The sequence below is a fragment of the Kitasatospora sp. NPDC054768 genome (genome assembly GCF_053612025.1).
Map to the genome: position 1 here is coordinate 1 of NZ_JBSHBN010000004.1, position 115,343 is coordinate 115,343.

Annotated in this window: 97 protein-coding genes, 2 tRNA genes and 3 pseudogenes (1 of these 102 running past the window's edge); 49 read left to right on the forward strand and 53 right to left on the reverse strand. The window is 73.3% G+C overall.

Features of this window, described 5'->3' with window-relative positions; genetic code table 11:
• Positions 1–32: 32 nt before the first annotated feature.
• Positions 33–1,133, reverse strand: coding sequence for a hypothetical protein (locus ACWGKU_RS01815; protein WP_452180589.1), 1,101 nt, complete (start codon positions 1,131–1,133; stop codon positions 33–35).
• Positions 1,130–2,005: an RNA polymerase sigma factor gene (locus ACWGKU_RS01820; protein ID WP_401053832.1), complete on the reverse strand. Its 876-nt coding sequence runs from the start codon at positions 2,003–2,005 to the stop codon at positions 1,130–1,132. Before ACWGKU_RS01820 ends, ACWGKU_RS01815 begins: the two co-directional genes overlap by 4 nt.
• 372 nt (positions 2,006–2,377) lie before the next feature.
• On the opposite strand from ACWGKU_RS01820, the gene ACWGKU_RS01825 reads away from it, so the two are divergent.
• From ACWGKU_RS01825 to ACWGKU_RS01840, 4 genes are all read left to right on the forward strand, one after another.
• Positions 2,378–3,088 carry a hypothetical protein gene (locus ACWGKU_RS01825; protein ID WP_452180590.1) on the forward strand — a complete coding sequence of 237 codons (711 nt, stop codon included), beginning with the start codon at positions 2,378–2,380 and terminating at the stop codon, positions 3,086–3,088.
• Positions 3,089–3,246: 158 nt separating this feature from the next.
• Complete coding sequence (locus ACWGKU_RS01830; RefSeq protein ID WP_452180591.1) at positions 3,247–4,008, forward strand: VC0807 family protein; 762 nt, start codon at positions 3,247–3,249, stop codon at positions 4,006–4,008.
• A 184-nt stretch (positions 4,009–4,192) separates the two neighbouring features.
• Positions 4,193–4,936, forward strand: coding sequence for a tyrosine-protein phosphatase (locus tag ACWGKU_RS01835; RefSeq protein WP_359902117.1), 744 nt, complete (start codon positions 4,193–4,195; stop codon positions 4,934–4,936).
• Positions 4,937–5,056: 120 nt separating this feature from the next.
• Positions 5,057–5,818 carry a Clp protease N-terminal domain-containing protein gene (locus ACWGKU_RS01840; protein ID WP_401051523.1) on the forward strand — a complete coding sequence of 254 codons (762 nt, stop codon included), beginning with the start codon at positions 5,057–5,059 and terminating at the stop codon, positions 5,816–5,818.
• Between the two features lie 53 nt (positions 5,819–5,871).
• Here ACWGKU_RS01840 and ACWGKU_RS01845 read toward each other — a convergent pair whose 3' ends face one another.
• Complete coding sequence (locus ACWGKU_RS01845; RefSeq protein WP_452180592.1) at positions 5,872–6,363, reverse strand: NUDIX domain-containing protein; 492 nt, start codon at positions 6,361–6,363, stop codon at positions 5,872–5,874.
• Between the two features lie 92 nt (positions 6,364–6,455).
• Between ACWGKU_RS01845 and ACWGKU_RS01850 the strand changes: the two are divergent.
• Positions 6,456–6,647 (forward strand): annotated as a pseudogene (locus ACWGKU_RS01850) (STAS domain-containing protein); the annotation flags it as partial.
• A gap of 45 nt (positions 6,648–6,692) precedes the next feature.
• Here ACWGKU_RS01850 and ACWGKU_RS01855 read toward each other — a convergent pair.
• The 3 genes from ACWGKU_RS01855 to ACWGKU_RS01865 form a co-directional block, all read right to left on the reverse strand.
• A complete protein-coding gene (locus tag ACWGKU_RS01855; RefSeq protein ID WP_401051529.1) occupies positions 6,693–7,745 on the reverse strand; it encodes a sigma-70 family RNA polymerase sigma factor in 1,053 nt (350 codons plus the stop codon).
• Between the two features lie 253 nt (positions 7,746–7,998).
• Positions 7,999–8,271: a hypothetical protein gene (locus ACWGKU_RS01860; RefSeq protein WP_380352428.1), complete on the reverse strand. Its 273-nt coding sequence runs from the start codon at positions 8,269–8,271 to the stop codon at positions 7,999–8,001.
• 193 nt (positions 8,272–8,464) lie between these two features.
• Entirely contained in the window at positions 8,465–8,731 is a 267-nt protein-coding gene (locus ACWGKU_RS01865) for a UBP-type zinc finger domain-containing protein (protein WP_359902101.1), read from the reverse strand.
• Between the two features lie 212 nt (positions 8,732–8,943).
• Between ACWGKU_RS01865 and ACWGKU_RS01870 the strand changes: the two genes are divergently transcribed.
• Positions 8,944–9,717 carry an SDR family oxidoreductase gene (locus ACWGKU_RS01870; protein WP_401051533.1) on the forward strand — a complete coding sequence of 258 codons (774 nt, stop codon included), beginning with the start codon at positions 8,944–8,946 and terminating at the stop codon, positions 9,715–9,717.
• Between the two features lie 68 nt (positions 9,718–9,785).
• The gene (locus tag ACWGKU_RS01875; RefSeq protein ID WP_452180593.1) at positions 9,786–12,560 is read left to right on the forward strand and encodes a lysylphosphatidylglycerol synthase domain-containing protein; all 2,775 of its coding nucleotides are present in this window, start codon (positions 9,786–9,788) and stop codon (positions 12,558–12,560) included.
• Between the two features lie 98 nt (positions 12,561–12,658).
• Here the strand turns inward: ACWGKU_RS01875 and ACWGKU_RS01880 are convergent, their stop codons facing one another.
• On the reverse strand, positions 12,659–12,859 hold the full coding sequence (locus ACWGKU_RS01880) for a hypothetical protein (RefSeq protein ID WP_380541579.1): 201 nt from the start codon (positions 12,857–12,859) through the stop codon (positions 12,659–12,661).
• Positions 12,860–13,070: 211 nt separating this feature from the next.
• Between ACWGKU_RS01880 and ACWGKU_RS01885 the strand changes: the two genes are divergently transcribed.
• The 3 genes from ACWGKU_RS01885 to ACWGKU_RS01895 all read left to right on the forward strand — a co-directional run bounded on the left by ACWGKU_RS01885 (position 13,071) and on the right by ACWGKU_RS01895 (position 14,942).
• Positions 13,071–13,565 carry a carboxymuconolactone decarboxylase family protein gene (locus ACWGKU_RS01885; RefSeq protein WP_452180594.1) on the forward strand — a complete coding sequence of 165 codons (495 nt, stop codon included), beginning with the start codon at positions 13,071–13,073 and terminating at the stop codon, positions 13,563–13,565.
• A 151-nt stretch (positions 13,566–13,716) separates the two neighbouring features.
• Positions 13,717–14,361 carry a class I SAM-dependent methyltransferase gene (locus tag ACWGKU_RS01890; RefSeq protein ID WP_401049786.1) on the forward strand — a complete coding sequence of 215 codons (645 nt, stop codon included), beginning with the start codon at positions 13,717–13,719 and terminating at the stop codon, positions 14,359–14,361.
• Complete coding sequence (locus tag ACWGKU_RS01895; RefSeq protein ID WP_380352434.1) at positions 14,358–14,942, forward strand: TrmH family RNA methyltransferase; 585 nt, start codon at positions 14,358–14,360, stop codon at positions 14,940–14,942. Before ACWGKU_RS01890 ends, ACWGKU_RS01895 begins: the two co-directional genes overlap by 4 nt.
• 130 nt (positions 14,943–15,072) lie before the next feature.
• Here the strand turns inward: ACWGKU_RS01895 and ACWGKU_RS01900 are convergent, their stop codons facing one another.
• Genes ACWGKU_RS01900 through ACWGKU_RS01910 form a run of 3 tightly spaced genes read right to left on the reverse strand, consistent with a single transcriptional unit; the run spans position 15,073 to position 17,989 of the window.
• Positions 15,073–16,695, reverse strand: coding sequence for a hypothetical protein (locus tag ACWGKU_RS01900; protein WP_401049784.1), 1,623 nt, complete (start codon positions 16,693–16,695; stop codon positions 15,073–15,075).
• Positions 16,692–17,594, reverse strand: coding sequence for an ABC transporter ATP-binding protein (locus ACWGKU_RS01905; protein ID WP_401049789.1), 903 nt, complete (start codon positions 17,592–17,594; stop codon positions 16,692–16,694). Before ACWGKU_RS01905 ends, ACWGKU_RS01900 begins: the two co-directional genes overlap by 4 nt.
• Before the next feature lie 11 nt (positions 17,595–17,605).
• Entirely contained in the window at positions 17,606–17,989 is a 384-nt protein-coding gene (locus ACWGKU_RS01910) for a hypothetical protein (protein WP_401049781.1), read from the reverse strand.
• Positions 17,990–18,227: 238 nt separating this feature from the next.
• On the opposite strand from ACWGKU_RS01910, the gene ACWGKU_RS01915 reads away from it, so the two are divergent.
• Both ACWGKU_RS01915 and ACWGKU_RS01920 read left to right on the forward strand, forming a co-directional pair.
• On the forward strand, positions 18,228–19,637 hold the full coding sequence (locus ACWGKU_RS01915) for a histidine kinase (protein ID WP_452178800.1): 1,410 nt from the start codon (positions 18,228–18,230) through the stop codon (positions 19,635–19,637).
• Positions 19,601–20,245 (forward strand): LuxR C-terminal-related transcriptional regulator, encoded by a 645-nt coding sequence (locus ACWGKU_RS01920; RefSeq protein WP_452178799.1) that lies wholly within the window; start codon positions 19,601–19,603, stop codon positions 20,243–20,245. The genes ACWGKU_RS01915 and ACWGKU_RS01920 overlap by 37 nt, the downstream gene beginning before the upstream one ends.
• A 132-nt stretch (positions 20,246–20,377) precedes the next feature.
• Here the strand turns inward: ACWGKU_RS01920 and ACWGKU_RS01925 are convergent, their stop codons facing one another.
• The 14 genes from ACWGKU_RS01925 to bldG form a co-directional block, all read right to left on the reverse strand.
• The gene (locus tag ACWGKU_RS01925) at positions 20,378–25,120 is read right to left on the reverse strand and encodes a caspase, EACC1-associated type (protein WP_452178798.1); all 4,743 of its coding nucleotides are present in this window, start codon (positions 25,118–25,120) and stop codon (positions 20,378–20,380) included.
• Complete coding sequence (locus tag ACWGKU_RS01930) at positions 25,117–25,473, reverse strand: effector-associated constant component EACC1 (protein WP_380352443.1); 357 nt, start codon at positions 25,471–25,473, stop codon at positions 25,117–25,119. The genes ACWGKU_RS01925 and ACWGKU_RS01930 overlap by 4 nt, the downstream gene beginning before the upstream one ends.
• A gap of 236 nt (positions 25,474–25,709) precedes the next feature.
• A tRNA-Thr gene (locus ACWGKU_RS01935) sits at positions 25,710–25,783 on the reverse strand.
• Positions 25,784–25,866: 83 nt separating this feature from the next.
• A complete protein-coding gene (gene leuE, locus ACWGKU_RS01940) occupies positions 25,867–26,517 on the reverse strand; it encodes a leucine efflux protein LeuE (RefSeq protein WP_401044910.1) in 651 nt (216 codons plus the stop codon).
• Positions 26,518–26,625: 108 nt separating this feature from the next.
• Positions 26,626–28,365, reverse strand: coding sequence for an alpha/beta hydrolase (locus tag ACWGKU_RS01945; protein ID WP_452178797.1), 1,740 nt, complete (start codon positions 28,363–28,365; stop codon positions 26,626–26,628).
• A 176-nt stretch (positions 28,366–28,541) separates the two neighbouring features.
• Complete coding sequence (locus ACWGKU_RS01950) at positions 28,542–29,711, reverse strand: hypothetical protein (protein WP_452178796.1); 1,170 nt, start codon at positions 29,709–29,711, stop codon at positions 28,542–28,544.
• Between the two features lie 320 nt (positions 29,712–30,031).
• Positions 30,032–31,243, reverse strand: coding sequence for a DNA polymerase III subunit delta' (locus ACWGKU_RS01955; protein ID WP_452178802.1), 1,212 nt, complete (start codon positions 31,241–31,243; stop codon positions 30,032–30,034).
• 179 nt (positions 31,244–31,422) lie between these two features.
• The gene (tmk, locus tag ACWGKU_RS01960; protein WP_452178795.1) at positions 31,423–34,953 is read right to left on the reverse strand and encodes a dTMP kinase; all 3,531 of its coding nucleotides are present in this window, start codon (positions 34,951–34,953) and stop codon (positions 31,423–31,425) included.
• Positions 34,954–35,109: 156 nt separating this feature from the next.
• On the reverse strand, positions 35,110–37,995 hold the full coding sequence (gene topA, locus ACWGKU_RS01965; protein ID WP_401054865.1) for a type I DNA topoisomerase: 2,886 nt from the start codon (positions 37,993–37,995) through the stop codon (positions 35,110–35,112).
• Between the two features lie 362 nt (positions 37,996–38,357).
• Complete coding sequence (locus ACWGKU_RS01970; RefSeq protein ID WP_401054912.1) at positions 38,358–38,816, reverse strand: DUF3592 domain-containing protein; 459 nt, start codon at positions 38,814–38,816, stop codon at positions 38,358–38,360.
• Between the two features lie 252 nt (positions 38,817–39,068).
• Positions 39,069–40,601, reverse strand: coding sequence for a DUF7059 domain-containing protein (locus ACWGKU_RS01975; protein WP_401054913.1), 1,533 nt, complete (start codon positions 40,599–40,601; stop codon positions 39,069–39,071).
• A gap of 344 nt (positions 40,602–40,945) precedes the next feature.
• On the reverse strand, positions 40,946–41,758 hold the full coding sequence (locus ACWGKU_RS01980; protein WP_452191311.1) for a hypothetical protein: 813 nt from the start codon (positions 41,756–41,758) through the stop codon (positions 40,946–40,948).
• A gap of 519 nt (positions 41,759–42,277) precedes the next feature.
• Positions 42,278–42,697: an ATP-binding protein gene (locus tag ACWGKU_RS01985; RefSeq protein ID WP_401056055.1), complete on the reverse strand. Its 420-nt coding sequence runs from the start codon at positions 42,695–42,697 to the stop codon at positions 42,278–42,280.
• A 159-nt stretch (positions 42,698–42,856) separates the two neighbouring features.
• Positions 42,857–43,198, reverse strand: coding sequence for an anti-sigma factor antagonist BldG (gene bldG, locus ACWGKU_RS01990; protein ID WP_049659132.1), 342 nt, complete (start codon positions 43,196–43,198; stop codon positions 42,857–42,859).
• 222 nt (positions 43,199–43,420) lie between these two features.
• Between bldG and ACWGKU_RS01995 the strand changes: the two genes are divergently transcribed.
• Positions 43,421–45,886, forward strand: coding sequence for a DEAD/DEAH box helicase (locus tag ACWGKU_RS01995; protein ID WP_452178793.1), 2,466 nt, complete (start codon positions 43,421–43,423; stop codon positions 45,884–45,886).
• Here ACWGKU_RS01995 and ACWGKU_RS02000 read toward each other — a convergent pair.
• The 7 genes and pseudogenes from ACWGKU_RS02000 to ACWGKU_RS02030 all read right to left on the reverse strand — a co-directional run.
• Positions 45,881–46,414, reverse strand: coding sequence for an Rv3654c family TadE-like protein (locus tag ACWGKU_RS02000; protein WP_452178792.1), 534 nt, complete (start codon positions 46,412–46,414; stop codon positions 45,881–45,883). The two genes, ACWGKU_RS01995 and ACWGKU_RS02000, sit on opposite strands and share 6 nt — an antisense overlap.
• On the reverse strand, positions 46,402–46,962 hold the full coding sequence (locus tag ACWGKU_RS02005) for a TadE family type IV pilus minor pilin (protein ID WP_452178791.1): 561 nt from the start codon (positions 46,960–46,962) through the stop codon (positions 46,402–46,404). Before ACWGKU_RS02005 ends, ACWGKU_RS02000 begins: the two co-directional genes overlap by 13 nt.
• A gap of 73 nt (positions 46,963–47,035) precedes the next feature.
• A complete protein-coding gene (locus ACWGKU_RS02010) occupies positions 47,036–47,308 on the reverse strand; it encodes a DUF4244 domain-containing protein (protein ID WP_380541527.1) in 273 nt (90 codons plus the stop codon).
• A 52-nt stretch (positions 47,309–47,360) separates the two neighbouring features.
• Entirely contained in the window at positions 47,361–48,134 is a 774-nt protein-coding gene (locus tag ACWGKU_RS02015; protein WP_452178790.1) for a type II secretion system F family protein, read from the reverse strand.
• Positions 48,134–49,159 (reverse strand): type II secretion system F family protein, encoded by a 1,026-nt coding sequence (locus tag ACWGKU_RS02020; RefSeq protein ID WP_401053027.1) that lies wholly within the window; start codon positions 49,157–49,159, stop codon positions 48,134–48,136. Before ACWGKU_RS02020 ends, ACWGKU_RS02015 begins: the two co-directional genes overlap by 1 nt.
• Positions 49,160–49,164: 5 nt before the next feature.
• Entirely contained in the window at positions 49,165–49,317 is a 153-nt protein-coding gene (locus ACWGKU_RS02025) for a hypothetical protein (protein WP_401053029.1), read from the reverse strand.
• Positions 49,314–49,655, reverse strand: a pseudogene (locus ACWGKU_RS02030) (ATPase, T2SS/T4P/T4SS family); the annotation flags it as partial. The pseudogene ACWGKU_RS02030 and the gene ACWGKU_RS02025, both read right to left, overlap by 4 nt.
• Positions 49,656–49,731: 76 nt before the next feature.
• Between ACWGKU_RS02030 and ACWGKU_RS02035 the strand changes: the two are divergent.
• From ACWGKU_RS02035 to ACWGKU_RS02080, 10 genes are all read left to right on the forward strand, one after another.
• Entirely contained in the window at positions 49,732–51,264 is a 1,533-nt protein-coding gene (locus tag ACWGKU_RS02035; protein WP_452178789.1) for a recombinase family protein, read from the forward strand.
• An 862-nt stretch (positions 51,265–52,126) separates the two neighbouring features.
• Positions 52,127–52,495 (forward strand): hypothetical protein, encoded by a 369-nt coding sequence (locus tag ACWGKU_RS02040; RefSeq protein ID WP_452178788.1) that lies wholly within the window; start codon positions 52,127–52,129, stop codon positions 52,493–52,495.
• A gap of 201 nt (positions 52,496–52,696) precedes the next feature.
• The gene (locus ACWGKU_RS02045; protein ID WP_452178787.1) at positions 52,697–53,449 is read left to right on the forward strand and encodes a hypothetical protein; all 753 of its coding nucleotides are present in this window, start codon (positions 52,697–52,699) and stop codon (positions 53,447–53,449) included.
• A 1,044-nt stretch (positions 53,450–54,493) separates the two neighbouring features.
• A complete protein-coding gene (locus tag ACWGKU_RS02050; protein WP_452178786.1) occupies positions 54,494–54,799 on the forward strand; it encodes an FDXHR family putative zinc-binding protein in 306 nt (101 codons plus the stop codon).
• A gap of 173 nt (positions 54,800–54,972) precedes the next feature.
• Positions 54,973–56,199 (forward strand): helix-turn-helix domain-containing protein, encoded by a 1,227-nt coding sequence (locus tag ACWGKU_RS02055; RefSeq protein WP_452178785.1) that lies wholly within the window; start codon positions 54,973–54,975, stop codon positions 56,197–56,199.
• Positions 56,200–56,511: 312 nt separating this feature from the next.
• Positions 56,512–56,688, forward strand: coding sequence for a hypothetical protein (locus ACWGKU_RS02060; protein ID WP_452178784.1), 177 nt, complete (start codon positions 56,512–56,514; stop codon positions 56,686–56,688).
• A gap of 109 nt (positions 56,689–56,797) precedes the next feature.
• Positions 56,798–56,968 (forward strand): hypothetical protein, encoded by a 171-nt coding sequence (locus ACWGKU_RS02065; RefSeq protein ID WP_452178783.1) that lies wholly within the window; start codon positions 56,798–56,800, stop codon positions 56,966–56,968.
• Positions 56,968–57,213 carry a DUF7848 domain-containing protein gene (locus ACWGKU_RS02070; RefSeq protein WP_452178782.1) on the forward strand — a complete coding sequence of 82 codons (246 nt, stop codon included), beginning with the start codon at positions 56,968–56,970 and terminating at the stop codon, positions 57,211–57,213. Before ACWGKU_RS02065 ends, ACWGKU_RS02070 begins: the two co-directional genes overlap by 1 nt.
• Positions 57,214–57,366: 153 nt before the next feature.
• Positions 57,367–58,488 (forward strand): adenosylhomocysteinase, encoded by a 1,122-nt coding sequence (locus tag ACWGKU_RS02075; protein ID WP_452178781.1) that lies wholly within the window; start codon positions 57,367–57,369, stop codon positions 58,486–58,488.
• Positions 58,489–58,492: 4 nt separating this feature from the next.
• On the forward strand, positions 58,493–59,038 hold the full coding sequence (locus tag ACWGKU_RS02080) for an NUDIX hydrolase (protein ID WP_452178780.1): 546 nt from the start codon (positions 58,493–58,495) through the stop codon (positions 59,036–59,038).
• A gap of 114 nt (positions 59,039–59,152) precedes the next feature.
• Here the strand turns inward: ACWGKU_RS02080 and ACWGKU_RS02085 are convergent.
• Positions 59,153–60,160, reverse strand: a pseudogene (locus tag ACWGKU_RS02085) (TadA family conjugal transfer-associated ATPase); the annotation flags it as partial.
• The gene (gene ssd / locus ACWGKU_RS02090) at positions 60,160–61,284 is read right to left on the reverse strand and encodes a septum site-determining protein Ssd (RefSeq protein WP_452178779.1); all 1,125 of its coding nucleotides are present in this window, start codon (positions 61,282–61,284) and stop codon (positions 60,160–60,162) included. The pseudogene ACWGKU_RS02085 and the gene ssd, both read right to left, overlap by 1 nt.
• 807 nt (positions 61,285–62,091) lie before the next feature.
• On the opposite strand from ssd, the gene ACWGKU_RS02095 reads away from it, so the two are divergent.
• Positions 62,092–62,910 carry an HAD family hydrolase gene (locus tag ACWGKU_RS02095; protein WP_452178801.1) on the forward strand — a complete coding sequence of 273 codons (819 nt, stop codon included), beginning with the start codon at positions 62,092–62,094 and terminating at the stop codon, positions 62,908–62,910.
• Between the two features lie 379 nt (positions 62,911–63,289).
• Here the strand turns inward: ACWGKU_RS02095 and ACWGKU_RS02100 are convergent, their stop codons facing one another.
• Positions 63,290–64,180 (reverse strand): Fic family protein, encoded by an 891-nt coding sequence (locus ACWGKU_RS02100; RefSeq protein ID WP_387726831.1) that lies wholly within the window; start codon positions 64,178–64,180, stop codon positions 63,290–63,292.
• 216 nt (positions 64,181–64,396) lie between these two features.
• Between ACWGKU_RS02100 and ACWGKU_RS02105 the strand changes: the two genes are divergently transcribed.
• The 7 genes from ACWGKU_RS02105 to ACWGKU_RS02135 all read left to right on the forward strand — a co-directional run bounded on the left by ACWGKU_RS02105 (position 64,397) and on the right by ACWGKU_RS02135 (position 75,047).
• A complete protein-coding gene (locus ACWGKU_RS02105; RefSeq protein ID WP_452178778.1) occupies positions 64,397–65,404 on the forward strand; it encodes an ATP-binding protein in 1,008 nt (335 codons plus the stop codon).
• Positions 65,405–65,893: 489 nt separating this feature from the next.
• Positions 65,894–68,326 (forward strand): SulP family inorganic anion transporter, encoded by a 2,433-nt coding sequence (locus tag ACWGKU_RS02110; RefSeq protein WP_452178777.1) that lies wholly within the window; start codon positions 65,894–65,896, stop codon positions 68,324–68,326.
• Positions 68,327–68,567: 241 nt separating this feature from the next.
• The gene (acs, locus tag ACWGKU_RS02115) at positions 68,568–70,532 is read left to right on the forward strand and encodes an acetate--CoA ligase (protein ID WP_401048445.1); all 1,965 of its coding nucleotides are present in this window, start codon (positions 68,568–68,570) and stop codon (positions 70,530–70,532) included.
• A 513-nt stretch (positions 70,533–71,045) separates the two neighbouring features.
• The gene (gene nhaA / locus ACWGKU_RS02120; protein WP_452180506.1) at positions 71,046–72,452 is read left to right on the forward strand and encodes a Na+/H+ antiporter NhaA; all 1,407 of its coding nucleotides are present in this window, start codon (positions 71,046–71,048) and stop codon (positions 72,450–72,452) included.
• Between the two features lie 418 nt (positions 72,453–72,870).
• The gene (locus ACWGKU_RS02125; RefSeq protein WP_359902000.1) at positions 72,871–73,347 is read left to right on the forward strand and encodes a phage holin family protein; all 477 of its coding nucleotides are present in this window, start codon (positions 72,871–72,873) and stop codon (positions 73,345–73,347) included.
• 155 nt (positions 73,348–73,502) lie between these two features.
• On the forward strand, positions 73,503–74,633 hold the full coding sequence (locus ACWGKU_RS02130; RefSeq protein ID WP_452180505.1) for an alpha/beta fold hydrolase: 1,131 nt from the start codon (positions 73,503–73,505) through the stop codon (positions 74,631–74,633).
• Between the two features lie 204 nt (positions 74,634–74,837).
• A complete protein-coding gene (locus ACWGKU_RS02135) occupies positions 74,838–75,047 on the forward strand; it encodes a hypothetical protein (protein ID WP_452180504.1) in 210 nt (69 codons plus the stop codon).
• Positions 75,048–75,084: 37 nt separating this feature from the next.
• Here the strand turns inward: ACWGKU_RS02135 and ACWGKU_RS02140 are convergent, their stop codons facing one another.
• The 4 genes from ACWGKU_RS02140 to nth all read right to left on the reverse strand — a co-directional run bounded on the left by ACWGKU_RS02140 (position 75,085) and on the right by nth (position 78,879).
• Complete coding sequence (locus tag ACWGKU_RS02140) at positions 75,085–75,786, reverse strand: metal-dependent hydrolase (RefSeq protein ID WP_359901991.1); 702 nt, start codon at positions 75,784–75,786, stop codon at positions 75,085–75,087.
• A 210-nt stretch (positions 75,787–75,996) separates the two neighbouring features.
• Positions 75,997–77,184 (reverse strand): MarP family serine protease, encoded by a 1,188-nt coding sequence (locus ACWGKU_RS02145; RefSeq protein ID WP_452180503.1) that lies wholly within the window; start codon positions 77,182–77,184, stop codon positions 75,997–75,999.
• A 46-nt stretch (positions 77,185–77,230) separates the two neighbouring features.
• Positions 77,231–78,004, reverse strand: a complete 774-nt coding sequence (locus ACWGKU_RS02150; RefSeq protein ID WP_401054446.1) for an NUDIX hydrolase — start codon at positions 78,002–78,004, stop codon at positions 77,231–77,233.
• Positions 78,001–78,879, reverse strand: a complete 879-nt coding sequence (gene nth, locus ACWGKU_RS02155) for an endonuclease III (RefSeq protein WP_380357878.1) — start codon at positions 78,877–78,879, stop codon at positions 78,001–78,003. Before nth ends, ACWGKU_RS02150 begins: the two co-directional genes overlap by 4 nt.
• A gap of 123 nt (positions 78,880–79,002) precedes the next feature.
• Here nth and ACWGKU_RS02160 point away from each other — a divergent pair, with 123 nt between their 5' ends.
• Positions 79,003–79,617 carry a response regulator gene (locus ACWGKU_RS02160; RefSeq protein WP_380541493.1) on the forward strand — a complete coding sequence of 205 codons (615 nt, stop codon included), beginning with the start codon at positions 79,003–79,005 and terminating at the stop codon, positions 79,615–79,617.
• Positions 79,618–79,887: 270 nt separating this feature from the next.
• Positions 79,888–82,416, forward strand: a complete 2,529-nt coding sequence (locus ACWGKU_RS02165; RefSeq protein WP_452180502.1) for an ABC transporter permease — start codon at positions 79,888–79,890, stop codon at positions 82,414–82,416.
• Positions 82,417–82,430: 14 nt separating this feature from the next.
• Here the strand turns inward: ACWGKU_RS02165 and ACWGKU_RS02170 are convergent, their stop codons facing one another.
• The 3 genes from ACWGKU_RS02170 to ACWGKU_RS02180 form a co-directional block, all read right to left on the reverse strand.
• Complete coding sequence (locus ACWGKU_RS02170; RefSeq protein WP_452180501.1) at positions 82,431–83,717, reverse strand: sensor histidine kinase; 1,287 nt, start codon at positions 83,715–83,717, stop codon at positions 82,431–82,433.
• Between the two features lie 140 nt (positions 83,718–83,857).
• On the reverse strand, positions 83,858–84,358 hold the full coding sequence (locus tag ACWGKU_RS02175) for a MarR family winged helix-turn-helix transcriptional regulator (RefSeq protein WP_359901973.1): 501 nt from the start codon (positions 84,356–84,358) through the stop codon (positions 83,858–83,860).
• A gap of 42 nt (positions 84,359–84,400) precedes the next feature.
• Positions 84,401–86,176, reverse strand: coding sequence for an FUSC family protein (locus ACWGKU_RS02180; protein WP_452180500.1), 1,776 nt, complete (start codon positions 86,174–86,176; stop codon positions 84,401–84,403).
• Positions 86,177–86,340: 164 nt separating this feature from the next.
• Between ACWGKU_RS02180 and ACWGKU_RS02185 the strand changes: the two genes are divergently transcribed.
• The 3 genes from ACWGKU_RS02185 to ACWGKU_RS02195 all read left to right on the forward strand — a co-directional run bounded on the left by ACWGKU_RS02185 (position 86,341) and on the right by ACWGKU_RS02195 (position 88,856).
• A complete protein-coding gene (locus tag ACWGKU_RS02185; protein WP_401047769.1) occupies positions 86,341–87,129 on the forward strand; it encodes an alpha/beta fold hydrolase in 789 nt (262 codons plus the stop codon).
• A gap of 112 nt (positions 87,130–87,241) precedes the next feature.
• Positions 87,242–87,859 (forward strand): RraA family protein, encoded by a 618-nt coding sequence (locus ACWGKU_RS02190; RefSeq protein ID WP_401047766.1) that lies wholly within the window; start codon positions 87,242–87,244, stop codon positions 87,857–87,859.
• A 322-nt stretch (positions 87,860–88,181) separates the two neighbouring features.
• The gene (locus ACWGKU_RS02195; protein WP_030288117.1) at positions 88,182–88,856 is read left to right on the forward strand and encodes a Crp/Fnr family transcriptional regulator; all 675 of its coding nucleotides are present in this window, start codon (positions 88,182–88,184) and stop codon (positions 88,854–88,856) included.
• Between the two features lie 98 nt (positions 88,857–88,954).
• Here the strand turns inward: ACWGKU_RS02195 and ACWGKU_RS02200 are convergent, their stop codons facing one another.
• The 5 genes from ACWGKU_RS02200 to ACWGKU_RS02220 all read right to left on the reverse strand — a co-directional run bounded on the left by ACWGKU_RS02200 (position 88,955) and on the right by ACWGKU_RS02220 (position 91,667).
• The gene (locus ACWGKU_RS02200) at positions 88,955–89,788 is read right to left on the reverse strand and encodes an MBL fold metallo-hydrolase (RefSeq protein ID WP_452181076.1); all 834 of its coding nucleotides are present in this window, start codon (positions 89,786–89,788) and stop codon (positions 88,955–88,957) included.
• Complete coding sequence (locus tag ACWGKU_RS02205; RefSeq protein ID WP_359905710.1) at positions 89,785–89,958, reverse strand: hypothetical protein; 174 nt, start codon at positions 89,956–89,958, stop codon at positions 89,785–89,787. Before ACWGKU_RS02205 ends, ACWGKU_RS02200 begins: the two co-directional genes overlap by 4 nt.
• 104 nt (positions 89,959–90,062) lie before the next feature.
• Entirely contained in the window at positions 90,063–90,929 is an 867-nt protein-coding gene (locus ACWGKU_RS02210) for an NUDIX hydrolase (RefSeq protein ID WP_452181077.1), read from the reverse strand.
• Between the two features lie 115 nt (positions 90,930–91,044).
• Entirely contained in the window at positions 91,045–91,512 is a 468-nt protein-coding gene (locus tag ACWGKU_RS02215) for a RidA family protein (protein ID WP_452191313.1), read from the reverse strand.
• Positions 91,509–91,667: a DUF4177 domain-containing protein gene (locus ACWGKU_RS02220; protein WP_094743074.1), complete on the reverse strand. Its 159-nt coding sequence runs from the start codon at positions 91,665–91,667 to the stop codon at positions 91,509–91,511. Before ACWGKU_RS02220 ends, ACWGKU_RS02215 begins: the two co-directional genes overlap by 4 nt.
• 244 nt (positions 91,668–91,911) lie before the next feature.
• Here ACWGKU_RS02220 and ACWGKU_RS02225 point away from each other — a divergent pair, with 244 nt between their 5' ends.
• Both ACWGKU_RS02225 and ACWGKU_RS02230 read left to right on the forward strand, forming a co-directional pair.
• Entirely contained in the window at positions 91,912–92,985 is a 1,074-nt protein-coding gene (locus ACWGKU_RS02225) for an ArsA-related P-loop ATPase (RefSeq protein ID WP_401056346.1), read from the forward strand.
• Complete coding sequence (locus tag ACWGKU_RS02230) at positions 92,982–94,154, forward strand: ArsA family ATPase (protein WP_359905699.1); 1,173 nt, start codon at positions 92,982–92,984, stop codon at positions 94,152–94,154. The genes ACWGKU_RS02225 and ACWGKU_RS02230 overlap by 4 nt, the downstream gene beginning before the upstream one ends.
• 48 nt (positions 94,155–94,202) lie before the next feature.
• Here the strand turns inward: ACWGKU_RS02230 and ACWGKU_RS02235 are convergent, their stop codons facing one another.
• Positions 94,203–94,526: a WhiB family transcriptional regulator gene (locus ACWGKU_RS02235; protein ID WP_030240986.1), complete on the reverse strand. Its 324-nt coding sequence runs from the start codon at positions 94,524–94,526 to the stop codon at positions 94,203–94,205.
• A gap of 501 nt (positions 94,527–95,027) precedes the next feature.
• Here ACWGKU_RS02235 and ACWGKU_RS02240 point away from each other — a divergent pair.
• Positions 95,028–97,310, forward strand: coding sequence for a transglycosylase domain-containing protein (locus tag ACWGKU_RS02240; RefSeq protein ID WP_452179952.1), 2,283 nt, complete (start codon positions 95,028–95,030; stop codon positions 97,308–97,310).
• A gap of 179 nt (positions 97,311–97,489) precedes the next feature.
• Here ACWGKU_RS02240 and ACWGKU_RS02245 read toward each other — a convergent pair whose 3' ends face one another.
• On the reverse strand, positions 97,490–97,942 hold the full coding sequence (locus ACWGKU_RS02245) for a GatB/YqeY domain-containing protein (protein WP_359905693.1): 453 nt from the start codon (positions 97,940–97,942) through the stop codon (positions 97,490–97,492).
• A gap of 744 nt (positions 97,943–98,686) precedes the next feature.
• Between ACWGKU_RS02245 and ACWGKU_RS02250 the strand changes: the two genes are divergently transcribed.
• The 7 genes from ACWGKU_RS02250 (at position 98,687) to ACWGKU_RS02280 (ending at position 105,457) form a co-directional block, all read left to right on the forward strand.
• On the forward strand, positions 98,687–99,979 hold the full coding sequence (locus ACWGKU_RS02250) for a helix-turn-helix domain-containing protein (protein WP_452179951.1): 1,293 nt from the start codon (positions 98,687–98,689) through the stop codon (positions 99,977–99,979).
• 191 nt (positions 99,980–100,170) lie between these two features.
• The gene (locus ACWGKU_RS02255; RefSeq protein ID WP_452179950.1) at positions 100,171–100,944 is read left to right on the forward strand and encodes a CGNR zinc finger domain-containing protein; all 774 of its coding nucleotides are present in this window, start codon (positions 100,171–100,173) and stop codon (positions 100,942–100,944) included.
• Positions 100,944–101,888 (forward strand): metallophosphoesterase, encoded by a 945-nt coding sequence (locus ACWGKU_RS02260; RefSeq protein WP_380358346.1) that lies wholly within the window; start codon positions 100,944–100,946, stop codon positions 101,886–101,888. Before ACWGKU_RS02255 ends, ACWGKU_RS02260 begins: the two co-directional genes overlap by 1 nt.
• 100 nt (positions 101,889–101,988) lie before the next feature.
• A tRNA-Pro gene (locus ACWGKU_RS02265) sits at positions 101,989–102,062 on the forward strand.
• A 305-nt stretch (positions 102,063–102,367) separates the two neighbouring features.
• Positions 102,368–103,465 carry a DNA cytosine methyltransferase gene (locus ACWGKU_RS02270; RefSeq protein ID WP_452179949.1) on the forward strand — a complete coding sequence of 366 codons (1,098 nt, stop codon included), beginning with the start codon at positions 102,368–102,370 and terminating at the stop codon, positions 103,463–103,465.
• Positions 103,466–103,537: 72 nt separating this feature from the next.
• Positions 103,538–104,401, forward strand: coding sequence for an NgoMIV family type II restriction endonuclease (locus tag ACWGKU_RS02275; RefSeq protein WP_452179948.1), 864 nt, complete (start codon positions 103,538–103,540; stop codon positions 104,399–104,401).
• Positions 104,402–104,461: 60 nt separating this feature from the next.
• A complete protein-coding gene (locus ACWGKU_RS02280; protein ID WP_452179947.1) occupies positions 104,462–105,457 on the forward strand; it encodes a NaeI family type II restriction endonuclease in 996 nt (331 codons plus the stop codon).
• A 48-nt stretch (positions 105,458–105,505) separates the two neighbouring features.
• Here ACWGKU_RS02280 and ACWGKU_RS02285 read toward each other — a convergent pair whose 3' ends face one another.
• Positions 105,506–108,322, reverse strand: coding sequence for an ATP-binding protein (locus ACWGKU_RS02285; protein WP_452179946.1), 2,817 nt, complete (start codon positions 108,320–108,322; stop codon positions 105,506–105,508).
• Between the two features lie 246 nt (positions 108,323–108,568).
• Between ACWGKU_RS02285 and ACWGKU_RS02290 the strand changes: the two genes are divergently transcribed.
• The 3 genes from ACWGKU_RS02290 to ACWGKU_RS02300 all read left to right on the forward strand — a co-directional run bounded on the left by ACWGKU_RS02290 (position 108,569) and on the right by ACWGKU_RS02300 (position 111,894).
• Positions 108,569–108,946 (forward strand): nuclear transport factor 2 family protein, encoded by a 378-nt coding sequence (locus ACWGKU_RS02290; RefSeq protein WP_359905678.1) that lies wholly within the window; start codon positions 108,569–108,571, stop codon positions 108,944–108,946.
• Positions 108,947–109,345: 399 nt separating this feature from the next.
• The gene (locus ACWGKU_RS02295; protein WP_452179945.1) at positions 109,346–111,202 is read left to right on the forward strand and encodes a S9 family peptidase; all 1,857 of its coding nucleotides are present in this window, start codon (positions 109,346–109,348) and stop codon (positions 111,200–111,202) included.
• Positions 111,199–111,894: a hypothetical protein gene (locus tag ACWGKU_RS02300; RefSeq protein WP_452179944.1), complete on the forward strand. Its 696-nt coding sequence runs from the start codon at positions 111,199–111,201 to the stop codon at positions 111,892–111,894. Before ACWGKU_RS02295 ends, ACWGKU_RS02300 begins: the two co-directional genes overlap by 4 nt.
• A gap of 27 nt (positions 111,895–111,921) precedes the next feature.
• Here the strand turns inward: ACWGKU_RS02300 and ACWGKU_RS02305 are convergent, their stop codons facing one another.
• The 4 genes from ACWGKU_RS02305 to ACWGKU_RS02320 all read right to left on the reverse strand — a co-directional run.
• On the reverse strand, positions 111,922–112,701 hold the full coding sequence (locus tag ACWGKU_RS02305; RefSeq protein WP_452179943.1) for an SURF1 family protein: 780 nt from the start codon (positions 112,699–112,701) through the stop codon (positions 111,922–111,924).
• 137 nt (positions 112,702–112,838) lie between these two features.
• A complete protein-coding gene (locus ACWGKU_RS02310; protein ID WP_452191315.1) occupies positions 112,839–113,990 on the reverse strand; it encodes a hypothetical protein in 1,152 nt (383 codons plus the stop codon).
• A 232-nt stretch (positions 113,991–114,222) separates the two neighbouring features.
• Positions 114,223–114,768, reverse strand: coding sequence for a SigE family RNA polymerase sigma factor (locus ACWGKU_RS02315; RefSeq protein ID WP_359905665.1), 546 nt, complete (start codon positions 114,766–114,768; stop codon positions 114,223–114,225).
• A 290-nt stretch (positions 114,769–115,058) separates the two neighbouring features.
• Positions 115,059–115,343: the 3' end of an aspartate-semialdehyde dehydrogenase gene (locus ACWGKU_RS02320; RefSeq protein ID WP_452179941.1), read on the reverse strand. It continues 873 nt past the right edge of the window; only the last 285 of its 1,158 coding nucleotides appear in the window; the start codon falls outside the window, past its right edge; the stop codon is at positions 115,059–115,061.

Consider the following 115,343-nt stretch of genomic DNA (forward strand, 5'->3'; position numbering starts at 1 on the left):
AGACGCGCGCCGCCCACCCCGAGTCCTGGGGGCTACCTCCCGGCCGACTGTTCGTTCTCGGTCCGGTCGGGCTTGTCCGGGCGGCCGTCCTGCGCGTTGGGGACGGCCGGGGCGGTCACGCCGGACTTGCCCGGCCTGGTACCGGCGCCGCCGGTGCCCTCGCCGTCGCTGCCGCCGCTGGTGTTGCCGCGCCCGTTTCCGCTGCCGCTTCCGTTGCTGTTGCCGTTTCCGTCGGTCCGGCCGCCGCCGGTGTTCCCCTTGCCGGATCCGGCGTTCGCCCCGCTGCCGCTGCCGGTGCGGCCGGGGTCGCGCGTCGGGCTGGTGGCGCCCTGGTGGTCGCCGTCCTCGCCGCCCTCGTCGTCGATCGCGGCCCGGCAGTAGTCCGTCACGCGGTCCGCGCCACCGGCCGCCGCGACCAGCGGGCCGTACAGCGATTCGCCGGCCAGTCGGCTCGGGCGGTCGCCCTTGGCCGTACGGTCGGCGAAGCCGGTGCAGAGGCCGAGCAGCGCGGGCGGGACGGCCGAACGGCCACCGCGCCCCTCGGGCGAGGGGGTGCCGGGCGTCGCGGGGCCGGACGGGACGACCGCCTGCGGTCCGGCGGAGGCGCTGCCGGACGGACGGGCGGAACCGGACGCCACGGCACCGAACGGGGCCACGCCCGCCGACGACCCGACGACCGCCGGGCCCGACGCCGGGCCGGTGGCAGCGTCCCGGCCCGCGAGCCTGTGCTCCGGCGCGGACGGGCCGCCGCCCAGCGCGGGCGGCAGGTTGCCGGTGCCGGCGGCGACGGCGACACCGCACAGCGCGGTGGTGCCGAGCACGACGGCAGTGGCCTTCGTGCTGAAGGCCCTGGCCAGCACCGCGGTTGCCATCGATCGTCTCCGGACGGGGGTCACTGTCGGGTCGGGCGTGAGACTCGCCTCCCGGAACGCGGCCAGGGCGGCCTCCTCCCCGGCCAGTTCGCCGGCCGTCGCGGGGGCGGCGGCCGCGGCGAGCACCCGGGCGAGTTGCCCGGGACCGCCGTCCGGTCCGGTGAGCGAGGCGTCCTGCCCGGCCGACGGGCCGTCCACGGCACCACCGAGCAGTTGCTCGGCGGCATCACGGTCGATCCGACGGGATCGGTTGGTGCTCATCTCATGTCCTTCAGCGTCGCGGCCCGGCGTTCTGTCACACCCTGCGGAGAACTTTTTTCCGCGGGTTTCCCCACGGGTCGCCCGACGGCCTCGCCCCCGCTCACTCCGGCCGCCGCCCCGGCGGCGTTCCCCCCGGCCCCGGCGCCCGGTCCGGCCTGGGCCCCGGCCGTCGCCGCGCCGGCCCGGGCCGCCGGGATACCGCCCCCGGAGGCGCGCGGCTCGACCAGCTTGGCCAGCCGCCGCAGCCCCCGGTGGGCGGCCATCCGGACGCTGCCGGCCCGCTTGCCGAGCACCCGGGCGGCGCTCTCCGCGTCCAGCTCCATGACCACCCGCAGCAGCACGGCCTCGGCCTGGTCGCGCGGCAGTCGGGAGATCAGGGCCAGCGCGTCGGCGGTGCCGACCGTGGTCAGCGCCGCACGCGCGGTGTCGTCCCCCGCCGCCAGCTCGACCAGTTGCTCGAACGGCAGGTCGGTGACCGGACGGCGGCGCCGGGCGCGCAGGTGGTCGAGGGCGCGGTGGCGGGCGACGGTGGCGGCCCAGCCGCGGAAGCCGTCCCCGTCGCCGGAGAAGCCGCGCAGGTCGCGGGCGATCTGCAGCCAGGTCTCGGAGGCGATGTCCTCGGCGTCCTGCGCGTCCTCCGGCCGGCCGCCGACCAGCACCCGCAGGTAGCGCAGCAGGCCCGGCTGGACGGTCCGGAACAGCAGCCGGAACGCCTGTTCGTCCCCGGCCTGCGCGGCCCGGACCGCCTCGGTCAGGTCGGGGGGAGCGGGGGCCGGGCCCGGCGGCGGGCCGGCGGGTGGGACTGGTCCGGACCGGCCGACGGGTCCGTCGGTGCCCGCTCCGGGGCGCTCTGCACTCTGCACCCGCCACATGATGCGCCATTCGGGCGAACACTTCGGCTCCGGCCGAACGACCGCCCGCGGCCGGGGCCAAGGTCCCGAGGACTGCTGTCGTTCGCCCACGGCCCGGACGGGCCCGTCCGGCCTACGTTGTCGGTGGGCGAAGCAGTCCGGGCCGACGGCCCGCCCCGACACGGGGTCCGCCGACGCACCCGGCCCGCCGCCGGGATACCGCCGTGTCCGAGGGCGCACGCACGACCCGTGCGGGCCCCGGTCGCACGACCCTGCCTGGTTTGAGCCGTGCCGCTGGGGACCAGCACTGACGGGGACCACCACCGGCGCCGGGCCCGGCGCACCGCACCCGGCGCACCCGTCCGACACCACGACCAGCAGGGAAAGACCGCGATGACGACCGCCCACGAGCTCCACGGGCTCCACAAGCTCCATGCGAAGGGCCTGCGCGAGCACCTCGCACCCGCCCTGCGCGCCCTGGGCCTCATCGGGTGGCGCCGGACCTTCAGCCTGCCGGACGAGACCCACTGGCTGCTGCTCGGCCTGGTCGAGCGCCCCGCCGCCGACCGGGTGCCCTTCACCTTCGAGCTCAGCGTGGTCCGCCGCACCGACTGGAGCGTCGCGGCCCTCCCCGGCCACCGGCCCGACCCGCGCACCCGGTACGGCGTCGAGACCTGGCGGGCCCGGATCGGCGAGGTGCTGCCGGTCGGCGAGGACGTCTGGTGGGAGGTGCTGCCCGGGCCGCGCTGGCAGCTCCCGCTGGACGACGCGGTCGCCGCCGTGCACCGTTACGGCCTGCCGGAGCTGCGGCGCCGGGCCGAGGCGGACCGCACCCCCGCCGGGGAGACCTACCTCCTGCCCGCCGAGCTGGAGGCGGTCAACGCCGCGCTGCTGACCGCGGCGGTGGCCCGGGTGCAGCGCGCCGAGCTGACCGACGAGGCGCTGGTGCTGACCGGCGCCTGGACCCGCGGCGACGGCGTCGCCCGGACCGTTCTGGCGGGTGTCGCGCAGGGCTTCCTGTCCGCCGGCGACGAGCGCTTCGGCACCGTCCGCTGCCTGGACACCCTGGGCCGCGCACTGTGGACCTTCCCCGACGAGGGGTAGGAAATCCGCAGGTCGGAGGCGGTGTCACGGCGCGCACCATGACAACCGTCACGCGGATGACGCAACGGACGGCACTGCGCTGACGGAGGGTCGGACGGAAAGACTGGAGGCACGACGCGGGCAGCGGCCCGCGGCCACCAGCCGGGGAGGAACCCACCGTGAGCCAGACCGTCAGTGCCGCCGCCGTCACCAGCACCGTCGCCCACACCGGCACCACCCCGGCCACGTCCGCCGCCACCGGCGCCGCCACCCACGCCAAGGCCCCCAACCCGCTGGTCTCCGGGCTCCGCCCGCTGGCCCTCGACGTGGCCGCCCCGCTGGCCGGCTACTACCTGCTGCACTCGACCCTCGGCCTGAGCGAGTTCGCCGCACTGGCCTGGAGCAGTGCCTTCCCGGCCGCCCGGACCGTCCTCGGCCTGCTGGTCGAGCGCAGGCTCAACCTGTGGGCCGCCCTGATGCTGACCGTCAACCTGGCGGGCCTGGCGCTGACCTTCGTCACCGGCGACGCCCGCCTGATGATCGCCAAGGACGGCGGGCTGAGCGGCACCGTGGCACTGGCGATCCTGGTCTCCGCGCTGGTCGGCCGACCGGTGATGACTCCGATGCTGATGCCCTTCCTCACCAAGGGCCGGCCGGAGCGCGCGGCCGCCTGGCAGCGGCTGGTCGAGGGCCGGGCGGCCGGAGCGCGGGCCTTCCGCCGCCACGAGCGGCTGTTCTCGGGCATCTGGGGCACCGCGCTGCTGACCGAGTGCGCGGCCCGGGTGGTCGGCGCCTTCACCCTGCCGGTGTCGACCATGGCCTGGCTGTCCACCGTCGTCCTGATCGGCGCGATCGTGGCCGGTTCGATGCTGGGCCAGATCGCGGTCGAGCCGATGGAGCGGCTGGTCCGCGCCGAGGCCGAGGCCCCGACCGCCGCCTGAGCAGACGGCCCGCCGCTTTCCCGAACGCCCGGTTCCCTGAACAGCCGCCCCCGAACACTTCCCTGAACACCTCCCTGAACAGCCGGTTCCAGGGGCTCGAACGGCGAGGAACCATCCGGATCCCCCGGGAGTCGTTCATAACGAGGGGGTAACGGGACCCCCGCCGAGGAAAACGGGGACCCCCATGTACCGGACGACGCACGCGCCGAGCAGCACCGAGGACCGCACGCTCGTCTGGGACGGCTGCCTGAACGTCCGCGACCTGGGCGGCCTGCCCACCGCCTCCGGCCGGCCCACCGCCCACGGCGCGATGGTCCGGGCGGACAACCTGGACCGCCTCACCGCCGAGGGCTGGGACGCCCTCCTCGACCACGGCGTCCGTACCGTGGTCGACCTGCGCAACGCCGAGGAGTACAAGCCGCTCCTCCCGCTCCCCGAGGACGTCGAGCTGGTCCGCGTCCCGCTGGACGAACTGGCCGGCCCCGCCTGGTGGGAGGCCCACGGACGACTGGACGGCACCCCGCTCGCGCTCCGCCCCTACCTGGACCACTGCCCGCACGCCGCCGCCGCGCTGGTCTCCGCGCTCGCCGACGCCCGCCCCGGCGGCGTGGTCGTGCACTGCGGCGCCGGCCGCGACCGCACCGGCCTGGCCGTCCTGCTGCTGCTCGCCCTGGCCGGGGTCGACCGGGCCGCGATCGCCGAGGACTACCTGATGAGCGGCCCCAACGTCCGTCCGCTGTACGGGATGCTGGGCCTGCCGGACCCGTACCGCCGGATCGACGCGGTGCTCGCCGAGGCCGGGACCACCGCGGAGGACGCCCTGGCGGCCGCGCTCGACGACTTCGACCCGGTCGGTTACCTGCTCGCGGCGGGTGTCGCGCCCGAGCGGATCGCCGCCGTCCGGGAGCGGCTGCTGCCCGCCGCGTAGCGCGGGCCCCCGAAGCCGCCGGGGCTCCGAAAGGGTTCCCCGGGACGCCCGGGAAGACTTCCGCAAACCATCGTCAACCGATGGTTGACGATCCCCGGATCGACAACCTACGGTTGACGCATGGAGAATCCCGTTGTTCCCAACAGCACTCCGCTGCGCCTCGACGACCTGATCGCCGCGATCAAGAAGGTCCACACCGACGCGCTCGACCAGCTCTCCGACGCGGTCATCGCCGCCGACCACCTCGGCGAACTCGCCGACCACCTCATCGGCCACTTCGTCGACCAGGCCCGCCGCTCCGGCGCCTCCTGGACCGACATCGGCCGCAGCATGGGCGTCAGCAAGCAGGCCGCCCAGAAGCGCTTCGTGCCCAAGGATCCGGGCGCCCCGAACGACCTCGACCCCAGTCAGGGCTTCAGCAGGTTCACGCCCCGGGCCCGCAGCGTCGTGGTGGCCTCCCAGGAGGAGGCCCGCAAGGCGGGCAACGCCGAGATCACCACGGCGCACCTGGTGCTCGGCCTGCTCGCCGAGCCCGAAGGCATCGGCATGAAGGCGCTCACCGCCCAGGGCGTCACCCCGGAGGCCCTGCGGGCGGTGGCCGCCGCCGCCCTGCCGGCCGCCGCCGACGACCTGCCGGCACTGATCCCGTTCGACGCCGAGAGCAAGAAGGCGCTGGAACTGACCTTCCGCGAGGCGCTCAAGCTCGGGCACAACTACGTCGGCACCGAGCACCTCCTGCTCGCCCTGCTGGAGCTGGAGAACGGCCAGGGCGTGCTGGCCGGACTGAAGGTGGACAAGCCCGCCGCCGAGGCCTTCGTCTCGGAGGCGATCGCCGCCATCGTCGCCGCCGCCCGGGACGCGGAGGCCGAGCCGCAGCGGTGAGGCCCCGTGCCCTGTCCCGGACGGAACTCCCGCCCGGGACGGGGCACGTGCGCTCAGAACCCGGAGACGTGGGTGGTGACGATCCGCACCCGGCCGTCCTCGGCCGCCTCCAGCGCCGCCCGCAGCCGGGCCGACCGGGCCGGGCCGAGCAGCTCCAGGGCGTCCTCGACCGACGCCCAGCGGTAGTCGTCCAGCTCGCCGGCCGGGACGGTCACGGGGGTGCCGTCCGGGACGTCACCGAAGTCGAACATGAAGTGCTGGGCGGGGTGGTCGAGTTCGGCCGAGGCGTGGGTCCAGGAGATGGCCAGCAGCTCGCCCGCCCGCCGGACGAGGCCGGTCTCCTCCTGCAGCTCCCGCTCGGCGCACTCCACCGGGCCCTCGCCGAGGTCGATCGTGCCGCCCGGGAACTGCCAGTGCTCGCGGTACCCGGCCTTCACGATCAGGATCCGGCCGGACCCGTCCCGCAGCAGGCACCCCGCCGCCGCGTAGATCCGGGGCAGGGAGACCAGCCATTCCTCGCGGGACTTCAACGGCTCAGCCGTCACGGTGCTCCTCCTGGGACGGGGCGGGTTCGGTCGCCCCCACTCTGCCACCAGCCGACGACCGATGAGTCGAGGCCGCCCCGGCGGTCCTATCCGGCATGAATACCGTGGAAGCCGAACCGGAACGCCCCGTACTGACCTGCGACCTGGGCGCGCTGACCGCCCCCGACCTGGCCGTCGTCGACGCGCTCGCCCGGCTGCGGCTGGCCGCCGCCCGGCACGGAGTGGCCGTGGTGCTGCTGAACGCCGGCGGCCCGCTGCGCGAACTGCTGGCGTTCAGCGGCCTGTCGGCGCTGCTGCCGGGCGCGGCCGACCCCCCGGCCTTCGCGGAGCTACTCGGCGACGGAGTCCACGGCGGGCTCGACGGGCTCGGCGGGCTCGACGGCTTCGGCGGCGGACTCCGCGACCGGATCGGCCTCCAGTCGGGGCGAGAGGCCGAAGAGCGGGAAGAGCACGTCGGTGTCCAGGAAGTTGGTGAAGCCGGTGATCCGCCCCTCTGACGTCTCCGGCACGATCAGCGCCCACGGCTCGTACCCGCCCGCCGGACTCGGCCGGTACTGGCCGAAGGCCGGGCCTCCGTTGGCCGTCACCGGGAGCAGCCGGGAACCGCGGCAGCCGTGACCGGGGCCCAGCATCCACGCCCGGAGTTCGTCCCGCCCGCGCAGCCACATCGAGAACGGCGGCATGTTGAGCGTGACGTCCTCGTGCAGCAGCGCGGCGAGACCGTCCATGTCGTACGCCTCGAAAGCGCGGACGTAGCCGTCCAGCAGCGCGCGCCGGCCCTCGTCCAGCTCGGGGGCCGGCCGGGCCGCCGAGGCGTCGACGGCGAGCACCGCCCGGGCCCGCTGCAGCGCGCTGTTGACCGAGGCCACCGTGACGCCGAGCAGTTCGGCCACCTCGGCGGCCTTCCAGCCGAGCACCTCGCGCAGGATCAGCACCGCCCGCTGCCGGGGCGCGAGGCGCTGCAGCACCGCGACGAAGGCCAGCTTCACCGACTCGCGCTGGACGGCCACCTCGGCCGGGTCCCCCGTCTCGGGCAGCACCCGGCCGTCCGGCGCCGGACCGATCCACGTCACCTCGGGGAGCCGGGTGTCGTGCGCCGCGGCCACCGTGACCGGCCCGGCCAGGTCCATCGGCCGGGCCCGGCCGTTGCGGCCGTTCAGCGCGTCCAGGCAGACGTTGGTGGCTATTCGGTACAGCCAGGAGCGCAGCGCGGCCCGCCCCTCGAAACCCCGGTGCCCGCGCCAGGCGCGGACCATGGTCTCCTGCACCGCGTCCTCCGCCTCGAAGACCGAGCCGAGCATGCGGTAGCAGTAACCGGTCAACTCGGTGCGGTACCGCTCCAACTGGAGCTCGACCGGCTCCTCCGTGATCACGTCGGTCATCGTGCGCCCCGCCCCCGTCGTCCTGCCCCGTACCTGCACCGGTGCCTGTGCCCTGGTGAACGGGACGAACGTAGCGCACACCACTGACAACGACCGTGCCGACCGCGCTCAGGCGCAACAGCCCTGCGGGAACGGGCCGAAGCCGTCGCCGACCGGCCGCCGCGGGGGGACGGGGAACGTCTGACGATGCGCCAGGAGCGCTCCGGCCGCTGTGCGGTGCAGTGCACCGCGGCACGGTCCGGTGCGGTGCGGCTCAGTGGGCGGAGTGCTTCTCCGCGCCACGGTGCCGGTGCCCCTTGAGCTCGGCGTGCATCGCCGGGGCGGCGTGCATCGTCGTGCCCGGCGCGTCCCTTCCACCGTGCCGGAACGATTCGCCGGCACCGTGCCCGGCGGCGGCGTAGGACATCGCGCCGGCGCTCGGCATCGGCGCGAACCGGGCGGGCGGGCTCGCCATGCCCCGGCGTTCCAGCAGTTCCTGGGTGCCCTGGCGGAGCTTGGCGGTGCTGCCGGGCGTTCGCTTGGTCATCGTCGGCCTCCCTTCGTCGGCCACCGGCCGGACGGGTGCCGGCCGGTGGGGCCGAACGGGCTTTATGTCCGGATTTTATCCGGATCGCAGGTCCGTGCCAGTGCGGAAGGGATGTGCGGGCGCCACACCCGGGAGACGTCCGCGGGAGCCTGCGCGAGCGCCGGTACGCGGGCCCGTCAGACGCGTGACCGGCTCAGCCCATGACCTCGTGGACGAAGCACCAACGCCAGTCCTCTCCCGGCTCGTAGGAGCGGATCACCGGGTGGGAGGTGTTGTGGAAGTGCGCGGTGGCGTGCCGTTGCGGAGAGAAGTCGCAGCAGCCGATGTGGCCGCAGTCCAGGCAGATCCGCAGGTGCACCCAGTCCCGGCGGCCCTGCTCCAGGCAGTCGGCGCAGCCGTCGGCGGGCGGCCGGGGCTCGATGTTCTGAGGGGCCAGAGCGAGGTCTTCGCAGGCGCTCATGACTGAAAGGCTATGCCGCCCCGGCACGGAACGCCCGCTCAGGGCGGCCACGGACGGGCGCCCCAAGGGTGGCACTGCCGTTCCCGGGTTCGCCCGTCCCAGGAAGGGCCGTCCCAGGAAGGGAGTTCCCGGGAAAAGCGCAACCCTGGGTAACCGCTCGTAGCCCGCGCAGAGTGGTCGGCACCGGCCCGACCGAACCTCTGGAGCCCCCGATGAGCCACCCCTCCGCCGCCGCCCGCACCGCCGACCGCACCGCCGTCGTCACCGGAGCCGCCAGCGGCATGGGCGCCGCCACCGCCCGCCTGCTCGCCGCATCCGGCGCCCGGGTCGCCCTGCTCGCCCGCCGCACCGAGCGGCTGGACGCCCTCGCCGCCGAGATAGCCGCCGCGGGCGGACGGGCGCTGGCCGTCACCACCGACATCACCGACCAGGCCTCGGTGGACGCCGCCGCGAAGACCGTCCACGACGCCTACGGCCCGGTCGACCTGGTGGTCAACAACGCCGGGGTGATGCTGCCCAACCCCCTCGCCGACGGCCGGATCGACGAGTGGACCCGCATGGTCGACACCAACCTCACCGGCGCGCTGCGGATCGTCCGCGCTTTCGGCTCCGACCTCACCGCGGCCGCCGCCGAGGGCCGCACCGCCGACCTGGTCAACGTCTCCTCGATCGCCTCGCACGTGGTCTTCCCCGACTACGCGGTGTACGGGGCCACCAAGGCCGCGCTCACCCAGCTGTCCGCCGCCCTGCGCAGCGAGTTCGGCCCGCGCGACGTCCGGGTCAGCGCGATCGAGCCCGGACTGACCGACACCGAACTCGCCGGGCACATCGACAACCCGGTGCTGCGCGAACAGCTCGGCGGCATGTTCACCGCCATCCCGGCGCTCGCGGCCGAGGACGTCGCCGACCTCATCGCCTACACCGTGAGCCGCCCCCGGCACGTCAACCTGCGCCACCTGGTCGTCCTGCCGACCCGGCAGGCGTAGGGCCGCGTCGTCCCGGCACTGCCGAATCCCCGCCCCTCGCCCGCGGGCGGCATGGGAGCATGCCATCCGTGGCGATCGTGACGGGGAGAACGAACGGCGACACCGGCGGGGCCGACCCCGGCGGTGCGCCCGCACAACGGAAACGCGGCACGCGGACGCGGGACACCGGCGGCAGAAGTGGCGCCGGCACCGACAGCGGCAGCAGCGGCGACGGCACCGGGTCATCGGCCGACGGCACCGGAGTGTCCGCCGACGGCACCGGGGTACCGACCGACGGCAGCCCCGGAACGGCCCCCGCCCTGATACCCGAGCAGGCCGGCCCCGGCCGGTTCCGGGCCCGTCCGCTGCCCGCCACCGACCGGGTCCGGCAGCCCGTCGCCCTGATCCGGCTGCTCGGCGGCCTGTTCGCCATCGCCCTCACCCTGCTGCTCGCCGACTACGCCCGCGCCACCACCGGTGGCATCGCCGCCGACGTCGCCGAGGCGGCCTCCCTGGTGCCGCGCCCGCTGGCCGGACTGGCCGGCGGTCTCACCACCGCCGCCGTCCTGCTGCTCCCGGTCGGCCTCGCCGTCCGCCGGCTGCTGGGCCCCGACCGGCGACGCGCCCTCCAGCAGGTCTCCGACGGGCTGCTCGCCGCCGTCCTGGCGTACGGCGCCACACTCGGACTGGACCTCTGGGCCGACGGCCTCGCCCCGCCCTCACTGCTCTCCGCGCTCACCCAGCCGCTGCCCGGCAGCGGCGGGCTCGGGCACACCGAGTCCGTCTACGGCTACCTCGCGCCGGCCCTCGCCTTCATGACCGCCTCCGGCAGCCGGGAACGCCGCCTGCCGTGGACCGTCCTCGCCCTCTCCGGCCTGGCCGGGCTGACCGGCGGGTACGCCACCCCCACCGCGCTCCTGCTCGGGCTGCTGATCGGCTGGACCGGCGCCCACGGCACCCTGTACGCGGTCGGCACCCCCGACCCCTGCCCCCGGCCCGGCGAGGTCCTGCGCGCCCTGCGCGACAGCGGCCTGCGCCCGGTCGAGGCCCGGCCGGCCGGCCCCGACCGCTACCGGGTCCGGCAGGCCGACGACCGCCCCGACCTCGACGTCCAGCTCCTCGACCGGCAGGCCGTCACCGCCGCCGCCGTCCAGCGCGCCTGGCGCCGGCTGCGCCTGCGCACCGCCCCCGACCCGCGCGTCCTGCGCTCCCCGCGCACCGGCCTGGAGCACGAGGCCCTGGTCACGTACGCGGCCCTCGCGGCCGGCGTCCGCACCCGCCGCATCGCCGCCACCGCGGGCATCGGCCAGGACACCGCCCTCATCGCGTACGAGCGGCTGGCCGGACGCACCCTCGACGAACTCACCGACGAGGAGATCACCGACGAGCTGCTCACCGACGCCTGGCGACAGTTCGCCCTGCTCCAGCGCCGCGAGATCGCCCACCGCGCCCTCGTCCCCTCCTCCCTGCTGATCGACGGCTCCGGCGCCGTGCACCTGGTCGACTTCGCCGACGGCGACATCGCCGCCACCGAACTCGTCCTGTGCTGCGACCTCGCCCAGCTCCTCACCACCCTCGCCCTGCGCGCCGGCGCCGCCCGTTCGGTCCGCACGGCCACCGCCGTCCTCGGCCCCGACCCGATCGACGCCGCCCTCCCGCTGCTCCAGCCCATCGCCCTCACCCACACCACCCGCCGCGCCCTCAGGCAGCACGCCAAACGCACCACCGCCCGAGCCGCCGCCCCGGCGAGCGGCAGCCACGGCGCAGCAGCCGGTGACGTGGGCGCGCCCACCGGTGGCACCGGAGCCGCCACCACCCCCGAGCCGGGGACCCCGCACGACTCCCCCGCCCCCGGCGGCCTCCTCGACGAGATCCGCGCGGAGGTCCTGCGCACCCGCCCGCAGGTGGTGGGCCGCCCGGTGCGGCTGGAGCGGCTGCGGCCGCGGACCCTGCTGATCGTCGTGGGCGGCGTGGTGGCCGGCTGGCTGCTGATCCCGCAGCTGTTCGCGGCGGAGGACAATCCGGTCTCCGCGCTGGCGGACGCCGATCCCTGGTGGCTGCTGCTGGCGCTGGTGGCGGCGGCGACGAGCCACGTCGCGGCGGCGATGGGCTTCGTCGGTTTCGTGCCGGAGCGGCTGAACTTCCGCAACGCGGTGCTGGCGCAGGTGGCCGGGTCGTTCGTGAAGCTGGTGTCGCCCGGCGGCGTCGGCGGGGTCGCGCTGAACACCCGCCTGTTGCAGCGGGCGGGCATCCCCACCGCGCAGGCGCTGTCCAGCGTCGGCGTGGGGACGCTGATCGGCCTGGTGCTGCACCTGCTGCAGCTGGGGGCCTTCGTCTACCTGCTGGGCTTCGAGCCGGGAGGCTCCGAGCTGGACGCGCTGCCCGCGGTGGTCGCCGGGCTGGCGGGGGCGGCGGCGCTGCTGGCGGTGGTGTCGGCGATCCCGGTGGCGCGGCGGTGGCTGGCGACGCGGCTGCGGCCGCTGACGGCCGAGGTGCTGCCGCGGCTGCTGGACCTGCTGCGCAGCCCGACCCGGCTGGCGGTGGGCGTGACCGGGCAGCTGCTGGTGTCGATCTGCCTGATCGCCTGCCTGTACTGCTGTGCCCGGGCGATCGGCCCGGAGCCGTCCTTCGCCGCGGTCGCGGTGGTGTTCCTGGTGGGCAACGCGGTGGGCAGCGCGGCGCCGACCCCGGGCGGGGCCGGCGCGGTGGACGGGATGCTGCTCACGCTGCTCCAGCAGACCGCCTCGATGGAACAGGGCGGCGCACTGGCCTCGGTGGCGCTGTACCGCCTGCTGACGCTGATCCTGCCGGTGCTGCCGGGCTGGGCGGCCTTCGTCTGGCTGCAACGCCGCCGGGCCCTCTGAACCGGGACGGCCGGTCCGGGTGGCAGCGAGCCCGGGGTGGGGGCGGGGCGGGGGCGGGGGCTGCGGGCCCGCAGCCGGTCCCGTCGCCCGCCCGTCGGCTACTCCCGGTACTCCTCCTCGTCGTGCCGGACCGGCCGGGTCTGTTCCACGACGTCCGCGACGTTGGTCGCCGGATCCGCTCCGAGGGCCCGGCGTTCGGCCACCTCGTCGTAGGTGTCGCCCTCGGGTGCCTTCTCGTCGGTCTCGACGGTCTCGGCGGTCTCCTCGATCAGGTATTCCTCGTGCTGTTCCTGCGGCATGGCATCCGTCCTCACTGTTCGGAGGCCTTCACGGGCCCGGCTGGCGTACTGGCAGTATCCGCCGCCGGGCGCCGGGACGCGAAGTGCCGACGCCGCTCCGGCGTGTTGCCGGGACTGCCGCGGACCCCTTGCCGACCCGCCGGATTGACCCATGAAACAGCGCCCTGAATGGCCCAGAGGACAGGTTCATTCCGCCCCTAGGGTCATAGGCATGACGACGAACGAGAGCGCCCGGACCACCCCGACCACCGACGCCGCCGAGGCCCCCGCCCGCCTCGACCACGCCCGCACCGCGCCCAAGGTGTTCCGCGCGATGATCGCCCTGGACGCCGCCGCCCGCGAGGGCCTGGACCCGGCCCTGGTCGAGCTCGTCCAGGTGCGCACCTCCCAGCTGAACGGCTGCGCGTACTGCCTGGACATGCACGTCAAGGACGCCCGCAAGGCCGGCGAGACCGACGAGCGGATCTACCTGCTGCCGGTCTGGCAGGAGGCCCCGGCCGGGGTCTACAGCGAGCGCGAGCGGGCCGCCCTGGCGCTGGCCGAGGAGATCACCCGGATCCACGGCGGCGTCTCGGACGCGGTGTACGCCCGGGCCGCCGCGCACTTCGCGGAGGCCGAGCTGGCGCAGCTGATCTCGGTCTGCTGCACCATCAACGCCTGGAACCGCATCAACGTGGCCACCCGCAAGACCCCCGGCGCCGCGTGACCGCACCGCTGTCCGGAACGCCGTCCTGAACGTCGTCCTGAACGTCGTCCTGAACGTCGTCCGGGCCGCCGGGGGTACGATCGGTGCCGTACAAAGGGCTAACCCACACCCACCCGGTGGCCCCGAGGCCCATACGAACGACGGGGAAATCATGTCCGGCTCGCACTACTTCACCGGTGCACCCGAGGTGGCCAGCGACCGCCGGCCGATCACGGTCTCCCTGCCGGACCTCACCCTGGAACTGACCACCGACACCGGGGTGTTCTCCCGCAGCCGACTCGACCCGTGCACCCGGATCCTGCTGGAGCACGCCCCGCAGCCGCGGGTGCGCGGCCCGATCCTGGACATCGGCTGCGGCTACGGTCCGATCGCCCTGACCTGGGCGAGCCGCCGCAAGCGCCTCCCGGTCTGGGCGGTGGACGTCAACGAGCGCGCCCTGGAGCTGGTCCGGCTGAACGCCGAGGCGCTGGGGCTCGGTAACGTCCAGGCGGCCCTGCCCGACGACGTCCCCGAGGACGTCCGCTTCGCCACCATCTACTCCAACCCTCCGATCCGGATCGGCAAGGCCGCGCTGCGCCGCTTGCTCACGCACTGGCTCGACCGGCTGACCCCGGACGGCTCGGCGTTCCTGGTGGTGCAGAAGCACCTGGGCTCGGACTCGCTCCAGAAGTGGCTGAACGAGCAGGGCTACCCGACCACTCGGGTCGCATCGGTCAACGGGTCCCGGATTCTGGAAGCGCGGCCCCGCCCCGAGGTGGGCGAGGGCTCCGAGAGTGGACGAGGTACGACGACGTGAAGCAGCTGCGCGGGACCGAACTGAAGCGCCTGCACCGCTCCTGGCGGCGCAGCAACGAGTTCCGGCTCGCGATGATCCTGGAGAACCTCCAGTCGCCGTTCAACGTCGGCTCGGTGGTCCGCACCGGCGCGGCGATGGGCGCCGAGAAGCTGTACCTGGCCGGGGACACCCCGTCGGTGCGCTCGTCCGGCGCTCAGAAGGCCGCGATGGGCACCGACAAGTACCTGAAGGTGGAGCACTTCCCGACCGTCGCCGAGGCCGTCGCGGCGGCCAAGGCGGACGGCTTCAAGGTCGTCGGTCTGGAACTGGCGGACGAGGCGGTGCCGATGTTCGCCGCGGAGCTGACCCCGGCGGTGGCCTTCGTGCTCGGGCACGAGGACCGCGGGATCACGCCCGAGGCGCTGGCCCTGTGCGACCAGGTGGTGTTCGTGCCGCAGCTGGGCCGGGTCGGCTCGCTGAACGTCTCGGCGGCCGCCACGGTGGCCTGCTACGAGGCGCGCCGGCAGGGCTACGCGATCAGCGGCACCCCGGACGGCGACCTCGCGGGTGACCTGGCGGGCGACCTCGGCGACGACGAGTAGCCGAGCAGCGCCCCCGAGGTGTGACCCGAAGCGCGAGGGGAGCCCGGTCCGTCCGCCGACGGGCCGGGCTCCCGGCTTCGCACGGCCTCGGCCTTGCCCTCTGCCCCGGGCCCGTGCCCCGACCCGGGCCTCAGCCCTTGACGTTCCGCCGGGCCGCCCCGACCAGGAACACCACCGCGAGCATCGCCGCGGACAGCGCCCCGACCAGCAGCGGGCCCGGACCGGCCGGGCTGCCGTCGACGCGCACGGCCCCCATGAAGTCGACGGCGGCGACGTTGTTGACCAGGACCCACCAGAGCGGCAGGTAGACCGCCTGGAAGAGCCGGTGGCTCCGGCTCACCACGCCGAGCGCCATGGCCAGCGACGGGACGAACAGCGCGCCGCCGAGCCAGCCCGCCGTCCCCGCGCCGTCGCCCGCCACCAGCATGCGTATCAGCGGGGCGGCGCCCGTCACCGCCGTGAGCACCAGCCCGGACGCCCATTCGGCGAGCAGCCGGCGCCGGGCCGACGGGTAGGCGCCCAGCAGCACCTCCAGACCGTTCTCCACCTGCCGGCTGCCAAGCCGGGACCAGATCAGGACCGGCCACAGCCACACCAGGGGCAGCAGCAGGCCGGTGACGGCGTCCGTCGGCAGCACGAACCCGGCCGCCGTCAGCCCGGCCGCGACCAGCCACCACCACCGGGAGACGCCCTGCACCAGGATGCGGACCTCACCCGCCAGCAGCCGGCCGAACGCCCCGGCCCGCCGCGGTTCGGTCCCTGGCAGGGCACCCCGCGCGGTCGTCCGGCGCGCCCCCGCGGGCTCCGTCCCGTCGGACCCGGACAGCCGGCCCGCCGCCCCGGCGGCCGTCGGAACCTCGGCCGGCTCCGGCGGCGCGGCCGCCCCGCCGGACCCGCGTGCGGGATCGAACCTGCCGAACCACAGCGCCGGCAGCACCGCCACGGCGAACGCCGCCAGCACCAGCGCCAGCCGGCCGAGGAGGAACCCGGAGGACGGGTCGAACCCGTCCCAGCGGAAGGTGCCCAGCGGCCTGTCGACCTTGGTGAGGCCGAGGCTGAATCCGCCCGGGTCGGCCGTCCCGTGCTGGGCCTCCAGCGCCGCGCCCATCGACCGCGCGATCCGGTGCACACCGAGGCCGTCCAGCGGCGCGGAGGCCGACTGCCCGCCGATCGCGAGCACCATGGCCAGCACGAACCAGACGACGTTGCCGAAACCGCCCCGCAGCAGCGGCACCGTCTCGAACAGGAGCGCCGCCGCCGCGGTGAAGGCCATCAGGGGCAGCGAGAGCAGCAGGAACGGCTCCGCCAGGGCTGCCGGGTCGACCGCGCGGTCCTCACCGCGGGCGAGCTGCATCAGCAGCGCGGTGACGGCCAGCACGCCGACCATGGAGGCGAGCACCAGCAGGTTGCTCAGGAACTTGGCCAGGAGGTACTGGGAGGTGCGCAGCGGGGTGGCGGCGAGGATCTGTCCGACCCCGGTCGCCCCGTCCCGCGCGATGCCGCTGCGCACCACGTAGAAGCCGCCGAAGGTGAGCCAGAGGGCGCCGGCCAGGGCGGTGACCGCACCGACGTAGGCGCTGTTGTAGACGCCCCGGCTCCCGCCCACGTCCATGATCGTCCAGTGGCCGCCCGCGTCCGGTACGGCCAGGTAGCCGAGCCCGACCGCGGCGAGCAACGTCACCGCGTACACCGGCCGGCGCACCCGGTCGCGGAAGTCGCCGACCGCCAGCCCGGCGAGCACCGATCCGGTCACCGCCGCACCGCCCGCGGCTCGGCCCCGTCCGGCTCCCCCGGCCGGTGGATGACGCCCAGGTAGGCGTCCTCCAGGTCGGGCGGCACCGGGACCGCGTCGGGCCGCGGCGGCTCGGCGGCGAGCAGTCGCAGCCGCACGCCGCTCCCGGTCCGCACCATCCGGCTGACCACGTGGCGGGCCCGCACCTCCAGGAGGTCGGCCGGATCGACCACCGCCTCCCACACCCGCCCGTCGACCTCCCGGAGCAGTTCGTCCGGCGCGCCCCGGCGCAGCAGCCGTCCCCGGGCGACCACCGCGATGTCGGAGGCGACCGACTCCACGTCGGAGACGATGTGGGTCGACAGCATCACCACCCGGTCCGCCGCGAGCTCGCTGAGCAGGTTGCGCAGGCGCACCCGCTCCTCCGGGTCCAGGCCGGCGGTCGGCTCGTCGACCACGATCACCCGGGGGTCGGCCAGCAGCGCCTGCGCGATGCCGACCCGGCGGAGCATGCCTCCCGAGTACGCGCCGAGCGGGCGCTTGACCGCCTCGGTCAGGTTGACCAGCTGGATCAGCTCGTCGATCCGGGCCCGGGCCGAGCGGGCGCCGATCCCCTTGGCGGCCGCCAGGTAGGACAGGAACTCCCGTGACGTCAGGTTCGGGTAGACCCCGAAGTCCTGCGGCAGGTAACCGAGTTCCCGGCGCAGCCGGTCCGGCTCGGCCACCACGTCGGCACCCCGGTAGCGGACCTGGCCGCCCGTGGGCCGGGTGACCGTCGACACGATGCGCATCAACGACGACTTCCCGGCACCATTCGGCCCCAACAGCCCCACCATTCCCGGCCCGAGCCGCATCGTGATGCCGTCGACGGCCCGCTTGCCGCCCTTGTGGACCTTGGTGACATCCACCAGTTCGAGCACGCTCTCCGCCCTCACCCCTTGAGCTCCGTCCCACGCCCGTCCCGCAGCACCACGACCCCCCGGGGAACATCGACCCGGTACTTCGTGTCGCAGTTCGCCAGCCCCGAACACCCCGCCCTGAGTTCGAGCACCCCGTCCTCAAGCGTCCAGGACTCCTTGACGCTGCCGACCTTCCCGCTCGTGTCGAACCAGCGGGTGACCTTGACGCCCTCGCGGGCGACCGCGACCAGGTCGGCCGGCGCACCGTGCGACTTCACGTCCAGGCTCTTGCCGGCGAACTCGAAGGTCCTGTCCTCGGGCGCGGCGTCCATGGCGTCGGCACAGCCGGCGAGCGACACCAGCGCGGCCACCACGAGAACGACCGTCCCGTATCCGGATCTCGCACGTCGCTCCACCTCATCCTCCTTGCGGCTGTGATCGGACGCACCGTTCCGGGCCCATCCCCGGGGCACGTGAACCCGCTCGCAAGCCTGGCCGATCCGCGGACTCCTGCCATCTGCCGTTCGGCAGATATCCCGTATGACCAAAGGGGGAGTTTCTCCCACCGACAACGCCTCCCCACCGTCGCCAGAATGGCCTCACGGCCGGTACGACCGGACCGTGCGACAGCACCACCGGGAGGGGACCACATCCATGGACAGCACGACGCGACCCGCACAGAGCCCGGCACCGGCCGAGGCCACCGGGCTCTCCGCACCCGCCGGATCCTCCGTACCCACCGGATCCTCCGTACCCGTCGGATCCTCCATACCGGCCGGCTCTTCCGTACCGGCCGGGTTCTCCGTACCGGCCGGGCTCACCGCCCTCCGCCGGAGCCTGACCCTCAGCCGGCTCTCCTGCGTCGCCCTCGTCCACTCCCTCGGCGTCACCGGCGCGATCTCCCTCGCCGGCCCGGGCCTCGGACTGGTCCCGCGGGCCATGGCCCGGGTGCGCGCGCTGACCGACCGTCAACGCGCCCTGGCCGCCGACTGGTCCGGCATCCGCTTCCCGGGGCCGCCCGGCTCGCTGCCCCCGGTGCCCGAGGGCGCCTCCGGCGTATTCGCCCGCTACCGCTGGATCACGGGCGACCCGCAGACCCGCCGCGAGTTCCACTGGGTCCTCGCCGAGCCGTTCCTCGGCAGCGTGCTGGCCTTCCTGCCGGTCGCCGCCCTGCTCAGCGGCCTCTGGGGCGTCTTCCTGGCCCTCTTCGGCGTCCCGCTGTCCGCCGAGTGGGGCGGCCTCTGGTACGAGTTCATCCCGATCGAGGGCACCGTCACCGCCGTCCTCGCCGGCGTCCTCGGCCTGCTCCACCTCCCGCTCGCGCTCTGGCTCGCGCCCCGCACCGTCCACCGGCACGCCCGCCACGTCCACTCGATGCTCGCCCCGGGCGAGCAGGAGCTGCTGGCCGGCCGGATCGCCCACCTGACCGCCACCCGCAGCACCGCCGTCGACACCCGGATGGCCGAGATCCGCAGGATCGAGCGTGACCTGCACGACGGCGCCCAGGCCCGGCTGGTCGCGATGGGCATGACCCTGGACGCCGCCGAACACCTCCTGGAGAGCGACCCGCAGGCCGTCCGCGCCCTGCTGGTCGAGGCCCGCCAGTCCTCGGCCAAGGCCCTGGAGGAGCTCCGCGACCTGGTCCGCGGCATCCACCCGCCGGTCCTCGCCGACCGCGGACTCACCGACGCGGTACGGGCGTTGGCCATGGTCTGCCCGGTCCCCACCGAGGTCTCGGCGGACCTGCCCGGCCGCCCCGAGATGCCCGTCGAGTCCGCCGCCTACTTCGCGGTCTCGGAGCTCCTCACCAACGTCGTCAAGCACTCCGACGCCGGCCGCGCCGGAATCGACCTCCGCTACGATCGCGGCGTGCTGCGCATCACCGTCTCCGACAACGGCCGCGGCGGCGCGGACGCCCGCCGGGGCACCGGGCTGCGCGGCGTCGAACGACGGCTCGCCACCTTCGACGGGGTCGTCTCCGTCAGCAGTCCCCCCGACGGTCCGACCACGGTGACCATGGAGCTTCCTTGCGCATTGTCCTCGCCGAAGACCACTTCCTCCTGAGGGACGGCCTGATCCGCCTCCTCCAGGCCCACGGCCACGAGGTGGCGGCCGCCGTGGACAACGGCCCCGACCTCCTCCGGGCCCTCACCGAGCAGCGGCCGGACGTCTCGATCGTCGACGTCCGGCTGCCGCCGACCTTCACCGACGAGGGCCTGCGCGCCGCCCTCACCGCCCGCCGCACCACCCCCGGCCTCCCCGTCCTGCTGCTCTCCCAGTACGTCGAACCCCTCTACGCCCGCGAACTCCTCACCACCGGCGGCCGCGGCATCGGCTACCTGCTGAAGGACCGCATCACCAACGGCGCCCAGTTCCTCGACGCCATCCGCCGCGTCGCCGCCGGCGGCACCGCCATGGACCCCGAGGTCGTCACCCGACTCCTGGCCGCCAAGGACCGCGACACCGCCCTCGCCACCCTCTCCACCCGCGAACGCGACGTCCTCGAATCCCTCGCCCAGGGCCGCTCCAACGCGGGCATCGCCCAGGCCCTCTTCATCACCGAGAAGGCCGTCGCCAAGCACATCACCAACATCTTCACCAAGCTCGACCTCCCCCCGACCACCACCGACAACCGCCGCATCCTGGCCGCCCTCACCTACCTCGACCAGTGACCCCACCCGCCGGCGCACACACAAAGGCCCGGACCGGATCCCATCCGGCCCGGGCCTTGCCTTCGGCAGTGCGGCACGGTCCGTTCTTGCGGACGAACCACTCAGCACCGGTACTCGACCGATGACAGTGCGTCATTTTTCCCTCAGCCCGGCTTTCAGCGCCCGCAACCGGCTGTCCCACGTGCAGACCAACTCGTGGAAGCCACCCGCACTTCGACTGCGGGCAGACTGCAATCGAGACTCCGCGAGATCGAGCCACCCGCGCTGCCATCCGCTGTCTCGGGGAAAGGGGTCCATGGAGCCGGCGAGTTCGGCCGCCCATGCGATGGTCTGACCGCGCATGAAGGCAGTGTCGACCTTCTCCTGACCGTTGACGGCTGCTTCCATGACCCTGCGTCCGTCGAAGCAGTTGTAGGCGCGCCAGGCGCTGGACCGGGCCGCTTCGGGATCCTGCTCTGCGTTCAAGATAGAACGCCGCAGGTAGAGACTCCCCAGAGACATCAGGACTTCAACGTCGGTGAAGTGCTCTTCAAGGAGATCATCCACCACGAGTGCCTCATGGGGCGCTGCCGCATGCTCCCATTCAATGGAGTCCGCCGCGGGGCCGCTGTCGATGTCCGCGGCCGTCCGATCCCGACGTTCATTGAGGTAGCGCCCCACGTTTCCGACGTAGTCGTCACCGATCAGCTCGGCAAACTTGGAGTCGGCCAGGTCCCAGTCCACCGGCCTGCCCAACTCAAGGGCGATCCGAGCGGACAGCAGCGACACCCGGGGGGCCTGTGTGTGGAGTTCGGAGACCTCCTGCAGGTAGTCCGAAGCCGCGCACAAGGCCGACTCCCGCGCCGCGGAGGAGATCCCCTTTTCATAGATCGCCTGTCTCAGCAGACACTCGGACGCCTCGATCAGACCACGACGCCAACGGTCCCCGTCCCGCTCCTGCCGAGCCGCCTCAGCGTGGAGTCGGGCCGCCTCCCCGTACTCCCAGATGTATCGGTGGTAGGACGCACGGGACCTCATGACGTCCAGGTTCCGCGGAAACAACTGCCCGGCCCTGTCCAGCAGTTCCCAAACCGGTCCGTGATCGACCTCCTGCGGGCGCCTGCTGTAGATCGCGGTCCAGCGTTGGTACTCACGAGTGATCCTGATGCGGGCCTCGTACAGCGCCCAGGTCGGACCGTACACCCGCTCATGCGCCATCAGCGCGTTCCAGCGCCCACGGTGAACCTGGTCGGCTCGCACCTGCTGCAAGGAACGGCCGGTGTTCCAGCCCGTGTTGTGCACGGGCACGGCCTGCGCCGCGACCACCAGGGTCCCTTCCCGCTGCCAATCGCTGTCCAAGCACCACAAGTGCAGCAGGGCCAACGACTGATTCCCGGCCCGGACCTCCTCACCACTGTCGAGCCACCGACGGACCTCTTCGACGGCCTTGGCGTGCTCCGGAAGCAGCGTCCGTCCACGACCGCCCCCGGACCAGACCTGCTTCGTGCGCAGCAGCCGGAGCCACGTCATGTAGGTACGTCCGGTGGGGAAGGACCGCACGGCGATCCGGGCCATGCGTACACCCTGTTGGAGGCTGTGCCGGGCCGACGCGTGATCGTTGCGCTCACGGTAGACATAGGCCAGGAACGCGTTGGCCTCGGCCAGTTCGACCATGTGGTCCACCGGCATGGTGGCGCTGGGCCCCTCCCGATCGGCAAGGCTTCCGGCCCGGCCGTTCAGTAGAGCGAGAACCTCCCGGGCACCCGCGTACTGCAACTCCAGGTCCGCGTGCCGCTCGTGGACCCTGCGCAGGAATCCGGCCGCCTCGACCACCAGTGGCACCGGCCAGTCGTCCCTGGAGCCCCACGCCTCCTCAAGTGCCGACAGCGTCTCCTGGGCCAGCTCCAGCCGCTCTCCGTCCCCTCTTGTCTCCTGTGCGTACATGTACCCGCTTGCCAGAAGATTGTGTGTCCACTGCTGCTGCCGCTCCGGGACCACGCTTGCCAAACGGGCGTTCTCGTTCGCGAGTTCATAGGCGGAACGCACCGCTGTCCGCCGCTCGTCCGCCGTCGTCGCCGTCGCACGGCGAAGTCCTGCCAACCTGTAGAGGAACCAGTTCCGGGTCTGGCGGGCCCGCGAGTCCTGTGCCAGAGGAAAGACCTCCAGCAGTTGCCCCGCCAGTTCGAGACTGTCGGAGGCATCGGCGCCGACGTCTGCCGAAATCTGGGCAGCAGCCGTGTTCAGGATCCAGGATGTCGACCACAGCAGACGGTTCAGCGAGACGTTGGCGGGACCTTCGTGGAGGGCCGCCAGCTGTCGCGTCAACCGTTCACGGGCAGGGGCTACCTGGGCAAGCGCGCGATGGCGGCGCGCCCCGTGGAAGCCGCACTGGTCGACGGAGCGAAGCACACGCCACGGGGCGGCTTCACCGCACACCTCCAAGAGCGATACGGCGTACTCGAACGCGGACAGGAAGGTCGCGGCTGCGTCCGGCTCCTGCACCGACGCCCGGGAGGCCAGGTTGAGGCGTCCCGCCGCCGCGTACAGTTCGTCGATCAACTCCCATCGCCGCACAGCGCCGTTGCCGGGTTCTGCACCGTTCGTCACAGCATTCTGGGCAGCCGATCGCTCACTCTCCGCGCCAGTCCGCGAGACCGTCTCCGGCGAGGTGTTCGCCGGCTCCGTCAGCGGAACAGAACCGATCGTCTGCGCCACCGGCAGAAGGACCGCGTCCGCGGAGTCGCCGTTGACGTAGAGGCCGAGTCGCGCGCGCAACCCCGGCAGCGCATCCGGGACATGGCGGTCGATCCATCCCACGGCCCGACGCAGCGCCTCGATCACACGAGGCACTGCCTCCGACTCCCCCTCCGTCTCCCCGCTCGGCAGCACCGTGTTGGCCAGCAGGCGCCCGGCAGCGATCAGGTTCCGGTCGACAACGTCGCACGGGCGTTCCCCGCCGGCGCCTGCCGTCATGTCGGCGGTGGAGCGGATCGTACGCAGGAGGTCGTTCCTGAGCGCCTCTCGACTGACCGGGCTGACCTCCAGCCGGGGGGAATCCCCGGCTGGAGGTCCCGAGTCGGCGGCGGGACGCCAAGGGATGAGAATTCCTTCGTTGAAAAGCACCCGCAACACACTGTCCGGTAACCCCATGCCCCGGAGCGCGGCTACCGGGAGTGGCAGTTCGTCGATGACTCCCCATACGGTGAGGAGGGCCTGGCCTTTGGTGCGGTCCATTCCTGTCGCGGTGGACCAGGCCCTGTCCAGTACGCTGGCGATGGTCGGCTCTGCGGCCTCCATCAGAGCTTCTTCGAACTCTTCAGGCCCAATCTCCACCGCCGCCCGGGAACGGGCGTCGAATCCCGCGAGGAAACTGTCGTAATCGTCCTTGCGGTGAATTCGACAGACCAGGCGGACGGCGCGTTCGATGACCCCGGGACGACGCACTATCTCGTCATAGCCCACCAGGTCCAGGCCGTTGACATCGGTCACGAGATTCTCGCCGGCGAGCCAGTCACCGATCAACGCGAGAGCGTCCGATGTGGCCAGCGCAGGTACGACGAGTGGCCTCGGCCGGTGGTTCCCACCGTCGATCTCAACGGTTTCGGTGGTCTCCACGATGACCGCGGCGCGCTTGAAGACCTCCTGCCTCAGCAGCTCGTCCAGCTCTTCACGGAGTTCCGGGCGATTCAAGTCGATGCGACACGCCTTGATGACAAGAATGAGACTCCTGCCCTTGACCTGACGAGGCAGAACGAGGTCGAGAAGGCCATCGGTCGTACGCTTGGCCGCAACCATGAATTCGCTGTCGTCCAGCGTCTGATGCAGCGCTCTGGTGATCGCCTCCATCAGCGGGCTCTCAGCCGCCGCACTGGGCTCGATCTCGAGTACCACGGGCGGGAGGGAACCCGCGGGCAGCAGGTCGGCCTTGGCGAGAAGCGAGGTGAGAAGCGCCGACTTGCCCACCTGCGCCCGTCCCGTCACGGGAAGGACCTGCCCCATGCGCACCATTTGGCGCGCCTCACCCAGCAAGGCGTCGCGCCCCAGGAAAGGGATCGGCAGCGGCAACGGGTCCGGGCCGAGGTACTGGATCTTCTCAGGTTGCGCTGGCGTCCCACTGTCACTGTCCGGCGCAGCGGCTTGATAGCCGGCCGCCTCGAACGGCTTCACGAACCGCCGGTTCCTCACCCAGGGCAGTTCACCCACCCGCGAGTCATTGGTGACCGGTCGCGGGTAACCACGGCTGGTGAGCCACTTGTCGACATGCGTCAAGAGTTGCCGCGGTGTCCAGAACCGCTCGGTGGGTGGCCCACCAGCCACCAGGCACGTGATGAGGGCCTGGCCGAAAGCCGTGAACTCGTTGTCCTCGGGCGACTTTGCCGTTCGGTTGGCTTCGCAGGCGGCGAGGACGTAGCAGCCCTCGGGTGCCTCACCGGCAACGTGCTGCTCGAAGGGCAGGACGTCCATGGCCAGCCCGGCATGGCAGCAGTCGAGAAGTACGAGTTTGATCGGCGCGGGCCCGCTGCCCACTGCATTCATCAGGTCGGCGAACGCCAACATGGTGCTCGGCATGTCGGCTCGGGAATGCGTCAGTGGCAACAGGAGTTGCCCGCCTTCTTCGACACCGTGACCCGCGAAGTAGAGGACGAAGCACTCCTCCGCCGCCTGGGACGCCGCCTGGACGACCGAGAGGATCTCGGCGGGGTTGCTCTTGTGCGTCAAGATCTCCTGGCAGTGATCGAGCCTGAGCCCCCACACAGCAGGATCACGCAGTTGCTCGCTCACCTTCTCGACGGTTCGCTCAACCGCCTCGAGCTCGGCGAACGTACTGTCGGTGAAGATGCGGGACGAGATGAGGACGGCGCGTGACTTCTCTCCGGCAGGCGGCTCGGCGTTCATGAACTGCCGAGAGAACGCGGCAGTTCGCGGAGCACCGCCTCGGCAGTTTCGGGGTCACGCGCCTCGATGGTGATGGTCCGCGTGCCGTCAGGAGCATCCACGCGTTCGATGACCAGCATCGGCCTGTCCTCGGCCGGACGGGAGGCGGCCTTCGACCGCCAGTAGTCGATCACCGACTGTGCCAGCACCCCGACCAGTCCCGCGTCGATGGCAAAGCGCAGACAGTCCGCAAGCACTCCCATGTCACCGGGGAGGGTGGCCGCGTGTTCGCGCCGGACGACCACACGGCGCAGATCACGCTCGGACTTGAGCCACTTCTCCAGCGCGCCCAACTCGTCGGAGCGCGCGTCCACCAAACGAAGAGTGATCTGCACCAGGCCCCCCGGGCTTGCGACCAATCAGATGCCGCACCCTACCAGCTGCGAACAGGCCGAGGCGCCGGCCTTGGACACGCTCCTCCGCTTCGTCGCGGACGACTCCGCGCGCGATGCGGCGCATGATCGCCGTTGGCGCGTCGTCGACGCCTGCCGCAGGTCGAGGAAAGGCAAAAGCCCCAGGTCACGGCGAGTGAGTCCTGGGGCTTTCACAGAGCCGCCTGCGGGATTCGAACCCGCGACCTACGCATTACGAGTGCGTTGCTCTGGCCAGCTGAGCTAAGGCGGCACCGTTGCCGTGTGTGGCGGCAACGCGGGCCAGTCTACACAGGTTCGCGGGTGATCCGTTACCCGGTATCCGGGGGCGGGGGGTCAGGCGGAGGAGACGGCGAGTTTGGCGGCGAAGCCGGCGAAGAGGACGGCGACGCCGCTGGTGAGGGTGGCGGAGAGGCGCTTGCGGCGGCGGAAGGCGGTGGCGAGGGTGGTGCCCGCGAAGATCAGGAGGGAGAGGTAGAGGAAGCTGAAGATCTGGAGGATGCCGCCGAGGAGGGCGAAGGAGAGGGCGGGCTGTCCGTAGGAGGTGTCAACGAATTGGGTGAAGAAGGAGAGAAGGAAGAGGATGGCCTTCGGGTTGAGGAGGCTGATCACCAGGGCGCGGCGGAAGGGGTTCTCGGTGGTCTCGGGGGTCTGCTCGGTGGTGGGGTCGGCCGCGGCGCGGCGTTCGCGCCAGAGTTGGCGGGCGGCGCGGAGCATGCCGTAGCCGATCCAGAGGAGGTAGGCGGCGCCGCCGAACTTGACCACGGCGAAGACGGCCGGGTTGGCCTTGAGCAGGGAGGCCGCGCCCAGCGAGGTGAGGCTGATCAGGGTGAGGTCGCCGATGAAGACGCCGGCCGCGGCCCGGTAGCCGGTGCGGATGCCCTTGCGGGCCGCGACGGACAGGACGTACAGGGAGTTGGGGCCGGGCAGCAGGATGATGACGAGGGCGCCGAGGACGTACGTCGCCAGGTCGTTGACTCCGAGCACGATGAGCTCCGGTGCAGGGGAGGGTGGCAGGGGGCGCTCATCGTAACGTCGTACCGGTAATCGGTTGAAGTGAAAACCACCTGTCGGTCGGCCGGCGCCCGGCCCGCCCTACCGCTCGCAGCGCTTGCCCTGCTCCGGGACCTCCCCGGTCAGCAGGAAGCGGTTCACCGCGCCGTCCACGCAGGTGCTGTGCCGGCCGTACGCGGTGTGGCCGTCGCCGTCGAAGGTGAGCAGGCGGCCGGACTCCAGCTGGCCGGCCAGCGACTGCGCCCAGGCGTACGGGGTGGCCGGGTCGCGGGTGGTGCCGATGACGACGATCGGGGCGGCGCCGGCGGCCCGGACGGTGTGCGCCGCACCGGTGGCCCGGACCGGCCAGTAGGCGCAGGTCAGAGCCATCCAGGCCATGTCGCGCCCGAAGTGCGGCGAGACCCGCTCGAACTCCGGTACCGCCCGCTGGACGTCCTCCGGGCCGTGGAACGGGGCGGGCAGGTCGAGGCAGTTCACCGCGGTGTTGGCGAACATCAGGTTGGGGTACGAGCCGTCCGACTCGCGCCCGTAGTAGTCGTCGGAGAGCTTCAGCAGCCCGGTGCCGTCGCCGGCCTCGGCATCGGTGAGCGCGGCGCGCAGCTTGGGCCAGAGGAAGTCGGCGTACATGGCCTGGATGACGCCGGTGGTCGCCTGGGACCCGGTGAGCCGACGGCCGGCGTCGGTGGTGGGCAGGGGGGCGGTGCGGACCCCGCCGAGCAGGGCGGTGAGCCGGTCGCCGACCTGCTGCTCGGTGCGGCCGAGCGGGCAGTCCTCGCGCTGGGCGCAGTCCTGCGCGAAGGCGGCCCAGGCGGTCTCGAAGCCGCCCGCCTGGGTGCGGTTGCCGGTGACGGAGTCGAGCGCCGGGTCCATCGCGCCGTCCAGCACCAGCCGCCCGACCCGGCTCGGGAACAGCCCGGCGTAGGTGGCGCCGAGGAAGGTGCCGTAGGACTTGCCGACGAAGTTCAGCTTCTCGTCGCCGAGCAGGGCGCGCAGCACGTCCATGTCGCGGGCGGCCTCGACGGTACTGAGGTGGCCGAGCACCGCCCCGGCCTGCGTCCGGCAGCCCTCGGCGAACTCCTTGTCGGCCGCGACCAGCGCGTCGACCCCGCCCAGGTCGCCGGGCGTCAGGCCGACGGCGGTGTAGGCGTCCATCCGGTCGCCGCTCAGGCAGCTGACGGGGCTGCTGCGGCCCACCCCGCGCGGGTCGAGGCCGACCAGGTCGTAGCGGGCCCGCACCCCGTGGTCGTACGTCCGGGCGGCGGCCTCCAGGTACTCGATCGCGGAGCCGCCGGGCCCGCCCGGGTTGAGCAGGAGGGAGCCGAGCCGCGTGCCCTGGGAAGCGGAGGCGGCAGCGGCAGCGGCGGAGGCAGAGGCAGAGGCAGAGGCAGAGGCAGAGGCGGAGGCGGAGGCGGACGGGTCGGAGGGAGCGCTCCCGGGCACCGCCGGTTCCGCCGCGGCCCGGGCGGCCGCGAGGGTGAGGTCCCCGTCCCCCGGGTGGTCGTAGTCCAGCGGCACCCGGAACGTCGTGCACTCGAACCCGCTGTCGCAGGGCTGCCAGACCGGACGTTGCGCGTAGTACGGCGCGAGCGCGGCCGGGACGGCGGCGGGCAGCGGCTCCAGCGGGGTGGCTCCGGCCCTCGCGGCCGTCGGGGCCGAGGACGTGCCGGAGGCGGCCGGGTCCGGGGAGGGGGCCGCCGGTGCCCCGGCCGGATCCGCGCTGCAACCGCCCGCCAGCAGCCCGACGACGACCAGCGCCGCAGCCGACACCCGTGCCCGCGCCCGCACCGATGCCCGCGCCTGTGCCCGCTCGAAGGCCCTCATCCGCCACCTCTCCGCAACCGACCAGCACGTGGAAGAACCGAAGGAACCGGGGGAACACCGGGGAACACCGGAGGAACACCCGCAGTGGGAACAACCCTCGGAGCACCCCGGAGGAAACGCCGCTGCCCGGCACCCGTTCCGGGGTACCGGGCAGCGTAGCCCCGCCGGACCTGCCCTCAGGACGCCCTTGCCAGCGCCTCGGCCAGGAACTGCGCCGCCTGACGGACCAGCCGCAGCCGCTCCCGGTCGGAGGTGAAGTCCTGCACGTTGTCCGAGATCCGCACCTCGGCCTTGGCCGCCGCTCCGGGGCCGGCCTTCAGCGCGGACTGGAGCCTGCGAGCCGCGTCCAGCCCGGCGGAGTCGCCCTTGGCGGCGGCCAGCAGCAGCTTGGCGGCGCTGCCGGCCGGGGCCTCGGCACCGGTCTGGGTGAGCGCGGTGGCGTCGTACCGGCCGGAGACCGCCGCCGCCGCGCCGTACAGGTCGGGCCGGGAGAGCCCGGCGGCGGCCGCGCAGGGCGCGCCGGCCTCGACGCCGAGGGTGCCCCAGGAGGCCGGGCCGGGCGGCAGGGTGCGGAAGGAGGTCGCGATGGTGGTGCGCAGCGTCGCGTCGTCGGCGACGGCGGCCGGAGCGGCGGCGACCAGTTCGCAGGGGTGCGCGGTGCCGTTCGGCGCCTCGGGGGCGACCAGGATGAACGGGTGGGACTTGCCGGTCTGGAGGGCCGAACCGATGCCCTCGAAGACGTCCGGGACCTCGGCGTCGGCGGTCTTCTGGGGCGTGGCGGCCTGCATCACGACGACCGGGAAGCGGGCGTTCGGCTCCTTGGCGTACTGCGGCGGAAGCCAGACCCGGATGTTGCGGGGGTGGCCGTCGGGGCCCGGTACGGCGGACTGGAGCAGCTCGCCCCCGCCGGGGTGGCCGACGCTGTCGAAGCGGCTGACCACGGCGGGGGCCGCGGCAGCTGCGACGGCAGCGGCGGCCGACTCGGCGACCGCGGGCGGCACCGCCTGCTGCTGCCGGACCGCCGTCCCCGAACCGGTCCCGGCACCCGTGTCCGTGCCCGGAGCCGAGCCCGCCGCGTCCACGACCGGCTCCGCCCGGTCCGGCTCCTGGGTGCCCCGGCCGAGACCGCCGAAGGCGCCCAGCGTGGTGAGCACCGTCAGCGCGGTGACGCACACCCCGCAGACCATCGCCCCCGCCGCCCGCAGCAGCATCGGCCAGCGGTCGCCGGCCAGCTCGTAGGTCTCGGCGGCGCGCAGGTCGCGCCAGCGGTGTTGGGCGCCCCGGGCCAGCCAGAGCCCGCCGAGGGCGGCGGCCAGCAAGGGGATGACGAGGAGCGAACGAACCACGGAACGCACCACCTCTGGAGGGGGTCGCGCCGAACCGGACCCGGCGCGCACGGGAGGCGACCGCCCCGGCAGCGGGCGCAGTCGGCCCCCAGCGTGCACAACGGGTGGACGGTCACACGACGGTGTGCCCGGCGAGTGTCGCTCGTTCACTCGAAGGTGGGATGGCGCACCGGCTCCGGGAGGCGTACAGCCGCCGCCCGCCGGAGCGACGCCCGGGCGGACGGCCCGAGGGCCCGGAGCCGGACGGCCCCGGACGGGACCGCCCCCGATCCCCGATCCCCGATCGGCGATCCCCCGATCGACAATCCCCGATCGGGGGCTCAGCCCGCGCGCAACGCCACCGTCATCGCCTCGACCGCGAGCAGCGGGTCGACGTTGCGGTCCAGCGCCTGACGGCAGGCCAGCACCGCCTCGATCCGCCGCAGCGTGCTCTCCGCCGGACCGGCCTGGGCCACCCGGTTCAGCGCCTGCCGCTGGTCCTCGTTGGCGAACGAGCCGGTGGAGCCGAGCTGGATGGCGAGCACGTCCCGGTAGAAGCCGAGCAGGTCGAGCAGGGCGACGCCGAGGGTCTCCCGGCGGGTGCGGGTGGCCCGGCTCTTCTGTCGCTTCTCCAGCTCCTTGACCGCGCCGGCCATGCCGCGCGGCACCTTGCCGCCCTCGTAGGCGCCGTAGGCGGCCTTGAGGTCGTCCGTCTCCTTGGCGTCCTGGGTCTCGGCGAGCGCCTCGGCGTCGGCCTTGGCGGTGTCGACCAGGCGCTGGGCGGCGGTCAGGCAGCCGCCGATGTCTCCCACCTCCAGCGGGATGCGCAGCACCTCCGTCCGGCGGGTGCGGGCCTGTTCGTCGACGGCGAGGCGGCGCGAGCGCTCGATGTCGCCCTGCCCGGCCAGCGCGGCGAGCCGGGCGGTCTCCGGGTCGACGCCGTCACGGCGGACCAGCGTGTCGGCGACCGCCTCGGCCGCGGGGGTGCGCAGCACCAGCAGGCGGCAGCGTGAGCGGATGGTCGGCAGCACGTCCTGGACGGAGGGGGCGCACAGCAGCCAGACGGTGCGCGGGGAGGGTTCCTCCACGCCCTTGAGCAGCGCGTTCGCGGCGGCCTCGGTGAGCCGGTGGGCGGCGTCCACCAGGATCACCGACCAGCGGCCGCCGGTCGGGTAGCTGGAGGCGCGCATGACCAGGTCGCGCATGTCGCCGACGCCGATGGAGAGGCCGTCGGTACGGACGTACTTCACGTCGGCGTGGCTGCCGGCCAGCACGGTGTGGCAGCCGTCGCAGAACCCGCAGCCGGGCGTGCCGCCGAGCGCGAGGTCGGGACTGGTGCACTGGAGGGCGGCGGCGAAGGCGCGCGCGGCGGTGACCTGCCCGGCGCCGGGCGGGCCGGTGAACAGCCACGCGTGCGTCATGAGGGAGGCGTTCGCGCCCTCGACCGGGGCGGTCCCGCGACCGGCCTCGATCGTCGCCCCGGCCGCCCGGGCGGCGGCGGTCAGCTGCTCGACCACCCGCTCCTGGCCCACCAGGTCGTCCCAGACGGCCACTGCTGCTCCCAAGCTCAGTACGGCAGCGCTCGTGGCGCCTCTTCCCCGCCGTCGAGCATACGTCTCCGCTCCGACACCCACTGCTCCGTCCGGGTCACGGCGGGGCGAGGAGGCGGCCCTACGGAACGCGGCGGCGCCGCCGGGGACCTGCCCCGACGGCGCCGCCCACACGTGTCCGGTCAGCCCCGGCGGCCCCAGCGACGGCCCTTGCCCTTGCCGTCGCCCTTGCCGTCGCCCTTGCTGTCGCCCTTGCCGTCACCCGTGTCCTGTGCTTCCCCGCGGCCCTCGGGCCGCTCCGCACCGCCCTGCGGGCCGCCGTACGGAGCGCCCTGGCCCTGACCGCCGTGCTCCCAGCGCGTCCATTCGTCGTGCGAGCCCAGCAGGGTGTCGGTGAGGCTCGGCAGGTCGTCCAGCGGCGTCTCCTCGGCCCACTCCGGCCTCGGCCGCTCGGCACCGGGCTGCGACCGCTCGGCCGTCGGCCCGGCGTCGACCACCGGCAGCTCGCGGGTGCTGTCCACCGGCTCCGCGCGCCGCGGCCCCTGCGCCGGCCGGCCCTCGGTACGGCCTTCGGCACGCTCCTCGGTTCGGCCCGGCTCAATCCGCGGCAGCACCTCGGTCCGGTCGGCCTCCGCCGGGACCCTCGGCAGCACGGCCGTCTCGTCCACCGCCGAGGCCGGCACCACCGGCAGCTTGGCGGTCTCGTCGACCGTACCGGCGGTTCCGCCGGCCGCCCGGCGCGCCTCGGCAGCCTCCGCGGCCTTGCGCGCCTCGGCGGCCTCAGCAGCCCGGACGGCCGCCTGCCGGTCCCGCGGCGAGAGCTCGCGCGTCGCCTCGTCCCCGAGCCCGCCCACCGGAGCCTGCGCCGCGTCCCGCGGGGCGCCCTTCGGGACGTCCCGGACCGCCCGCAGCTCCGTCGTCGTCTCCGCAGCCGACTCCCCGGCCACCGAACCCGACGCCGAACCCGCGTCGGACGCCGGCCCCGAACCCGGCCGCGCCTCGGCCCGGCCCTCCGCGGACTCCGCCGCCGCAGCCGCGGCCGCGAGCGCGGCGGCCTGCGCCAGCCGCGCCTCCTCGGCCCGCTGGAGCGCCTCTTCCGCCCGGCGGCGCTGCTCCTCGCGGGCCAGCTCGCGCTGCCGCTGGAGCTCGGCCTGGGCGGCCGCCTCGTCGGCGATCCGCTGGCGCTCGGCGGCCTCGGCGGCCAGCCGGGCCTCCTCGGCCCTGCGCCGCTCGGCCTCCTGCTCGGCGCGACGCGCGGCCTCCTCCTCGGCCCTGCGGCGCGCTTCCTCCTCGGCCTTGCGCCGGGCCTCGGCGGCGGCCCGCTCGGCCTCCTCCTCGGCCAGCCGCTCCTTCTCCGCCTGCTCGGCCCGCAGCTGCGCCAGCACCTCCTGCCGCTTGCGCTCGGCGGCCTCCTCCTCGGCCTTCTTGCGGGCCTCCTCGGCGGCGCGGCGCTCGGCCTCCTCCTTGGCCAGCCGCTCCTGCTCGGCACGGGCGGCCTTCTCCTGCTCGGAGAGCGGCAGCTCGCGGTCGAGCCGGTGCCGGATGGCGGTGGTGACGAAGCCGGGGGCCTGGCTGCCGTCCACGACCAGGTAGCGCGCCGGGTCGGCGGCGGCGAGGGCGAGGAAGCCGGCCCGGACCCGCAGGTGGAACTCGGTGGGCTCGGACTCCAGCCGGTCCAGCGCCTCGGTGAAGCGCTCGCGGGCCTTGGTCGGGTCGACGTCCAGGACGACGGTCAGGTCGGGCAGCAGCCCGCCGGTGGCCCAGCGGGAGATCCGGGCGACCTCGGTCGCGGCCAGGTCGCGACCGGCGCCCTGGTAGGCGATGGAGGAGTCCATGTACCGGTCGGTGATCACCACGGCGCCGCGGGCGAGGGCCGGCCGGATGACGTTCTCGACGTGCTCGGCGCGGTCGGCGGCGTAGATCAGCGCCTCGGCGCGGTGCGACAGGCCGGTGTTGCCGACGTCCAGGACGAGGCCGCGCAGCCGCTGGCCGACCGGGCTGCCGCCGGGCTCGCGGGTGAGCACGACCTCGTGCCCCTTGCCGCGGATCCACTCGGCGAGCGCCTGGGCCTGGGTGGACTTGCCGGCGCCGTCGCCGCCCTCCAGGGCGATGAAGAAGCCGGTGCCCGCGCCGAGGCGCGGAGCCGGGCCGCCCGGGCCGCGCACCGAGTCCACCAGGTCCCGGACGAACGGCGCGGTGCCGCGCCGGTCGTCGGTGCGCAGCAGCACGACCGCGGCGAGCACCAGCGTGAGCAGCCCGGAGGTGGCGACGGCCAGGGCCGCGCCGCCGTGGATGAAGGTGAAGGAACCGGGCTCGACGGTGCCGTACTCGACGTCCCCGTAGGCGGCGGCGATCAGCGGGACGACGACCAGCGCGGCGGCGACCATGGTCCGGAGCACCGCGAACAGGTGCTCGGTGACCTTCGGCAGCCGGGCCTCCTCGACCTCCTGGGCGAGCAGGGTGCGTCCGGCCGAGATCACGATCCCCGCGGCCAGCCCGGCCAGCACGGTGAGCAGCAGGACCAGCACGAAGTCCAGCACCAGCCCGGCCAGGATCAGTGCGACGCCCTGGGTGAGCAGCGCCAGCGCGAGCAGCCGGCGGCGGGACAGCGAGGGCAGCGTGACCCGGGTGAGCCGGGCGCCCAGGGCGGGCGTCCCGGCGGCGGCGAGCACCAGCAGGCCGTAGCCGATCGGCCCGGCGCGGTGCTCGGCGGCGGTGAGCAGCGCGAGCGCGGCGACGCCCGCCATCGCGGCGTAGCCGGCCGCGACGGCGAAGGTGAAGTACGGGGCGCCGCCGGTGCGGCCCTTGCTCAGCGCGGGGCCGGGGGCGGCGTCGGTCGGGGCGCGCAGGCCCTGGAGCGGCGAGACCGGGGCGACGGACACCGGGCCGCCGGGCAACTGCTGGAGGTGGTCGCGGACCGCCGCGGCGGCGAACAGCCCGGCCGCGCCGAGCGCCGCGAAGGTGAGCTGGTGGGCGCGGAGCCAGTCGGAGCCGAGGGCCGCGCCGATGTTGTTGAGCAGGGTGAAGGCCACCAGGCCGAGCGCGCCGAGCGGCACGGTCACCCAGCCGGTGAAGCGGTCGATGCTCCGGACGCTCTCCAGGTTGGCCGCGGCCGGGCGCTGCTCGGCGACCGGCAGGTGCGGGTTGGCCGGAGGCAGCAGGCCGGGAACGGCGGCGGCCTTGGCGATCCCCCGGACCCGCTCGGCGGCACCGGTGACGAACACGGTGGCGAGCAGGGCGTAGGTGGCAGCCCCGGAGGGCTCGGCGGCGGAGCCCAGCCAGACGCTCCACCAGGGGGCGAGGCCGATCAGCAGGGCGCGCAGCACGTCGGCGCCGAACAGCGTCCAGCGCCGGTCCAGTCGGCCGGTGACCAGCCGGTGCACCGGGCCGAGCAGGGCGACGCCGACCAGGCCGGTCGCCAGCACCCGGACGGCGAGGACCGCGGCGAGGGCGAAGGCGAGGCTGCGCGGCAGGCTGCCGAACCGGTCGCCCTGGGCGGCGGCGATCACGGTGAGCGCGAGCAGCACCAGCAGGCCGAGCCGGTCGGCGGTGCCGCCGATCAGCTGGGTGGTCCACAGGCGCCGGTAGGCACGTGTCCGCAGCAGCGCCCGGGCCCGGTCCACCGGAGTCCCGGCGGGCGCGACCTCGGGCAGGTCGGACACCCCCGCTCTGGCGGCCGGGGCGCTGGGGGTGGGCTGCTCCTCGCTCGTCATACGGTCAGCGTAGCGGGCTGGGCCTGGCCGGAATGTGGCGAACGCGCTTCCGGATCGTGCTCATCACCGGGTTGTGACGTACCCCGCACAGACCCGACGGGCCTCGGGCCCGCCCCCCGGGATCGGGGGTGCGGGCCCGGCCGCGATGACCCGGGATCAGCCTTCTTCGGTGGCCGAGGCCTTGTCGGCCGCCGTCCTGCTCGTGGCGGTCTTCTTGGCCGCCGTCTTCTTCGCCGCCGCCGTTTTGGTGGTGGTGGTCTTCTTCGCGGCGGTCTTCTTCGCGGCCGCGGTCTTGGTCGCCGCGGTCTTGGCGGTGGTCGTCTTCTTGGCCGCGGCCTTCTTCGCCGGGGCCTTCTTCGCCGCCTTCTTCACCGGTCCGCGCGCCCGCTTCTCGGCGAGCAGCTCGTACCCGCGCTCCGGCGTGATGGTCTCGACGTCGTCGTCCTTGCGGAGCGTGGCGTTGGTCTCGCCGTCGGTCACGTACGGACCGAAGCGGCCGTCCTTGACCACCACCGGGCGCTCGCTGACCGGGTCGTTGCCCAGCTCCTTGAGCGGCGGGGCGGCGGCCGCCCGGCCGCGCTGCTTCGGCTGGGCGTAGATCGCCAGTGCCTCGTCGAGGGTGATCGTGAAGAGCTGGTCCTCGCTGGTGAGCGAACGGGAGTCGGTGCCGCGCTTGAGGTACGGGCCGTAGCGGCCGTTCTGCGCGGTGATCTCCGCACCCTCGGCGTCGGTGCCGACCACCCGGGGCAGCGAGAGCAGCCGCAGCGCGTCCTCCAGCGTGACGGTGTCCAGCGACATCGTCTTGAACAGCGAGGCGGTGCGCGGCTTGACCGCGTTCTTGCCGGTCTTCGGCGTGCCCTCGGGCAGGATCTCGGTCACGTACGGGCCGTAGCGGCCGTCCTTGGCGACCAGCATGTTGCCGCCGACCGGGTCCGGGCCGAGCTCGAAGTCGCCGCTGGGCTTGGCCAGCAGCTCCTCGGCCAGCTCGACGGTGAGCTCGTCCGGCGGCAGCTCGTCCGGGATGTCGGCACGCTGGCCCGGCTCGCCCTCGACGGTGGAGGCGCGCTCGACGTACGGGCCGTAGCGGCCGACCCGCAGGGTGATGTCGTCGCTGACCCTGAACGAGCTGATCTCCCGGGCGTCGATCGCGCCGAGGTCGGTGACCAGTTCCTTCAGGCCGCCCAGGTGGTCGCCGTCGCCGTTGCCGGCCTCGGCGGCGCCGCCCGCGGCGTGGCCCTCGCCCTCGCCGAAGTAGAAGCGCTTCAGCCACGGCACGGACTGCGCCTCACCGGCGGCGATCCGGTCGAGGTCGTCCTCCATCTTGGCGGTGAAGTCGTAGTCGACCAGTCGGCCGAAGTGCTTCTCCAGCAGGTTGACCACGGCGAAGGAGAGGAAGGACGGGACGAGCGCCGTCCCCTTCTTGAAAACGTACCGGCGCTGGATGATCGTGTCGATGATCGACGCGTAGGTGGAGGGGCGGCCGATCTCCCGGTCCTCCAGCTCCTTGACCAGCGAGGCCTCGGTGTAGCGGGCCGGCGGCTTGGTGGCGTGGCCCTCCGGGGTGATCCGCTCGGCGGCCAGCGGGTCACCCTGGACGACCTGCGGCAGCCGGCGCTCGCGGTCGTCGAGCTCCGCGTTCGGGTCGTCGGCGCCCTCGACGTAGGCCTTGAGGAAGCCGTGGAAGGTGATGATCTTGCCGGTGGCCGAAAACTCGACGTCCCGGCCGTCGGCGGAGGTGCCGCCGACCCGGACGGTGACGGACTGGCCGACCGCGTCCTTCATCTGGGAGGCGACGGTGCGCATCCAGATCAGCTCGTACAGCTTGAAGTCGTCACCGGTCAGGCCGGTCTCGGCGGGGGTGCGGAAACGGTCGCCGGACGGGCGGACGGCCTCGTGCGCCTCCTGCGCGTTCTTCACCTTGCTGGCGTAGGTACGCGGGGCGTCCGGCAGGTAGTCCGCACCGTACAGCTGGGTGACCTGGGCCCGGGCGGCGGTGATCGCGGTGTCCGACAGCGTGGTGGAGTCGGTACGCATATAGGTGATGAAGCCGTTCTCGTACAGCTTCTGGGCCACCTGCATGGTCCGCTTGGCGCCGAAGCCCAGCTTGCGGCTGGCCTCCTGCTGGAGCGTCGTGGTGCGGAACGGCGCGTACGGCGAGCGGCGGTACGGCTTGGACTCGACGCTGCGGACGCCGAACGCCGTCTGCTCCAGGGCGGCGGCCAGCTGACGGGCCGCCTGCTCGTCCAGGTGCAGGGTGTTCGCGCTGGCGGCCTTCAGCCGGCCGTCCTGGCCGAAGTCGCGGCCGCTGGCGATCCGCTTGCCGTCGACGGAGGCCAGCCGGGCGCCGAAGGTCTCCGGGTTGGCGGCGTCGGCCGGGGTGCGGCCGGTGCCGAAGGTGCCGACCAGGTCCCAGTACGAAGCGGCGCGGAAGGCCATCCGCTCGCGCTCGCGCTCGACCACCAGTCGGGTGGCGACGGACTGCACCCGGCCCGCCGACAGCTTCGGCATGACCTTCTTCCACAGCACCGGCGAGACCTCGAAGCCGTACAGCCGGTCGAGGATGCGGCGGGTCTCCTGGGCGTCGACCAGTCGCTGGTTGAGCTCGCGCGGGTTGGCCACGGCCTCCTGGATCGCCGACTTGGTGATCTCGTGGAACACCATGCGGTGCACCGGCACCTTGGGCTTGAGCACCTGCTGGAGGTGCCACGCGATGGCCTCGCCCTCGCGGTCCTCATCGGTGGCGAGGAAGAGCTCGTCGGACTCCGCGAGCAGCGACTTCAACTTGCTGACCTGGGACTTCTTGTCCGCGTTGACCACGTAGATGGGCGCGAAGTCATGGTCGACGTCCACCCCGAGGCGCCGCACCTCGCCGGTGTACTTGTCCGGCACCTCGGCCGCGGTGCTGGGGAGGTCGCGGATGTGCCCGACGCTCGCCTCGACGATGTAGCCGGGGCCCAGGTAGCCCTTGATCGTCTTCGCCTTGGCCGGCGACTCGACAATGACGAGTCGCTGTCCGTGCGCGGTCTCGCTGCTCGGGGACACCTTCGCTCTTCTCTCCCGGTCCTTATGTGGCTGGTCGGCGCCGGCAGCACGGGCTGCACTCCGCCCGACCCCTCCACCGCCCCGGGGCTGCCGCGGCACGACACCCCCACCAGCGGAGTGTGACCGTACCCCGGCCACCCTTGTCAAACGGACGGATCCCGCTTTTTCACTTGCCGGGCTCACCGACGCCACTCGAACGGTAACCCGATGACGGAGGTTCGCGCCCCGCGGAGGGGGGCCTTCGGCAGGTTCCGGAGGATGGAATGACGGATTTCAAGATCTGTCAACGGAAAATCGACGGGTTCTCGCGGGGCGGGGGCGGGGCGGAGCGAGGCGGGGGCGGGGCGGACCGGGGGCGGGGCTCAGCCGCCGGCCACGGCCAGGAGCCCGGCGCCCGCCGCCAGGCAGCCCATGCCCAGGACGCTCCACAGCAGGTCCACGACGGCGGCCCGCCCGACCTCCCCCGCGGCCAGCACCACCCGGCTCGGGCGCTGCGGGTCGTAACAGATCCGCACCGAGGCTCCGGGCGCGAAGCGGTCCGGACGGCGCAGCGGGGTGTGCCCCCGCGGACGGGCGATGACCAGCCCGGCGATCCCGCACGCGCCGGCGCCGCCGACCGAGGGCGGCACCGAGAAGGAGAGCAGCGGAGCACTGTCCAGCTGGCCGTGCACGTCGTCCTCGGCCATCACGGTGGCCAACGCCGCCGCCCCCCGGCGGCGCACCCGCAGGCGCAACCCCACCTCGGCGGCGCACCAGAGCAGCAGCACGCCACCGAAGAGGGCGAGCACCGACCCGCCCACCATCGCCGTCGTCGTGTCCACCCCTGGCCCCCGGCTCCCCAGCTCTGTCCACAGCCTGTGGACAGAGCTTCACAGTGGAGAGCCAACGGGAGACTGCCACCCGGCGGCGGCCGGACGAACCAGGGGGTACGGGCGAGTGAACCGGTCAGGTCTCGGCGGGTGCGGTCACGGAGGGCCGGGGTCCGGGCACGGTGAATCCGGGCACGGCGCAACCGGGCACGGTGAATCCGGCCACGGAGGGCCGGGACGCGCCGGGACGCGCCGGGTCGGGCCTCAGCGGACCGGGTCGATGAACCCCTGCTCGGTCAGCAGGCGCAGCGACTCCGGCACCCGGTCCCGCAGGACCACCCGGTCCTCGCCGAGCAGCTGCGCGATGGCGTCCACGATCTCGCCCGCCGACAGCGTCCCGTCGCAGACCCCGACGAACCCGGCGCCCACGGTGTCCACCTTGGTGGCGCGCCGCATGCCCCGGTTGTGACGCAGGATCACGTGCTCCGGGTCCTCCGCGCCCGGCGAGCCGACCTGCTCCTGGACCACCTCGTCGGCCAGCACGTAGCGGGCCGCGAGCAGGCCCGCATCGTCGTGCGAGCGGAGGAAGTCCTGCCGGTCGAACCAGGCCTCGATGTGCGGGCCCAGCGGCTGCTCCACCGGGTGCGGCCACTCCTCCACCCGGACGGTCGGACGCTCGGCGCCGCTCGCCCGCAGGGTGATCCAGCCCATCCCGATGCCCTCGACCCGGCCCGCCTCGAAGGCGTCCAGCCACTCGCCGTACCGGGCCTGGTAGTCGCCGCCGGGGCCGCGGTGGTCACCGCCGTCGCGCAGCCACAACTCGGCGTACTGGGCCACGTCCTGGACCTCGCGCTGGACGACCCAGGCGTCCAGGCCGGTGCCCGCGACCCAGCCGGCCAGCCTCTCCTGCCAGTCCTCGCCCTTGACGTGCTGCCAGTTGGCGAGGAGCTGGCAGTAGCCGCCGGGCTCCAGGTGGTCGGCGGCCGAGCGGACCAGGCTGCGGCACAGGTCGTCCCCGGCCATGCCGCCGTCGCGGTAGGTGAACCGGCCGCCCGGCGAGATGACGAACGGCGGGTTGGAGACGATCAGGTCGAACTTCCGCTCCCCGACCGGCTCGAAGAGGCTTCCGGTGGACACCTCGGTGTTGTCGAAACCGGACAGTGCCAGGGTCAGCTCGGTGAAGCGCAGCGCGCGCGGATTGAGGTCCGTGGCGGTGACGGTCCCGGCGTGGCGGGCCGCGTGCAGCGCCTGGACACCGGAGCCCGAACCGAGGTCCAGCGCGGCCCGGACGGGACGGCGCACGGTGATGTTGGCCAGCGTGGTGGAGGCACCGCCGACGCCCAGCACCAGGTCCTTGCGGGCCACCCCGTGCGCGGTCTCACCGGAGCCGATGCCGCCCGCGCCGCCCACCGCGCAGCCCAGGTCGGAGACCACCCAGGCATCCGAACTGGGCATCCCGGCCACCTCGTTGGCGTACGGCCGGACGTCGACGGTGGCGCGCACCAGATCGCCGTCGGGGCGCAGCCAGCCGTCCGCCAGGCAGTCCTCCACCGGCAGCGCGGCGGCGGCCGCCCGGTACGGGACCGGCTGCTGGAGCAGGAACAGCCGCACCAGCGTCTCCAGCGGGCTGCCACCGCGGGTCGCCCGCAGTGCCGGGACCGCCTCGCTGCGGGCCAACGCCGAATAGCCGGTGGGCCCGAGCAGGTCCAGGCACCCGTCGGCGGTGAACGAGGCGGCGAGCAGCGCCTCGCGGAACTTGGCGAGGCGGGTCGGGTCGAGAACGGGGCTACTGATCACCCCGCCATTGTCCCCCGGCGCCCACCCCGCGGCCGCCGCTGCGCCCCGCGGCCATCGGACGGAAGCCCGCACCACCACGCACGCCCCCGGGAGCCACCGCGCGCCGCCCTGCCGGGGGCGCCGAGTCGTTCGACAGCGGCGGCCGGCGGCAGCTCGCAGCGGCTCGCGGAGGCGGCTCGCGGTCACGGGGGCCGGCGGCGGGCAGGGACGGCGGCTCCACGAGGGCGCCCCGGCCCGCGTGACTTCGTCATGACCGACGCGCCGCCCCTCACCAGCCGGTCCCTGGCCGGGGACGGGCCGGTTTCGGGGGCGGGCGCGTCGGATCGTGCGGTCCGCCGGGGGGCTCAGCTCGCGCTGGGGGCGGGGTTCGCCGGGGTGCCGGCCGGGGCGGACGGAGCGGTGGTCGCGCCGGCAGCGGCCGGGCTCGCACTGTCGGTCGCGCCGGGCGCCGGGGTGGTGGCCGGGGCGCCCGGGGTGTCGGTGGCGCCGGGGGCGGGGGTCGTTCCCGCACTGCCCGGGGCCGGGGTGCCGCTCGCGCCGGCGCCCGCACCACCGGTGGCACCGCCGGTCGGGGCGGTGGTCGGGGACGGCTTGCAGCCCTCCTGCTTGGCCATCGCCGCGCCGAGATCGCCGCGCTGGAGCTTGCTCTGCGCCTGGGTGGAGAGCGAGGCCAGCTGCTGCACCTGGTCGGCCACGCTGCGCAGCCCGTCGGCGAACTTGGCCTGGTCGGTGTTGGGCAGCGCGTCCAGCTTCTTCTGGACCTCGACGTAGCCGTCGGCCGCCTTCTTCAGCTCGTCGACGGTGTCCTTCTGGAGGGTCGCGCCGTCCTGCACCTTGGGCGCCCCGGCACCGTCGATGGCGGCGGCTATGTCCTGGTTGGTCTTGGCCAGCCGCCCGATGTCCGTGGAGAGCCGCTTCTGGAGGTCGGCGGGGACTTCGCCGGTCTTCACCTGGCCGGTGTCGGCGAGCGCGGCCTGCGCCTGGGAGATCGGGTCCTTGGCGGCGCCGCAGACGGTCGACGCCCAGGACTCCAGCTGCTTGCTGTTGTTGTCGTCGCCGCCACAGCCGACGGCACCGAACGCGAGCAGCACGCCGAGGGCGGGTACGGCCAGCAGTCGCTTGTTCACCGGGAGGAGCCTTTCGGTTTCGGTCGTCATCGGTCGTCGAACCTACACGGCCGGTGTCCGTTCCCCGATTTCCGGTTTCCCTCCCCCGCTGCCTGCCGCCCGCTGCCCGCCGCCCGCTGCCCGTGCCGACGCTCGATGTCGTGCGGGATCGCTGCCGAACGGGATCGCTGTCGAGCGGAACGACGGGCGAGGTCGGCCGCTGCTGCTGCGCCGGCAGGGGAGGGCGCGTCCTCGCACAGCCGGCCTACGGGCATGCCGACGCGGACCTCCGCCCCGTGGGTGCCCGCCGACGGCCGACCGGCAGCTCGGCCCGGAACGCTTCGGAGGTCGAGGCGGCTGCCGATGTCCCGGCGGCCTGCCCGGTCGTCCGGGTGACGGGATGCGAACCCACCCGGACGCCGTCCATCGCGACGAGGCCCGATCGACGAGCGGACCCGGTCGTCCGGGAGCAGCCGACCGCCGGGATAGCCACGCGTCGACGCCCTGCCCGGGAGCCGGGCTCCAGCCCTCGCGGGCGTGCGGAAGCGCGAAAGCGGCGCCGGCGGCGCCTCAGACCGCGACGGAGGGGACCGAGACCGGCCAGCTCATCCGGATCAGGCCACCGTCCGTGCCGTTGGTGACCTCCAGGTCCTCGACCAGGCCGGTGATCACGGCGAGGCCCAGGGTGTCCTCGTCCGGGTCGCCGCCCACGGCGGCGCCGGAGGCCGGGACGGCGGCGGCGCCGGCCTCGTCCTCGACCTCGATGAGGAAACGCTTCTCCTGATCGGTCAGCGCGACCCGGACCGTGCCGCCGATGCCGCCGCGCTGGTGCAGCCCGACTGCGCGGGAGCACGCCTCGCCGACCGCGAGCCGGACCTCGTCGAGCACCGACTCGTCGACCCCGGCCCGTCTGGCGACGGCCGCGGCGACCAGTCGGGCCGTCCGCACATGCTCGGGAAGCGCGCTGAATCGAAGTTCGACGGTTGCCATCTCTCCCCCTCGGGGTGCTCCGACCGGGGCCGGAGGCCCGGCCCCTGCGGGCCGGCGGAACCGGCCCAGGGGCGTCCGTGGACGCACCGGGCCGCACGGACCCGGGCTCCCGGACGCGAGGAAACGAGCGGGCCGGCCACCCGGGCCGGCCCGGCCGCGTCAGTCGGTCGCGTTGACCGCGTCGTCCACCGAGGTGTGGATCGGGAAGACCTTGGTCAGGCCGGTGATGCGGAAGATCTTCAGGATGCGCTCCTGGTTGCAGACGAGGCGCAGCGAGCCCTCGTGGGCGCGCACCCGCTTCAGACCGCCGACCAGCACACCGAGGCCGGTCGAGTCGAGGAAGTCGACGCCCTCCATGTCGACGACGAGGTGGTACTTGCCGTCGTTGACGAGCTCGACCAGCTGCTCCCGCAGCTTCGGGGCGGTGTACACATCGATCTCGCCGCCAACCTCGACGACCGTACGATCGCCGACTGAACGGGTCGACAGGGACAGGTCCACGGAACCTCCAGCACCTTGCCTTGCTACGTCATGTGCGATCCTCGGCCGGACGGCCGCCACCGCATGGTCGCGAGCCCGGGCGCGCCCCGCCAACGCGTGGCAAGCCTCAGCGCTGCGACCCACGGCCATACGGCCGTCACGGCCACATTCAACCACCTGCGGCCATGCCCGCACGATGGCTTACGACGATTCTCCGTCACGCCGGTGACACACTGGGTCCCCATGCCGCCCCGACACAGCCCGCCCGAGGCACTGCTCACGACCCTGGCCACCGGCCGGGGGCGGTCCGACCGGCTCACCCATACGGAGCACCTTCCCGCCCGACCTGCACGTTATTCACCGTGGCCGGACTCGATCCGTCCGGAGGTCGTGGCCGCGGCGCGCGCCCTCGGGGTGGAACAGCCGTGGGCGCACCAGGCAGAAGCGATGAATCTGGCCAAAAGCGGCCAGACTGTGGTGATCGCCACAGGCACCGCCTCGGGCAAGTCGCTGGGCTACCTGGCACCGGTGCTCACCGACCTCCTCGACGGCACCGAGGCCCGCAACGGCCGCGGCGCCACCGCGCTCTACCTGGCTCCGACCAAGGCGCTCGCCGCCGACCAGCGCCGCCGGGCGGCCGAACTCGCCCCGCCGAGGGTCCGCGCCGCCCTGTACGACGGCGACACCCCGACCGAGGAGCGCGAGTGGGTCCGCCAGTACGCCTCCTACGTGCTCACCAACCCGGACATGCTCCACCGGGGCATCCTGCCCGGCCACGCCCGCTGGTCCTCCTTCCTCAAGGCCTTGCGTTACGTGGTCGTCGACGAATGCCACAGCTACCGGGGCGTGTTCGGCTCGCACGTCGCACAGGTGCTGCGACGGCTGCGCCGCATCTGCGCCCGTTACGGCTCGTCACCCACCTTCCTGCTGGCCTCCGCCACCACCGCCGACCCGGCCGCGACCGCCCGGCGGCTGACCGGCCTGCCCGCCGTCGCCGTCACCGAGGACGCCTCGCCGCGCGGGCCGATGGTCTTCGGCCTCTGGGAGCCGCCGCTCACCGAGAACGTCGGCGAGCACGGCGCGCCCGTGCGCCGCACCGCGACCGCCGAGGCCGCGAACCTGCTGACCGACCTGGTCGAGCGGGAGATCCGCACCGTCGTCTTCGTCCGCTCCCGGCGTGCCGCCGAGCTCGTGGCGCTCCAGGCCCAGGACCAGCTCGACCGCCCGCTCGCCGGACGGGTGGCCGCCTACCGCGGCGGCTACCTCGCCGACGAACGCCGCGCCCTGGAACGCGATCTGCACACCGGCCGACTGCTCGGCCTCGCCTCCACCTCCGCTCTCGAACTGGGCGTCGACATCTCCGGCCTCGACGCCGTCCTGATGGCCGGCTACCCCGGCACCCGGGCCTCGCTCTGGCAGCAGGCGGGCCGGGCCGGCCGGGAGGCCCAGGGCGCGCTGGCCGTGCTGATCGCCCGGGACGACCCGCTGGACACCTACCTGGTGCACCACCCGGAGGCGCTGTTCGCGGCGCCCGTCGAGGCCACCGTGCTCGACCCCGACAACCCGCACGTGCTCGCCCCGCACCTGTGCGCGGCGGCAGCCGAACTCCCGCTCACCGATGCCGACCTGGAACTGTTCGGGCCGTCCACCGCGCCGCTGCTCCCGGTCCTGGAACGGCGCGGCCTGCTGCGCCGGCGCAGTGACGGCTCCTGGTACTGGACCCGTCGCGAACGCGCGGCCGACGCGGTGGACCTGCGCGGCAGCGGCGGCCGTCCGGTTCAGATCGTCGAGGCCGACACCGGCCGCCTGCTCGGCACGGTGGACGCCGCGGCCGCCCACACCAGCGTCCACACCGGGGCCGTGCACCTCCACCAGGGCCGCACCTACCTGGTCCGGGAGTTCGACCTGGAGAACTCCGTGGCCCTGGTCGAACCGGCCGACCCGCCGTACACCACGGCCGCCCGCGACATCACCTCCGTCTCCGTCCTGGACACCGACACCACCGTGGAATGGGGCGAGGGCCGGCTCAGCTTCGGCTCGGTGGAGGTGGTCAACCAGGTGGTCGGCTACCTCCGCAAGCGGATCTCCACCGGGGAGATCATGGGCGAGACCAAGCTCGACCTGCCGCCCCGCACGCTGCGCACCCGCGCGGTCTGGTGGACCGTCACCGAGGACCAGCTGCTCGACGCGGACATCCCGCCCGACCAGTTGCCCGGCGCCGCCCACGCCGCCGAGCACGCCTCGATCGGACTGCTGCCGCTGTTCGCCACCTGCGACCGGTGGGACATCGGCGGCGTCTCCGTCCCGCTGCACCCGGACACCGGCCTGCCGACCGTGTTCGTCTACGACGGCCATCCGGGCGGGGCCGGCTTCGCCGAACGGGGCTTCCGGCGGGCGGTCCAGTGGCTGACGGCCACCCGGACGGCGATCGCCTCCTGCGAGTGCGAGCGCGGCTGCCCGTCCTGCGTCCAGTCGCCCAAGTGCGGCAACGGGAACGACCCGCTGGACAAGGCCGCCGCCGTCCGGCTCCTGGACGTCCTGCTGGCCGGGGCCGCCGGAGCCGCGGAGACGCAGGACGGACGGGAGGCGCCCGACGGCCCAGAGACTCCGGACGCTTCGGATGCTTCGGAGACGAGCGCCGGTCCGGAGGCGCCAGGCGCGCCGGAGGCGGCCCCGGGACCGGACGGTGGAGCGCCGGCCCGTTCATGAGACCGCCGCCGTACTCGGGGCTCCGCTCGGAGCTTCGCTCGGATCCCCGACCGGCCCGGCGTCCGGCACGTCCTCGGGACCGGTGACCGGGGCCCGTACCGGCCCGGCTCGGGCCCTCGCCCGTGCCGGGCCGACCGGCAGCCGGGCCGGGAGCCCGCGGACGTCCACCTCGGCCACCACCTCGACGGCGTCCGCCGACCGGTCGACCGCACAGGACACCAGTCCGGCGCCCTGAGCGGCGGCGATCGCGGCGGCCCGGGCGCAACCGCCGTCCCGGTCCAGCAGCAGCCGGTCCGCCGCGGCGAGGGCCGCGAGGTCGGCCGCCGACTCGGCCCGGTGCCGGGAGGCGACCACCGAGCCGACCGCGATCGTCCCGGCGAACACCGCCGTTCCCAGCATCGCCAGGGCCAGCAGCCAGACCGTCGCGGAGCCGGCGTCCGGCCCTCGCCCGCCCGCCGCGACGGCTCGGGCCGCACGGGCGCGTGCCACCCGCTCCGCCGTCTCCCCCAGCCCGGTCAGGACGGCCATGGACCACCACCTCCCGCCGTGACCGCCACCAGGACGTCCTCCCGCGCCGCCACGGCCGCCGCACTGAGCCGGACGGCGAGCAACCCGCCGAGCCTTCCCGGCCCCGCGCACGGCGCCTCCACCTCGACCCGCACCGTGTCGGCCGCCAAGGCCACCCGGACCTGCGCGCCCGCCGGTGCCGCCGCGCGGGCGAGTTCGGCGGCGTCCGTCTCCCCGCGTGCGGCCGCCCTGGCACCGACCCGGGCGGCGTCCACGCAGCGGATCTGCGTGGACGCCGCGAGCACTCCCCAGATCAGCATCGCCGCGAGCAGGACGAGCGCCGGCAGCGCCACCGCCGTCTCCGCGGTGACGAAGCCCGCGTCGCCGCACGGCCGCAGCGGCCATGCCCGGCCGGCGCCGCGCTCCCCGGCCCGGCCGGAAGCCGTCCTCAGCCTCCTGTCACCCACCGGGAGCGCGGGCGGGGCGGCGTCGAGGAGCGTGCCGCGCGCGGCGGTGGCGGGAGCGCCTCCCGGCCGCCGGGCCGAGGACCGTCGGCGTTCGACGACCACCCCACGGGGTGCTCCTGCCCACCGGGGCCTCCCGGCCCCTGCCGGCCGACCGGCAGGAGTTCGACGGCCTGTCCTAGGTGGCATGGAGCGCCCGCACCAGCATGTCGGTCAACGCACCCGTGATGGCTTCGCTGGTCACCACCTTGTACAACCCGGCCGCGAGGGCGCACGCGCCCAGCGTCCCGACGGCGTACTCGGCCGTGGTCATCCCGGCGTCCGAGCGGCCCCGGAGCCGGGCCACCCTGCGCACCCGGCAGGCTGCCCGACGGCTCCTCCGCCGCCACGCCCCGGCCAGCGGGCGGAGCGACCGCCCGGTACCGGTCCCGATCGCGATCACTGCGGTCATGAGATCCTCCTGTCGTTCGTCGTCCGTCGATGTCCGTGCATCCGGCTCTTGTTCACATCGCCTGCGCGAAGCGGCTGGTGAGGCCGACGACCACCGGCACCACGCCGATCAGGACGAAGGCCGGGAGGAAGCAGAGCCCCAGCGGCGCGGTGGCGAGCACCGCCGCCCGGCGGACCCGGGCGTGGGCCGCGCGGGCAGCCGCCGTGCGCTGCCCCTGGGCCAGCCCGATCAGCGGGCCCGCGGCGGGGACGCCGCCTAGGCTGCTGCGCTCCAGGCAGCGCGCCAGCGGCGCCAGCGGCGGGTGCTGCTCGCCCAGTCGGCTCCAGCACAGCTCCGGCGGCGCGCCCAGGGCCAGTTCGGCCCCGATCGCCACCAGCCGGGGACCCAGCGGCGCACCCACACTCCGGCCCACCGCCGACACGGCGTCCGAGGGCAGCGCCGCCGACCCGAGGCAGGCCGCCAACAGCTCGGCGCTCAGCGGGAGTTGCCTGGTCAGCAGTTCTTCGTCACGGGCCTCCCGGCGGTCGACCGGCGACCGCGCCCGGGCCGACCACCGGTGAACGCCCACCGCCAGCAGCACCCCGACGGCCAGTCCGGTGCCACCACCGAGCAGCACCGCCGCCGCGAGCCCGGCGACGGCCGCTGTGACCGCCCGGCGTCGGCGCCCAACATCCGTGGCCGTCAGCCCGGTTCGCCTTGCCGTCCCCTTTCCGCCCCGGGCCCGGGCGAGCACCCGTCGGCGCCTCACCCGGCCACGCACCGGCGTCCACCCCAGGGCCGCCCCGCCCACCGGGAGGGCGAGCGCGACCCACTCGATGCCCCGCATCACCTCGCCACCGCCCCGAGCGCCCGTGCGCGCACCCGCGACAGCCCGCAGACCCGCCCGCTCGCCCGAGGGCCGGGCGCCGTACGGCCGGAGGCTCGAATTCGCTCGCGCCGCCCCGGAGAAGCCTCCAGCGCGCCGTGGGCCGCCGCCCGGACGATGCGTGCCGTCCAGAACACGCCCAGGCCCTCCAGGACCGCCCCCGCCACGAGGCAGCCCAGCCCGGCCGGGGTGTGCAGCAGGACCTCCAACGGGTGGGCCCCGAGCGCCGCGCCGAGGAGCAGCCCGATGCCCGGCAGCGCGGCCAGGACGGCGATCGTCGCGCGCGGCCCGGCCAGTTCCCCGGCGATCTCCTCCGCCAGCGCCCGCTCGCCGCGCAGCGCCTCGGCGACCCGGTCCAGCGCGGCGGCGAGCCCCGACCCGCTGTCCGCGGCCACCCGCCAGCAGGCCGCGATGGCCGCGGCCCCACTGCCGCCCGGCAGTTCGGCCAGCAGGTGCAGCGCGGCGGGCACGTCCCCGCCGTAGCGGCCCGCGGCCAGCCGGGCCACCGGCTCCTCGCCGAGCCCGCGCAGCCCCGCCGGGTCGGCGGCGAGCCGCGCGGTCACCAGGTGCAGCGCCTGCTCCGGCGTCGCCCCGCCGCGCAACTCCCCCGCCAGGCCGGAGCAGAGCTCCACGACGGCCGCGGCCCGGTGCCGGGCCTCCGCCGCCAGGCGCCTGCGCGACCGCCACCTGCGCAGCGGCAGGACGGCCAGGGCCGCCGCGAGCACCGGCACCGGCGAGGCGGTGGCCTGCCCGGCGGCCAGTCCCGCCGGCAGGAGCAGCAGTTCGGGTGCCAGGAACCCCGGCAGCCGACCCCGGGCCCGCACCACCGTCTCCGGGCCCACCCGCAGCACCGGCGGCCCGCTGCCCGCCAGCACCAGCCTGGAGCGCCGCCCGCCCGGCAACTGCTCCTGCACCGCACGCCACGCCGCGACGGCCACCAGGCACAGCACTGCGGCCCAGCAGAAGGCAGGCTGACTCTGCGTCACATTGTTCACCTCCGTCCTCCTCGGTCCTTGCGCCCCGCAGCGCCGAGCAGCAGCAGGGCGCCCACGGCGCACCCGCTCAGCAGCAGGGCGAAGGCGAGTTCCACCGCCCGCGCGTCCGCACTCGCCGACCCGGCCACCGTCACCGTCACCGCGATCACGGCTGCCCCGACCCGAGCGACACCCCGCGTGCCGCCAGCAGTCCGATCAGCCGCTCCCAACCCGCACCGGGACGCAGGCCGCCGGACGCCGGGAAGGCCACCGCGGGCATGGTCACGGCCGACCCGTCACCGGCTCCGGTCAGCGTGTGGATCTCCGCCACCCGGCGCCGCCCCGAGCCCGGGTCGCGGACCAGGTGCACCACCACGTCGAGCGCGGCCCGCAGTTGGCTGTGCAGCGCCGGCCGGTCGAGACCGGCGAGCGAGCCCAGGGCCTCCAGTCGGACCGGCACGTCCGCCGCCGTGTTGGCGTGGACCGTGCCGCAGCCGCCCGGATGACCAGCAAAACCGTGCACGTATGCTGTGCCGGGCCGTGGCCCAGTCCAACCAAGAGAGAGGGCCACCGTGCCAACCGTCGTGATCTACGACCGCTTGTCCCGCCTGTTCGCTGAAGAAGCGCCCGACCACCGCATCAACGCGTGCAAGGCATACGCCGCGCAGCGTGGGTGGGAGGTGGTTCACATAGCCACCGACACCAACGTGTCCGGTGCCACGAAGCTGGAGGACCGCTCCGGCATGCGCGAGGTGCTGTCGTGGCTGCCGCGCGCTGACTACGTACTCGCCGCGAAGCTGGACCGGTACGCCCGCAGTGTCTTGGAGTTTCAGCGGTTGCTGAAGGCTGCGGACTCCACCCGGACGACGATCGTCACCGCCGACGGCGTGGTGTCGCCTGAAAACGCTTCGATCATCATCAATGTGCTCGCTGCGTTCGCAGAGTACGAGCGGGACATGATCACATCCCGCATCCAGGCATCGAAAGATCACTTCCGGTCTCGTGGCAACCACCTGGGCGGCCTCGCGCCCTACGGCTACGCCGTCGATGGACCGGTGAACAACAAGCGTTGGGTCATAGACGAGACCGCCGCTTCCATCGTCCGCGAGTGTGCAGAGCAGTTGACGCAGCATGGCGCATCGGCGGCTGGACTGGCCCGGGACCTGAACGAGCGGGGCGTACTGCCTCCCGCCGATCACGCACGAGAGCGTGACGGACGCAAGGTGAGGGGCCAGCGCTGGCACACAACGACCGTGCGCGACGTGTTGTACACCCCTGCCGTCCGTGGCTGGCTCACACAGGCCGTTCCTGGCGAGAAGCGAGGGGCGCTGACCAATCAGCCGGTCCTCGACGCTGAGGGCCGCCCGCTGTCTGCTGGCCCAGCAATCCTGGACGCCGAATCCTGGTCTGCGGTACGGGCGATCCTGGACGAGAAAGCCAAGGGGCGAGGCGTGGAGCGAAGCGGGAAGGCCCTGTTGCTGCACGTGGCGCGCTGCTCCGAGTGCGACGGGCCCATGTACCGGCAGCGTCGGGAGGAGCGCGGGAAGGACTACAGCACATACGTGTGCCGAAGCGGTGTCGGCAAGCAAGGCATCCACCGACCGAACGTGATCGTTGCCGCTCCAGTTGAGGCCATGGTGACTGCCGACTTCCTCAAGAGGTTCGGACGAGGCACGTTCATGCATTGGGCCGAGCCCGACGGCAGCGCGGTACTCCAACTCTCGGAGGTGACGGGACAGATTGAGCGCTTGGCCGGAAACCTGGTGCACCTTGAGCCCAGTGGAGCGGCAGCACGGCTAGCAATCACGCAGCTGAACGCGCTTGAGCGCCGACAGGTAGAGCTGCGCGCCGAGGCAGAGCACGCCGAGGGACGTTGGGTGGACACCGGCGGCAGCGTGGCGGAGGAATGGAATCGGCGGGCGAGCGAGGAGGGGCGACGGGGCTTGCTCACCGATCTGGGCACTCGGGTGGTGATATCGCCCCCGGCACCGGGAGCACCCAAGCGGTTCAACCCCTTGCGGGTGTCGGTTGCCTTCGAAGGCCCGGCATGGGTGCGTGATGTTGATCCGGCGGCAGCCGCATTGGCTGCGGTTGCCATTGAGGAAGCTCTTGCCTGACGGCCTCTGAAGTCGCCACAGTCCCGTCTGACCCTCCATGGGTCGGGCGGGGCTTCGCTGTGCTTGCTGGCGGTTCGACAGGCTGGCCGGCTGCGGCCCCGGCATGCAGTTTCGTTGCCAGCGCGAGAGCACAAAACCCCAGGTCAGAGCATGTCTGTCACGTTTCTCTGAGGGGTTGTTACACATTGAGAACCACACTAAGCACTTCTCATCTGGCCCTATAAGGGAACTACGGGAACCGTAACGAGACCACAGAGTTTCGTGACGGCTTGCGGACGGTCCGCTCATGCGCTGCCCGAGCCAGGGGTGCGAGAGGGGCAGGAACGGCCCCAGGAGGCCCGTAGGGCTGCGGGGTGGGGTTGCTGCGCCTCCCGGACCCGAGAAGGCCCCTACGCGGCGCTCTGGCCCCTTGGTGGGCAGTCGTTCACCACTCCAAGTCAATGAAGGTGGGCAACAGGGCGAAGCGTTAGCCGCTCCGCGTAGATCCCTGCGGAGGTGGCTTAAGCAGCCGCCGTAGATCCATATAGAGACCGGAGCGCGTGTTATAGCTCCCCGGTTAATCCATATGCAAGGGAGACTCATCCCGAGCACTAGGCCGGACAGGCGCTGAATTTCAGCCCAGCGAACCGACGGCCCGGGAGCGTTCCGGCGCGCCCCAACAATTGATCAACTGAATATCGAACCCCGGCATGGCGACACGCTGTCGTCCCGCCGGACCCTCGCCGATAGGGATTCATCTCCTATCGGTAGGCCCCGTGTTGCGGGTGCTGCTTTCCCAACGGTCATGTCGGAGACCGATGGACGTGCAGCACTCGTGATGCGGGGCCATTTTTTGTACCCAAATCCGACTAGGAGCTGACCAATGGACCGACGGTCCGAAATTGCCAAGCATGTCCACAACGCCCGTGCCGAAGTGGAGGCGGAGAGCGCCGCTAACGCCAAGCACGGAAGTGACACCCCGCAGCCGGCCACCGACCTACCCGCGCTGCGTCAGCAGATCGGCGCGAAGTTCTCCATTCCAGAGACGCTGCGCGACCGACTCAACGGCTCGACTGCCGAGGAAATCACGGCTGACGCTCAGAAACTCTCGACGCACTTCCGCCCCAGCCTCCGAACTCAGCCTAGCTCGCTGGTAAAGGGTGGAGGCGCTTCCGAGCCCAATCCTGACAGCGGAGAAATCGACCCGGTGAAGCTCGCCGCCCGAATCCTTCAGCGCCGAATGGCTGGCTGATACATGAGCGACCCGGCCACCAATTCGGCCACCGGAGCACCTGAGAATCCGAACCACATGACCCGCGTCCTGAACCCCCAGGGAAGTGCGCAGGACAATCCCGGATTCGGATGGCACTACGGACCGGCAAACCAATACTCACACCTTTCCGAGCTCGACTCCGACCCCCACTGACTCGCCCAGCAGACAAGGAACCGACAAATGAGCGACACGAATGCCCGAGCCCAGCGTCTCGAATTTCTCTACAGCATGGCCGATCGAGCCATTCCGCGCTACACCTACACCTGCACCCCAGAGAGCGTGAATGAGGCACTTGCCCGCTTTGATGAACTGCTGGGAAAGCGCGCGGAAGCCGATGACTCCGTAGCCTTCGCTGAGGCCGATATTGCTAACGCCGAAGAGAAGGACCAGCGGGCCGTCAAGCTTGCGCTTGCGGAGGGCAAGCCGCTTCCCAAGCCGACCAACCGGGGGCCGCTGGAGAGCCGCCTTGCGGAGGCTCGGCGCGTCCAGATGGCGGCCTATGAGCTTGCCGCCGATGCCGCTTCGACGGTCCGCGCTGCGGCAATCGACGTGCGCGCCGACTGGCGTTCCGACGTGACCGACCTAGCCGAGGAGAAGCGCGCTGCCGCCGTGATCGCTGCGACTCAACTTGCTTGCCTGCTAGACGAGTTGGTCGCTCTGGCGGACACGGTGGAGGACCTTGACGCGGACCTCGGCAAGCCGTGGAGCGGGAACGAGCAGCAGTGGCGGTATATGGCACCGCGCGGGGGAATTAACTGGAACGCTGACCGAATCGCGCTGGATCGGATTTTGACTGACCGGCTGGTATATGACGGGAACACCTGGGGCGGACTTCCTGGACGGCTCGACCCGAATGCCGATCCCGACGCCATTTTCGACCCGGCGGCCGGCCCGTCCTCGCCCGCAAACGAAATGGAGCCGTGGCGTCGATGAGTCACGTTCTGACTGACCGAGAGATTGCCCTTAAGGCACTGAATGGCGCAACGCGGGATTCCGGCACCGGCTGTCTGATTTCAGCGAAGCACCGAAAGGGCCGCGCGACAGTCCAGTACCAAATCCAGGGGAACACGAAACGAGAACTTTCGCACCGCGCCATCTACCGGGCGCTGCATCGTCCGCTATCCGCCAATGAGGAACTGCGGCGCACATGCCGTAACGGACGCTGCATAGAGCCATCTCACTTCGCCCTAATCACCGCATAGCACCGAACGTTGATGGGGCCCGGCGCAATGAGTCGGGCCCCTCGCGGCACCAAAAGACAGAGAAGAACTGAAAAAGGAGAGAGCGTCATGACCATTTTCAACACATGGAGCGCGATAAGTGCTTACCATTGGCCACACCTGCAATTGGTGCGACAAGTCCATCACGGGCCGCAGTAGCAAGCGGTACTGCAATAGCGCTTGCCGCCAGGCTGATTACAGAAGTTTTGCCAAGCCTCGAAAGCGTGAAGATAAGTCTCCGTGCGTGCGCTGCGGGGACAAGAATCCTGAGTTCCGGAATCAGCATGGCGCATATTGCGAGGAATGCCTGAGCATCAAGGATGAGCAGAAGTCAGAGGCAGAAGATGCGCGCTGGGATGCGCAATGCTCTCTGATCGACTGCGAGAACAATGCGGGCTGGGATGGCACGGGGAGGGCACGCGCTTACTGCTCCGATGCCCACAAGGCCAAGGCTTATCGACTCCGCCGAAAGGCTAGGCCAGCTGCCAAGTGACGGGGGAATTCCACACTCTACCCCTGGGGTAGGCCCCCCTCCCCCCGATCTCTGTACCGCAGCGCTATAGCAGGAATCGACCCCTGTACGGGTCTGGGACTTTCGTGTTAGGCCGTTTCCCTTTGACATTCCTGGCCAAGCCCTCATTTCGCTGCCCGAAAACAGCGGGCGCAACGCGCGCATGCACATGCGAGTGCGGGCGTACGCGCGCACGCGAGGGAGACCGGCCACCGGAACACCCTCTAATCACTGCCACGGCGGACCGTGGACGGCCTTTCAGGCGAGGGCCGGGGAGATGGGCTGGCCCGACCATCTGAAGCCCTCAGATTCCAGTTTCGAAACCGACGAAAGGCACCGTTGAAGATCGTCCACCCGCCGTGCGGCCGGGAGTGGTCCGGCCAGCGCGCCGAACACTGCCCCGCCTGTCACGAGACATTCGCGAGCACCCGCGCTGGTGACGCCCACCGAACCGGTCCGCACGACGCCCGCAGGTGCCTGCCACCGGCCACGGCCGGTCTCTGGCAGGACGCCCGAGGCATCTGGCACCGGAAGCCCTACCGGAACCGCTGAACGGCCCTCTTGCCCCCGTCTGGCCCTTCACGGGGCCGGGCGGGGGCCGTTCGTCGTTTGCCGTCCCATCAGAGACGTTGCTTCCCAGCGCTGGAAGGGAATTGGACTCCTGTCAAGAGTGCGCCGCCGGGCGTACGCTGGCCCGACTAGGCGCGTGTCTCGGGAGACCCCACATGACAGAGCTACCCGCAGAACTGACCACTGGCGAACGAATCCGCATCCTGCGGGAACGCCGAGGAATGACCCGCCCCGTGGTCGCTGGTCTCGTCGGGCGTTCGTCCGACTGGCTCAAGAAGATCGAGAACAACGAGCGCCCCATTCGTGGCGTCGGGATGCTGATCAAGCTTGCTCAGGTTCTCCACGTCGATGACGTGTCGATCCTCACTGGCACCGAGATCAGCATCCCGGCCACCGACACGGGCAAGGTGAGTCACATCTCCGTGCCCAAGATCCGGGCCGTCATGCATTCCGTGAGCTTTCAGCCGATGCCGGGTGTGGTGACACCCCCGGACGTTCTCAAGGGCCTTGTGGAGCAAGCCTGGCGGCTGTGGCATACGTCCGCTCACCAACGCACCGAAGTGGGAGCGATCCTGCCCGACCTCCTGCGGGATGCTCACGCATCGGTCCGCTTCCACCAGGGCGCTGACAAACGGCGGGCGTACTCCGCGTTGGCAGACCTCTACCGGCTCGTGCAACGGATGCTCGCGCACATCTGTGAGCCGGAGCTGTACTGGATGGCTCTGGACCGGGCGCGGGACGCATCGGAGAACGCCGACGACCCGGTGTCTCTGGCGCTCGGCGCGTGGACAGTGAGCATCGGCCAGCGCGCTGCCGGGTTCGTAGACGAGGCCGTTCGGACCGCTGAGATGGGCATGGACGTGGTCCGCCCCATGCTGGAGGCCGGCGGTCCCGAAGTCATCGCCGCTTACGGGCAGTTGAATCTGCAGGCCGCCTGCACGCATGGGCTCGACGGCGTGTCCGGCCCCGCTGAGCGGTACCTTGCTGAGGCTGAGCGGACCGCCCGGAGGCTCCCTGCGGGGTACTGGCACGCTCAGAGTGCGTTCGCCATGTCGAACGTGGACGTGCACGCCGTGTCGATTGGTGTCGGGCTGCAACGGCCGGGTGAGGCCCTGATGCGCGCTGAGAGCATCGATCCGGCGTCCGTTCCTTCACTTGAACGTCGTTCTCGCCTACTTCTGGACATCGCTTACGGCTACCAGCAGCGTAAGGAGATGGCTGCCGCCGTTCACTACCTCGGAGAGGCCGTGGCGGTCACCCCGGAAGGCGTCCGGTATGTGCCGGGAGCGCGCAGCCTGGCAGCGGCAATCGAGCGGACTGCCGTAGGGCCGCTCAAGGCGTCGGCGGTCGCGCTGGCCGAGTCAATCGGAGTCGCCGCGTAGATCGTTTAGGTAGGGGGACAGTTTGTCCCCGTCGCAACACGCGGATGCCCGTACCGTCCACCGGACGTGACGGGCATTCAGCGTTCGGAGGGCCAGCGGCAATGACGGTAAGCGGGCGGCGAACGACCGCCGGAAAGTTCGAGCGGCCCCCCAACAAGCGCGTGAGCGCTGCCGACATGGCCGACATGCGCGCCGCCTACCTTCAGGGCGAGGCGGAGCGGGCAGCAAAGGGGTACCGGTACGTGTGCCCTGGCTGCAAGCACCAGGATCACGGCCATGGGGTGAACCATGGCGCTGCCTGAGACAACCGTCATGGAGTGCAACCCCCCCGGCGTGACCGTGAACGACTGCAAGATCTGCGCTGGCTTCGACGCCGTGGCCGCGCAGTACGCGGGACACCCGACGATCCTCAACAAGCTCTCCCAGTGGCGTGAGGACCACGCCGAGTGGGACGCGTGCCCGGACCCGCGCGGGGGTACCGATGGCTGACCACCGACCCGAACTAACGCCCGTTGAGTCTCCGGGCGTTGAGGCGCTGCGACGCCGAACCATGATCCTTCGATCCGAGACGCGCCACAGGCGCAGGAGGGTGCTGAACGTGCCGTTCAACCCCAACCGTCCGCAGAGCGGCATGTTCGACAGCCACGGGGACGGCCACCCGCCCCAGTCGGCCTACGTGCCCACCCACACGGGCTGTGAGCCGGTCTCTGAGGCTCCGGAGGACGGCCAGGCCCCCGAGGCTCCGGCGGACGCCGAGGGGGTGGCCTGATGGCCGTTAGGGAGCGTTTGAGGTTCCGGGCGTACCACGTGGCCCGGACGGATGCGCCCGTGCTCGGTTCGGCGGACTGTGCCGATGAGGCGGGCCTGTGCCTGTGGCAGTCGGGCGAGCCCGGCGACCAGGACGCCATTACCAAGGCCATCAGCGCGCACTATGCGGAAAGCGGTCACACGGCCTTCCGGCGGGTGTTCTCGGACACCGTGACGGTCACTCCGGGCAAGTGGGACGGCGAGTGAGCCTGAAGCCGTTCTAGGCCCCCTTGAGCGGCCCGCCAAGGAGGAGCCTCAGCAAGGGGGCCCGCGCGAGCTCCACAGACCCCCGTCCCGGCCGCCTGGGGAAGGATTCGGCCGGGACGGGTTCCAGTGCAAGCCCAAGGGAGGGAAGTCTCCGTGGAAACCTCAGAGCGCGCACGACTGGACACCTACTTCGGGAAGATCGCACGGCGGCTCACGCCGCAGGATCTCCCGTCCTCGCTACTGGTCACGCACCTGCTGCCGGAGCGCCCGTCGTTCGTGCGGGCGGTGGACACGGTGTCGAAACTCCGGGCAGTCCTGCCCAAGCCGAAATCGATCGACGCCGCAGCGCGCCGCGAGATCGAACAGGGCTTTCCCTGTGACGAGTTGTCGCGTGAGCTGTTCGCCGACCCGGACACGGCAGTGACCTACCTGGAGACCCGGGCAGCCGGCGAACACCTGGTGCTGCTCGATGTCGGGGGCTACTTCGCCCCGGTGATCGACGCCCTGTGTGACCGGTTCTCCGGAACCATCCTCGGGGTGGTCGAGGACACGGAGAACGGCCACAAGCGCTACGTCGAGCGGGACAAGCTGCCGTGCCCCGTCGTCTCGGTGGCACGCTCGCCGCTCAAAGACCCGGAGGACTTCCTTGTCGGTCAGTCCGTCGTGTTCTCCACCGAGGCCCTGTTGCGCGGGCGAGGTGACATCCTGCACGGCCGTCCGGCGCTGGTGATCGGATTCGGCAAGCTGGGTTCGAGCATCGCCCGCCTGCTGCACGCGAAGGGCGTGCACGTCACCGTGTACGACATCGACCCCGTGCGGCGCGCTCAGGCGCTCTCCCAGGGGTTCAGCGTGGCCAGGGACCGGGACCGGGCGATAGCCGCCGCAGGACTCGTTCTGTGCGCGACTGGGGCGCTCGCGCTCAAGGGCGAGGACTTCCCGAACCTGCGAAACGGGGCCTACGTCGCCACCGTCACCAGCAGCGAGGATGAGTTGGAGTTGGACGGGTTGCCGGACGGCTACACCCGAAGCAGCTCCGGCGAGAACGTCACCCGGTACAGCACGACGGGCCACTACTTCTATCTACTCAACAACGGAAACGCCGTCAACTTCCTTCATGGCGCGTCCGTTGGGCCGTTCATCTACCTCGTGCAGGCTGAGATCCTGGCAGGCGTGCGGCTGCTCGCCCGGCGGGACCTGGACGCCACCATGCACGAGGTGCCCGGGGACGACCGGGCCGCCATCGCCGCTACCTGGCTCGACTACTACAACAGGTGATCCGATGCCCATCACGGCACAGCACATCAACGAGACCGTCACCGCCTACCTGGACGCCCACCCCGAGGAGAAGCCGGACCTGTCGGCAGTCCTCGCCCTGGTGGACGACGGCGCGGACGTGACCAGCCGGAAGGAGTTCCGGGGGCACGCCACCGCCGGGGCCGTCCTGGTGGACCGGGACGGCAAGGCGCTGTTCATCCACCACGTGGCGCTGGACAAGTGGCTGACCCCGGGCGGACACCTGGAGCCGGAGGACGACACCCTGTCCGGTGCCGCCCTCCGGGAGCTGACCGAAGAGACCGGCGTCAGCCCCGAGGGCATCACGCTGGCCGACGCCGCCCCCGTCCACATCGACGTGCACTCCATCCCGGCGAGCGACGCCAAGGGCGAGCCCGCCCACCAGCACATCGACTTCCGATTCCTCTTCCGCACCGCCGAGGACAGCGCCGTGACCCTGCAAGAGGAGGAAGTGAGCGGCTACGCCTGGCGCGACGCGGACACGATCGCTGACGAGACGCTGAGGGGCCGCGTCCTGGCCGCTCTGCGCTGATCCCCTACCGGCCCGGTCGCTCTACGTCCCCCACGGAGCGGCCGGGCCCCATCGCACTTGCTCGGAAGCGTGCCCATGACCGACCGGCCACGTGTACGGTTTACGTAGTCACGCGCCCTCGTGCCCGGTGTTCAGCGCGGCCAGCAGGTCCGACACCTCGGCGCCGCGGACCTCGCCGATCACCAGCCGGTCCGGGCGCATCCGCAGCGCCTGGCGAACGAGGTCCCGCAGGGTGAACTCGCCGAGTCCCTCCTGGTTGGGCGGCCGGCTCTGCAGGCGGACCACGTGCGGGTGGGCCGGCTGCAGCTCGGCGGAGTCCTCGGCGACCACGATCCGCTCGTCCGGCCCGACCAGGCCGAGCAGGGCCGACAGGAGCGTGGTCTTGCCGGAGCCCGTCCCACCGGACACCAGCAGCGACAGCCTGGCCCGCACGATGCCCGCCAGCAGCTGCGCGCCTTCCGGTGGCAGGGACCCGCCCGCCACCAACTCGTCGAGCGTGAAGGGCCGGGGGCGGCAGACCCGCAGCGAGATGTGGGTGCAGCCGGCCGCGATCGGCGGCAGCACGGCGTGCAGCCGGGTGCCGTCCGGCAGTCGGGCGTCCACCCACGGGCGGGCGTCGTCCAGCCTCCGGCCGGCCGCGGTGGCCAGCCGGTGGGCCAGCCGCCGCACCGCCGCGGCATCGGCGAAGCGGACTCCGTCGGCTCGCCGCAGGCCGCCGCCACGGTCGACCCACACCTCCTCCGGACCGTTCACCAGGACGTCCGTGACGTCGGGCGCCGCCAGCAGCCGGTCCAGCGGGCCCGCACCCACCAGTTCGGCGCGCAGCGAGCGCACGGTGTCCAGGACCTCGTCCCCGCCGAGCGGCGGGCGGGTGGCCCGCAGCGCGGCGGCGACCGAGCCGGCCGTCGGGGCGGCCCCCGACTCGGCCAGCCGCAGCCGGACCGCGTCCACCAGCGCCGCCGTGCGCTGCTCGCGGGCCGTCCGGCCGTACGGGCAGGGCTCGTGCGCGGGCTCGGGCGGCCCGCCGGGCGGCGGCACGCTCCGCAGCGGCCGGTGCTCCCGCGCACCGCCGCCCGGTTCGGGCGAGCCGGTCCGGAGGACCGTTCTGCGCAGACGGACCATCAGTACACACCTCCTCCGACCGCCGGCACCGGCGGCAGCACCTCGTTCAGGAAGCTCGCGCAGAAGCGCGCGAGCGGGCCGCTCTCCCGGCTCCCGGGCGGGACGCCCTTCACGATGTCCTGGGCCAAGCCCGGCTCCGGCTCCAGCTCTCCCGCCAGCGGCAACCGCAGCCCGCGGACGATCTGCCGGGCCGGGAGCCCGCCGGCCCGTGCCGGGCGCACCACGGCCCGGACGTCCCCGAGCCTCATCCGGGCCGCCGCCGCGACCCGGTCGGCGGCGGCCACCGCGCGCAGCTCGGCCGACACCACCAGCAGCGCCAGGTCGGACTGCTCCAGCGCCTGCCCGGCGGCCGCGTCGAGGTGGCGGGGCACGTCGACCACCACCAGCCCGCCGCGCCGTCTGGAGGCGGCCAGCACGCTGCGCATGGCCTCCGGCGGCACCGTCAGGGTGTCGCCGCGGTCCCAGGACAGGCAGGACAGCGCGGAGAGCCGTTTGAGCGCCGGCAGTGCCCGGGCCAGCTCGGCCCCGCTGACCCGCCCGCGGGAGCCGGCCAGATCGGGCCAGCGCAGCCCGCTGACCCGCTCGCCGCCGAGCAGGATGTCCAGGCCCCCGCCCAGCGGATCGCCGTCCAGCAGCATCGTCCGCCGGCCCGCCCGCGCGGCCGTGACCGCCAGCGCGCAGGCCAGGGTCGAGGCTCCGGCCCCGCCGGACCCGCCGAGCACCGCGACGGTGACCGCCGGGCAGCCGACGCCCTCGGCCGCGTCGGCGATCCGGTCGAGCAGCCAGGCCTCGGCGTCGGGCAGGAACAGCACGTGCTCGGCCCCGAGTTGGACGGCTCTGACCCACACCCCGGGGTCGTCCAGGTCCAGCCCGAGCAGCAGCACCCCGCCGCGCCGCCCCAGCCCGGAGCAGCGGACGGCCTGGTCGTCCCCGACCAGGACCAGCGAGGCCCCTTCCCAGAGCTCCCGCGTCGGCGGCGCGCCCCGGACCAGCCTCGGCTCGGTGCCCGCCGCCGCGCAGATCCGCAGCAGGTGCTCGGCCAGGCCGTCGTCCTCGGTGACGACGAGCGGCCCGGCGACCGCGGGGCCCTCGGCGGTGATGTGGTCGGCGATCGGCGTCGACATGGATTACCCCCCCGGCCCCGCCGGCCCGCGGGGTGGCCGGCGGCGCACGTCGGACGGTTCCGGCGGACGGCCGCCCGACAGACCCTCTGGGGATGGAAGGGGTGAGGCCCTGTCCGGCGACCGCCGCCGGACATCACGGTGGGGGGAGATCCGGATTCCGTCATCCGAGTTCCGATTGCCTGTGGATAACTCGTGGACTGTGGAGGAAAACGTTCACCCGGGCGGGGGGCTAATCGGTGAAGAATTGACGAAAGGGGGTCACCGAGATGAACCGGCGACCCTCGGCATCCCGTTCGAAGGCACTCCCGCTCGGTGCTCGACACCTTCCCGACACCGCTTCCGGGCGGGCCCGCAGCACCGATCGGAACCAGCCGTTCGATCTCCGACGAACCTGAGCAAATGGCAACGCAGAGTGACGAAAGTCGATCGGCGGGCCGAGGTGACGACACCCCCTGCAAGCCGTCGGCACGACAGCGGCGAACGCACCGCGAGGGGCGTTCAAGCCCTGAAAATGGCCCCGGACGTGCGACGACCCCCGCCGGGGGGGAGAGCGGGGGTCGTCTATCCACAGCCCGGCTCGGGGGGGAGGAGCCGGACCGGGTTAGCACGGTCGCGAACGATCCGTGACTTCCATGGTGTACCCGAGCGGCCAGAAACACAAACCCGCACGCCCACGAGTACGCCGAATGGCGGGGTGTTTTGCGGCTCCCTCTATCCTCGGTTCCCGTGGACACCACCGAGAACGCCGACGAGTACGCCGACGAGTCCCAGGGCGACACCACCGGGCCCGGAGAACTCCGCCCGCCCGTGCGCCCTCGACCCGGCGGGCTGCGCACGGCGGCCTTCTTCGACCTCGACAAGACCATCATCGCCAAGTCCAGCGCACTGGCCTTCAGCCGCCCCTTCTACCAGGGCGGCCTGATCAACCGTCGGGCCGTCCTGCGCAGTGCGTACGCCCAGTTCGTCTTCCTGGTCGGCGGCGCGGACCACGACCAGATGGAGAAGATGCGCGAGTACCTCTCCGCGCTCACCCGGGGCTGGAACGTCCAGCAGGTCCGCGAGATCGTCGCCGAGACGCTGCACAACCTGATCGACCCGATCATCTACGACGAGGCGGCCTCGCTGATCGAGCAGCACCACGCGGCCGGCCGGGACGTGGTGATCGTCAGCAGCTCCGGCTCCGAGGTGGTCGAGCCGATCGGCCGGCTGCTCGGCGCGGACCACGTCATCGCCACCCGGCTCAAGGTCGAGGACGGCTGCTACACCGGCGAGATCGAGTACTACGCCTACGCCGAGAACAAGGCCGCCGCCATCCGGGAGTTGGCCGCCACCGAGGGCTACGACCTGGCCGCGTCCTACGCCTACAGCGACTCCTCCACCGACCTGCCCCTGCTGGAGGCGGTCGGCCACCCGTCGGCGGTCAACCCCGACCGGGCGCTGCGGAAGGAGGCGCAGGCACGGGACTGGCCGGTGCTGGTCTTCGACAAGCCGGTGGAACTGCGGCGCCGGCTGCCCGAGTTCTCCGCCCCGAGCGGCTCGGTGCTGACCGCCGTGGCGGTCGGGACGGCCGTGGTGACCGCCGGGGTGATCTGGTACCTGGCCCGCCGGCGGCGCCCCGCCGCCTGAAGCCGTGCCGCCCGGCGCCCCTTGGACAAAACGGTCAACCAGGACAGACTTCTCGTTTCGGGTTCCCCTTTCGCCCGAAACGCGATACAAATGAAGCACGGCCCGCGAGACCCGGTCAGGACCTAAGAGGTCAAACCGACAACGCAGTTCAGGCCCCACGGACCGCACGTACAGATATCCGGGCACCCACATGCAGCCGACCCGCTGTCGGGCCGCCGGACCAGACGAACGGGCAGGATCCCCGTCTGATCGGCACTTCCGGTGCATGCATGGTCACCCGGTATCTGCACCAGCGGCGGCACCCGGCAGGATCAGGTGCCGCCGCATCCGCGTGTTCGCGCGCCCCCTCGCGGAGCGCGCGCCGCCCCGGTCCGGCCGCTCAGACCATCCCGCGCTGCATCGCCTCGCAGACCGCCGTGCTCTCCCGGACGCCGAGCCGCAACGCCCGGCCGCAGTGCGCGATCCAGGCCGCCATCCCCTCGGGGGTGCCCGCCAGGTAGCCGGCCAGGGCCCGGCGGTAGGCGGCGGTGCCGAGCTCCGCCAGGCCGACCTCGGTCGGACAGATCGACTTCGGGTCGAGCCCCTCGGCGATCAGCACGATCCGCTGGGCGGCCCGCGCGATCACCCCGTTGTGGGTGCCGAACGGCCGCAGCGCGAGCAGCTCACCGTGCACCACCGAGGCCACGACGAGGGCCGGCGTGCCCACCCCCTGGCCCTCCGCACGCGCCACCAGCAGCCGGGAGAGCTGGTCGAGCCGGGCCGCGACCTCCTCCGCACCCGGGGCGGGCGGCAGCACGGGCAGCGGCCCGTCCACGGCGTCGACCTCGACGCTCTCCACCGGCTCCAGCTCCAGCGGGAACAGCTCCTCGGCGCCCTCGCCGGCCCGTCGCGGGCGCCCCGCCGCCGGATCGCCGTCGCCCGCCGCGAGCAGGTGCAGCCGGGCCAGCACCTGGAGCGGCGAGTGCCGCCAGATGCTGAGCAGCTGGCCGGCCTCGGCGGCGATCCGCAGGGCCGCCCCGACCGTCCGGGCTTCGGGGTCCGCGCCGAAGTCGCTGCGGCGGCGGACCTCCTCCAGCGGCCAGTCGGCCCCGGCCAGGGCCGCCGACGCGCGGGCGCCGCGCAGCGCGGATTCGGAGGTGACCTCGGCCGCCCGGCGGCGCATCACCCGGTGGCCGTAGAGGCGGTCGACGGCCTTGCGCACCTCGGCCACCGCGTCGGGCACCCCGGGGAGCTGGGCCAGCGGGGCGAGGGGATCAGTTCCAGTGCTCACCTACCCGAGAGTAATGAACGGGCCGCCCCTCCCGGAACAGCAACCCCGCATCACCCATTAGAGGCAATCCTCACTTCCCGCCCGCGACGGAACCCAAACCCCGGCTAGCATGGCCACTATCGGAGACGATAACGATTTCCAACTAGGGGTCGCGGCGCGCGCACCCCGGGCAGGCGGCCCGCAGCGAGGGCCCTGAGCGAGAGCCGGAGTCCCCAGATGAAGATCGCCTTCGTCGGCAAGGGCGGCAGCGGGAAGACCACGCTGTCCGCGCTGTTCATCCGCCACCTGGCGGCCATGGGCCGGCCGGTCGTCGCCGTGGACGCCGACATCAACCAGCACCTCGGCCCCGCCCTGGGGCTGACCGACGATCAGGCCGCCGAACTGCCCCCGCTGGGCGGACACCTGCCGGAGATCAAGGAGTACCTGCGCGGCAGCAACCCGCTGATCCGCTCCTCCGACGAGATGATCAAAACCACGCCGCCCGGGCGCGGTTCGCGGCTGCTGCGCATCGTCGAGGAGAACCCGGTCTACGCCTCCTGCGCCCGCCCGATCGCGCTGGACGAGGGCTCGGTACGGCTGCTGGCGACCGGCGCGTTCACCGAGGAGGACCTCGGGGTGGCCTGCTACCACTCCAAGGTCGGCGCGGTGGAGCTGCTGCTCAACCACCTGCTGGACGGCCCCGGCGAGTACCTCGTGACCGACATGACCGCGGGCTCGGACTCCTTCGCCTCCGGCCTGTTCACCCGCTTCGACCTGACCTTCCTGGTCGCCGAGCCGACCCGCAAGGGCGTCTCCGTCTACCGCCAGTACCGGGACTACGCCCGCGACTTCGGCGTGCAGCTGCGAGTGGTCGGCAACAAGGTGCAGGGCCCGGACGACCTGGCCTTCCTGCGCCGCGAAGTCGGCGCCGACCTGCTCACCACCTTCGGGCAGTCGGACTGGGTGCGCCGTCTGGAGCAGGGTGCCGAACCGCCGCTGAAGACCCTGGAGCCGGCCAACCGGGCCGTGCTGGAGGAGCTGCGGTTCGAGGCCGACGCGGCGTACGGGCAGCGGGACGCGCGCCGCTACACCGAGCAGGCGGTGCTCTTCCACCGCCGCAACGCGGAGAGTTGGGCCAACTCCAAGGTCGGCATCGACCTCGCGACACAGGTGGACGAGGAGTTCGTCCTCGGCGGGTTCGCGGACGACGGCGGGCGCACGGCCCCGGCGGGCGCCCACGTCTGACCCGCACCACCGCAGCCGAACGGGCCACGGCCTCCCCATCCCGGGAGGCCGCGGCCCGTTCGCCGTGCGTGCTCCTGCTCCGGGACCGCTCCCGACCCCGGCCCCGCTCCCGTCGCCGGTCCCCGGCCGGCTGGTGCCATGACCCCTGCCACCAGCAGATTCCCGACCGTTCGGCCACCACCCATTGGGGTGAATCAGGGGGTTTTCCGCTTCCCTCCCGGAACCACGCTGTGCAAAGCTTTCATTACCCTCGGTTTACCGAGTCTTGATGGTTCGCCCGGCGGCCCCCGGTGAGACGTCCCGCACCTCGCCCGGAGCCCTGGCGGGCCTGATGGTCAACGCCGGCCGGTGACACCCGCACTCCCCCGCCGCGCCCACGCCATCCCGCCACACCGTCGCGACCCACGACAGCCGATCCGCCCCGGAGCCCCACCCCGGACTCACCGCCGGACCTGACTGCGTTCGCTCCCCCGGACAGACGGGAAGACAATGACCCTCGACATCTCCAGCGCCCCCATCGCCTCCGACACCACCGACCACGCGCCGCCGGGCCCGGCCCCCCGGATCCGGTGGGCCCAGGACCTCTCCGCGTCCCTCGTGGTCTTCCTCATCGCCGTGCCGTTCTCCCTCGGCATCGCGCTCGCCACCGGCGCCCCGCTCACCGCCGGCCTGGCCGCCGCGGCCGTGGGCGGGATCGTGGTCGGGCTGTTCGGCGGCACACCGCTCCAGGTCAGCGGCCCCTCGGCGGCGCTGACGGTGATCACCGCCGGGCTGATCGCCCGGTACGGCTGGCAGGCCACCTGTGCCATCACCGTCGCCGCCGGCCTGCTCCAACTCCTCCTCGGCGCACGTCGGGTGGCCCGGACGGCGCTCGCCGTCTCGCCCGCGATCGTGCACGGCATGCTGGCCGGGGTCGGGATCACCATCGCGATCGCGCAGCTCCACGTCGTCCTCGGCGGCTCCCCGCAGAGCTCCGCGATCGCCAACATCCTGGCCCTTCCCGGCCAGTTGTCCGGCCCGCACCCGGCCGCGGTGCTGGCCGGCACGGTGACCGTCGCCGTCCTGGTCGGCTGGCCCCGGCTCGGCCGACTCCCCGGTCGTGCCGGCGAGTTCGGCGCCCGGCTGACCAAGGTGCCCGGCCCTCTGGCCGGGGTCGCGCTGGCCACCGCCCTCGTCCTCGCCCTGGACCTGCGGCTCGCCCACATCGAGCTGCCCGCCTGGCGCCCGCAGTCGCTCCTGCCCGCGCTTCCGCACGGCCCGGTCCTCGGGTTGCTCGCCGCCGTCCTCACCGTCACCGCCGTGGCCAGCGTGGAGTCGCTGCTGTCCGCCGTCGCGATCGACCGGATGTCCCGGCGCACCGGCGACCTCGACCGCGAACTGCGCGGCCAGGGCCTCGCCAACCTGGTGAGCGGCCTGGTCGGCGGGCTGCCGGTCGCCGGGGGCGCGGTGCGCGGCACCGCCAACGTGCGGGCCGGTGGCCGGACCAGGTGGGCTTCGGTGCTGCACGGCGTCTGGGTGCTGGCCGCCGCGCTGGCGCTGACCGGCGGTCTGCGCCACATCCCGCTGGCCGCGCTCGCCGCGCTGGTGCTGGTGGTGGGGCTGCAGATGGTGAGCTTCGCGCACATCCGCAGGGTGCACCGGCACCGCGAGTTCCCCGTCTACCTGATCACCGTGCTCGGCGTGGTGGCCGCCGGCGTGCTGTGGGGCGTCGCGATCGGCGCCGGCGCCGCCGTACTGCTCGCGCTCTACCGGCTGACCCGCGCCCACGTGGACGTGGAGACCGGCCCCGACGGGACGGTCACCGTCCGGACGCACGGCCCGCTCACCTTCACCACCGTGCCCCGGCTCAGCCGGGCGCTGGCCGGCATCCCCGCCGGGGCCGAGGTCACGGTGATCCACGACGGCTCCTTCCTGGACCACGCCGCGTACGAGACGCTGCACACCTGGCGGGCCGCGCACCAGGACGCGGGCGGCCGGGTCTCGATGGCGACGCGCCGCCAGGACGACGAGGTGCTGGACCCGGACGGCACCGTGCGCGCGGGCAGTTCACCGGGCCCGCACCGGTGCCGGGCCTGGACGCCCTGGGTCGGCCACCACTGCATCGATCAGCAGGAGGACCCGCACGGCCGACTGCTGGACGGCGTCCGGGTGTTCCAGCTGCACACCGCCCCGCTGATCAGGCCGGAACTCGCCCGGCTGGCCCGCGAGGGGCAGGCGCCCTCCCAGCTCTTCCTGACCTGCGCGGACTCCCGGATGGTCACCAGCATGATCACCAACAGCGGCCCGGGCGACCTGTTCACCGTGCGCAACGTGGGCAACCTGGTGCCGGCCCCGCACGAACCCGGAGCGGCCGACGACTCGGTGGCCGCCGCGGTGCAGTACGCGGTCGAGGTGCTGGAGGTCCGCTCGATCACGGTCTGCGGCCACTCCGGCTGCGGCGCGATGAAGGCCCTGCTGGACGGCGTGCACGAGCGCCCCGGGCCGCCCACCCCCCTGGCCCGCTGGTTGCGCAACGGCCGCGGCTCGCTGGACCGGCTCCGACGCGTCCCGGCGGAGTTCGCCGCCCGGCCGGCGGTGGACGTCGTGGAGCAGCTCTGCATCACCAACGTGGTCCAGCAGCTGGACCAGTTGATGGCGAACCCGGCGGTGGAGCGCCGGGTCGAGGAGGGCACCCTGCGACTGGTCGGGATGTACTTCGACTTCGCGACGGCCCAGGCCTATGTCCTGGACCGGGCCGCCGGGACGTTCAGCCCGATCGAGGCCCGCACCGGCAATCGCACGAACGGAATCGAACACCACGCCGAGAACCCCACCGGGACCGGCTCCGAGGACCGGCCGGACACAGCATCGGCCGAACGGGTGAATGCGGATGATCGGCTTCCGGCCGGGGACGGCGGGGAGGGCCCCCGACTGGCCGCCTGAGAGCCGGGTCCGTGTCCCGCCGGGCGGGCCGGGGCACGGGCCCACCCACCCCCGAACGGCCGTCCGGTCCTCCGCGGTGAATCGGACCGGAACCTGGTCGGCCATCGGTCAAAGGTCTACACCAATTCCCAGGAGCCTCTTGTCAACTGCCCCGTTCGCCTGGTGAGCTGTGCGCTGGGACACACGGGACAATCCCCACGCACGGGAACGCCCCCGATCATGACTCGATGAGGAGTGCGCGTTGAGCAACGAGAGCCTGGCCAACCTGCTCAAGGAGGAGCGGCGCTTCGCCCCGCCGACAGAGCTCGCCGCAGCCGCCAACGTCACCGCGGCCGCGTACGCGCAGGCCTCCGAGGACCGTCTGGGCTTCTGGGCCGAGCAGGCCCGTCGCCTCACCTGGGCCGTCGAGCCGACCGAGACCCTCGACTGGTCCAACCCTCCCTTCGCCAAGTGGTTCGCCGACGGCAAGCTCAATGTCGCGTACAACTGCGTCGACCGCCACGTGGAGAACGGCCTGGGCGACCGGGTCGCGATCCACTTCGAGGGCGAGCCCGGCGACGGCCGTTCGATCACCTACGCCCAGCTCAAGGACGAGGTCTCGCAGGCGGCCAACGCACTGCTGGAGCTCGGTGTCCGCAAGGGCGACCGGGTCGCCGTCTACCTACCGATGATCGCCGAGGCGGTCGTCGCGATGCTCGCCTGCGCCCGGATCGGCGCCACCCACTCGGTGGTCTTCGGCGGATTCTCCTCCGACGCCGTCGCCTCCCGCATCCAGGACGCCCAGGCCAAGCTCGTCATCACCGCCGACGGCGGCTACCGCCGGGGCAAGCCCTCCGCCCTGAAGCCGGCCATCGACGAGGCGCTCACCAAGGTCGACGGCGTCGAGCACGTCCTGGTGGTCCGCCGCACCGAGCAGGACGTCCCGTGGACCGAGGGCCGCGACGTCTGGTGGCACGAGATCACCGCGCGCCAGTCCACCGAGCACACCCCCGAGGCGCACGACGCCGAGCACCCGCTGTTCATCCTCTACACCTCGGGCACCACCGGTAAGCCCAAGGGCATCCTGCACACCTCGGGCGGCTACCTCACCCAGGCCAGCTACACCCACCACGCGGTCTTCGACCTCAAGCCGGAGACCGACGTCTACTGGTGCACCGCCGACATCGGCTGGGTCACCGGCCACTCGTACATCGTCTACGGCCCGCTCTCCAACGGCGCCACCCAGGTCATCTACGAGGGCACCCCGGACACCCCGCACCAGGGCCGGTTCTGGGAGATCGTCCAGAAGTACGGCGTGACCATCCTCTACACCGCGCCGACCGCGATCCGCACCTTCATGAAGTGGGGCGACGACATCCCCGCGAAGTTCGACCTGTCCTCGCTGCGGGTGCTGGGCAGCGTCGGGGAGCCGATCAACCCCGAGGCCTGGGTCTGGTACCGCGAGCACATCGGCGGCGGCACCTGTCCGATCGTGGACACCTGGTGGCAGACCGAGACGGGCGCCATCATGATCAGCCCGCTGCCGGGCGTCACCGAGACCAAGCCGGGCTCGGCCCAGCGCGGCCTGCCGGGCATCGCGGCCACCGTGGTGGACGACAACGCCGTCGAGGTGCCGAACGGCTCCGGCGGCTACCTGGTGCTCACCGAGCCGTGGCCGTCCATGCTCCGCACCATCTGGGGCGACGACCAGCGCTACATCGACACCTACTGGTCGCGCTTCGAGGGCCGCTACTTCGCCGGTGACGGCGCCAAGAAGGACGAGGACGGGGACATCTGGCTGCTCGGCCGGGTGGACGACGTCATGCTCGTCTCGGGCCACAACATCTCCACCACCGAGGTCGAGTCGGCCCTGGTCGGCCACCCCTCGGTGGCCGAGTCCGCCGTGGTCGGCGCGACCGACGCCACCACCGGCCAGGCCATCGTCGCCTTCGTGATCCTGCGCGGCGGCGTCACCGAGAGCCCCGAGCTGGTCGAGGAGCTGCGGGCGCACGTCGGCCGCACGCTCGGCCCGATCGCCAAGCCGAAGCAGATCAAGGTGGTCGGCGAGCTGCCGAAGACCCGCTCCGGCAAGATCATGCGCCGCCTGCTGCGTGACATCGCCGAGGGCCGCGAGGTCGGCGACACCACCACCCTGGCCGACAGCACGGTGATGAGCCAGATCCAGGCCCAGCTGCCGCCCTCCGACAACAGCAACGGCAACGGCTGAGCCCATGACAACGGCTGAGCCCACGGCGCCGGCAACCGCCGAGCGCCACTGAGACGACGACTGTGCCCCGGGCGGTGATCACCGCCCGGGGCACAGTCGTCCCATCAGTCACCCGTTCGGACAGCGGGGCCCACCCGGGTATCCCGCCGCCTTCTCCCAGCGGCCCGGCCGCCGTCCGGTGCCGAGCCGCCGTTCGAGCACGGGGCCGCCCGTCGGGTACGCGGCCACCGTTCCGCGTACGGGCCACCGTTCCGCGTACGGGCCACCGTTCCGCGTACGGGCCGCCGTTCCGCGTACGGGCCGCTGCTCCTCCGGAGTGCGAAACCAGCCCGCAGGGATTAAGTCCTTTGTTAGGACAATCCGGATGTCACCCAAACGTCCCGCTAGACTATTAAGGACGCATCAAGATCCCTTGACGGGAGTCGCGGGCGTCACAGGGCGCGCCGGGAAGTCTGGTCGGCAACTGCACCACACGTGCATCCATTTGCCGCTCCCAGCCCCAGGAGGTCCCGCGTGACCGACCAGCCGCCCGTCCATGAGCCGACGACCCGCCGCCGGCAGTTCCTCGGCCGGCTGTCACTGCCCGAGCGCACCTTCATCACCGACGCCCTGCGCACCGAGACGGTCGGCGGCATGCTGCTGCTGGGCGCCGCCGTCGTCGCACTGATCTGGGCCAACGCGTGGCCGCAGGCCTACCAGAGCGTGCTCGACTACACCGTCGGCCCCTCCGCCCCGCTCCACCTGAACCTCTCCCTGGCCACCTGGGCCAAGGACGGCCTGCTGGCGATCTTCTTCTTCGTCGCCGGGATCGAGCTCAAACGCGAGTTCGTCGCGGGTGAGCTGCGCACGCCCAGTGCCGCGCTGCTGCCCGTGGTCGCCGCCGTCTGCGGGGTGGCGCTGCCCGCGATCCTCTTCGCCCTGGTGAACTCCGGCAGCGGCGGGCATCCCAGTGGCTGGGCGATCCCGACCGCCACCGACATCGCCTTCGCACTCGGTGTGCTGGCCGTGGTCGGCAGCCACCTGCCGTCCCCGCTGCGCGCCTTCCTGCTCACCCTGGCGGTGGTCGACGACCTGATCGCGATCCTGATCATCGCGATCTTCTACAGCCACGGCATCAAGTTCTGGGCGCTCGGCCTCGCCTTCGTCGGGCTGGCGCTGTTCTGGTTCCTGCACCGGCGCGGCGTCCACGGCTGGTACCTCTTCGTGCCGCTGGCCTTCGTGACCTGGGCGCTGATGCACGAGAGCGGCATCCACGCCACGGTGGCGGGTGTCGCGATGGGCCTGATGCTGCGCTGCCACCGGGAGGGCGACGAGCAGCACTCCCCCGGCGAGCACATCGAGCACCTGGTCCGCCCGCTCTCGGCCGGCCTCGCCGTCCCGCTGTTCGCGCTGTTCTCGGCCGGGGTGGCCGTCTCCGGCCCGAAACTGCGCGAGGTGTTCACCCAGGCCGCCCCGTTGGGCATCGTGATCGGCCTGCTGGTCGGCAAGTCGGTGGGCGTGTTCGGCGGGGCCTGGCTGACCGCCCGGTTCACCAGGGCCGAGCTGAACCCGCGGCTCAAGTGGGCCGACATGGTCGCGGTCTCGGTGCTCGCGGGCATAGGTTTCACCGTCTCGCTGCTGATCAGCGAGCTGGCCTTCCCGGACGACCCTGCGCTCGCCGCCCGGGCCAAGACGGCGGTGCTGGTGGGCTCGGTGCTCGCCGCGGTCGTCGCCACGGTTCTGCTGAAGCTGCGCAACCGGCACTACCGAGAGCTGTGCGAGGAGGAGGACCGGGACGTGGACGGGGACGGCATCCCCGACATCTACCAGGAGGACGACCCGGCCTGGCAGGCCAGGGTCGGCGAGTCGCCCCGCCCGGCGGCCGGTGAGGAAGGCGACCCAGGCCCCGGCCACCAGGGCCGGCCCGGCCACACCGACTGAGACGCCCCGGCTGAAGCCCTGACCGAATCCCCTGCCCGACGCCCTGACCGAAGCCCTGCCCGACGCCCCGGCTGGGGCGCCCCGGCGGAAGCCCCCGACCGAGGCCTCCCGGCCGGGGACCGGAAGGCTCTTCGGCCGGCACCCGGAGGACCGGGGCGGGGGAACGGTCCGGCGGGCCCGACCGAGGCACCCGAGGACCGGGGACGACGACCTCCGGCAGGCCCCGGCGGAGGCGCCCGGAGCACCCCCGCCGCCGGGACACATCCCTCCGGCGGGGCCCCGGAGTGGTGTCCGACTGACCGGTAGGGGCATGATTCTGAGCTGTCGACAACCCACAGACGCCTCCGGACCCCCGCCGGCCCCGGAACCGCACACCCGCGGCGGCGTCACGCCGCACAGCCGCAGAGGAGAACCGCTGATGCCCGCAGGAGCCGCAGACCCGTCCAGCAACGGCCGGGTGCCCTACGAGGGCGAGCGTTCGGTGGGGCAGCTGTTCGCGGCGGCCACCGCCGACCTGTCCGCGCTGGTCCACGACGAGATCGCGCTCGCCAAGGCCGAGATCCGGGCGGACGTCAAGCGCGGCGTCTCCGGCGGCGTCTCGCTGATCGTCGCCGGTGTGGTGGCGCTGTTCTCCATCCCGATGCTGAGCGCCGCGGCGGCCTTCGGCATCCACGCGCTGGGCCTGTCGCTGGGCTGGTCCTTCCTGGTCGTGGCGGGCGCCTACCTGCTGCTCGCGGTGCTGCTCGGGATGCTGGCCTGGCGCTCGTTCAAGAAGATCGAGAAGCCGGTCCGCACCATCGAGGGCGCCCAGAAGACCGCCGACGTGCTGAAGAACGCCCGGCCGCGGCCGGCCACCCAGGAGGAGATCGACCGGGCCTTCGGCCGCATCCCGTAACCGACCCGGTGTCGGCGGGGCGCCGGTGACCGGCCCGGGCGGGCGGGGACGGCGCCGCGCCGGTGAGCGGGGAGGGCCCGCCCCGGCGGGCTCCGGACCCGCCGACCACGAGTGCCGGGCACGTGTCAGGCGCCGGGATGTGACACGCTCTCGGTATGCCGCTTGACCAGAAGCCCGTGCCCGCGCAGCCGTCCGCCGAATCCGGCCCCGACTCCGGCGCCGGACTCACCCCCGAAGGCCCCGCCGGTCCCGAAGACCCCGGCGCCGCCCCCGGGAGCACCGGCCCGGCACCCGCGCGGAAGCCTGGGCGGGAGAGCGGGCGGGAGACCGGACGGGAAGCCTTCGCGGCGGCCTCCTCCGGGGGCCCGGCCGCGGGCGACGCGGAGGCCTGGAGCATCCGACAGGCCGGCCCTTGGACGCACCGCGACCTCGCGGCCAACGGCGCCCGCTTCCACATCGCCGAGCTGGGCTCCGGCCCACTGGTGCTGCTGGTGCACGGCTGGCCCGAGTACTGGTGGGCCTGGCGCCACCAGCTGACCGCGCTCGCCGAGGCCGGCTACCGGGCGGTGGCGCTCGACCTGCGCGGCATCGGCGGCAGCGACCGCACCCCGCGCGGGTACGACCCGGGCAACCTCGCCCTGGACATCACCGGAGTGATCCGCTCGCTCGGCGAGCGCCGGGCGCACCTGGTCGGGCACGCCTCCGGCGGCACCCTGGCCTGGGTGGCGGCCGTGATGCGGCCGTCCGTCATCCAGAGCCTCACCGTGGTCTCGGCCGCGCACCCGCGGGACCTGCGCCGGGCGCTGCTGACCGACCGCCGGCAGTTCGCCGCCTTCGAGCACGTGCTGGGCTTCCAGCGGCCGTGGATACCGGAGCGCCGCCTGGTCGCCGACGACGCCGAGCAGGTCGGCCGCTACCTGACCTCCTGGACCGGTCCGAACGGTCTGGACGAGGCCGCGCTGCACGCGTACCGGCAGGCGATCCAGATCCCCAGCACGGCGCACTGCTCGATCGAGCCGTACCGCTGGCTGCTGCGCTCCTTGGCCCGGCCGGACGGCATCCAGTTCGCCCGGCGGATGAAGAAGCCGATCACCGCGCCGACCCTGCACGTCCAGGGCGCGGCGGACCCGGTGCTGCTGTCGCACACCGCGCTCGGCGGCGGCGAGTACGTGGCGGCGCCGTACCGCTGGCGGCTGCTGCCGGACGTCGGGCACTTCCCGCACGAGGAGGCACCGGAGGAGTTCACCGCCGAGCTGCTGGACTGGGTCGGCCGCCACAAGGAGTGACCCCGGCCGCGGCCGGACGCAACCGCACGGCCACGCGGAGCCGGGGACCCCGGACGCGGCCGTACGTGCGGTCGGACGCTCGGCTGACCGGAAGGGCTCTCGGGCCCAACTCCCTTATGTTGACGCTCATATGACAACCGCATAGGCCAATTTCGGCGAGGCCCGGGCGGTTACCTCCACCGGCCCAGGGGCATCCATTCCGGTATGAGTTGGATGCCCGAAAGCGGCGGCGCCCCGCGCGGCCGACGTCACAACAGCCCCCAGCGCTCCGCCCACCGGCCCGACCGGGTGGACGACCTCGGCTTCGACGGCCCCGACGGCCGCCGGCGCACGGAGCGGCGGCAGCTCGGCATCCCCCGCATCCTCGGCCGGCGCGCCCGCTGGGTGGGCGCACGGCTGCGGCGCGAGACCTGAGGCCCCGGTGCCGGCCGACCGGCACGGCCCGTTCAGTTCAGTTCACGATCGTCGGCGACAGCGCGGTGAACCAGAGCAGGACGAAGGTCGCCACCGACATGATCGGCACCAGCACCTTGGTCTCGACGCTGTTGCCGCTGCGCTTGATCAGCACGACCTCGTAGCGCTCCTTGTGCGGCCAGAGCAGCGGTGCGCCCTTCTTGGTCAGGCAGTCGCCGAGCAGGTGCGCCAGCGTGCCCAGCGCCACCGCGTACGGCAGCCAGCCGGGCGAGTTGGGCATCCAGGTGTTCATCCCGAAGGTGCCGAGCGCGGCCAGGCCGATGACGGTGATCCAGGCCTCCGGTCCGTCGCCCGGCGGGCAGAGCCGCAGGGCCCGGATCGCGAGCGCCAGCAGGAAAAAGGTCAGTCCGAGGGTGAAGTTGCGCCCCAGGTAGGTGACCCCGGCCCAGGTGCCGGCGCCCATCAGCGCGACGAACAGCAGCGAGTGGGTGGCGTGCCGGTGGCCGCCGGAGATCCACGCCACGAAGCGGCAGAGCACCTTGGAGACGGGGCCGAGGAAGTTGGCGATCGAGCCGTCGTGGTGGTCGAGGTCCGGCAGCAGGGCCGCGCCCGCGCACAGCACCGTGCCCATCAGTATGTCCGCCGGCTGCAGGGTGGTGTGCAGGAGCAGCGGGGGCAGGAAGGGAGCCGAGGCCGCGTACAGCATCGCCCCGCTCACCGCGTGCGAGTGACCCATCATCGGACTGCCACGACCTCTCGTCGGGCCCACGCCGGGACGGCGCCCGGTTGAGCCGAACGGGTGAGCGCGGCCGAGGCTACCAGGGCCGCCTGACGGGGCGGCGGATATCGGACGGACCGGCCCGGCGCGCCCTCCCGGCCACAGCCCGACCCCAGCCCCAACCCCACCCCGGCCCCACCACAACCCCGGCCCCACCCCCGCCGGCACCCGTCAGAGCGCGCACCCCTGGGTGTCCGCCCGGCCGATCGCGGCGCCGCCCCGCTCGACGTCCTCGCGCACCTCGGCCGCGGTCAGCACGTAGCCGGTGTCCGCGCTGTCCAGCGACTTGGCGAAGACCACGCCGTACACCTCGCCGTCCGGGGTGAGCAGCGGGCCGCCGCTGTTGCCCTGCCGGACCACCGAGCGCACCGAGTAGACGTCGCGGACCACCTGGCCGCGGTGGTAGATGTCCGGGCCGTTGGCCTGGATCCGGCCGCGGATGCGGGCCGGCTGGACGTTGAAGGCCCCGTTCTCCGGGAAGCCGGCCACGATCGCGCTGTCGTTGGTCTTCGCCTCGCCGGCGAAGGTCAGTGCGGGCGCGTTCAGCTTGGGCACGTCCAGAACGGCGATGTCGCGCTGCCAGTCGTAGCGGACCACCGTCGCGTCGTACAGCTGGCCGACTCCGCCGATCTGCACGGTCGGCTCGTTGACCCCGCCGACCACGTGGGCGTTGGTCATCACCCGGTGCGGGGCGAAGACGAAGCCGCTGCCCTCCAGGGTCTTGCCGCAGGAGGTCGCCGTGCCGACCACCTTGACCAGGCTCTGCCGGGCCCGCGTCACCGCCGGGCTGTTGGCCAGCGCGGGGTCGGGGGTGTCGACCTGGGTGATCGGCTCGTGCTCGAAGGGGTTGAAGACCTGCGGGAAGCCGTTGCGGGCGAGCACCTTGGAGAAGTCCGAGAACCAGTTCGGCGCGTCGCCGGGCAGCGCGTTCTGCACCCCGCCGAGGACCGCCGAGGAGCGCACCTGCTTGGAGACCGTCGGCAGCGACGCCCCGGCCAGTGCCGAACCGATCAGCCAGGCCACCAGCAGCATCGACACGACGTTCACCACCGCGCCGCCGCTCGCGTCCAGTACCCGGGCCGGGCGGCGCCCGATGTGTCCGCGCAGCTTCCAGCCGAAGTGCGCGGTGATCGCCTGGCCGATCGCGGCGAGGACGATCACCACCACGACGGCCACCACCGAGGCCGTGGTGCCCGGGCCGATGTGGTCGAGCACCAGCAGCGGCAGCAGCTCGACGGCGAGCAGGCCGCCGCCGAGGAAGCCGACCAACGAGAGCACGCCGACCACGAAGCCCTGCCGATAGCCCGACACGGCGAATGCCACGGCCGCGGCGATCAGCAGCACATCCAGGACGTTCACTCGGACACCCTCCCACGGTCCGCGCGCCGCACGCGCCGACGTCCGGTCACGAAGCGTCGGCGTCGCCGCCCGGCAGCACCCGGGAGTGTTCGAGGTCTCCCTGGACCAGGGCCAGCGCGTCGTCCGAGAGGTCGACGATCCGGGACGGATCCCAGGGCAGTTCCAGGCCGCCGTGGTGCAGCACCCGGTCGATCACGCCGGCGGTGAAGCCCCAGACCAGCCGCCCGGCGACCGCGAAGGCCGGCCCGATGTGCCCCGACGGGTGGCGCAGCCGCACCCGGTTCGCCGGGTCGGCCAGCTCCGTGATCGTGACCCGGAACACCGCGCCGGTCTCGGCCGCGTCCACCGGGCGCACCGGCGTCTCCTCGCGCCACCAGCCGAGCACCGGGGTCACCACGAAGCTGCTCACCGGGATGTACAGCCGGGGCAGCTCCGCGAACACCTGCACCCCGGCCGGGTCCAGGCCGGTCTCCTCCCAGGCTTCGCGCAGCGCCGCCGCGATCGGGCCCGGGCCGTTCGGATCGCCGTCCTCCGGGTCCAGCACGCCGCCGGGGAAGGACGGCTGGCCGGCGTGCGAGCGCAACGAGCGGGCCCGCTCGATCAGCAGCAGGTCCGGACCCTCCGGTCCCTCGCCGAACAGCATCAGCACGGCCGCCGGCCGGCCGCCCTCGGCCGGTGGCAGGAAGCGGCTCAGCTGCTCCGGCAACACCCGCTCGGCCGCCTCCCGGACCGGTTCCAGCCAGCGCGGCAGCCCGTCCGGCTCGATGCCCCGCGCCACTCCCCCGGCCTCCGGCCCGGGGTGGCCCCACCGCCCGCTCATGCGTCCACCGCCAGGTCCGCGACGTGCCCGTGGTGGCCGGCGGCGTCCGCGCGGGCGGCCGCCTCGCCGGGGAAGTCGGCCGGCGGCCGGAGCCGCTGCCCGGGCCGGCCGCCCATCTCGTACTTCAACAGCTTGCGTGCCTTCTCCGGGTCGGTCTCCCCCTCGCCGTACGAGGGGCAGAGCGGCGCGATCGGGCAGGCGCCGCAGGCGGGCTTCTGGGAGTGGCAGATCCGGCGGCCGTGGAAGACCACCCGGTGCGAGAGCATCGTCCACTCCGACTTCGGGAAGATCTCGGCGACGGCCGCCTCGACCTTCACCGGGTCCTCCTCGGTGGTCCAGCCGAACCGCCGGACCAGCCGCCCGAAGTGGGTGTCCACCGTGATGCCGGGGACCCCGAAGGCGTTGCCGAGGACGACGTTGGCGGTCTTGCGGCCGACGCCGGGCAGGGTCACCAGGTCGGCCAGCCGGCCGGGGACCTCGCCGCCGAACTCGTCGCGCAGCGCTATCGAGAGGCCCAGGAGCGACTTCGCCTTGTTCCGGAAGAAGCCGGTCGGGCGGATGATCTCCTCCAGCTCCTCCGGGTTCGCCGCCGCCATGTCCTCCGGCGTCGGGTACTTCGCGAACAGCGCCGGGGTGGTCTGGTTCACCCGCAGGTCGGTGGTCTGCGCCGACAGCACGGTGGCCACCAGCAGTTGGAACGGGTTCTCGAAGTCCAGCTCCGGATGCGCGTACGGGTACAGCTCCGCCAGCTCGCGGTTGATCCGCCGGGCCCGCCGCACCATCGCCAGGCGCGATTCCGGCTTCCTCGGCTTCACCGCCGCCTTCTTCGCCACCGGCTCCTGCGCCGCGGCCTTCCGGACCTTGCTCTCTGCCATGCACGAAGGCTACGCCGACCGGCGGACCGCTCGCGGCCGATCAAGCACGGAAACCGGTCCTGGCAAGGCCTGTTGTCTAATGAAGTCCGCCCGTGGCCGTCACCTGACAGGGGGAGAGTACGGATGATCAGGGTCCTGCTGGCAGAGGACATGAGCATGGTGCGCGGCGCGCTGGTGGCCCTCCTCGCGTACGAGGAGGACCTGGAGGTCGTCGCCGACGTGGAGCGCGGGGACCTGGTGGTGCCGACCGCCCTGGAGGTGCGCCCGGACGTCGCGGTGCTCGACATCGACCTGCCCGGACTGGACGGGCTGCGGGCGGCGGCCGAACTGCACGAGAAGCTCCCCGGGTGCCGGACGCTGGTCCTCACCGGGCTGGTGCGACCCGCCCACCTGCGCGCCGCGTTCTCCGCCCGCGCGCTCGGCTTCCTCGGGAAGGACGCCCCGGCGCAGGAGCTGGCGGCGGCGATCCGCAAGGTGGCCGCCGGCGAGCGCGTCGTCGACCCGGAGCTGGCGCTGGCCGCCCTGGACACCCGGGAGAACCCGCTGACGCCCCGGGAGTCGGAGGTCCTGCGGCTCGCGGCGCAGGGGGACTCCGCCACCGAGATCGCCGGTCGGCTGTTCATCTCCACGGGCACCGCGCGCAACCACCTGGCCGCCGCGGTGGCCAAGACCGGGGGCCGCGGCCGGGTCGACGCGATCCGGATCGCCGAGGAGATGGGCTGGCTGCCGACGGCGTAGCCCCCCGGCACTCCCCGCGCCCCGCGCCCCACGCCCCACGCCCCACGCCTCACGCTACGCGCTACGCGCTTCGGCGACCGGCACCCCAACACCCGGGCAGTACGGCCCCGCCGGTTCGACGGACCGTGCGTTTCGCATGGATCCGCCCGTGGACGGCCCACAGGACGCCTCAACGAGGCCTCCCTTCGTTGACGAACCGAAATCCGGCCGATGCCCCCGGAACTACGCTCGCGATGTCATCGAGGGCGAACCACCGGGGGGTCGAGCCGCGTGTTGAAGCTGGCCTGGCGAACGGTGCGGGCCCGGAAGGCGGGCTTCGCCGGCGCCTTCACCGCGCTCGTCTGCGCCCTGGTCCTGACCGTCGCCTGCGGGGTCCTGATGGAGTCCGCCCTGCGCGCGGGCACCCCCACCGAGCGCTGGGCCGGGGCCCCGGTGATGGTCGGCGACGGCACCCGCATCCCGGACGCCGGCCCGCTGACCGCGGAACTCGCCCGGCTGCCCGGCGTCACGGCCGCCGTCCCGGAGGTCTCCTTCCCGGCGGCCGTGGTCACCGCCTCCGGGCAGGTCCTCACCGGACCGCAGGGCGGCCCCTCGCTCGGGCACTCCTGGACGAGCGCCGCCCTCACCCCGTTCCGGCTGACCGCCGGCCGCGCCCCGACCGGGCCGGACGAGGTGGTCCTCGACACCGCGACGGCCGCCCGGGCCGGGGTCACGGTCGGCGGCACCGTACGGCTGGCCACCACCGAGGCGCCGCGCGGCTACACCGTGGCCGGACTCGCCGCGCCACCACAGGAGTTGGCCCGTCAGAGCGCGCTCTTCCTCAGCCCCCGGCAGGCCGCCGAGCTCGCCGGGACGGCGGCCGGCGCGGACGCGATCGGGCTCACCGTGCGGGAGGGGGCCGACCTGCGGGCACCGGCCGAGCAGGCCCGGCGGGTACTCGCCGCGGCACGGGACCGCGCCGGCGTGCCGGACTGGTCCGGGCCCCGGGTGCACACCGGCGACGAGCGGGGCGAGCTGGAGTTCTCCGGCGCTCCCGGGCCCGGCGACGGCCTCTCCTCGCTGGCCGGGACGACGGGCGTGCTGTCGCTGTTCGTCGCGGCCTTCGTGGTCGCGGGGGCGCTCGCGCTCTCCATCCAGCAGCGGCTGCGCGAGATGGCCCTGCTGCGGGCGGTCGGCGCCACCACCGGACAGGTGCGACGGATGATCGCCCTGGAGACGCTGGTGCTGACCCTCGCGGCCGCGGTCGTCGGCCTCCCCGCCGGGACCGGCCTCGCCGCGCTGCTGCGGGGCGAACTGGTCGACCGCGGGGTGGTCGGCTCGGACGTGCCGCTGCACATCGGGCCGACCGCCCCGCTGATCGTCCTCGGCGGCGTCGTCGTCACCGCGCAGCTGGCCGTCGCGGCCGCCGCGCGCCGGGCCTCCCGGGTCGAGCCCACCCGGGCGCTGCGCGACGCCTCGGCGCCGCCGCCCGGCATCGGCCGGATCCGGACCGGGCTCGGGCTCGTGACGCTCGCCGGGTCCGGCACGGTGCTGGCCAACTCGACCGACGGCCACCGCGGGGCGGGGACGGCCGAGAGCATGGTGCTGGTGCTGCTGCTCGGGGTGGCCCTGCTCGGACCGCTGATCGGCCGGGTCGCGAGCGTGGCGATCGGCGGGCCGGTGGGCCGGCTCTTCCCGGCGGCCGGCTTCCTCGCCTCGGCCGCGCTGCGGGCCCAGCCGCGCCGCTTCGCCGCCGCCGTCACCCCGCTGGTGCTGGCGGTGGCCTTCACGGGCACGGTGCTGTTCGTCCCAGTGGTCAAGGCCCGGGCCACCGCGGCCGAGGACGGCCGACGGCTGCTCGCCGACCACGTGGTCCAGGCCGTCGGGATCGGCCTGCCGCCGGAATTCACCGCCGCGGTACGGCGGTTGCCGGGCGTCGCGGCGGCCGACGGCACGGTCTCCACGACCGTCCGAGCCTCCGTCGGGGACGTCGACCAGTACGGGCTGACCGCCCGGATCGTCGAGCCGCGGGGGCTCGCGGAGCTGGTCGACCCGGGGGTGACGGCCGGCTCGTTGGACGGGCTGCGCGACGCGGACATCGCGCTGGGGCAGCGGACGGCCGCCGCGCTCAAGGCCGGCGTCGGCAGCACCGTCCGGATCGCATGGCCGGACGGCACCGGCGGCACCGCGACGGTGGCCGCCGTGTACGACCACGACGCGCGGTTCGCGGACGCCCTGCTGCCCGCCCCCTTCGCCGCCGCCCATGCCCCGGACCCGCTCACGCCGACCGTCCTGGTCCGTACCGCCCCCGGAACCGACCCCCGGCAGGTCGGCCGGGAACTCCACGACCTCACCGCGGCCTACCCGATGGCCCGGGTCGGCGACCGGGCCGAGTACGACGCGGCCCGCAGACAGCGGCAGGAGTCCGCCACCGCGGTCGGACGGCTGTTGCTCGGCATGATCGGCCTGTTCACCGCGATCGCCGTGGTCAACACCCTGGTGATGGCCACCGGCGAGCGGCGACGCGAGTTCGCGCTGCTGCGGCTGGTGGGCACCACGCGGCCGCAGGTGCTGCGGATGGCGGCCTGGGAGGGCGGGATCACGGTCGCGGTGGCTCTCGCCCTCGGTGCGGCGGTCACCGCCGCCGTCCTGGTCCCGGTCAGCCTGGCGCTCACCGGGACGGCCTGGCCCGCGCCGCCCGGGAGTTGGGTGGCCGCGGTGCTGGGCGGGGCGGCGCTGCTGGGGATGGGCACCGTCCTGCTGACCACCCGGCTGGCGCTGCGCCGGAAGCCGGTCGAGATGATGGGGATGCGCGAGTAGCGGCGCGGGCCCGGTCAGGCGGCGCGGGCGGCCTCCCGGGCGGGCGCGGCCTCGACGACGGCCGTGAGGTGGAACCAGCCCGCTCCGTCCCGCTCGGCGGTCAGCCGGCCGCCGACGGCCCGCAGCCGCTCGGTGAGGTTCCCGATGCCGTGGCCGCCGCCCTCCGACCCGGGCCCGCCGCCCTCCTCGCGCGGAGCGCCGCCCGGTTCGCCTGCCGGAGCACCGCCCGGCTCACCCGGAGCGCCGCCCGGTTCGCGCGGCACGCCGTCGTTGGAGACCACCAGGCGCACCGTGCCGAGCCCGTCCCGGCCGGCCCGGATCCCGCAGCGCCGGGCCGCGCTGTGCCGCAGCAGGTTGGTGACCGCCTCGCGCAGCACGGTGGCCAGCACCGCGTCGAGTTCGGGCCGCAGCCCCTCGCAGTCCAGTTCGGCCTCGACCCCGATCCCGGCCGCCCGCAGCACCGAGACCGCCGAACGCGCCTCCCGCGCCAGGGACATCCCGAGGTCGCCGCTGGGGAGCCGGCGGGTGTCCGCCATCGCCTGCCGCACCAGTGCCAGCACCTCGGAGATCTCCGCGCGGGCGCGTTCCGGCTCGTCCGCGGCCAGCCGTTCGGCGAGCTGGCACTTCAGCGCCGCCACCGAGAGGCTGGAGCCGAGCAGGTCGTGCAGGTCGCGCGCGAAACGCAGCCGTTCCCGGTCCACCGCGAGTTCGGCCAGCTCGGTCCGGGCCGCCCTCAACTCGGCTGTCAGGTCGGCGAGTCGTGCCACCCCGTAGACCACGATGCCGCCCACGGCGGTGGACACCGACGCATTGACGCACTGGCCGGGGTTCCCGCCCAGTGCCGCGCAGAGCGGGTACTGGGCGGCCACCAGTGCGACGAACAGCATCCAGGAACGCGGCAACGCGACCGTCAGCAGCACCGAACCGGCGAATGACCCGGGGATGCCGACCCACGCCCCGTCGAAGAACAGGAACGGCAGGTAGGTGAGCACCCCGTGGACGACCAGGCTCCACGGCCACCAGCGCCGCGCCAGACGCCACGGACCGGCGTGCCCGATCTGCAGGCCGAGCAGGACCAGCAGCAGCGCGACGGCGGGCAGTTGGTAGGCCAGGCCGTCGTGGTTGCGGACCGTGGCCAGCGCCGAGGCGGCGCAGAAGCCGACGGCGACCATGACCACGATGCCCCGGGTGAGCCGCGCGAGCGGGTCACCGGAGCCGCCGGAGCCACCGAAGCGCCCGAAGCCGCCGGGGTGCTTCGGACGGGAGCGATCGGCGTCGGTTCGGTCCGCGCTGTGGCCCAAGGGGAACTCCCGGTAGACGGCTCGACACACCGCGCGCCCAGCGGGAGCCCGCCGCGCACCCGGCGCCCCCGTGCGCCCGCACCACGAGCATAGTTTCCCGCCGGAGCACCACCGTTGACGCTCCGCCACGGTTCGCCGGCTCAGGCCGGGGTGCGGCCGATCGTCCCCTCAAGGCTGTTCAGCAGGCCGCTGAGGGCCTCGGCGAGCCGGTCCTGCTCGGCGGGGGTGAGTCCGGCCAGCAGGGCGCGGTCGTAGGCGACGAGCTCCTGGATCAGACCGTCCACCAGCGTCCGGCCCTCCTCGGTGAGCGCGAGGTGGGCGACCCGGCGGTCCCGGTCGTCGGTGCGGCGGCTGACCAGGCCGCGCTCCTCCAGCAGCCGCAGGCGCTTGGTGACGGCGGCCCCGGAGGCGAAGCTCTCCCGGGCCAGCTGGGTGGGGGTCAGCTCGCGGTCGAGGCGGAGCAGGGCGCCGAGGATGTCGAACTCGGCGCGGGTGAGGCCGGCCCGGGTGAGCGGGTCGGGGGTCTGCTGGAGCAGCGCGGCGCAGCGGTTGATCCGGCCGAGGACGGCGATCGGACCGGTGTCCAGCCCCGGGTAGGCCCGCTCCCACTGGCGCAGCACACCTGCGACGACGTCCTCCACGTGTGCTGCTCCCGTTCTGCGGCCTGCCGTTCGGCTTCGATCCTAGGGCGTGCCCGTCGCGGCCCCGGCCGTGCCCGTCGCGGCCCCGGCCGTGCCCGTCGCGGCCCGGGCCGTGTCCGGCAGGGCCGGGCCGGGATCGGACAGGCCGTCGCGGCCGCGGTGTTCCAGCAGCGCGGCCAGCAGGTGGTGGGCCTGCTGCTCGGTGGCGGTGGCGCGCTGGTGCGGGAGGGCGGGTCGGCGCCACTCGCCGGCGGCGGTGTCGGTGGCCTCGCGCAGCTCCAGCAGGGCCGCGGCGAGGCCGGTACGGGCGGCGAGGGCGTCCGGGGTGCTCCCGGCCGCGACGGCCCGGACGCCCGGGACGGACGAGGCGGGCGCGACGGGCGGGGCGGGCGAGGCGGCGCGGACGGCGGCCGACGCGCGGTGGCCGGCCGCCTCCGCTCCGGCGAGCGCGCGGGTCAGCCGGGCGGCGGTGCGGCGGTTGGTGACCAGCAGGCAGGCCGCGAGGCCGGCGAGCGCCCCGACGCAGGTGTCCAGCCAGCGGTCGGCGATCAGCGCCCCGGCCGGCTGCGGGCCCGCGAACTCCGTCATCAGCAGCGCCATCGGGGTCACGAAGACCGTCGCCAGCCAGTAGCTGCGGGCGATCGTCGCCTCCGCCCCGAACTGGCAGACCAGCCCGAGTCCGATCAGCGCCACCGGGCCGGTGTGCGCGACGGGCAGCGCGGCGGTGAACAGCAGCAGGCCGAGCAGGTTGCCCAGCACCCGCTGCAGCGCGCGCTGCCAGGACAGCGTGCTGTTGGCCTGGAACACCGAGGCCGCGGTGACCACCGCCCAGTACGGCCGGCCGACGCCGAGCGCCAGCGAGATCCACCCGGCACCGGCGCAGCCGACGGCGACCCGCAGCGCGATCGGCAGCAGCGCCGAGCCGGGCCGCAGCGCCCGCCGGAGCGGCGGTCGGGGGCCGGGACGGCGGACGGAAGGCTCGGCCGCCTCCGCCTCGGTGAGGTCGAGCGTCGGCAGCGGGCGGCCGCGCCGCAGGTCGCGGGCCAGGTCGAGGTACCGCGCGGCGTCGGCGGGCCGGTCCGGTCCGGCCAGTGCGGCCTCCGCGCGCACCAGCAGCCGCTCGGGCGCGTCGCCGAGGGCGCGCCGCCGGGACGGGGTGGAGAGCGCGAGGCTCTGCCAGGCCGCCTCGACCGCGCCGACCAGGGCGGTTCGGGCGGCGGCGTCCGGCTCCGGCCGGCCGGGCCCGGGCCGCAGCAGCCGGGCGGCGGCCTCCAGGGCGCGGGCGGTGGCGATCCGCTCGGGCCCGTACGGGCGCACCAGGGCCGGGGCCATGCAGACCAGCCAGGCCAGCGCGGCGCCGAGCGCGGTGAGCGCCAGGTGCGGCGGGACCTCGGCGAGCCGTTGCGGGAGGAAGGCGCAGCTGGCGGAGGTGAAAGTGATGATCAGACTGCCGGGCGGGCCGATCCGGGCGGCGTCGCAGAGCAGCTTGTGCAGGGCGGCGAGCACCGCCGCCACCGCGACCAGGACGGCGGCGTCGCGGGTCAGTGCGGCGGCGGTGAGGGCGGCGCCGGTGCTGAGCACGGTGCCGAGCAGCACGCCGGCCAGCGTCCGGGCCCGGGCCCGGTAGGGCAGGCCGTGCCCGTACAGCGCGCCCAGGCCGCCGGCCGAGGTGTAGAGGGCGAGGTCGAGCCGGCCGAGGCCGAGCAGGGTGAGGTTGAGCGCGCCGAGGGTGACCACGGCGCTGAGCGCGGGCTTGTGCCAGCCGTCCCCGGCCGGACCGACCCGAAGTGCCTGGCGGAACTGGGCGGTTGTGACCATACAAAAAGGTTAGCAGGTAATTTACCCGTGAAACATATAGCCGCTCGGACACCCCGCCACAGGGCTCCGGAAGCTCCGGAAGAAAATTTCGGCCGGAGCGATGAGTTCTGCGGCGAACCCCGGTCTACCTCCACAACCGACTCGTACGACAGCAAGGAACACCCATGAGCACCGTGGTCTCCACCGACGGCACCGTCCTCGCCTTCTCCGTCACCGGCTCCGGCCCCGCCGTCGTCCTGGTCGACGGCGCACTGTGCCACCGCGGCATGGGGCCGAGCGCCTCGATCGCCGAACAGCTGGCGGCGCGGCACACCGTGTGGACCTACGACCGGCGCGGTCGCGGCGACAGCGGGGACACCCCGCCCTTCGCGGTGGAGCGCGAGATCGAGGACCTGGCCGCCGTCATCGCGGCGGCGGGCGGCTCGGCCCACGTCCTCGCCCACTCCTCCGGCGCCGCACTCGCGCTGCGGGCCGCCGCCGCGGGCACCGGCATCACCCGACTCGCCGTCTACGAGCCGCCGTTCAGCACCGGGGAGGCGCAGAGCGAGCGCTTCCGCCAGTACGTCGCCGAGCTGACGGCGGCGCTCGCCGAGGGGCGCCGCGGGGACGCGGTCGCGGCCCTCATGGTCTACGCCGGGACGCCGGCGGAGATGGTGGACGGGATGCGCGGCGCGCCGGTGTGGCCGCTGTTCGAGGCGGTCGCACCGACCCTGGCGTACGACGCGGCGGCGCTCGGCGACCGGACCGGCGCGGTCGTCCCGGTCGACCTGCTGGCCACGATCGCCGTGCCGACCCTGGTCCTGGACGGCGGCGCCAGCCCGGAGACGCTGCGGGCCCCGGCCCGCGCGGTGGCGGCGGCCGTGCCGGACGCCGAGTACCGGACGCTGGACGGCCAGACCCACGAGGTGTCCGCCGAGGTGCTGGCGCCGGAACTGCTGAAGTTCTACGCCTGACGCGCGGCCCGGGGGCACCGTCCAGTCTTCCGGCGATCACCGGAGTCGCGTCACCGGCGCACGACCAACGACGGACAATCACCGACGGACGACCAACGACGGACGAGGAAGCATGGACGAGGACTTCAAGGACATCCCCACCACCACCCTGGCCGACGTCCTGGGCCGCGCCCAGGTCATGGACGCCGGCCTGCGACCGCTGTGGACGGGCATGCCCCGGGTGGCCGGACCGGCCTTCACCGTGCGGTGCCCGCCCGGCGACAACCTGATGCTGCACGCGGCGATCCACCGGGCCGGGCCCGGCTCGGTGATCGTGGTGGAGTCCGGCGACCTGGACCACGCGCTGGCCGGCGGCAACGTCTGCGCGGTGGCGCAGCGCCGGGGCGTGGCGGCCTTCGTGGCCGACGGCCTGATCCGGGACCTCGCCGAGGTGCGGGAGCTGGCCTTCCCGGTCTTCGCCCGCGGGGTGATCCCGATCCCCGGGGCGAAGGAGCGGCTGGGCACCCACGGCGCCCCGGTGACCTGCGGCGGGGTGTCGGTGGCGGCCGGCGACACCGTGGTGGCCGACGAGGAGGGTGTCGTGGTGGTGCCCGCCGCCGAGCGGGCGCGGGTCCTGGAGGCGGCCCGGGCGAGGCTGGCCAAGGAGGCGGCCGAGACCCTGGACGACTGGGAGGCCGCGCACCGCGCCCGGATCGACCGGGCCCTCGCCGAGCTGGGCTTCACCGGCTGATCACCCGGCTCCGGTACGGTCCGCCCCCCGGTCCGCCCGGCGCGCGTCGCCGGGCGGACCGGCGGCGGGACACGCCCGCACGGCGGGGCCCGCTTCCCTGTTCGAATCGGATGGACAAAGGTTCGACCGGCGGCCTCCCCCGGGCTCCCGTCACCGGGTCCGGCCGGTGATCCACCGGTACGAATGGCCCCGCACGGCGCACCTCGGCACACCCCCTCCTCATATGATCGGAGCGACATGCGCCATGCTTGGTGATGCAGAACACTGAACGGAACTTGCGCCGGACGGCCCACCCGCCGTACGGCCGAGAAGGAGGAAGCACGTGGACGACGTTCTGCGGCGCGCCGCACTCTTCGCGGCACTCGACGACGAACAGGCCGGCGAGCTGCGCGCTTCCATGACCGAGGTCACCCTCGCCCGTGGGGAGTCGCTGTTCCACGAGGGCGACCCGGGCGACCGGCTGTACGTCGTGGCGGAGGGCAAGGTCAAGCTGCACCGCGCCTCGCCGGACGGCCGCGAGAACATGCTGGCCGTGCTCGGCCCCAGCGAGATGATCGGCGAGCTGTCGCTGTTCGACCCGGGCCCGCGCACCGCGACCGCCAGCGCGCTGACCGAGGTCAAGCTGCTGGGCCTCGGCCACGGCGACCTCCAGCCCTGGCTGCACGCCCGCCCCGAGGTCTCCATCGCGCTGCTGCGGGCCATCGCCCGCCGCCTGCGCCGCACCAACGACGTGATGTCCGACCTGGTCTTCTCCGACGTGCCCGGCCGCGTCGCCAAGGCCCTGCTGGACCTCTCCCGCCGGTTCGGCGTGCAGTCCGAGGAGGGCATCCACGTCGCCCACGACCTCACCCAGGAGGAGCTGGCCCAGCTGGTCGGCGCCTCCCGCGAGACGGTCAACAAGGCGCTCGCCGACTTCGCCGGCCGCGGCTGGCTGAAGCTGGAGGCCCGCGCGGTGGTGCTGCTGGACGTCGAGCGGCTGTCGCGCCGCTCGCGCTGACGCCGGCGAAACGCCGCTGACGCCCGCGAACGCGGAGGGGCCCGTCCGGATCGGACGGGCCCCTCCGCGTTCACCCCCGCGTTCCCGCGTTCAGGGGATCACTCGGCGCCCGGGATCAGCCCGTGGTCCTCCAGGTAGTCCAGCTGGGCCCGCACCGACAGCTCGGCGGCCGGCCACAGCGCCCGGTCCACGTCGGAGTAGACCCGGGCCACCACCTCGGGCGCGGTCCGGCAGCCCGCCTCGACCGCGGTCTCCACCTGGGCGAGCCGGGCGGCCCGGTGGGCCAGGTAGAAGTCGACGGCGCCCAGCGCGTCCCCGAGCACCGGGCCGTGGCCGGGCAGCACCGTGCGCACGCCGTGCTGGGAGGCCATGGTGTGCAGCCGGCGCAGCGAGTCCAGGTAGTCGCCCAGCCGGCCGTCGGGGTGCGCGACCATCGTGGTGCCGCGGCCGAGCACGGTGTCGCCGGTGAGCACCGCACCGTCGTCCGGCAGGTGGAAGGTCAGCGAGTCCGAGGTGTGCCCCGGGGTGGCCACCACCCGCAGGTCGAGGCCGCCGACGTCCAGGCGCTGGCCGCCCACCAGGCCCTCCGAGCCCAGCCGGTGCGCCGGGTCCAGGGCCCGCACCTCGGAGCCGGTCAGCTCGGCGAAGCGGGCCGCGCCCTCGGAGTGGTCGGCGTGGCCGTGGGTGAGCAGGGTCAGCGCGATCCGCTTGCCCCGCTCCCGCGCGAGGTCGACCACCCGGCGCAGGTGGCCCTCGTGCAGCGGGCCCGGGTCGATCACCACCGCGAGGTCCGAGCCGGGCTCGGAGAGCAGCCAGGTGTTGGTGCCGTCCAGCGTCATCGGCGACGGGTTCGGTGCCAGCACGCACAGCGCCCGAGGGGTGGCCTCGCCGCCGACGGCGGCGGCGGGGTCGCCCGGCAGGAGTCCGCTCACCGGCCGCCTCCGCCGTCTCGGTGCAGGGCCCGCAGCGGCAGTGCCCGGACGAGGGCGCGCTGCGCCACCTCGACGAACGGGACCTGGCTCACGCAGGCGGGGTCACGGGGAGTCAGACGGCGGGCGGGCATCTCGGGCGCCGTCCGGCGAGCCACGTCGTTGTGGGTCATCGGGCGTCGGTCCTCTCTCTGCGTCGGTACGGGAAGGTCGCGTCCTGCGGGGTGTACGACCCGCAGCCGGTACGGGGGCCCGGGAGGCCCCACCGGTGGAACGGTCAGGAGCCCTCGGGGAACTCCCCGTCGATGGTCAGTTCCTGGTAGCCGGGCCAGCGGACCGTCAGGCGGTCGCCGCGGATCTCGGCCCGGCCCAGGACCGGCGTCAGCGGGCGGTCGGCGGCCGCGGCCAGTGCCTCGGCCGCGGTCCGGGCCGAGGACAGCTCGCGCAGCACCGTCACGGTCGGCGGCAGCATGCCGAACCGGCCCTCCCGGTGGCCGCGCACCGCCTCGGCGGGGGTCAGCCAGGCGACCCGGTCGGCCTCGCCGACCTCCAGGGCCGCGCGCTGGCCGGCCGGCAGCGCGGCGACGAAGAACCAGGTGTCGTAGCGCCGTTCCTCGAACTCGGGGGTGATCCAGCGGGCCCAGCCGCTCAGCAGGTCGCTGCGCAGCACCAGGCCGTGGTCGCGGAGGAATTCGGCGAAGGACAGCTCGTGCGCCTCCAGCGCGGCCCGCTCGGCGGACCAGTCGCGCGGCGCGGCGACGCTGTCGGCGTCCGGGCCGGCCAGCAGCACGCCGGCCTCCTCGAAGGTCTCCCGGACGGCCGCGCAGACCACCGCCCGCGCCGTCCGGGCGTCCACCCCGAGCCGTCGCGCCCATTCCCCGGGCGTCGGCCCGGCCCAGCCCGGCTCGACCTCGGCGTCCCGCGGGTCCACCCCGCCGCCGGGGTAGGCGTACATCCCGGCCGCGAAGGCCATCGAGGTGCGCCTGCGCAGCAGGTAGGCCTCCGGCCCCCCGGCGGCGTCGCGCAGCAGCACGACGGTGGCGGCGGGCCTGGGCACCGGCGGGGTCACCGCGCCGGATGCGACCGCCCGGATCCGGGCGGGCCAGCCGGGCGGCATCGGGAGCGTCGTCGCTCGATGGTCCATGCCCGGATGCTAGGGCGTGCCCGGCGATTCCCGCCAGGCTCACGGATCGATCGGACACACTCCGGCCACACGGGGGCGGGGCCGGACAGGCCCGGCCCCGCCCCCGCGATCACGTTCAGACGGTCTTGACGCGCACCACGAGCTCGACCTCGACCGGGGCGTCCAGCGGCAGCACCGCGACGCCGACGGCGCTGCGGGCGTGCACGCCCGCAGCGCCCAGCACCTTGCCGAGCAGCTCGCTGGCGCCGTTGACGACGGCCGGGACACCGATGAAGTCGGGGGCGGCGGCGACGAAGCCGACGACCTTGACGACCCGCTCGATCCGGTCGAGGTCGCCGATCACGGACTTCACGGCGGCCAGGGCGTTCAGCCCGCAGATCTGCGCGAGGTCCTTGGCCTCCTCCGGGGAGACCTCGGCACCGACCTTGCCGGTGGTCGGCAGCTTGCCGCCGACCACCGGGAGCTGGCCGGAGGTGAACACGAGGTCGCCGGAGTGCACGGCCGGCACGTAGGCGGCGACCGGGGCGGCCACCGGAGGCAGGGTCAGACCCAGCTCGGCGAGCTTCTCCTCGACCTTGCTCATGCGTTCTTCTCCCGCTTGAAGTAGGCCACCAGCTGCTCCGGGTTCGGGCCGGGCACGACCTGGACGAGCTCCCAGCCGTCCTCGCCGAAGTTGTCCAGGATCTGCTTGGTGGCGTGCACCAGCAGGGGCGCCGTCATGTATTCCCACTTGGTCATGGCCAGACTCTAGACGAGCCGTCGCGGTGATCCGCTCCGACGGCCGCGAGGCGTGTGAGGTGGGGCACAAAGAGGGCATGATCCGGCCTGACGGCCCAGGTGCTCCGGGCATCCGGTGCGCTCCCTGGTTACCCTCGCGAGAGGGCACCCTGGTGAAGGGCACCCCCGTCGGGAGGGGACCCTGGTGAGGGGCACCCTCGTCAGGAGGGGACGCCCGTAGGACGGAGACGGACGGAGACGGAGCGTGGCACGCACCCCCGGCCAGGCGGCCCGGCGCGACCCCGACTGGGAGGGCGTCCGGCTGCACGTGGTCAGCGGCAAGGGCGGCACCGGGAAGACCACGCTGGCCGCGGCGCTGGCCCTGGCGCTCGCCGCCGACGGCGGACGGGTGCTGCTGATCGAGGTCGAGGGCCGGCAGGGCATCGCCGAGCTGTTCGGGATCGCCGCGCTGCCGTACGAGGAGCGCCGGATCGCCTCGGTCTCCCGCGCCCAGCTGGGGCTACCCGCCGGTGGGGGCGGGCCCGGCGAGGTCTTCGCGCTGGCGATCGACACCGAGCTGGCGCTGCTGGAGTACCTGGAGATGTTCTACAAGCTCGGCCGGGCCGGGAAGGCGCTCCAGAAGGTCGGCTTCGTCGACTTCGCCACCACCATCGCGCCCGGTGTGCGGGACGTCCTGCTCACCGGCAAGGCCTGCGAGGCGACCAGGCGCAAGGACCCGGCCGGCCGGCGGCGCTACGACGCGGTGGTCATGGACGCCCCGCCGACCGGGCGGCTGGCCAGGTTCCTGAACGTCAACGCGGAGGTCGCCGGGCTGGCCCGGATCGGCCCGATACACACCCAGGCGCAGGCCGTGATGCGGGTGCTGAAGTCGCCGGAGACCGCGGTGCACCTGGTCACCCTGCTGGAGGAGATGCCGGTGCAGGAGACGGTCGACGGCATCGGGGAGCTGCGCGAGGCGAAGCTCCCGGTGGGCGGGGTGATGGTCAACATGGTCCGGCCGCCGGTGCTGGACGCGGCGGCGGTGGCCGCGGTGGACGGGGACCACCGCGAGGAGGTCGCCGTGGCGCTCGGCGAGGCCGGGCTCGGCGGCCGCACGCGCGCCGCGGAGAAGGTCCGGGCGGCGGTGGAGCCGCTGATCGACCCCCTGCTGGCGCAGGCCAGGGAGCACGCCGAGCGGGTCGAGCTGGAGCGCGCGCAGCGCGCCGACATCCAGCAGCTGCGGCTCCCGACGTACGAACTGCCGCTGCTGGGCGAGGGCGTGGACCTCGGCGGGCTGTACCGGCTGGCGGGCGAACTGAAGCGGCAGGGGGCGGCATGACCTCGAACAGCGGGGTACGGAGCACCGGGCGGCGACTCGCGGTGGACGAGCTGATCGACGACCCGAAGACCAGGATCATCGTCTGCTGCGGCTCCGGCGGCGTCGGCAAGACCACCACCGCCGCGGCGCTCGGCCTGCGGGCGGCCGAGCGCGGCCGCAAGGTCGTGGTGCTGACCATCGACCCGGCCCGCCGGCTCGCCCAGTCGATGGGCCTGACCGAACTCGACAACACCCCCCGGGTGGTCAAGGGGGTCACCGGCGACGGCGAGCTCCAGGCCATGATGCTGGACATGAAGCGGACCTTCGACGAGGTCGTGCTGGCCCACGCCGAGCCCGAGCGGGCCAAGGCGATCATGGAGAACCCCTTCTACCAGTCCCTGTCGGCCGGCTTCGCGGGCACGCAGGAGTACATGGCGATGGAGAAGCTCGGGCAGCTGCGCGCCGCCGAGGAGTGGGACCTGATCGTCGTGGACACCCCGCCGTCCCGCTCGGCACTGGACTTCCTGGACGCGCCCAACCGGCTCGGATCCTTCCTGGACGGCCGGGTGATCCGGATCCTCACCGCCCCGGCCAAGGTCGGCGGGCGCAGCGCGATGCGCTTCCTGAACGTCGGGATGGGACTGCTCACCGGCACTCTGGGCAAGATCTTCGGTGCTCAGCTGCTGACCGACGTGCAGACCTTCGTCAGCGCGATGGACTCGATGTTCGGCGGCTTCCGGGAGCGCGCGGACCGTACGTACCAGCTGCTCAAGGCGCCGGGCACGGCGTTCCTGGTGGTGGCCGCGCCGGAGCGGGACGCGCTGCGCGAGGCGGCGTACTTCGTGGACCGGCTGGCCGCGGACCGGATGCCGCTGGCCGGGCTGGTGCTCAACCGGGTGCACGACACGGGGGCACCGCAGCTCACCGCGGAGCGGGCGCTGGCGGCCGCCGAGGCCCTGGAGGAGAACGGCTCGGAGCACGCCTCGCCCGCTGCGGAACTGCTCGCGGCCGGGCTGCTGCGACTGCACGCCGAACGGATGCAGATCATGGGGCGCGAACGCCGCACCCGCGACCGCTTCGTCTCGGTGTACCCGGACGTGCCGATCGTGGAGGTGCCGGCGCTGCCGGGCGACGTGCACGACCTGGACGGGCTCCGGGCCATCGGGGACCGGCTCAACGGCGCGGTGTAGCCCGTGCCCGAGGGCCGACCGGCCCGGACCGCGCGGTGGCGGTAGGGCTCAGCCCGCCTGGGCGTAGTCCGTCAGTATCACTCCGGTCGCGAGGGACTCCTCGTACTCGGTGCGTGCCGTCTCCAGCAACCTCCGCCACGAGATGACGGTCGGGCGGCGGCGCAGCAGCGCACGGCGCTCGCGCTCCGTCATCCCGCCCCACACCCCGAACTCCACCCGGTTGTCCAGGGCGTCCGCGAGGCACTCCGTCCGGACGGGGCAGCCGCTGCACACCGCCTTCGCGCGGTTCTGCGCCGCCCCCTGGACGAACAGTTCGTCCGGATCACTCGTGCGGCAGGCGGCCTGCGCACTCCAGTCGTCAACCCAGCCCATGCCGGCGCCGTCCTCTCCCGTTTCGAGGCTCCCCCACGGCGGCAACGGCATATTCACCGTTGCCAGTTGAGGACGTTACGGAAGAACGACAGCTTGCAACAGCCCCTTCGGGCTCAATCTCGAATGACCCGATTGGACTATGGGTATCAATCAGCTCACTCGTTGGAGTGATCGCAGGTCGCACGCCTTGCCAAAAGCGGAGCCCGCACTCTCGCCACAGGAGTCACCACGGAGCGTGACTGAACACACGGGTACAGTAGGCCACAGCTGCCTCAAAACCCGGCCATCACAGGGCATTCCGGGCAAGTCTCCTCGCCCACAAGAGTGAGCGATGTTGACGCACCGAAGCTGTCGCAAGCTTGTGACAAGCCTAGGCGAACGCCTGCCGCTGTGTGCGGGAATCCGCGACGTAGGGTTCTCCCCATGGCACCGAAGCGCCCACAGGCACCCCAGCCCCCAGGCAACACCGGAGCTCCGCGCGGCAGGACCGGCGGATCACCGTTGGAGCACGCCGGCAACGGCGTGAAGTTCCTGGGCGTCAGCGTGCTCTCCGGAGTCCTGCTGGCCGGTCTCGCCCTGCCCGCCGTCGGCGCCATCGGGCTGACCGCCAAGGACACGGCGGAGAGCTTCGACAACATCCCGGACGACTTCAAGACCCCGCCGCTCACCCAGGCCACCCAGATCTTCGACGCCAAGGGCGGGCTGATCGCCAAGGTCTACGAGCGCGACCGCACGGTCCTGACCGTCGATCAGATGTCGCCGTTCATGCGCCACGCCCAGGTGGACATCGAGGACGCCCGCTTCTACGAGCACGGCGCCGTCGACCTCAAGGGCATCCTCCGCGCGGTCAGCAAGAACGCGGAGAGCGGCACCGCCTCCCAGGGCGCCTCCACGCTGACCCAGCAGTACGTGAAGAACGTCAACGTGGAGAAGGCCGGCGACGACCAGGCGGCCGTCCTGGAGGCCCAGCGCAAGACCCTGGGCCGCAAGATCCAGGAGCTCAAGGTCGCCATCAAGCTGGAGGAGGACCTGTCCAAGGACCAGATCCTCACCAACTACCTCAACATCACCTTCTACGGCCACCAGGCCTACGGGGTCGAGGCCGCCTCCCAGCGCTACTTCAGCAAGAGCAACAAGGACCTGACCGTCGCCGAGGCCGCCACCCTGGCCGGCATGGTGCAGAACCCGTCGTCCTACGACCCGGTGCGCTACCCCGAGAACACGGTCAAGCGCCGCAACGTCGTGATCGACAAGATGCTGGAGAACAAGCACATCACCGCCGACCAGGCGAAGGAGGCGAAGGCCGCCCCGCTGGGCCTGAAGTACAAGGACCCGCAGAACGGCTGCATCACCGCCCAGGCCGGCATGGGCTTCTTCTGCGACTACGTCCGCCACGTGGTCAAGCAGGACCCGGCCTTCGGCAAGAACGCCGACGAGCGCAAGAAGGTGTGGAACACCGGCGGCCTGAACATCTACACCACGCTGGATCCGGACAAGCAGGCCGCCGCGCAGAACGCCGTCACCAAGAAGGTCAACGTGACCGACACGGTGTCGGCCGCCGCGACCATGATGGAGCCGGGCAGCGGCAAGATCCTGGCGATGGCCCAGACCCGCCCGTACGGCCTGGACCCGAACAAGAACCAGACCGTCGTCAACCTCAACGTGGACGCCGCGATGGGCGGCGGCAACGGCTTCCAGACCGGTTCGACCTTCAAGCCGATCCTGGCCGCGGCCGCGCTGGAGTCGGGCATGTCGAACACCCAGGCGTTCCCGTCCGAGAACAAGATCGAGTACCCGCAGATGTCCACCTGCTCGGGCACCTGGAAGAACACCGTCAAGCCCAAGGAGACGGTGAAGAACGAGCAGGACAGCGAGGTCGGGCCGTACCAGCTGAAGGAGGCCATGGCCCGCTCGGTCAACACCTACTTCGTGCAGATGGAGCAGCAGGTCGGCCTCTGCGCGATGAAGCAGATGGCGAACAAGCTGGGCATCACCCAGTCCGCCAAGGGCGACGCCTTCCAGGAGGTGCCCTCGATGGTCCTCGGCACCCTGGAGCTCTCCCCGCTGACCATGGCGAACGTCTACGCGACCTTCGCCGCCCGCGGCAAGTACTGCACCCCGATCGCGATCAACAAGATCACCACGGTGGACGGCAAGGACATCCCGGTCCCGCAGTCCCAGTGCAGCCAGGCCTTCTCCGAGCAGACCGCGGACTCGCTCAACGCCGTCCTGCTCAACGTGACCGAGAAGGGCACCGCGGCCGCCCTGACCATGGACGACGGCCGCAAGATCGCCGGCAAGACCGGTACCACCGACGAGAAGAAGGCCGCCTGGTTCAGCGGCTACACCCCGTCGCTGGCCGCCGCGGTCTGGCTCGGCGGCCCGGCCGGCGGCGTCAAGATGAAGAACATCACCATCGGCGGCAAGTACTACCCCGAGGTGTTCGGCGCCGACGGCCCCGGCCCGATCTGGGCGATGGCGATGAACCAGGCTCTCAAGGGAACGCCGCTGGAGCCGATCCAGACCGCCAACATCCCGGACCCGCAGCCGGCCGCTCCCCCGGCGGGCGCCACCGCACCGGCCACCGACCCGAACGCCCCGCAGCCCGGCGGCAACCCCCCGCCGCCGCAGCAGGGCGGCAACCCCGGTCAGCCCGGCGGCCAGCCCGGCGGGCTCCCCGGTGGACTGCCCGGCGGCTTCCCCGGCGGGTTCACCTTCCCGCCCTTCCCCGGCAACGGGAACGGGAACGGCGGCCGGCACGGCGGCGGCAACGGGAACGGCTGACCCGTCCCGGGCCGCGAACGGCCGACACGGCGAAGGGGCGCCCTCCAGTGCGGAGGGCGCCCCTTCGGCGTGCTGCCGGGGCGGCGCACGACCGGGGCGGGGCGTCACCTGGGGGCGTCACCTGGGCGACGGGACGGGACCGGCGGACCGGCGTCCGCGGGGGTGTCCGGGCACCCGGCTCAGGCCAGGGCGGCCTTCACGGCCGCGGCGACCCGGCCGCCCTCGGCCAGACCGTCGACCTTGGGCTTCACCAGCTTCATGACGGCGCCCATCCCCTGCGGGCCGCTCGCACCGCTCTCGGCCACGGCGGCCGCCACGATCGCGGCCAGTTCCTCGTCGGAGAGCTGCTTGGGCAGGTAGGTCGCCAGCACCTCGCCCTCGGCCCGCTCCCGGGCCGCCTGCTCCGTCCGGCCCGCCGTGTCGAAGGCCTCGGCCGCCTCCCGGCGCTTCTTCGCCTCGCGGCCGATCACCTTCAGCACATCGGCGTCGGACAGCTCGCGCTTCTGCTTGCCCGCCACCTCCTCGCTGGTGACGGCGGCCAGCGTGAGCCGGATGGTGGACGCGCGCAGCTCGTCCCGGTCCTTGATGGCAGCCGTGAGGTTCTCGTGCAGCTGCTCCTTGAGCGTTGTCATTTCCTCTTCTTATCCTTCGGCTGTGGGTGGGCTCAACCGGGTTTCCCTGGGCACCCACCGGGGTTTCCGCAGTTGAACGAGTATCCCCCGAGAACCCCGGCCGGCATCCCCGACAACCCCGGCCGAGGGCGCCCGACAGCCCGCCGGACGGCGCCGATCCGACCCGGGAACGGGCGGCGGTCGATTCCATGAACAATCGATGCCCGACTCCGGGAACAAGCGACGGGATTCGGCCACGGTGGCCGATAATGCTTGCACAATATCGGCCGCAATGCCGAAAATTGCCGGATCCGGAGCGAAGTTGCCGGTCCCGGAGGGGCAAATCGAACACTGTGACCGCTTCGCCGAAAATAGTCCGCGTAGTACACTCGTTCGCGCGTCGCTTGAGCAGCCGATGGCGGCGATCACCTCACCTCGAATCACCGTCGAATCATCGCCGAAGACCGCCACGAACAACTGCGACAACCCGTCATCACGTCCCCGATTCATTATTCCACGGCACTGGCACACTGCCGCCCAGGCACCTGGCGGCCCTGACACCTGGCGGCCCGGGTCCCTTGCGCCCCCTGCCGGAACGAGCGCGCACGCCCGCACTCCGCCCGGCTGCCCGACCGCCCGGCGACAGTGATCGCTTTTCGGAGCGATGGGCGCCGTAAAAGCGGCGCATCGAGTTCTGACTTTTATTCTGCTCACAACAGCAGGAAGCGCGGGGGAATGGACAACAATCAGCTTCGATCGATGTTGGTGACCCAACGGAAGATGGTCGGCTGGAGCCAGGAGCAATTAGCCGAACACTCCACTGTCAGCGTCCGCACCATTCGCAACCTGGAAACCGGCGCCATCAAGAATCCGCGACGCAGTTCCGTGGAACTCCTGGTGGGCGCGCTGTTCGCCGCGGCGACCAACCGGGACGACACCCTGCTCTCCCAGGTCGTTCACGCGGGCGCCCCGGCCGGGCTGCCGCCCACCCGGCCGGAACCCGGATTCCCGGCCCGCGTCGCCGAGCTCCCGGACAACGCGCGGTGGCGGGGACTGCGACCCAAGACGGACATCACCGTCGGCCGACGGGCCGACCTGCTGCACGTCGTGACCGCCCTGCGACCGGGCCGTCCGCTGGTGCTCACCGGACCGGCCGGGGTCGGCAAGACCCGGCTGGCGCTGGACTCTGCCGCCCACCTGCTGGACCGCTTCCGGGACGGCGTCGTGGTCCTGGAGCTCGGCTCGGTCACCCCCGAGGCCGTCGACCCGGCGGCCGCCTCGGCCCAGGCCCAGCGCGCGCTCGACGCCCTCCTCCGGGGCTTCGGCCGCGACCCGCGGACCGGCCCCGAGCTGCAGCTGCTGCTGGTCGTCGACAACGCCGAGCACGTCATCGACACGGTGGCCCGGCAGGTCAGGACACTGCTGGCGCGGCACCCGGCACTCCACATCATGATCACCTCGCTGCGGGCGCCCGCCGGGGTCCCCGCCGACCTGTGGGAGGTCTCACCGCTGTCGGTCGACCACCCGGACGGCCCGTACGGCTGCCCGCCGGCCGCCGAGCTGTTCTGCCACCGGGTGCACTCGGTCGCCCCGACGCTCGACCTCGGCGACCAGATGCCGCAGGTGGTCGAGCTCTGCCGACGCCTCGGCGGCCTGGCGCTCGCGATCGAGAACGCCGCCGTGCGGATGCGCTCGGTGCCCCTGCACGTCCTGGTGGACGAGTGCCGGGTGCTGCCGATCCTCGGCCAGGAGGAGGTCGGCGGGCTCTCCCACCACCGCTCGCTGCACCGCAGCCTCGCCTGGGCGTACGGACTGCTCGACGAACGGCAGCGCCGGGCACTCAGACGGCTCTCCCGGTTCCCCGAGGAGTTCTCCATCGACGACATCCGGAAGGAACCCGTCGACGGCGGCGGCCCGGCCGGCCGGGAGCCCTCCCGCAACCTCGACGTCCTGGCCGAACTGGTCGACTTCTCCGTCGTCCAGGTGAATCGCGGCCACCAGTACGCGTACCGGGTCCCCCGGATGATGCGCGAGTACGTCAACGCCATTCCGGCCTGAGGCCGGCCCGCGCCCCCGTCGCCCGGAGTGCCGCTCCGGGCGACGGGGATGCCGGGCGACGGGGTGCTCCGCACCTCCGGGCGGAACCTCCTGACCAAGGGTCAGCCCTTCCGCCCGGCAGCGGCCCGCCCCTCTCCGTTCCCCCTCCGGCCCCGTAACCCGTCTTCCCGGTTACACCTATCCTGGGGCGCATGACCGACGGAGACGACCCGGTCCCCCGGAACGCGGCCGACGCGACCGACCCTGCCGACCCGGCCGACCCGGCCGCCGCACCGCCCGACGGCACGGCCGGCCGGCACACCCCGCCCGGGCTGGTCCTCACCACCCCCGGAGGCAGCCGCTTCCACTTCGACCCCGGCGCCCTCTGCCTGGAACTGCTCACCACCGGCGGACCCGGCCCGTACGCCCGGTACGAGGTGCTGCACCGGCCCGCCGACCTCGCCGCCTGGCTCCCGCCGTCCCGGCTGCGGCTGCCCGCCGACGCCGTACGGATCTCCCCCGCCGAGCTCACCGCCACCCGCACCCTCCGCGACGCCCTGTGGCACCTGGCCGCCGCCCGCGCCCACGGCCGCCCCGGCGAACCCGAGGACTACGCCGTCCTCAACCGGGCCGCCGAGCACCCGCCGCTGGTCCCCCGGATCGCCCCGGACGGCACCGCGGCCGCCCCACCACCCGCCGACGGAGCCCAGCTGGCCTCCACCCTCGCCCGGGACGCCATCGCCCTGCTCACCGGCCCGTACGCGGACCGGATCCGGGAATGCGGCGCCCACGACTGCCGACTGATCTTCGTCGACACCTCGCGCCCCGGCCGCCGGCGCTGGTGCTCGATGGAACGCTGCGGCAACCGCCACAAGGTCCGCTCCCTGCGCGCCCGCCGAGAGACCGAGGAGACGCCCCCGGCCGCCGCCCTCCCCGCCGACTCCGGGCGTGCGCCCGCTGATCCACCGTCTGAGAGCATGGGCTGATGCGACCGCTGTACTCCGTTCCCCTCGGCATCGCCGCCGCCGGCACCGCCTGCCTCGCCTACTCCGTCGGGTACGAGGTCCGGGCCTTCCGCCTCCGCCGGATCGAGGTCCCCGTCCTCCCGCGCGGCGCCCGCCCGATCCGGGTCCTCCAGGTGTCCGACATCCACATGGTGAGCGGGCAGGGCAAGAAGCAGCGCTGGCTGAAGAGCCTGGCCGGCCTGCGCCCCGACCTGGTGGTCAACACCGGCGACAACCTCTCCGACCCGCTCGGCGTCCCGGCCACCCTCGACGCGCTCGGGCCCCTCATGGAGTTCCCCGGCGTCTACGTCTTCGGCTCCAACGACTACTACGGCCCGGCCCGCAAGAACCCGGCACGCTACCTCCAGGCCATGCGCAGCGGCGCCCACGGCATGAACAACCCCGACGGCACCGCCCGCCGCGGCATCACCGGAGCCGTCCACAACCCGTGGGAGAAGCTCCGCGACGGCTTCGACGGGGCCGGCTGGCTCGACCTCACCAACACCCGCGGCCGGCTCACCGTGAACGGGCTCGACCTGGAGTTCACCGGCCTCGACGACCCCCACATCCGCCGCGACCGCTACAGCGACGTCGCCGGCGGCCCCTCCGCCGACGCCGACCTCTCCCTCGCCGTCGTCCACGCGCCCTACCTGCGCGTCCTCGACGCCTTCACCGCCGACCGCTACCCGCTGATCCTGGCCGGCCACACCCACGGCGGCCAGCTCTGCATCCCCTTCTACGGCGCCCTGGTCACCAACTGCGACATCGACACCCGCCGGGTCAAGGGCCTCTCCACCCACACCGCCGGCGGCCACCGCTCCCACCTCCACGTCTCGGCCGGCTGCGGCACCAACCGCTACACCCCCGTCCGCTTCGCCTGCCCGCCCGAGGCCACCCTCCTCACCCTCGTCCCGGCCCCCCGCTGACCCCCGCCGGACGCCCACCCGAAACCGGATTTCGTGTCTCGGCGAGCGTCCGGTAGAGTTCTACTCGTCGCGAAGGAGACGGAGCGACAAACCGCAAGACCGGGGTGTGGCGCAGCTTGGTAGCGCGCTTCGTTCGGGACGAAGAGGCCGTGGGTTCAAATCCCGCCACCCCGACCCAGTAAGACCAGCTCAGGGCCGGTCTCCCGCAAGGGAGACCGGCCCTGAGTGGTTGTCACGTCCTTTCGGGGAGACCTCGGCCCGGCATTCGCCTTGGACCGGCCATCGGCGGGGACCCAAACGCCGACCGGTGGTGACCTGCGCAGAGGCATTCGCCCCCCGGCGCCGGGCAACGGTGCACAACGTCCGTTGTCAGTGCATCGAGGTACGCTGCATGGTCGCCAGCAAGCGGCCGTCAAAGCGGGCACCCAGGCTCATCGAGCCACGTACCGTCGCCCCGTTACGACAATCAGGAGAACCAAGTGCAGCCCACCAAGATCGTGGATCTGTTCGCCGGCCCCGGGGGGCTCGACGTGGCGGCAGACAAGCTCGGCATCCCCACGGTGGGCATTGAATGGGACTCCGCCGCGTGCACCACACGCCGAGCCGCCGGCCTGGAGACGTGGGAAGGCGATGTCCGCATGTTCGGACCGTCGAACTGCCCCGAAGCCGACGTGCTGGCCGGAGGCCCTCCCTGCCAGACCTTCACCGTCGCGGGCTCGGGCGCCGGGCGCCGGGCCCTCGACCAGGTGTTGGAGTTCGTCGGGCGGCTCATCGCCCGGGAGGATCGCGAAGAGATCCAGAAGGACCTGGCCAAGCTCGACGACGAGCGGACGGGTCTGGTGCTGCAGCCCCTCATGTGGGCTCTCGACGCAATCGACTCCCCCGACCGAAAGCCCTACAAGGCAATTGTCCTCGAACAGGTACCGGCCGTACTTCCGGTGTGGACGGCCTACAAGAAAGCATTCGAGGGCGAGGGCTACCAGGCGGACTGCGGCATCCTGCACACCGAGGCGTTCGGCATCCCGCAGACCCGCCGCCGGGCCGTGTTGATCGCCCGGTACGGCGACGAACCTGTCAAGCTCCCGGCACCCACCCACCGCGTCTACCGCAAGGGCGTCGGGCGCGACGAGGGAGACGAGAACCTTCTGGAGTGGCGGACCATGGACGAAGTGATCGTCCGCGAAACCGACTTCGAAGTGATCTCCAACTACGGCACCGGCGGCGATCCCAAGGCCCGCGGTCGACGCCGCTCGACCGAGCCGTCGGCCACGGTCACGGGCAAGATTTTCCGCAATCGCATGGTCGGCCCCGGCGACGTGGAGCTCGAGCGTTTCACGTATTCCGAAGCCGGTCGTCTGCAGACCTTCCCGGCCGACTACCCTTGGCGCGGCCGCGATGTCGGTCAGCAGATCGGCAACGCGGTTCCTCCACGTCTCGCCATGCACGTCCTGTGCGCCGCCTTCGGATGGGACGCACCGTCCGACGCCATGCTGCGGGACCTCGACTCCTGGGGTTCGCGGGGCACCGACGAGCCGGACGTCGACGACCCGACGGGCAGGGACCAGCAGAGCAACTGAGCGGGGCCGGAGAGAACAGCCAACGGCGAGCGTCCGCGTCGCGCACGAACGTCGACGATCCGAGGGGGAGCGATGCCCGCGTCCTTTGTCACCGACCTGTGCGGCTACCGGAACGGCAAGCCGAACACCAGCGACAGCAGCAAAGCCGATTCCGTCGAGCTGGGTCGGCTCTTCTTCGAACAGCTCGGAGTGCCCAAGGAGAAGGACGCCGAGAAGAACGACCACACGTGGAGCATGGCCATGGTCGCCGATCTGAACGGAAAGCTGGAGAAGGTCGCTCCGCACCTCACGGTCGAACGGGAGCGGCACGCCCACGACTTCGAACAGTACGCGCACCTGGGGGCCATGCAGCGGCTGGCCGACGAAGACTCGCTACCGCTCGACAACGCCGTGAAGGATCTGCAGAACCACCTGCCGACGGCCGAGGAAGGCGGGGAGGAGACGTCCGTCCTGGTGAAGGCCCTGCTCAATGCCCTCGACGAATCCCGAGCCAGGCGTCGTCCGCTGCTCGATGCCCTGGGTGACGAGTCACTGCCGAAGCTGGACATATCCGTCCACCGTCCGCTCGACGACGCGGCGATCGGCCGGCCTCACCTCGTGGCGGGGTTCTCACTCAAGTGGTCGCTCAGGACCGACCGGCTGCAGGACCCACGCACCCATGGTGCCAAGATGGCCACCCTCCGTCGAGGGCGCATGCCTCACTTCGCAGCCGTCACGATGGAACCCCGTCCGTACTTCCTGGCACGACTCGGGCAGGGCACGGGGGATCTCGACTGTGTCTACCACCTCCATCTCCCGGCTCTCACCGCCGCGGTGGACGAATACTACTCTGCGACGAAAAATCACCTGAAGACGCGCGACACCTTCCACCGCATGGTGGAACAGCGCCGCTTGCGCGACTACGACGATCTCGTCGCCTATCTGGGAACGCTCTAGCCAGGCGATCCGACAGAACCGCCTCCTGACAGCACGGTTCGCGCCCCATATGGTCGATCCGTGACCTACGAAGCGCCGCTCTTCCCCGTCCCGTCCGATGGCACCCCCCACTCAGATCGCCTCGACGACCCCGGCCTCAGCGCCGTCGAGGAATGGTTGCTCGACCAGAGAGACCACAGAAGGCGATTCGGGCAGGTCTTCCGCAGGGCCATCGACGAGGTCCTGGATGGACAGCGCACGGGCCGGTACGACCTCTACATCAAGGAAGGCCCGGGCCGGGTCGAGAGCACCGAGAAGACGTATCTCGGCACCAAGGTCGAGATCGTCACCCGAGCCGAGTTCGACCTCGGCTACGGGAACCCCATGGACTACGTCATCGCCGATGAGCACGTCGACGCGAAGTTCACCGTGGGCGGGACCTGGATGATCCCGAAAGAGGCCATGAACCACATTTGCCTCCTGATGCGTGCCGACGACCGAACGGGGTCCTTCCAGGTCGGGATACTCCGGATACAGCCCGACGTCCTCACCACCGGGCCGAACGGCGATCAGAAGAGAAGTGTTTCGGCCGCAGGCAAGGCCCGGATCCGTTGGATCGTCCAGGATGGCGAACTACCGGACAACCTCCTGCTCCGTCTCCGGGAGGCCGACCCCAAAACAGTCCGGTCCATCTTCCGCGCCTCGGACGGTTACCGCGGATCCGGCAATGGCGGCCAGCTGCGCGTCAACGAACTCTTCCGTCGGGTACGGGGCCGAATCGTCGACCGCACCACCGTGGTCACCGTCGCCACCCAGCACGACGGTCTCAAGCGCGCACGGGACTCGCGCAAGCACCTCAGGCCGGAAGGCATCATCGTGATCGGCCATCTGAAGCCCTACCCGCAGATCGCGGAAGAATTGGGCCTGCCCGTCCCTGAAAAGGGCTCCTTCGTGTCGGTGAAGTTGACGGAGCTGGACGAACTCAGCACCCGTCGATCGACCGTCATCGACGGTATCCGGTACGGAACCTGGGCTGAGGGCGACCCGGCCTGCGAAGCACCTGAGATCAAGGGATAAAGCCCGGGGCTCGATGGTGTTCGGCAACACGTCAACGTGATTCACGGGTCAGAGGACGGTGGTCAGTTCGGTGCGGGAGGTGATGTTGAGCTTGGGGTAGGCCTTGTAGAGGTGGTGGGCGACGGTGCGGGGGCTGAGGAAGAGCTGGGCGGCGATGTCGCGGTTGGTGAGGCCCTGGGCGGCGAGGCGGGCGATCTGGAGTTCCTGGGGGGTGAGGGGGGACTGCGGGGTGCCGGTGGGGGTGGCCGGGGCGGGGGTGCCGGTGGCGGAGAGTTCGGTGCGGGCGCGGGCGGCCCAGGGGTGGGCGCCGAGGCGGTCGAAGGTCTCCAGGGCGGCGCGCAGGTGGGGGCGGGCGTCGGTGCGGCGGCGGGTGCGGCGCAGCCATTCGCCGTAGAGGAGGGCGGTGCGGGCCTGTTCGAAGGGGCGGTGGGCCGTCGCGTGCCGGGAGAGGGCGGCGCGGTAGGCGGTCTCGGCGAGTTCGTCGGGGCCGAGCAGGGCCTGGCAGCGCAGGCGGAGGGCCTCGGCCCAGGGGCGGTCGGCGGCGGCCGTCCAGCGGGCGAAGCGCTCGTAGGGTTCGGCGGCGCGTTCGGGGGTGCCGAGGCGGACGGCGGCCTCGACCAGGTCGGGGACGGCCCGGGTGGCGCTGATGTGGTGCCGGTGCGGGCCGGTGGTGAGGGTGTGCAGCCGGTCGGCGGCGTCGCCGGCGCGGCCCTGGCCGAGGTCGAGCAGGGCGAGCGCCCACTGGACCCAGGCCAGGCCGGCCGCGGGGGCGGCGGTCTGCGGGCCGGTGGTGGCGAGGGCGGTCGCGGCGAGTTCGGCGCAGCGGTCGGCGCGGCCGTCCAGCGCGGCCAGGCAGGCGAGCAGCGCGGTGAGTTGGCTGACCCACTGGTGCTGGCCGGTGTCCCGGGCGAGGCCGAGGCCTTCGGTGGCGGTGAGTTCGGCGTCGCGGTGCCGGCCGTGGAAGAGTTCGGCCTCGGCCAGGAAGAACTGCAGGGTGGGCATCACTCCGACGGTGCCCTTGGCGCGGGCTTCGGCGATCAGTTCGGCGGCGAGTTCGGCGGTCTCCTCGTCGCGCCCGAGGACCAGGGTGGCGCCGCACAGCTGGACCAGGTCGACCGGGCTGTCGGCCCCCGCCCGGCGGGCGGCCTCCACGGCCTCCCGGACGGGCCGAAGCGGCGTGGCGGGCCGGCCGAGCGCGGGCAGGACGGCCGCGGGCAGGTGGCGGGCGAGCGGGGCGAGGGGGTCGTCGGCGGCGAGCGGCAGGACCGCCAGGCGGTCCAGGACGGCGACCACCGGCTCCTCCCCCGCGTACCAGGCGGCGTGGAAGGCCTGGAGCAGCATCCGGGCGGCGTACATCGGGTCGATGTCGGTGCCGGCGGCGTCGAGCAGCAGCCGGTGGGCGGTCGGGTGCGCGCCGCGCCAGAAGTGCGCGGTGGCCCGGACCTGGTCGAGCAGGGCGTGTGCCAGGACGTTGTCGGTCCGGCCGGAGGCCTCGTCGGCGAGCGCCTCCGCGCAAGCCAACTCGCCTTCCTCAGTGGCGGCTTCGGCGGCCAGGACGAGCCGGCGGGTGGCGCTGTCGCGGTCCGGGGTGAGCCGGGCGGCGCGCTCGTACGCGGCGGCCCCGCCGTGGCCGCCGCGGCGCTCGGCGCGGACGGCGGCGCGCTCCAGCGCGTCGGCGAGGCCCGCGTCGGGGCCGGTGGCGGCCAGCGCGAGGTGCCAGGTGCGGCGGTCGCCGTCCGGCAGGGCCCGCGCCACGGCCTGATGGACCGTCGTCTTCTGGTGGTGCGGAGCGCGTTGGAGGATCGCGGAGCGCAGCAGGGGGTGCCGGAAGGCGATCCGGCGGTCGGCGGTGACCGTCGCCAGGCCGGACTCCTCGGCGGGCGCGAGGTGTTCGGCGGTGACGCCGAGGGCGGCCGCTGCGGGCAGGACGACGTCCAGCGCCCCGCTCTCCTCGGTGGCGGCGACCAGCAGCAGCGTCTGGGTGGCCGCGGGCAGGCCGGTGACCTGGCCGTGGAAGGCGATCAGCAGCCGGCTGGTGAGCGGCAGGCCGCCCGGCGCCGACGTGTGCGGCCCCGCGGCGACCGGGAGTTCGGTGAGTGCGAGCGGGTTGCCGGCCGCCTCGGCGAGCAGCCGGTCGCGCGCGGCGGCGGGCAGGCCGGGACCGGCCCGCCGGGCCAGCAGCCGGGTGGCGTCGGCCTCGGACAGTCCGGTCACCTGTCGTTCGGGCAGTCCCAGCGGACGCTCCGCCGCGCCGGTGGTGGCCCCGGGGCCACCACTGGTGCGGGCGGCGAGCAGCAGGGCCACCCCCTCGGCCTGGAGGCGTCGGGCGGCCAGCAGCAGCGCGTCCAGTGAGGCCCGGTCCAGCCACTGCACGTCGTCCATGACGCACAGCAGGGGCTGGTCGGCGGCGAGTTCGGCGAGCAGACCGAGCGTGGCGAGCCCGACGAGCAGCCGGTCGGCGCGCCCTTCAGCGGCGGCCGGGCCACCGGCGACCGAGCCATCGGCTGCCGGGCCATCGGCGACCGGAACGCCGTCCACCCCGCGGCCGCCCGGCCGGCCCTCGTCGGAGAGCCCGAACGCCGCCTCCAGCGCCCGCCGTTGCGGCCCGGGCAGGGCGTCCAGCCGGTCCAGGCCGGGTGCGAGCAGCAGGCTCAGCCCGGCGTACGGCAGCTCGGCCTCGTACTCGACGCCGGCCGCCCGGATCACCCGGAACGACTCCCCCGCCCGCGCCACCGCGTCGTCCAGCAGCGCGGTCTTGCCGATGCCGGCCTCGCCCCGGAACAGCAGCACCCCGCTGCGGCCGGCCCGCGCCGCGTCCAACAGGCCGTCCACGGCGGCCTGTTCGCTTTCCCTCCCGTACAGCATGCCCCGACCCTACCCACCCGGGCCCGCACCGCCGTCGGCACCGGCAGCGACGCCACTACCGACGCCACTACCGACGCCACTACCGACACCGGTACCGGCACACCGCCGCGCGCCCCCGCCCACCCCGGCGGAGGCTACGTACCCCCATGCCCATACGTGACGGATTCGCCGCCCGCCGCCCGTCCGTACCGTGGTGAGCACCGGGAACGGCCCGGCCAACCACCCACCGGAACACGGGAGATGACGATGACCGAGATCACCACCGCCGCCCTCCAGCAGCTCGCCGAGCGCTACCTCGCGGTGTGGAACGAGACCGACCCGGCGGCCCGCCGCAAGCTGGTCGACGAGGTGTGGGCCGAGGACGGCCGCTACACCGACCCGCTGGCCGCCGTCACCGGACGGGACGCCGTCGACGCGTTGATCGGCGCCGCCCAGGCCCAGTTCCCGGGGCTGGAGTTCACCCTCGGGCCGGTCGACGCCCACCACGACATCGCCCGCTTCACCTGGAACCTGGGCCCGGCCGGCGCGGAGCCGGTGGTGATCGGCTTCGACGTGCTGGCGGCCACCCCGGACGGCCGGATCGGCGCGGTGTACGGCTTCCTCGACCGCGTGCCGGGCGCCTGAGCCGCAACCGGGGCCGGGCGCCTGGGCCACAGACCGCCGCGCTGCCCGAGGGGCGGACAACCCCCACCGCGCCCGCCCCTCGGCGCCGGACTGGCCCTCACCGCGTACGGCGCCGCGGACGGCAGTGTCCGGTGGCCGGCGCTCGGGATCGCGCTGATCGGCCTGGTCCACTGCGGCGCCGGCGGCTCGACCGCCGCGGTAGGCCGCAGCGTCCTCGCCCTGGCGTCGCTGGCGCCGGTGCCCGTGGGCCTGGTCCGGTTCCTGCGGCTGGGAACGCCGCCCGGGGGCCGGTCCCCGCACGCCCCGGAGCGGCCGTGGCGGGATCCCGGCACGCGGGGCGGGTGGCCGAAGCCCACCCGCCCGTTCCCTTCCCTCCCCCCGATCGGGTTGGATGGTCGGATGAGCGAGGAGAAGAGCGCCGTACCGGCGTGGGAGCAGCGGTTCAGGGCGGCCCGGGTGTCCCTGCCCGACTGGGCCGAGGACGCCCCCGACCGGGCGTTGTACGTGTCCAACGCGACCGGCACCTACGAGGTCTACGCCTGGGACCGCGCCACCGGCGCCCACCGCCGGGTGACCGACCGTCCGAACGGCACCACCGACGCCGAGCTGTCCCCCGACGGCGACTGGGTCTGGTGGTTCGACGACCACGACGGTGACGAGTTCGGCGTCTGGCGCCGCCAGCCGTTCGCGGGCGGCCCCGACGAGGAGGCCGTGCCCGGCCTCGCCGCTTCCTACTCGGCCGGCCTGGCCCTCGGCCGCGACGGCACCGTGGTCGTCGGCCGCTCCACCGACGAGGACGGCACCACCCTGCACCTGCGCCGCCCCGGCAGCGCCGAGCCGGTCGAGATCTACCGGCACGAGGAGTACGGCGGCATCGGCGACCTCAGCCATGACAGCACCCTGCTCGCCATCGACCACACCGAGCACGGCGACGCGATGCACTCCGCGATCCGGGTCGTCCGCGTCACCGGGGACGGCGGTGTCGAGACCGTCGCCGAGCTGGACGAGGTCACCGGCCGGGACGAGCCGCGCGGCGTCGCCTGCCTGGGCTTCGCGCCGGTCGAGGGCGACACCCGGCTGCTGGTCGCCCACCAGCGCACCGGCCGCTGGGAGCCGATGATCTGGGACGTCGCCACGGGCGCCGAGACCGCTCTCCCGCTGCGCGACGAGCAGGGCCGCGAACTGCCCGGCGACGTCTCCGCGCAGTGGCGCCCCGGCGCCGGTGAGCTGCTGGTGGAGCACGAGTACGAGGCCCGCAGCGAGCTGTTCTCGTACGGGCTCGCCGACGGCCGGCTGACCCGCCTGGACACCCCGCGCGGCACCGTCGGCGGCGCCACCGCCCGTCCGGACGGCACCGTCGAGTACCTGTGGTCCTCCGCCGCCGAGCCCTCCGCCGTCCGTTCCACCGCCGGTACGGTCGTGCTGCGGGCGCCCGGCGCGGTGCCGCCCGGTTCGGTGCCGGTCGAGGACGTCTGGGTGGACGGGCCCGGCGGGCGGGTGCACGCCCTGGTGCAGCGGCCGTCGACGGCCGCCCCGGGCCCGTACCCGACCGTGTTCGAGATCCACGGCGGCCCGACCCACCACGACAGCGACTCCTTCGCCGCCGGTCCGGCCGCCTGGCTGGACCACGGCTTCGCGGTGGTCCGGGTCAACTACCGCGGTTCGACCGGCTACGGCCAGGCCTGGACGGACGCGCTGCACGAGCGGGTCGGCCTGATCGAGCTGGAGGACATCGCGGCGGTCCGCGTCTGGGCCGTCGACAGCGGCCTCGCCGACCCGGCCCGGCTGGTGCTCACCGGCGGCAGCTGGGGCGGCTACCTGACCCTGCTCGGCCTCGGCGTCCAGCCCGACAGCTGGGCCCTCGGCGTCGCCGCCGTGCCGGTCGCGGACTACCACACCGCGTACGCCGACGAGATGGAGGCGCTCAAGTCGCTGGACCGCACGCTCTTCGGCGGCACCCCGCAGGAGGTGCCGGAGCGTTTCACCGCCTCCTCGCCGCTGACCTACGTCGAGCAGGTGCGGGTGCCGGTGTACATCAGCGCCGGGGTCAACGACCCGCGCTGCCCGATCCGGCAGATCGACAACTACGTCGAGCGGCTGGAGCAGCTCGGCAAGCCGCACGAGGTGTACCGCTACGACGCCGGGCACGGCTCGCTGGTGGTGGAGGAGCGGATCAAGCAGCTGCGACTGGAGATCGAGTTCGTCCGGCGGCACCTGGGCGCGGCCGGGAGCGACGCAGACGGAGGGGCGGCGTGAGACGTCTGCTGCTGCTCGCGGGGGTGGCGGTGGCCGGGGCCCTGGTGCTCAGCGGCTGCTCGGGGTCGCGGCCGGAGGTCGCCTCCTGCCCGCCACCGGCCGGCCCGCCGGTGCCGAGCTCCTCGGTCATCGCGCCCAAGCCGGCCGTGCCGACCACCACCGCACCGCCGACCGGCGCCGTACCGCCCGCCGGCGCCGTCCCACCGACCGGTGCTGTACCGCCCGCCGGTGCCACGCCGCTCGCCACGGCGACCAGGGCGAGCGCACCGGGCGCGGGGAGGGCGGGCGGGATCGCGGGCGGGGTCGCGGGCGGGGTCGCGGGCACGGCCGTCCTGGCGGCGGCGTACGAGTCGACCGACCCGGACGGCACCGTCGAGCTCGCCAAGGGTTCGAAGGGGTCCGGCGGCTCCTCGGGCTCCTCGGGTTCCTCCGGCTCGAAGGGCTCCAAGGGGTCGAAGACCGGTCGCACCGTGCACCACCACATCGACCACTACGACTCCGACGACCACAACGGCAACGGCAGCGGCAGCGGCAACGGCCACTGCCACAGCGACCCGACGCCGCTGCCCACCGGCTCGTCCTCCCCGACCCAGCAGCCGCTCCCGACGCCGACACCGGCGGCGCCGACACCGACAGCGCCCCCACCGGCGGTCAAGCCGACAGTGGCACCGGCCCTGCCGACCAAGCGCTGAGAGCGGGGTCGGACCAGGACGCGCCGGTCAGTCCAGGACCGGGTCCAGCCCGAGGGCCCGGTCCTGCTCCGCCTCCGCCTCGCGGCGCACCAGGCGGAACCACATGAAGACGACGAACCCGGCGAAGACGAACCACTCCAGGGTGTAGCCCAGGTTCTGGAACGCGCGCAGGGTGAGCCCGTCGCCGCCCTGGGGCTGCACGGTCGGTACCGGGGCCAGCCCGGCGGGCGCGTCGTCGGCGGCCACCCAGCCGTCGTACCAGCCGTCGTACTCCAGCACGTTCAGCAGCGACGCCCGGTTGATCATGCCGAGCTGCCCGGTCGGCAGACCGCCCGCCACCGCGCCGTTGCTGCCCACGGCCTCGTTGGCCTGCAGGCGACCGGTCACCGTCACCTCTCCGCCCGGCGGCGACCCGGCGGCGGCCGGGTCCCCGCCCGCCCAGCCGCGCACCACGGCGACGGCGTGACCGTCGGCGGTGCGCAGCGGGGTGAGCACGTAGTAGCCCTGCTTGCCGTCCACCACCCGGTTGGGGACGAGCAGTTGGTGCTCGCTGTCGTAGGTGCCGGTCACCGTGACCGTCCTGCCGACGGTCTCCGTGCTCACCTGCGGAGTCGCCTGGTTGAGCAGCGCGTCGATCGGCCGGGCGTCACTCGAAGCGGTGACCGCCTGCTGGGTCTCCTGGTGCGTGGACACCCGGTCCTCGAACCGGCCGAGCTGCCAGGAGCCCAGCCACAGGCACACCGCCACGGCCGCCACGGCCACGACGGTACCGCCGAGCCAGCGCGAAGTCAGGAGGAACCGGTACACACCCCCACGGTAACCACTCCTCACACCCGCCCGGCCCCCGGGCCCCGGCCACGGCGGCCGCCGGCCCGCCGCGGCCGCCCGTCGTCACCGCTGCCCGACGTCACCGCTGCCCGACGTCACCGCGCCGCCGCCCGCGGTCACCCCGCCGTCGGCGAGCCCGACGGCTGCGGCACCGAACCGCCCAGGTTCTGGACGCCGCCGCGGTAGACGGTGCCGCTGCACGCCACGGGCAGGGTCGCCGTGGCGGCCGCCGGGCTGCCGGGGGCGGGGGTGTGGGCGATGGTCACGGTGGACGGTGCGGCGGTCGGGCCGCCGGTCGGGGTCGGGGTCGGGCTGGGAGCCGTGCTGGGGCCCGCCGACGGGGACGAGGAGGCCGGCGGGTTGGCGCTGGGCTCGCTGGAGGGGACGGAGGCCGGGGCGCCGGGCTCGATGGCCGGGACGTCCGAGCGCAGGGCCACCTGGTTGACGCCGCTCGACGGGGTGGTCAGGGTGCCGGAGCCGGTACAGGTCCGGTCGGGGACCCAGGCGAACGGCACCCGGTACCCGGCCCGCGGCGCGAGCACCGGGGGCTCCCCGTCCATCGCGGGGAGGCCGGCCGCCGGGTCGCCCGGCGCGTGGTCGGCGGTGCGGATGCGTCCGCGGTCGCCGCCGCTGACGGCGGTGACCGCCACCGAGCCCGGCCCGCCGAGCCGGCAGCTGCGCACGGAGACGTTGTGGACGGTGAACGAGCCGTAGATCCGCCCGTCGCCGTCGGCCGTGCCGACCTGCGCGACGCCTTCGCCGAGGTCCGTCCGGGTGCAGAGCGGGACGATGCCGCCGTCGCCGACCCCGGAGGTCCCGGAGGGCGCGACACCGCCGTCGGTTTGCGTCAGCCCGCCGCCGGGGGTGTGCGGGGCCGCGGCCGTACCGGTCGGCGAGGTGGCGGCGCCGGTGCCGCCCGCGCCCGTCTGCGTGGCCGCCGCGGTGCCGCCGGCGGTACCGGCGGCACCGCTGGGGGACGCGGCGGCCGGGCTCTTGGCGTCGGCCGAGCCGGGACCGCCGGAGAGCCCGAGGTGCTCCCCCTCGTGCAGGACGGGCAGGCCGATCGCGACGGCGAAGGCGAGTGCGGCCGCCCCGGTCCAGGCGCCGCGCCGGGCGGCCCGGCGGCGGGGCACGGCCCGCCGGATCCGCGGCAGCCCGCCCACGGCGGGCTGGATACCGGAGACGGCGCCGTGCAGCCGCTCGCGCAGCGCCCGTTCGTCGGCGGAGAGGTCCAGGAGCTCCGGGACCTCACCCGCGGGGCCGTTCACACCGGGCTTCCCGGCCGCGTTCGGACTGGACGCGAGCGGACCCGGTGCGTTCGGACTCGGTGCGCGCGTACCCGGCGACTTCGACTCGGGCGCCGTCGACTCGGACGCGTGCGGCTCGGGCGCCGTCGGCTCGGGCGCGTGCAGCTCGGGCGCCGTCGACTCGGACGCCGTCGGCTCGGGCGCGTGCGGCCCGGACGCCCCGTCGACCGGTCGCCGACGGCCGTCGTCCGCCTCAGCCATGTCCGGCCTCCATCTGGACGCGGAGGGCGGCGAGTCCGCGGGAGCCGTAGGCCTTCACCGAGCCGAGCGAGATGCCCAGGGTCTCGGCGACCTGCGCCTCCGTCATGTCCACGAAGTAACGCAGCACCAGAACCTCCCGCTGACGGCGTTGCAGACCACGCAGCGCGGCCTTCAACTGGTCGCGCTCCAGGGCATCGTAGGCACCTTCTTCTGCACTGGCCATGTCAGGCATGGGCTTCGGCAGCAGTCGCAGCCCGAGGATGCGGCGGCGCAGCGTGGAGCGGGACAGGTTGACGACCGTCTGCCGCAGGTAGGCCAGGGTCTTCTCGGGCTCGCGCACCCTGCGCCGGGCGGCGTGCACCCGGATGAACGCCTCCTGGACGACGTCCTCGCACGTCGAGAGGTCGTCCAGGAGCAGTGCCGCGAGCCGCAGCAACGAGCGGTAGTGCGCCTGGTAGGTCTCGGTGAGCAGGTCCTCGCTGGTACCCGCGTCGGTACCGGCGCCGGAGTCCGCCGCACCGCGTGCGGCCGCCGTCATCTGGTCTTCTTCCGGCCTACTCGCAGGCCACGGGGCGCGCGACGGGAAGGGCACCGCGGCTCTCGCCGGTATGCCCGCCCTTGCCCCCACCATCACGTTCGCCACGCACGTTGGACACTCGATCCCCTGTCATGGTTGCCCGGCTCGGGGCCCATTCTTCCGCATCGGCGGAAGAGGCCTCCAGGGGATTCCCCCGGGATTCCGGACAGATTGTGTCGAGGAGCGAACACAGGTATGGACACAGCTGTGGACACAAGCGGGCACTTCGGAACGCGCGAGGGCCCCGGGACCTAGTACTCCGGCTTCTCCGGCCCCGTCGGCCCCGTCGGCTCAGCCGTCGCCGCCACGTCCGACTCCGCGTCCGACTCCGCGTCCGGCTCCGCGTCCACCGGCTCGCCCGCCGTCAGTTCCGCCGCCACCAGCTCGGCCAGCTGCACCAGGTTGAGCGCCGACCCCTTGCGCAGGTTGTCCCCGCACAGGAAGAGGTCCAGCGCGTCCGGCTCGTCCAGCGCCCGCCGGACCCTCCCGACCCAGACCGGGTCCGTCCCGACCACGTCGTTCGGCGTGGGGAACTC

Coding starts and splice junctions, on each gene's coding strand:
- ACWGKU_RS01815 (WP_452180589.1), bottom strand. CDS start 1,133: ATGAGCACCAACCGATCCCGTCGGATCGACCGTGATGCCGCCGAGCAA.
- ACWGKU_RS01820 (WP_401053832.1), bottom strand. CDS start 2,005: ATGTGGCGGGTGCAGAGTGCAGAGCGCCCCGGAGCGGGCACCGACGGA.
- ACWGKU_RS01825 (WP_452180590.1), top strand. CDS start 2,378: ATGACGACCGCCCACGAGCTCCACGGGCTCCACAAGCTCCATGCGAAG.
- ACWGKU_RS01835 (WP_359902117.1), top strand. CDS start 4,193: ATGTACCGGACGACGCACGCGCCGAGCAGCACCGAGGACCGCACGCTC.
- ACWGKU_RS01840 (WP_401051523.1), top strand. CDS start 5,057: ATGGAGAATCCCGTTGTTCCCAACAGCACTCCGCTGCGCCTCGACGAC.
- ACWGKU_RS01855 (WP_401051529.1), bottom strand. CDS start 7,745: ATGACCGACGTGATCACGGAGGAGCCGGTCGAGCTCCAGTTGGAGCGG.
- ACWGKU_RS01860 (WP_380352428.1), bottom strand. CDS start 8,271: ATGACCAAGCGAACGCCCGGCAGCACCGCCAAGCTCCGCCAGGGCACC.
- ACWGKU_RS01865 (WP_359902101.1), bottom strand. CDS start 8,731: ATGAGCGCCTGCGAAGACCTCGCTCTGGCCCCTCAGAACATCGAGCCC.
- ACWGKU_RS01870 (WP_401051533.1), top strand. CDS start 8,944: ATGAGCCACCCCTCCGCCGCCGCCCGCACCGCCGACCGCACCGCCGTC.
- ACWGKU_RS01880 (WP_380541579.1), bottom strand. CDS start 12,859: ATGCCGCAGGAACAGCACGAGGAATACCTGATCGAGGAGACCGCCGAG.
- ACWGKU_RS01885 (WP_452180594.1), top strand. CDS start 13,071: ATGACGACGAACGAGAGCGCCCGGACCACCCCGACCACCGACGCCGCC.
- ACWGKU_RS01890 (WP_401049786.1), top strand. CDS start 13,717: ATGTCCGGCTCGCACTACTTCACCGGTGCACCCGAGGTGGCCAGCGAC.
- ACWGKU_RS01915 (WP_452178800.1), top strand. CDS start 18,228: ATGGACAGCACGACGCGACCCGCACAGAGCCCGGCACCGGCCGAGGCC.
- ACWGKU_RS01925 (WP_452178798.1), bottom strand. CDS start 25,120: ATGAACGCCGAGCCGCCTGCCGGAGAGAAGTCACGCGCCGTCCTCATC.
- ACWGKU_RS01945 (WP_452178797.1), bottom strand. CDS start 28,365: ATGAGGGCCTTCGAGCGGGCACAGGCGCGGGCATCGGTGCGGGCGCGG.
- tmk (WP_452178795.1), bottom strand. CDS start 34,953: ATGACGAGCGAGGAGCAGCCCACCCCCAGCGCCCCGGCCGCCAGAGCG.
- ACWGKU_RS01980 (WP_452191311.1), bottom strand. CDS start 41,758: ATGACGACCGAAACCGAAAGGCTCCTCCCGGTGAACAAGCGACTGCTG.
- ACWGKU_RS01985 (WP_401056055.1), bottom strand. CDS start 42,697: ATGGCAACCGTCGAACTTCGATTCAGCGCGCTTCCCGAGCATGTGCGG.
- ACWGKU_RS01995 (WP_452178793.1), top strand. CDS start 43,421: ATGCCGCCCCGACACAGCCCGCCCGAGGCACTGCTCACGACCCTGGCC.
- ACWGKU_RS02000 (WP_452178792.1), bottom strand. CDS start 46,414: ATGGCCGTCCTGACCGGGCTGGGGGAGACGGCGGAGCGGGTGGCACGC.
- ACWGKU_RS02010 (WP_380541527.1), bottom strand. CDS start 47,308: ATGACCGCAGTGATCGCGATCGGGACCGGTACCGGGCGGTCGCTCCGC.
- ACWGKU_RS02015 (WP_452178790.1), bottom strand. CDS start 48,134: ATGCGGGGCATCGAGTGGGTCGCGCTCGCCCTCCCGGTGGGCGGGGCG.
- ACWGKU_RS02040 (WP_452178788.1), top strand. CDS start 52,127: ATGGACCGACGGTCCGAAATTGCCAAGCATGTCCACAACGCCCGTGCC.
- ACWGKU_RS02045 (WP_452178787.1), top strand. CDS start 52,697: ATGAGCGACACGAATGCCCGAGCCCAGCGTCTCGAATTTCTCTACAGC.
- ACWGKU_RS02055 (WP_452178785.1), top strand. CDS start 54,973: ATGACAGAGCTACCCGCAGAACTGACCACTGGCGAACGAATCCGCATC.
- ACWGKU_RS02060 (WP_452178784.1), top strand. CDS start 56,512: ATGGAGTGCAACCCCCCCGGCGTGACCGTGAACGACTGCAAGATCTGC.
- ACWGKU_RS02070 (WP_452178782.1), top strand. CDS start 56,968: ATGGCCGTTAGGGAGCGTTTGAGGTTCCGGGCGTACCACGTGGCCCGG.
- ACWGKU_RS02080 (WP_452178780.1), top strand. CDS start 58,493: ATGCCCATCACGGCACAGCACATCAACGAGACCGTCACCGCCTACCTG.
- ssd (WP_452178779.1), bottom strand. CDS start 61,284: ATGTCGACGCCGATCGCCGACCACATCACCGCCGAGGGCCCCGCGGTC.
- ACWGKU_RS02105 (WP_452178778.1), top strand. CDS start 64,397: ATGAAGATCGCCTTCGTCGGCAAGGGCGGCAGCGGGAAGACCACGCTG.
- ACWGKU_RS02110 (WP_452178777.1), top strand. CDS start 65,894: ATGACCCTCGACATCTCCAGCGCCCCCATCGCCTCCGACACCACCGAC.
- ACWGKU_RS02125 (WP_359902000.1), top strand. CDS start 72,871: ATGCCCGCAGGAGCCGCAGACCCGTCCAGCAACGGCCGGGTGCCCTAC.
- ACWGKU_RS02130 (WP_452180505.1), top strand. CDS start 73,503: ATGCCGCTTGACCAGAAGCCCGTGCCCGCGCAGCCGTCCGCCGAATCC.
- ACWGKU_RS02135 (WP_452180504.1), top strand. CDS start 74,838: ATGAGTTGGATGCCCGAAAGCGGCGGCGCCCCGCGCGGCCGACGTCAC.
- ACWGKU_RS02140 (WP_359901991.1), bottom strand. CDS start 75,786: ATGATGGGTCACTCGCACGCGGTGAGCGGGGCGATGCTGTACGCGGCC.
- ACWGKU_RS02150 (WP_401054446.1), bottom strand. CDS start 78,004: ATGAGCGGGCGGTGGGGCCACCCCGGGCCGGAGGCCGGGGGAGTGGCG.
- nth (WP_380357878.1), bottom strand. CDS start 78,879: ATGGCAGAGAGCAAGGTCCGGAAGGCCGCGGCGCAGGAGCCGGTGGCG.
- ACWGKU_RS02160 (WP_380541493.1), top strand. CDS start 79,003: ATGATCAGGGTCCTGCTGGCAGAGGACATGAGCATGGTGCGCGGCGCG.
- ACWGKU_RS02180 (WP_452180500.1), bottom strand. CDS start 86,176: ATGGTCACAACCGCCCAGTTCCGCCAGGCACTTCGGGTCGGTCCGGCC.
- ACWGKU_RS02185 (WP_401047769.1), top strand. CDS start 86,341: ATGAGCACCGTGGTCTCCACCGACGGCACCGTCCTCGCCTTCTCCGTC.
- ACWGKU_RS02190 (WP_401047766.1), top strand. CDS start 87,242: ATGGACGAGGACTTCAAGGACATCCCCACCACCACCCTGGCCGACGTC.
- ACWGKU_RS02205 (WP_359905710.1), bottom strand. CDS start 89,958: ATGACCCACAACGACGTGGCTCGCCGGACGGCGCCCGAGATGCCCGCC.
- ACWGKU_RS02210 (WP_452181077.1), bottom strand. CDS start 90,929: ATGGACCATCGAGCGACGACGCTCCCGATGCCGCCCGGCTGGCCCGCC.
- ACWGKU_RS02215 (WP_452191313.1), bottom strand. CDS start 91,512: ATGAGCAAGGTCGAGGAGAAGCTCGCCGAGCTGGGTCTGACCCTGCCT.
- ACWGKU_RS02220 (WP_094743074.1), bottom strand. CDS start 91,667: ATGACCAAGTGGGAATACATGACGGCGCCCCTGCTGGTGCACGCCACC.
- ACWGKU_RS02230 (WP_359905699.1), top strand. CDS start 92,982: ATGACCTCGAACAGCGGGGTACGGAGCACCGGGCGGCGACTCGCGGTG.
- ACWGKU_RS02235 (WP_030240986.1), bottom strand. CDS start 94,526: ATGGGCTGGGTTGACGACTGGAGTGCGCAGGCCGCCTGCCGCACGAGT.
- ACWGKU_RS02245 (WP_359905693.1), bottom strand. CDS start 97,942: ATGACAACGCTCAAGGAGCAGCTGCACGAGAACCTCACGGCTGCCATC.
- ACWGKU_RS02255 (WP_452179950.1), top strand. CDS start 100,171: ATGACCGACGGAGACGACCCGGTCCCCCGGAACGCGGCCGACGCGACC.
- ACWGKU_RS02260 (WP_380358346.1), top strand. CDS start 100,944: ATGCGACCGCTGTACTCCGTTCCCCTCGGCATCGCCGCCGCCGGCACC.
- ACWGKU_RS02275 (WP_452179948.1), top strand. CDS start 103,538: ATGCCCGCGTCCTTTGTCACCGACCTGTGCGGCTACCGGAACGGCAAG.
- ACWGKU_RS02285 (WP_452179946.1), bottom strand. CDS start 108,322: ATGCTGTACGGGAGGGAAAGCGAACAGGCCGCCGTGGACGGCCTGTTG.
- ACWGKU_RS02290 (WP_359905678.1), top strand. CDS start 108,569: ATGACCGAGATCACCACCGCCGCCCTCCAGCAGCTCGCCGAGCGCTAC.
- ACWGKU_RS02295 (WP_452179945.1), top strand. CDS start 109,346: ATGAGCGAGGAGAAGAGCGCCGTACCGGCGTGGGAGCAGCGGTTCAGG.
- ACWGKU_RS02315 (WP_359905665.1), bottom strand. CDS start 114,768: ATGACGGCGGCCGCACGCGGTGCGGCGGACTCCGGCGCCGGTACCGAC.